Source organism: Marinobacter sp. 2_MG-2023, from assembly GCF_030546935.1.
GTDB lineage: Bacteria > Pseudomonadota > Gammaproteobacteria > Pseudomonadales > Oleiphilaceae > Marinobacter.
On sequence record NZ_JAUOPH010000006.1, the window covers coordinates 57,672 to 173,014 of the forward strand.

96 protein-coding genes and 4 tRNA genes (2 of these 100 cut by a window edge) are annotated in these 115,343 nt (G+C 52.7%); 33 read left to right on the forward strand and 67 right to left on the reverse strand.

Going from position 1 to position 115,343, the window contains the following annotated elements:
* On the forward strand, positions 1-49 hold the end of the coding sequence (locus tag Q4501_RS15750) for a bifunctional 2-polyprenyl-6-hydroxyphenol methylase/3-demethylubiquinol 3-O-methyltransferase UbiG (protein WP_303597223.1). The gene continues 1,220 nt to the left of window position 1, outside the view; 49 of the gene's 1,269 nt are visible here — the last part of the coding sequence; its start codon lies off the left edge, out of view; the stop codon is at positions 47-49.
* 23 nt (positions 50-72) lie between these two features.
* Here the strand turns inward: Q4501_RS15750 and Q4501_RS15755 are convergent, their stop codons facing one another.
* The 5 genes from Q4501_RS15755 to Q4501_RS15775 form a co-directional block, all read right to left on the reverse strand.
* A complete protein-coding gene (locus tag Q4501_RS15755; protein WP_303597224.1) occupies positions 73-804 on the reverse strand; it encodes an ABC transporter permease in 732 nt (243 codons plus the stop codon).
* Entirely contained in the window at positions 804-1,751 is a 948-nt protein-coding gene (locus Q4501_RS15760) for an ABC transporter ATP-binding protein (RefSeq protein WP_303597225.1), read from the reverse strand. Before Q4501_RS15760 ends, Q4501_RS15755 begins: the two co-directional genes overlap by 1 nt.
* Complete coding sequence (locus Q4501_RS15765; RefSeq protein ID WP_303597226.1) at positions 1,748-2,893, reverse strand: ABC transporter permease; 1,146 nt, start codon at positions 2,891-2,893, stop codon at positions 1,748-1,750. Before Q4501_RS15765 ends, Q4501_RS15760 begins: the two co-directional genes overlap by 4 nt.
* A gap of 33 nt (positions 2,894-2,926) precedes the next feature.
* Positions 2,927-3,799 (reverse strand): ABC transporter substrate-binding protein, encoded by an 873-nt coding sequence (locus tag Q4501_RS15770; RefSeq protein WP_303597416.1) that lies wholly within the window; start codon positions 3,797-3,799, stop codon positions 2,927-2,929.
* Between the two features lie 249 nt (positions 3,800-4,048).
* A complete protein-coding gene (locus Q4501_RS15775) occupies positions 4,049-5,179 on the reverse strand; it encodes an aminotransferase class V-fold PLP-dependent enzyme (protein ID WP_303597227.1) in 1,131 nt (376 codons plus the stop codon).
* 377 nt (positions 5,180-5,556) lie between these two features.
* Between Q4501_RS15775 and rnk the strand changes: the two genes are divergently transcribed.
* Entirely contained in the window at positions 5,557-5,940 is a 384-nt protein-coding gene (gene rnk, locus Q4501_RS15780; RefSeq protein WP_303597228.1) for a nucleoside diphosphate kinase regulator, read from the forward strand.
* A gap of 50 nt (positions 5,941-5,990) precedes the next feature.
* Here rnk and Q4501_RS15785 read toward each other — a convergent pair whose 3' ends face one another.
* Positions 5,991-7,607: a methyl-accepting chemotaxis protein gene (locus Q4501_RS15785; protein ID WP_303597229.1), complete on the reverse strand. Its 1,617-nt coding sequence runs from the start codon at positions 7,605-7,607 to the stop codon at positions 5,991-5,993.
* Positions 7,608-7,800: 193 nt separating this feature from the next.
* Here Q4501_RS15785 and Q4501_RS15790 point away from each other — a divergent pair, with 193 nt between their 5' ends.
* Entirely contained in the window at positions 7,801-8,463 is a 663-nt protein-coding gene (locus tag Q4501_RS15790) for a hypothetical protein (protein ID WP_303597230.1), read from the forward strand.
* Between the two features lie 3 nt (positions 8,464-8,466).
* Here the strand turns inward: Q4501_RS15790 and Q4501_RS15795 are convergent, their stop codons facing one another.
* Both Q4501_RS15795 and Q4501_RS15800 read right to left on the reverse strand, forming a co-directional pair.
* Positions 8,467-9,090: an L-threonylcarbamoyladenylate synthase gene (locus tag Q4501_RS15795; protein WP_303597231.1), complete on the reverse strand. Its 624-nt coding sequence runs from the start codon at positions 9,088-9,090 to the stop codon at positions 8,467-8,469.
* Positions 9,087-9,473, reverse strand: a complete 387-nt coding sequence (locus tag Q4501_RS15800) for a BolA family transcriptional regulator (RefSeq protein ID WP_303597232.1) — start codon at positions 9,471-9,473, stop codon at positions 9,087-9,089. The genes Q4501_RS15795 and Q4501_RS15800 overlap by 4 nt, the downstream gene beginning before the upstream one ends.
* Before the next feature lie 137 nt (positions 9,474-9,610).
* Between Q4501_RS15800 and Q4501_RS15805 the strand changes: the two genes are divergently transcribed.
* The 4 genes from Q4501_RS15805 (at position 9,611) to Q4501_RS15820 (ending at position 16,861) form a co-directional block, all read left to right on the forward strand.
* Positions 9,611-11,758 (forward strand): DNA topoisomerase III, encoded by a 2,148-nt coding sequence (locus Q4501_RS15805; RefSeq protein WP_303597233.1) that lies wholly within the window; start codon positions 9,611-9,613, stop codon positions 11,756-11,758.
* Positions 11,759-11,889: 131 nt separating this feature from the next.
* The gene (locus Q4501_RS15810) at positions 11,890-12,630 is read left to right on the forward strand and encodes a response regulator transcription factor (protein ID WP_303597234.1); all 741 of its coding nucleotides are present in this window, start codon (positions 11,890-11,892) and stop codon (positions 12,628-12,630) included.
* Entirely contained in the window at positions 12,623-14,260 is a 1,638-nt protein-coding gene (locus Q4501_RS15815; RefSeq protein ID WP_303597235.1) for a FecR domain-containing protein, read from the forward strand. The genes Q4501_RS15810 and Q4501_RS15815 overlap by 8 nt, the downstream gene beginning before the upstream one ends.
* A gap of 33 nt (positions 14,261-14,293) precedes the next feature.
* Positions 14,294-16,861 (forward strand): CHASE2 domain-containing protein, encoded by a 2,568-nt coding sequence (locus Q4501_RS15820; protein WP_303597236.1) that lies wholly within the window; start codon positions 14,294-14,296, stop codon positions 16,859-16,861.
* Positions 16,862-16,868: 7 nt separating this feature from the next.
* On the opposite strand, the gene Q4501_RS15825 is transcribed toward Q4501_RS15820, so the two are convergent.
* The 5 genes from Q4501_RS15825 to Q4501_RS15845 form a co-directional block, all read right to left on the reverse strand.
* Positions 16,869-17,084, reverse strand: a complete 216-nt coding sequence (locus Q4501_RS15825; protein WP_303597237.1) for a fibronectin type III domain-containing protein — start codon at positions 17,082-17,084, stop codon at positions 16,869-16,871.
* A 520-nt stretch (positions 17,085-17,604) separates the two neighbouring features.
* Positions 17,605-18,450, reverse strand: coding sequence for a hypothetical protein (locus tag Q4501_RS15830; protein WP_303597238.1), 846 nt, complete (start codon positions 18,448-18,450; stop codon positions 17,605-17,607).
* The gene (locus Q4501_RS15835) at positions 18,440-19,684 is read right to left on the reverse strand and encodes a hypothetical protein (RefSeq protein WP_303597239.1); all 1,245 of its coding nucleotides are present in this window, start codon (positions 19,682-19,684) and stop codon (positions 18,440-18,442) included. Before Q4501_RS15835 ends, Q4501_RS15830 begins: the two co-directional genes overlap by 11 nt.
* The gene (locus Q4501_RS15840) at positions 19,684-20,319 is read right to left on the reverse strand and encodes a hypothetical protein (RefSeq protein ID WP_303597240.1); all 636 of its coding nucleotides are present in this window, start codon (positions 20,317-20,319) and stop codon (positions 19,684-19,686) included. Before Q4501_RS15840 ends, Q4501_RS15835 begins: the two co-directional genes overlap by 1 nt.
* On the reverse strand, positions 20,312-24,037 hold the full coding sequence (locus Q4501_RS15845; protein ID WP_303597241.1) for an ATP-binding protein: 3,726 nt from the start codon (positions 24,035-24,037) through the stop codon (positions 20,312-20,314). Before Q4501_RS15845 ends, Q4501_RS15840 begins: the two co-directional genes overlap by 8 nt.
* Before the next feature lie 205 nt (positions 24,038-24,242).
* Here Q4501_RS15845 and Q4501_RS15850 point away from each other — a divergent pair, with 205 nt between their 5' ends.
* Both Q4501_RS15850 and Q4501_RS15855 read left to right on the forward strand, forming a co-directional pair.
* Positions 24,243-24,476, forward strand: coding sequence for a DUF2061 domain-containing protein (locus Q4501_RS15850; RefSeq protein ID WP_303597242.1), 234 nt, complete (start codon positions 24,243-24,245; stop codon positions 24,474-24,476).
* Between the two features lie 124 nt (positions 24,477-24,600).
* Positions 24,601-25,026, forward strand: a complete 426-nt coding sequence (locus Q4501_RS15855; protein WP_303597243.1) for a GFA family protein — start codon at positions 24,601-24,603, stop codon at positions 25,024-25,026.
* A 53-nt stretch (positions 25,027-25,079) separates the two neighbouring features.
* Here Q4501_RS15855 and Q4501_RS15860 read toward each other — a convergent pair whose 3' ends face one another.
* From Q4501_RS15860 to pedF, 12 genes are all read right to left on the reverse strand, one after another.
* Entirely contained in the window at positions 25,080-26,828 is a 1,749-nt protein-coding gene (locus Q4501_RS15860; RefSeq protein WP_303597244.1) for a NahK/ErcS family hybrid sensor histidine kinase/response regulator, read from the reverse strand.
* The gene (gene ercA / locus Q4501_RS15865; protein ID WP_303597417.1) at positions 26,812-27,975 is read right to left on the reverse strand and encodes an alcohol dehydrogenase-like regulatory protein ErcA; all 1,164 of its coding nucleotides are present in this window, start codon (positions 27,973-27,975) and stop codon (positions 26,812-26,814) included. The genes Q4501_RS15860 and ercA overlap by 17 nt, the downstream gene beginning before the upstream one ends.
* A gap of 71 nt (positions 27,976-28,046) precedes the next feature.
* Positions 28,047-29,804, reverse strand: a complete 1,758-nt coding sequence (locus tag Q4501_RS15870) for a prolyl oligopeptidase family serine peptidase (RefSeq protein WP_303597245.1) — start codon at positions 29,802-29,804, stop codon at positions 28,047-28,049.
* A 97-nt stretch (positions 29,805-29,901) separates the two neighbouring features.
* Entirely contained in the window at positions 29,902-31,059 is a 1,158-nt protein-coding gene (gene pqqE / locus Q4501_RS15875) for a pyrroloquinoline quinone biosynthesis protein PqqE (protein ID WP_303597246.1), read from the reverse strand.
* Positions 31,056-31,349, reverse strand: a complete 294-nt coding sequence (gene pqqD / locus Q4501_RS15880; protein ID WP_303597247.1) for a pyrroloquinoline quinone biosynthesis peptide chaperone PqqD — start codon at positions 31,347-31,349, stop codon at positions 31,056-31,058. Before pqqD ends, pqqE begins: the two co-directional genes overlap by 4 nt.
* A complete protein-coding gene (pqqC, locus tag Q4501_RS15885; protein WP_303597248.1) occupies positions 31,349-32,104 on the reverse strand; it encodes a pyrroloquinoline-quinone synthase PqqC in 756 nt (251 codons plus the stop codon). The genes pqqD and pqqC overlap by 1 nt, the downstream gene beginning before the upstream one ends.
* Positions 32,101-33,036, reverse strand: coding sequence for a pyrroloquinoline quinone biosynthesis protein PqqB (gene pqqB, locus Q4501_RS15890; RefSeq protein WP_303597249.1), 936 nt, complete (start codon positions 33,034-33,036; stop codon positions 32,101-32,103). The genes pqqC and pqqB overlap by 4 nt, the downstream gene beginning before the upstream one ends.
* Before the next feature lie 56 nt (positions 33,037-33,092).
* Positions 33,093-33,164: a pyrroloquinoline quinone precursor peptide PqqA gene (gene pqqA, locus Q4501_RS15895; RefSeq protein ID WP_007153157.1), complete on the reverse strand. Its 72-nt coding sequence runs from the start codon at positions 33,162-33,164 to the stop codon at positions 33,093-33,095.
* Positions 33,165-33,428: 264 nt separating this feature from the next.
* A complete protein-coding gene (locus Q4501_RS15900; RefSeq protein ID WP_303597250.1) occupies positions 33,429-34,949 on the reverse strand; it encodes an aldehyde dehydrogenase family protein in 1,521 nt (506 codons plus the stop codon).
* Positions 34,950-35,131: 182 nt separating this feature from the next.
* Positions 35,132-36,907 carry a PQQ-dependent methanol/ethanol family dehydrogenase gene (locus tag Q4501_RS15905; RefSeq protein WP_303597251.1) on the reverse strand — a complete coding sequence of 592 codons (1,776 nt, stop codon included), beginning with the start codon at positions 36,905-36,907 and terminating at the stop codon, positions 35,132-35,134.
* A gap of 211 nt (positions 36,908-37,118) precedes the next feature.
* Positions 37,119-38,072, reverse strand: coding sequence for an ABC transporter substrate-binding protein (locus Q4501_RS15910; protein ID WP_303597252.1), 954 nt, complete (start codon positions 38,070-38,072; stop codon positions 37,119-37,121).
* Between the two features lie 76 nt (positions 38,073-38,148).
* Positions 38,149-38,601 (reverse strand): cytochrome c-550 PedF, encoded by a 453-nt coding sequence (gene pedF, locus Q4501_RS15915; protein ID WP_303597253.1) that lies wholly within the window; start codon positions 38,599-38,601, stop codon positions 38,149-38,151.
* Between the two features lie 357 nt (positions 38,602-38,958).
* On the opposite strand from pedF, the gene Q4501_RS15920 reads away from it, so the two are divergent.
* Together Q4501_RS15920 and Q4501_RS15925 are read left to right on the forward strand one after the other, a co-directional pair.
* Positions 38,959-40,815 (forward strand): methanol/ethanol family PQQ-dependent dehydrogenase, encoded by a 1,857-nt coding sequence (locus Q4501_RS15920; RefSeq protein ID WP_303597254.1) that lies wholly within the window; start codon positions 38,959-38,961, stop codon positions 40,813-40,815.
* A gap of 73 nt (positions 40,816-40,888) precedes the next feature.
* Entirely contained in the window at positions 40,889-41,542 is a 654-nt protein-coding gene (locus Q4501_RS15925; RefSeq protein ID WP_303597255.1) for a pentapeptide repeat-containing protein, read from the forward strand.
* A 35-nt stretch (positions 41,543-41,577) separates the two neighbouring features.
* On the opposite strand, the gene Q4501_RS15930 is transcribed toward Q4501_RS15925, so the two are convergent.
* Together Q4501_RS15930 and Q4501_RS15935 are read right to left on the reverse strand one after the other, a co-directional pair.
* Positions 41,578-42,234, reverse strand: a complete 657-nt coding sequence (locus tag Q4501_RS15930) for a response regulator transcription factor (protein ID WP_303597256.1) — start codon at positions 42,232-42,234, stop codon at positions 41,578-41,580.
* A complete protein-coding gene (locus Q4501_RS15935; protein WP_303597257.1) occupies positions 42,231-43,496 on the reverse strand; it encodes an ATP-binding protein in 1,266 nt (421 codons plus the stop codon). Before Q4501_RS15935 ends, Q4501_RS15930 begins: the two co-directional genes overlap by 4 nt.
* 180 nt (positions 43,497-43,676) lie before the next feature.
* On the opposite strand from Q4501_RS15935, the gene Q4501_RS15940 reads away from it, so the two are divergent.
* The 5 genes from Q4501_RS15940 (at position 43,677) to Q4501_RS15960 (ending at position 48,322) form a co-directional block, all read left to right on the forward strand.
* Complete coding sequence (locus Q4501_RS15940; protein ID WP_303597418.1) at positions 43,677-44,834, forward strand: ABC transporter substrate-binding protein; 1,158 nt, start codon at positions 43,677-43,679, stop codon at positions 44,832-44,834.
* Between the two features lie 42 nt (positions 44,835-44,876).
* Positions 44,877-45,851 (forward strand): YVTN family beta-propeller repeat protein, encoded by a 975-nt coding sequence (locus Q4501_RS15945; protein WP_303597258.1) that lies wholly within the window; start codon positions 44,877-44,879, stop codon positions 45,849-45,851.
* Positions 45,848-46,573, forward strand: coding sequence for an ATP-binding cassette domain-containing protein (locus Q4501_RS15950; protein ID WP_303597259.1), 726 nt, complete (start codon positions 45,848-45,850; stop codon positions 46,571-46,573). Before Q4501_RS15945 ends, Q4501_RS15950 begins: the two co-directional genes overlap by 4 nt.
* A complete protein-coding gene (locus tag Q4501_RS15955) occupies positions 46,570-47,373 on the forward strand; it encodes an ABC transporter permease (protein ID WP_303597260.1) in 804 nt (267 codons plus the stop codon). The genes Q4501_RS15950 and Q4501_RS15955 overlap by 4 nt, the downstream gene beginning before the upstream one ends.
* Before the next feature lie 271 nt (positions 47,374-47,644).
* Positions 47,645-48,322, forward strand: coding sequence for a response regulator transcription factor (locus tag Q4501_RS15960; RefSeq protein ID WP_303597419.1), 678 nt, complete (start codon positions 47,645-47,647; stop codon positions 48,320-48,322).
* A gap of 7 nt (positions 48,323-48,329) precedes the next feature.
* On the opposite strand, the gene Q4501_RS15965 is transcribed toward Q4501_RS15960, so the two are convergent.
* The 3 genes from Q4501_RS15965 to Q4501_RS15975 form a co-directional block, all read right to left on the reverse strand.
* Positions 48,330-50,609: a hybrid sensor histidine kinase/response regulator gene (locus Q4501_RS15965; RefSeq protein ID WP_303597420.1), complete on the reverse strand. Its 2,280-nt coding sequence runs from the start codon at positions 50,607-50,609 to the stop codon at positions 48,330-48,332.
* Positions 50,593-51,867 (reverse strand): nitric oxide-sensing protein NosP, encoded by a 1,275-nt coding sequence (nosP, locus tag Q4501_RS15970; protein WP_303597261.1) that lies wholly within the window; start codon positions 51,865-51,867, stop codon positions 50,593-50,595. Before nosP ends, Q4501_RS15965 begins: the two co-directional genes overlap by 17 nt.
* Positions 51,868-51,991: 124 nt before the next feature.
* Positions 51,992-53,089: a porin gene (locus Q4501_RS15975; protein WP_303597262.1), complete on the reverse strand. Its 1,098-nt coding sequence runs from the start codon at positions 53,087-53,089 to the stop codon at positions 51,992-51,994.
* A 288-nt stretch (positions 53,090-53,377) separates the two neighbouring features.
* Here Q4501_RS15975 and Q4501_RS15980 point away from each other — a divergent pair, with 288 nt between their 5' ends.
* A complete protein-coding gene (locus tag Q4501_RS15980; protein ID WP_303597263.1) occupies positions 53,378-55,498 on the forward strand; it encodes a NosR/NirI family protein in 2,121 nt (706 codons plus the stop codon).
* Positions 55,499-55,651: 153 nt separating this feature from the next.
* Here Q4501_RS15980 and Q4501_RS15985 read toward each other — a convergent pair.
* Positions 55,652-55,728 (reverse strand) — tRNA-Met (locus Q4501_RS15985).
* Between the two features lie 91 nt (positions 55,729-55,819).
* Positions 55,820-57,157, reverse strand: coding sequence for an acetyl-CoA C-acetyltransferase (locus Q4501_RS15990; protein ID WP_303597264.1), 1,338 nt, complete (start codon positions 57,155-57,157; stop codon positions 55,820-55,822).
* 235 nt (positions 57,158-57,392) lie between these two features.
* On the opposite strand from Q4501_RS15990, the gene Q4501_RS15995 reads away from it, so the two are divergent.
* Positions 57,393-58,799, forward strand: coding sequence for a 3-oxoacyl-ACP reductase (locus Q4501_RS15995; protein WP_303597265.1), 1,407 nt, complete (start codon positions 57,393-57,395; stop codon positions 58,797-58,799).
* Positions 58,800-58,841: 42 nt separating this feature from the next.
* Here Q4501_RS15995 and Q4501_RS16000 read toward each other — a convergent pair.
* The 5 genes from Q4501_RS16000 to Q4501_RS16020 form a co-directional block, all read right to left on the reverse strand.
* Positions 58,842-58,917 (reverse strand) — tRNA-Val (locus Q4501_RS16000).
* Between the two features lie 10 nt (positions 58,918-58,927).
* Positions 58,928-59,004, reverse strand: a tRNA-Asp gene (locus tag Q4501_RS16005).
* Between the two features lie 69 nt (positions 59,005-59,073).
* Positions 59,074-59,149 (reverse strand) — tRNA-Val (locus tag Q4501_RS16010).
* A 130-nt stretch (positions 59,150-59,279) separates the two neighbouring features.
* Positions 59,280-60,167, reverse strand: coding sequence for a DUF2846 domain-containing protein (locus Q4501_RS16015; RefSeq protein ID WP_303597266.1), 888 nt, complete (start codon positions 60,165-60,167; stop codon positions 59,280-59,282).
* A 152-nt stretch (positions 60,168-60,319) separates the two neighbouring features.
* The gene (locus Q4501_RS16020; protein ID WP_303597267.1) at positions 60,320-61,297 is read right to left on the reverse strand and encodes a hypothetical protein; all 978 of its coding nucleotides are present in this window, start codon (positions 61,295-61,297) and stop codon (positions 60,320-60,322) included.
* A gap of 150 nt (positions 61,298-61,447) precedes the next feature.
* Here Q4501_RS16020 and purE point away from each other — a divergent pair, with 150 nt between their 5' ends.
* The 6 genes from purE (at position 61,448) to Q4501_RS16050 (ending at position 68,853) form a co-directional block, all read left to right on the forward strand.
* Entirely contained in the window at positions 61,448-61,939 is a 492-nt protein-coding gene (purE, locus tag Q4501_RS16025; RefSeq protein ID WP_303597268.1) for a 5-(carboxyamino)imidazole ribonucleotide mutase, read from the forward strand.
* A gap of 165 nt (positions 61,940-62,104) precedes the next feature.
* Positions 62,105-63,229: a 5-(carboxyamino)imidazole ribonucleotide synthase gene (locus Q4501_RS16030; protein ID WP_303597269.1), complete on the forward strand. Its 1,125-nt coding sequence runs from the start codon at positions 62,105-62,107 to the stop codon at positions 63,227-63,229.
* Between the two features lie 90 nt (positions 63,230-63,319).
* Positions 63,320-63,898: a superoxide dismutase [Fe] gene (sodB, locus tag Q4501_RS16035; protein WP_303597270.1), complete on the forward strand. Its 579-nt coding sequence runs from the start codon at positions 63,320-63,322 to the stop codon at positions 63,896-63,898.
* A 265-nt stretch (positions 63,899-64,163) separates the two neighbouring features.
* Positions 64,164-66,227: a bifunctional diguanylate cyclase/phosphodiesterase gene (locus Q4501_RS16040; RefSeq protein ID WP_303597271.1), complete on the forward strand. Its 2,064-nt coding sequence runs from the start codon at positions 64,164-64,166 to the stop codon at positions 66,225-66,227.
* Positions 66,228-66,250: 23 nt separating this feature from the next.
* Positions 66,251-66,838 (forward strand): LemA family protein, encoded by a 588-nt coding sequence (locus Q4501_RS16045; RefSeq protein WP_303597272.1) that lies wholly within the window; start codon positions 66,251-66,253, stop codon positions 66,836-66,838.
* An 11-nt stretch (positions 66,839-66,849) separates the two neighbouring features.
* A complete protein-coding gene (locus Q4501_RS16050) occupies positions 66,850-68,853 on the forward strand; it encodes a M48 family metallopeptidase (protein WP_303597273.1) in 2,004 nt (667 codons plus the stop codon).
* 34 nt (positions 68,854-68,887) lie between these two features.
* Here Q4501_RS16050 and gspD read toward each other — a convergent pair whose 3' ends face one another.
* The 6 genes from gspD to Q4501_RS16080 form a co-directional block, all read right to left on the reverse strand.
* Entirely contained in the window at positions 68,888-70,831 is a 1,944-nt protein-coding gene (gspD, locus tag Q4501_RS16055; protein ID WP_303597274.1) for a type II secretion system secretin GspD, read from the reverse strand.
* Between the two features lie 32 nt (positions 70,832-70,863).
* Positions 70,864-71,718, reverse strand: a complete 855-nt coding sequence (locus tag Q4501_RS16060) for a type II secretion system protein N (protein WP_303597421.1) — start codon at positions 71,716-71,718, stop codon at positions 70,864-70,866.
* Between the two features lie 2 nt (positions 71,719-71,720).
* Positions 71,721-72,512 (reverse strand): type II secretion system protein N, encoded by a 792-nt coding sequence (gene gspN / locus Q4501_RS16065; protein ID WP_303597275.1) that lies wholly within the window; start codon positions 72,510-72,512, stop codon positions 71,721-71,723.
* A 173-nt stretch (positions 72,513-72,685) separates the two neighbouring features.
* Positions 72,686-74,338 (reverse strand): chaperonin GroEL, encoded by a 1,653-nt coding sequence (groL, locus tag Q4501_RS16070; protein WP_303597276.1) that lies wholly within the window; start codon positions 74,336-74,338, stop codon positions 72,686-72,688.
* A gap of 78 nt (positions 74,339-74,416) precedes the next feature.
* The gene (gene groES / locus Q4501_RS16075; RefSeq protein WP_072796755.1) at positions 74,417-74,704 is read right to left on the reverse strand and encodes a co-chaperone GroES; all 288 of its coding nucleotides are present in this window, start codon (positions 74,702-74,704) and stop codon (positions 74,417-74,419) included.
* Positions 74,705-74,895: 191 nt separating this feature from the next.
* Positions 74,896-75,438 (reverse strand): FxsA family protein, encoded by a 543-nt coding sequence (locus Q4501_RS16080; RefSeq protein WP_303597277.1) that lies wholly within the window; start codon positions 75,436-75,438, stop codon positions 74,896-74,898.
* Positions 75,439-75,527: 89 nt separating this feature from the next.
* Here Q4501_RS16080 and Q4501_RS16085 point away from each other — a divergent pair, with 89 nt between their 5' ends.
* The 3 genes from Q4501_RS16085 (at position 75,528) to Q4501_RS16095 (ending at position 77,761) form a co-directional block, all read left to right on the forward strand.
* Positions 75,528-76,289: an SDR family oxidoreductase gene (locus tag Q4501_RS16085; protein ID WP_303597278.1), complete on the forward strand. Its 762-nt coding sequence runs from the start codon at positions 75,528-75,530 to the stop codon at positions 76,287-76,289.
* Between the two features lie 73 nt (positions 76,290-76,362).
* On the forward strand, positions 76,363-76,605 hold the full coding sequence (locus Q4501_RS16090; RefSeq protein ID WP_303597279.1) for a helix-turn-helix transcriptional regulator: 243 nt from the start codon (positions 76,363-76,365) through the stop codon (positions 76,603-76,605).
* Positions 76,595-77,761, forward strand: a complete 1,167-nt coding sequence (locus Q4501_RS16095) for a type II toxin-antitoxin system HipA family toxin (protein ID WP_303597280.1) — start codon at positions 76,595-76,597, stop codon at positions 77,759-77,761. Before Q4501_RS16090 ends, Q4501_RS16095 begins: the two co-directional genes overlap by 11 nt.
* Here Q4501_RS16095 and Q4501_RS16100 read toward each other — a convergent pair.
* From Q4501_RS16100 to Q4501_RS16110, 3 genes are all read right to left on the reverse strand, one after another.
* Positions 77,736-78,041, reverse strand: a complete 306-nt coding sequence (locus Q4501_RS16100) for an MGMT family protein (RefSeq protein WP_303597281.1) — start codon at positions 78,039-78,041, stop codon at positions 77,736-77,738. The genes Q4501_RS16095 and Q4501_RS16100 overlap by 26 nt on opposite strands.
* Positions 78,042-78,046: 5 nt before the next feature.
* On the reverse strand, positions 78,047-79,393 hold the full coding sequence (locus Q4501_RS16105) for an MFS transporter (RefSeq protein WP_303597282.1): 1,347 nt from the start codon (positions 79,391-79,393) through the stop codon (positions 78,047-78,049).
* A 78-nt stretch (positions 79,394-79,471) separates the two neighbouring features.
* Positions 79,472-79,954, reverse strand: coding sequence for a YajQ family cyclic di-GMP-binding protein (locus tag Q4501_RS16110; RefSeq protein WP_303597283.1), 483 nt, complete (start codon positions 79,952-79,954; stop codon positions 79,472-79,474).
* Between the two features lie 116 nt (positions 79,955-80,070).
* Here Q4501_RS16110 and Q4501_RS16115 point away from each other — a divergent pair, with 116 nt between their 5' ends.
* Together Q4501_RS16115 and Q4501_RS16120 are read left to right on the forward strand one after the other, a co-directional pair.
* Positions 80,071-81,042, forward strand: a complete 972-nt coding sequence (locus Q4501_RS16115; protein WP_303597284.1) for a response regulator — start codon at positions 80,071-80,073, stop codon at positions 81,040-81,042.
* A gap of 305 nt (positions 81,043-81,347) precedes the next feature.
* Positions 81,348-82,382 (forward strand): AraC family transcriptional regulator, encoded by a 1,035-nt coding sequence (locus Q4501_RS16120; protein WP_303597285.1) that lies wholly within the window; start codon positions 81,348-81,350, stop codon positions 82,380-82,382.
* Positions 82,383-82,518: 136 nt separating this feature from the next.
* On the opposite strand, the gene Q4501_RS16125 is transcribed toward Q4501_RS16120, so the two are convergent.
* The 5 genes from Q4501_RS16125 to Q4501_RS16145 all read right to left on the reverse strand — a co-directional run bounded on the left by Q4501_RS16125 (position 82,519) and on the right by Q4501_RS16145 (position 88,520).
* Positions 82,519-83,730, reverse strand: a complete 1,212-nt coding sequence (locus tag Q4501_RS16125; protein ID WP_303597286.1) for an argininosuccinate synthase — start codon at positions 83,728-83,730, stop codon at positions 82,519-82,521.
* A gap of 153 nt (positions 83,731-83,883) precedes the next feature.
* Positions 83,884-84,285: a flagellar export chaperone FliS gene (fliS, locus tag Q4501_RS16130; protein ID WP_303597287.1), complete on the reverse strand. Its 402-nt coding sequence runs from the start codon at positions 84,283-84,285 to the stop codon at positions 83,884-83,886.
* A gap of 66 nt (positions 84,286-84,351) precedes the next feature.
* Positions 84,352-86,334 carry a flagellar filament capping protein FliD gene (gene fliD, locus Q4501_RS16135; RefSeq protein ID WP_303597288.1) on the reverse strand — a complete coding sequence of 661 codons (1,983 nt, stop codon included), beginning with the start codon at positions 86,332-86,334 and terminating at the stop codon, positions 84,352-84,354.
* Positions 86,335-86,534: 200 nt separating this feature from the next.
* Entirely contained in the window at positions 86,535-86,972 is a 438-nt protein-coding gene (locus tag Q4501_RS16140) for a flagellar protein FlaG (RefSeq protein WP_303597289.1), read from the reverse strand.
* 69 nt (positions 86,973-87,041) lie between these two features.
* Positions 87,042-88,520: a flagellin gene (locus tag Q4501_RS16145; RefSeq protein ID WP_303597290.1), complete on the reverse strand. Its 1,479-nt coding sequence runs from the start codon at positions 88,518-88,520 to the stop codon at positions 87,042-87,044.
* A 480-nt stretch (positions 88,521-89,000) separates the two neighbouring features.
* Between Q4501_RS16145 and Q4501_RS16150 the strand changes: the two genes are divergently transcribed.
* The gene (locus tag Q4501_RS16150; protein WP_303597291.1) at positions 89,001-90,461 is read left to right on the forward strand and encodes a flagellin; all 1,461 of its coding nucleotides are present in this window, start codon (positions 89,001-89,003) and stop codon (positions 90,459-90,461) included.
* 185 nt (positions 90,462-90,646) lie between these two features.
* Complete coding sequence (locus Q4501_RS16155; RefSeq protein WP_303597292.1) at positions 90,647-92,647, forward strand: hypothetical protein; 2,001 nt, start codon at positions 90,647-90,649, stop codon at positions 92,645-92,647.
* A 57-nt stretch (positions 92,648-92,704) separates the two neighbouring features.
* On the opposite strand, the gene sbcB is transcribed toward Q4501_RS16155, so the two are convergent.
* Positions 92,705-94,147: an exodeoxyribonuclease I gene (gene sbcB, locus Q4501_RS16160; protein WP_303597293.1), complete on the reverse strand. Its 1,443-nt coding sequence runs from the start codon at positions 94,145-94,147 to the stop codon at positions 92,705-92,707.
* A gap of 48 nt (positions 94,148-94,195) precedes the next feature.
* A complete protein-coding gene (locus Q4501_RS16165) occupies positions 94,196-95,074 on the reverse strand; it encodes a hypothetical protein (RefSeq protein WP_303597294.1) in 879 nt (292 codons plus the stop codon).
* A gap of 290 nt (positions 95,075-95,364) precedes the next feature.
* On the opposite strand from Q4501_RS16165, the gene Q4501_RS16170 reads away from it, so the two are divergent.
* Entirely contained in the window at positions 95,365-96,396 is a 1,032-nt protein-coding gene (locus Q4501_RS16170; protein WP_303597295.1) for a response regulator, read from the forward strand.
* 3 nt (positions 96,397-96,399) lie between these two features.
* Entirely contained in the window at positions 96,400-97,362 is a 963-nt protein-coding gene (locus Q4501_RS16175; RefSeq protein WP_303597296.1) for a sensor domain-containing diguanylate cyclase, read from the forward strand.
* 60 nt (positions 97,363-97,422) lie between these two features.
* On the opposite strand, the gene Q4501_RS16180 is transcribed toward Q4501_RS16175, so the two are convergent.
* The 14 genes from Q4501_RS16180 to Q4501_RS16245 form a co-directional block, all read right to left on the reverse strand.
* A complete protein-coding gene (locus Q4501_RS16180) occupies positions 97,423-97,791 on the reverse strand; it encodes a histone-like nucleoid-structuring protein, MvaT/MvaU family (RefSeq protein ID WP_303597297.1) in 369 nt (122 codons plus the stop codon).
* Between the two features lie 189 nt (positions 97,792-97,980).
* Positions 97,981-99,405: an MBL fold metallo-hydrolase RNA specificity domain-containing protein gene (locus Q4501_RS16185; protein ID WP_303597298.1), complete on the reverse strand. Its 1,425-nt coding sequence runs from the start codon at positions 99,403-99,405 to the stop codon at positions 97,981-97,983.
* A 32-nt stretch (positions 99,406-99,437) separates the two neighbouring features.
* The gene (locus Q4501_RS16190; RefSeq protein WP_303597299.1) at positions 99,438-101,378 is read right to left on the reverse strand and encodes a nucleoside-diphosphate sugar epimerase/dehydratase; all 1,941 of its coding nucleotides are present in this window, start codon (positions 101,376-101,378) and stop codon (positions 99,438-99,440) included.
* A 147-nt stretch (positions 101,379-101,525) separates the two neighbouring features.
* Entirely contained in the window at positions 101,526-102,692 is a 1,167-nt protein-coding gene (locus Q4501_RS16195; protein WP_303597300.1) for a nucleotide sugar dehydrogenase, read from the reverse strand.
* Positions 102,693-102,707: 15 nt separating this feature from the next.
* The gene (locus Q4501_RS16200) at positions 102,708-103,265 is read right to left on the reverse strand and encodes a sugar transferase (protein WP_303597301.1); all 558 of its coding nucleotides are present in this window, start codon (positions 103,263-103,265) and stop codon (positions 102,708-102,710) included.
* Between the two features lie 9 nt (positions 103,266-103,274).
* Entirely contained in the window at positions 103,275-104,225 is a 951-nt protein-coding gene (locus Q4501_RS16205) for an SDR family oxidoreductase (RefSeq protein WP_303597302.1), read from the reverse strand.
* The gene (locus Q4501_RS16210) at positions 104,222-105,358 is read right to left on the reverse strand and encodes a glycosyltransferase family 4 protein (protein ID WP_303597303.1); all 1,137 of its coding nucleotides are present in this window, start codon (positions 105,356-105,358) and stop codon (positions 104,222-104,224) included. Before Q4501_RS16210 ends, Q4501_RS16205 begins: the two co-directional genes overlap by 4 nt.
* Before the next feature lie 360 nt (positions 105,359-105,718).
* Positions 105,719-106,852: a glycosyltransferase gene (locus Q4501_RS16215; RefSeq protein WP_303597304.1), complete on the reverse strand. Its 1,134-nt coding sequence runs from the start codon at positions 106,850-106,852 to the stop codon at positions 105,719-105,721.
* A gap of 4 nt (positions 106,853-106,856) precedes the next feature.
* Positions 106,857-108,023, reverse strand: a complete 1,167-nt coding sequence (locus Q4501_RS16220; protein WP_303597305.1) for a hypothetical protein — start codon at positions 108,021-108,023, stop codon at positions 106,857-106,859.
* Positions 108,024-108,845: 822 nt separating this feature from the next.
* Positions 108,846-110,234 carry a hypothetical protein gene (locus tag Q4501_RS16225; RefSeq protein WP_303597306.1) on the reverse strand — a complete coding sequence of 463 codons (1,389 nt, stop codon included), beginning with the start codon at positions 110,232-110,234 and terminating at the stop codon, positions 108,846-108,848.
* A 45-nt stretch (positions 110,235-110,279) separates the two neighbouring features.
* The gene (locus tag Q4501_RS16230) at positions 110,280-111,431 is read right to left on the reverse strand and encodes a polysaccharide pyruvyl transferase family protein (protein ID WP_303597307.1); all 1,152 of its coding nucleotides are present in this window, start codon (positions 111,429-111,431) and stop codon (positions 110,280-110,282) included.
* Complete coding sequence (locus Q4501_RS16235; RefSeq protein WP_303597308.1) at positions 111,428-112,486, reverse strand: N-acetylneuraminate synthase family protein; 1,059 nt, start codon at positions 112,484-112,486, stop codon at positions 111,428-111,430. The genes Q4501_RS16230 and Q4501_RS16235 overlap by 4 nt, the downstream gene beginning before the upstream one ends.
* On the reverse strand, positions 112,483-114,114 hold the full coding sequence (locus Q4501_RS16240) for a hypothetical protein (RefSeq protein WP_303597309.1): 1,632 nt from the start codon (positions 114,112-114,114) through the stop codon (positions 112,483-112,485). The genes Q4501_RS16235 and Q4501_RS16240 overlap by 4 nt, the downstream gene beginning before the upstream one ends.
* 44 nt (positions 114,115-114,158) lie before the next feature.
* A protein-coding gene (locus tag Q4501_RS16245) for a lipopolysaccharide biosynthesis protein (RefSeq protein ID WP_303597310.1) crosses the window boundary here: on the reverse strand, positions 114,159-115,343 show its 3' portion. 99 nt of this gene lie beyond the right edge of the window; the window shows 1,185 of its 1,284 coding nt (coding positions 100-1,284); the start codon falls outside the window, past its right edge — the gene reads right to left on this strand; the stop codon is at positions 114,159-114,161.

Below are 115,343 nucleotides of genomic sequence, written 5' to 3' on the forward strand. Positions count from 1 at the left end.
GCGCTACGACCAGATTCTGCTCGATAACTCCAAAACCTCCGGTTGCTAAAAGCCAGCGCCCTGCCTCTGAATTCAGGCTGAAAAAGCCCGGGCCCAGGTGCGCTCGACGGCCTCAAACAGGCTGTCGGTGGCCAGCGCCAGCAGCCCTATCAGGATTGCACCTTGCAGAACGTAGGCGGTATTACCATTAACCAGCCCCGCAATCACAGGGTCTCCCAGCGTGCGGGCACCGATGGTTGAGCCGATCGCAGCGGTTGCGATGTTGATGGTGACTGAAGTTCGGATGCCGGCCAGTATCACTCGCCCAGCCAAAGGAAGCTCCACCTTCAGCAAAACTTGCACGGAAGACATACCCATGCCTTTGGCGGATTCAAGCACCGCCGGGTTAATACCGTTCAGGCCTGCCAGGGTATTCCGCAGAATTGGCAGTAATCCATAAAGCACCAGTGCAAACAGCGTCGGTTTTTCGCCAAACCCCATGAGGGGCACTGCAAGCGCCAGTACAGCAACGGGCGGCACGGTCTGGCCGATGGAAGCTATCTGGCTGACCAGTGGCAGGAACTCCCGACCGAAAGGGCGGGTCACAAAAATGCCGGCAGAGACAGCCACCAGCGTGCCGATTGCGGCGGAAACCAGCACGAGCCATATGTGACTCTGCAATAGCGTTAAAAAACTGTCTCTTTTGTAAATCAGGTTATCGCTGCCGGGTTCCACCCATGAAAAAAACGGCGTCATTGTGGGCAGCCAGGCTGCCAGCAAACATAATGAAGCAATCAAGACCAGCGGTGCTAACCAGACCCGCATTACGCACCGCCCTGCAGGAGCTGTTCACGTGTTACCGTACCAACTTCTTCGCCGGCTTCACTATTTACCGGCAGTCGTGATGCATTCTTCCAGACCATAACCGATAGTGCGAAGCGTAAGCTATCGGCCTCCTTCAGACCGTCCGCATTAGGTTCCCGTTTGCGAGGCTGAGGGTACCGTTCCATCAACTCGCCCACCGAGCGCAAAGCCAGAAGTTTCAGCCCGCGATCACCCTTGCCTATCAGGTTTTCCACAAAGGCGGATGCAGGCCGCCGAAGAATCTCCTCTGGTGTATCGTGTTGAATGATTTTCCCCTTATCCATTACTGCGATACGGGTAGCCAGCTTCAGGGCTTCATCAATATCGTGGGTCACGAATACGGTGGTTTTATTCAATTGCCGCTGGATCCGTAACATCTCCTGCTGCAGATTTTCCCGCGTGATGGCATCCAGCGCGCCAAAAGGCTCGTCCATCAGCAGAATATTCGGGTCGCCCGCCAACGCTCGCGCCACTCCCACTCGCTGAGCCTGGCCACCGGAAAGCTGGTGGGGGTATTTAATCGCATCGGTTTCTGGATCGAGACCCAACAAGATCAGCAGCTCATCAACACGCTCATCGCGTTTGCCGGCTGGCCATTTGAGCAGGTCGGGCACTACACCGATATTGCGTGCGACAGTCCAATGTGGGAACAACCCGGTGCTTTGTATGGCGTAGCCCATATTCAGCCGCAGAGCCTCGGGGTCGGCTTTGTTGATATCCTCGCCATCCACAAGGATTTCGCCGCTTGTACGGGGTAAAAGACGATTGATCATCCGAAGCGTGGTGGACTTGCCGCAGCCCGAACTGCCCACCAGAACGCAAACCTCGCCGGTTTCTACAGTCAGATCAATATCATCAACCGCCACGGCATCACCGAAACGCCGAGTGACGCTTTTCAGCTCAATCACTTTGATGTCTCCTGAAATTTCAATGCCGACAAAATGGCATCGGCCGCCAGTGCCAGAAACACCGTGGGCAAGGCACCGAGCAGTACCAGATCCATCGCGGCCTGGCCCAGCCCCTGAAATATGAACGTGCCAAAGCCTCCAGCGCCAATCAGTGCGGCGACAGCGGTCAGGCCAATGGCCTGTATGGTGGTAATCCGCACACCTTCAATAATGACTGGCAGCGCGAGAGGAAGCTTTACCTGGCGGAATATCTGTCGCTCGTTCATTCCCATGCCACGCCCTGCATCAACAACAGACTCAGGCACCTCCATCAAAGCAACATAGGTGTTGCGCACCATTGGCAGCAGGCTATAGGCTATCAGTGCCAGCAAAGCCGGCGCCCAGCCAATGCCGCGTATGCCCAGCGTCTGAAGGAAAGGAAAGGCATCCGACAATGCCCCCAAAGGCGCAATCAGAAGCCCGAAAAGCGCCAGACTGGGGATGGTCTGCATAAAACTGACCAGCCCCAGCAGCGGTCGCCGCATCCGCTCCCGTTTCACCATGGCAACCGCCAGAGCGAAGGCGAGCATAGCACTGATGGCAACGGCCCCCAGCGACAATGATAAGTGCACGGTTAGCGCCTGGAAAAACTGATCCGAACGATTGCTGTACTCACGGATAAGCGCCAGGCTGGACAATCCCTCACGGCTTGCGCAGAGCCACCAACCAGCCACAATCAGAAGCACTGTTGATAACTGAAAACGGCGTGAGGCTTTGAGTTGGCCAAGAGTTTCCAGCAGCATCAGGGCAAGAAGAAACGCCAAACTCCAGAACCCTGCACCTACACCAATCCTGGCATAGCCGGAATCCTCCGGCAGCTGGCGTCGCGCTAATACCTCGAGCAACAGCGGTAAAGTCATCAGGGCGACCGTCAGCACGACCGCCACCACCTGAAAGCGTTTTTGGGCTGGCCTTGTTGCGAGCACAAACACAACCACTAGCAGAGATATTACAGCACCCGTCCCAAGCCAGCCGGTCGAAGCATAAAGGCCGTAGCCGGTTCCAGACACAATGCGGTTGGGCTGAACCACACCCAGATCCAGCAGCCACACGCATCCCAGCGCAGCCAGTGCTAACGCTTGCACTACACGATTAGATTTCACAGGGTTCGGCAGTGTCGTGATTAAAGGCACTGGTTAGTCCAGACTAAGGCTTTCCAGATAATCCCGGGCTACCGCTTCCGCAGGAGCGCCTTCAACTGCAACCTTCGCATTCAGCGCTTGCAGGGTTTCCAGGTCGAGCGATTCGAAAACAGGCTTGAGCAATGGGCGTATTTCAGGATAGGCCTCCAATACGCTTGCTCTGACAATGGGTGCCGGTTGGTAGACCGGCTGCACACCTTTGGTGTCTTCCATCACCTTCAGGCCGAGTGCATTGAGGCCACCATCGGTGCCATAGGCCATGGCCCCGTTAACATCATTTGAATTGATTGCTGCTGCCCGCAGGGTTGCTGCGGTATTTCCGCCCGACAGAATAAGCAGCTGATCAGACCTCAAGGTAAATCCGTAAGCTTTCTGGAACGCCGGCAGGGCGCTGGCCGACTCGACAAACTCGGCACTGGCGGCAAATTCAAACGGCTTGCCAGCGTTTATGTAGTCCGCCAAATCTTCGAGGGTTGCCAGGTTGTTTTCCTTCGCCAAATCGCCCCGAACACTCATCGCCCAGGTGTTGTTGGCGTTCGCAGGGGTGAGCCAGACAATGCCCTCGGCTTCGCGGTCAAGCTCGGCTGCCATTTCGTATGCCTTTGCGGCATCTTTCCATACCGGGCTATCCGCCTTGTTGTAGAAGAAGGCAGCGTTGCCGGTGTACTCAGGGTAAAGATCGATTTCTCCGGCCTTGATCGCACTACGTACAATGCTGGTGCTGCCAAGCTGCAGCCGGTTTTCTACGGGAACGCCTCCACTTTCCAGGCGCTGCAGAATCATCTGACCAAGAACCCCACCCTCCGTATCGATTTTCGAAGAAACCACCACGGGGTCCTGCGCCGAAACCGAACCGGACACACACATCAACGCAAGAGCAATACATTTCACCAATGATTGCGAGATCCCACGACACGCTCTGTTCTGGGCCAGAGCTTTATATTGGCGCGTAACTCGACTTATTCTGAAATTTGGGAGAAGCACGGGTATTCCTCTTTGTCATTGGGCTGCTTTCACCAGCCCGGGTTTCAATGAGTTTGACAGCACTACTATATCTATATCGTAGGTCAAAAAGTCCAATTCGCTCTTGAGTACCTATGCCTTCCAAACCTCTTCTCAGGCTTGAATCGCTTCCAAAGCCACTCTCAGGTTCTCCACCGTTCGATCCACATTATTCAGTTTTTCCAGTCCAAACAGCCCCATGCGGAACGTACAAAAACTTTCGGGCTCACCACACATCAAGGGCACTCCCGCCGCCGTCTGCAAGCCCTGCTCACGGAACAGGCTGGTATTGTGAATATTAATATCGTCGGTATACAGAACCACAACGCTAGGTGATGCAAACTCCGAAGCGGCTACGCTTTTGAAGCCGGCACCGTAAAACAGTTCACGCACCTGCTTGCCAAGTTCTTCCTGGCGTTTGTAAAGCAGATCCGGCCCAGCTTTCAGCGTCTCGAGCATGGCATCACGAAGAATCACCAAGGTGTCAGTAGGCATGGTTGCGTGGTATGCATGGCTCCCGGACTCATAGGCCTGCATAATTTGGGACCATTTGCGCAGGTCTCCCGCGAAGCTGCTGCTGGTGGTTTCCTCCATGCGTGCGATCGCCCTTTCACTCAAAGTAATCAGAGCTGCGCAGGGTGAGGCGCTCCAGCCTTTCTGCGGCGCGGTAATAAGAACGTCTACGCCGCAGGCTTTGGTGTCAACCCATAGGGCTCCCGAGGCTACGCAATCCAGTACAAACAGGCCACCAACCTCCGTTACTGCGTCACCTATAGTTTTCAGATAGTCATCTGGCAGCACAATACCTGCGGCGGTTTCCACATGAGGAACAAAGACAACTGCGGGTTTTTCCGCTCTTATGCGCTCCGCCACCTCTTTGGCTGGAACAGGTGCGTATGCTGCCTGAGGCGAATCATCCAGAGCCCGGGCTTTTAGTACGGTAATGTTGTCAGTGATTCGTCCCGCTTCCAGTATCTGTGACCAGCGGTAACTGAACCAGCCATTACGCACCACAAGACAGCTCTCTGCGTTGGCAAACTGACGGGCAACAGCCTCCATCCCGAAGCTACCGCCTCCCGGGACAATAACCGCGCCTTCCGCGCTGTACACCTGTCTCAGGATGGCAGAAATATCCCGCATCACCTTTTGGAAGGGTGCCGACATGTGATTCAGCGAGCGATCATTGAAGACCACGGAGTATTCGAGCAATCCGTCGGGGTCAACGGAAGGAAACAATCTGGACATGGAGGGAAACCCCTTACTGGTGAAGTCTGTGGATGAATAAGCTATATCGCCAGTCTAACAAAACTGGCGTTCTGCTTTTTATTTCTTACGTTTTCCTCGGGCCTACTTGTGGAAACCGACAAAAGCTTATAACTTGATCATAGTGACTATTTTGTCGCTTTCTCCTTTAGTTATCAGAAACAACGCATCAGGTGAGCCTGTGAGAACGCTTTTCTCAGAGACCATTCCTCTTTACTGTTTCGGTGCCCGCCCACAGGCAGGCACTGCTGGCGTGTTGTCCGCCTTTCTCTTTTCTCGCTGAATCCGCTTTTAAAACGCCGGATTCGGCGTCTGAATCCTGAAATCCCGAGTTACTAATCTATTTTCTGGAGATTACTATGGCTGATATGCCGGCAATATTGGTTGCTGAAGAAGACTTCAACCGTTTAAACACCCTGATCGAAAAACTGGGTGATTCGGATGCTGCAGATGGTCTGGATGATGAGCTGAGCCGGGCAACGCTTGTCCCGCTCGCGGAAATGCCGGCCCACGTAGTAACAATGAATTCCAGCGTTCGCTTCAAGAACGAGGATAGCGGTCAGGAACAGGAGCTGACTTTGGTGTATCCGCACGAAGTGGGCACAGGAGAAGGTAAAATATCTATTCTTGCGCCAGCGGGCTCTGCCCTGCTCGGCCTTTCGGTGGGCGATTCAATCGAGTGGCCAATCCGTGGCCGCAATAATATCCATCTCAAAATCATTCACGTTACCCGGCAGGGCTGATCACCGGGTAAGGGTTGCGGGTACGGCCTGACAAGGCCGTCCCGACACGGCTAGTCTTTGCTCAAACGGAACTGGTCAATGGTTTCTCTGAGCGCCTCGGCCATCACAAGCAAATCACCTGCAATATCCGCCGTTTCCTGAGCATCCGTTGACGTCTGCTCTGCAGATCGGCTGATTTCAATCACGTTCTGATTAATAGCCTCTGACACATCGCTCTGCTCATTCGCCGCGCTTTCCATTTCCTGGTTGAGTGATGTAATTTCACGAACGGCTGCTGCAATACTCTGCAACTCAGACTCTACCTTCAAAATGGCCTCTACCTGATGCCCCGCCATGTCCGAGGCATCGCGCATGGTAGCCACGCAATCGACCACCTCGCTTTTGAGCCCGTTAATCGTCTTGCGGATTTCCTCTGTGGACACCTGGGTACGTGACGCCAGTGCACGTACTTCATCTGCAACCACAGAAAAGCCACGCCCTTGTTCCCCGGCTCTGGCCGCCTCAATCGCCGCATTCAACGCCAGCAGATTTGTTTGCTCGGCAATATTGGAGATCTCCTCCAGCATGCTCGCCATCTGGCCGGTGCGCTGGTTCAGATCCTCGATCCGTCTTGCGCCGCCCTGCACTTCAACATTGAGCGCTTCAATACCCTCTACTGCGGTCCTTGCCAGACGTTCGCCGCTGTTCGCTGACTCGGCTGTTTCTGCTGATCGGCGAGTAGTGTTGTTGGCGTTTTCGCGCACCTGAACTGCCGACGCAGCCATTTCCGTGGTTGCACTGGCGACCTGGTCCGTATTGTTCTTCTGGGCCATTACTTCATCACCGGTAGTTTCCGCTTTTGCAGAGATGCGACGAGCTGCCTGCTCCACCTGCGCAGCGTTATCCATGACCGTATGCATACTATCCCGGATTTTTGCCATCATGCGATTGAACGCCAGGGATACCGAACCAATTTCATCGTTGCGGGAAACGTCCAACTCAACCGTAAGATCAGAGTTTCCGGAGATCTCATCCATACTGGCCTGCAGCCGACGCAACCTGGAGAAAACCAGTCGGTTCAACGCCAGGGCTGTCAGGAAGAAGGCTGCAATGAAGAAAACTGCCTGAATGCCGCCGCTGGCAATTAATTGCTGCTGCAGGCTATCGTCACTCTCTGCAAGGGAGTAGTCGACGCGAATGGCACCCAACACATCGCCTTCCCTTGCCTGATGGCATCCCAGGCAGTTCACACCCTGGTAGTCTTCCCGGGCAATGACCGGTTCAATCAGTGTATAAACGCGACCGTCATCGTTGCTTGAATAGTGTTCAATCCGCTCGCCCGCCAAGGCCCTTTTATCCGCGGCGTCACGCGTCTGCTCTGCTTTCGTACCGCCACCAAACATCCGGTTCAACTGATCACTGCGGATCACCCTTACATCCAGCACATCTTCCGGGGCCATAACCTTGTCACGAAGCACTTCGCGGTTACTGATCGTGCCGGTCACCATCATGGTGTTCAGACCATCAAAATAGGATTTGGCCAGACCATCTACGTATTTATGGCTGAACTCCTCCATATGGTCACGTTGGGCATCGGCGCTGTACAACAAGGTGAAAACCAGAATGAGTGAAAACCCGGCTGCCAGAGCAGCGAGTAATAGAAAGCGTATGGAATATTGTTTTTTCATAATAAACCGGATTTCCTCAGAGACTCCCTGTATTGACGGCAAAGTGCCGGGTAACTTTATAGATATGCGTCAATTTTTTACTGACATAGATCAGAATGACGCACTTCCTTCGACTGGCCCGAAACGTGCTTATTAACGTTCTAACGAGCATTTTTTGGCGCGCCGGCTGCGAGCCAATGGAGGAAAACGTACCATGTCACTGCTGTCATCCCTTATACAGGCAAGCACTCGCTTCCAACAAACTCTGGAAAACCGTCCGTCAGCAGGCGCAGAGGAACAACAAGCAAAAGGCGCAGGCAGCGTGGAAGCCGTATCTCCTTCAAGACCTGGCGATGATCGTTTCACACCGTCGGGGGACTCCCTGAGCGACACCAGTCGGCAAAGATCACAGAAGCTACCCATCGCGGACTACAAGCAAACCGTTGGGCAGGACCTTGCCTTTATAAAAGAGACAATGCGGCACAAACTTGCCGAATACAGCCTGAATCCAGCCACGGCAATCAGCGTTAATAAAAATGATAGTGGTAAAATTGAAGTGGGTGGCGCAGTGCCAGAAGAAACCCGCACGCGCATCGAAAATGACCTGAACGTCAATAAAAACTTTGCAGATGCCTTCAACCGGCTGAGCGTCAACGAACCGACACTGCACTTTATGGATAACGCCCTGAGGCTAAACCAGGCCTACGGTGTGAATAATCCACTGCTGGACACACTGGTTAGTGAAAACCAGCAGTTCAACGGCTTGCAGGATCTCGTGCACCGCTACGATACCCTGCGCCGCTCAGTCCCGGCCGATCAGATTGAAACTGCAGCAAATCGAGGTGCCTACGCCTTTAGCCTCAACACCCGCGCCTGAGCATCAGGTTTCGAAGGGCGCAGGATCACCTTTCCCGACCCTTGTAACAGTCGGCACATCTCCAGTGAAATTGACCACGGTTGTTGGCTCCATGCCACAAAAGCCGCCATCAATAATCAGATCCAACTCATGTTCCAGGGTGTCCCGGATATCATAGGGATCCGTCATAGGGTCAGACTCGCCTGGTAAAATCAGGGTGCTACTCATGATTGGCTCGCCAAGCTCTCCCAGCAGGGCCTGTACAATCGCATTGTCGGGAACCCGAACGCCAATAGTGCGCCGTTTGGGGTGCAGCAACCGCCTTGGTACTTCACTGGTCGCATCCAGAATAAACGTATAGGGCCCGGGCGTGAACGTTTTCAGCAACCGGTATTGGGTGTTGTCCACTTTGGCATAAACCCCAATATCTGAAAGATCCCGGCACACCAGCGTGAAGTTATGTTTTTCATCCAGCCGGCGAATCCGCTTGATTTTGTCCGCCGCAGGCTTGTCACCCAAATGACAGCCCAGGGCATAGCCCGAGTCGGTGGGGTAAACCAGAACACCACCACTGCGAAGGATCTCCACCGCCTGTTTGATCAACCGCTTTTGCGGGTTCTCGGGATGTACTTGAAAAAACTGGCTCATAAATGCTCTCCGCCCTGATTTTCAGAACTTGTTTTTTGAGCGCTTGAAGCCGCGGGCTGCATATCCGCCTTTGAACCGCCCATACAATTTGGTGATGCTGGCGCTTCCTGCCCGGTCGCTTCCCACTCCTCAGGAGAGTATAGGTGCAACGCCAGCGCATGCACGCCTCCGGCCATCTCCAGCTCTTCGGAAAGCACCTTATAAATTGTCTGGTGCCGCTTCACCTTCATCTGGCCCGCAAACTCTGACGACACCATCGTTACCTTGAAGTGAGTTTCCGAGTTTGCCGGCACACTGTGTTTATGACTTTCGTTTTCAATCTGAAGAATACTGGCGTCAAACGTATCCTTCAGCTTGGCTTCGATTGTTCTCTGGATTTTCATGGTTTATTTCCCCATATCCGCTTCTACATTGGCGAACAGTCTACTACAGAAGAAGCGAGCTGCCCGAACCTTGACACCCAACCACCAAACCGCCACATTCCACTCCCATCCAACCCCTACAAAACCGTAGCCGAATCATGCTCCTGTATATCGCCGAAAAACCAAGCCTCGGCAGAGCCATTGCTGCCGCTCTCCCTGGCCCCTATCAAAAAGGCCAGGGGTGGGTCCGCTGCGGCACGGGCGCTGAAGCCGCTACCGTAAGCTGGTGCATCGGCCACCTCCTGGAACCTGCCGAACCTGCCAGCTACAACCCGGCCTGGAAAACCTGGCGCCAGTATGATCTCCCCATGTTCCCGGACAAATGGCAGCTTAGCCCCAAAGACAGCGTTCGCCACCAACTCAAAGCTCTGGAATCCCTGATAAGACAGGCCGACACCATTGTGCACGCTGGCGACCCGGACAGAGAAGGCCAACTGTTGGTAGATGAAGTCATTCGCTATTTCGGAACCAGAGCGCCCGTAAAGCGGATACTCATCAACGACCTGACCCCGGCCGCGGTGGCTAAAGCCATTCAGCACCCCAGAGACAACCATGAATTTCTCAGGCTCTCACACTCTGCGCTGGCCCGGCAAAGGGCCGACTGGCTTTACGGCATCAACCTCACACGCTATTACACGCTGAGTTACCAGCAACAAGGAGAGAAAGGCGTTTACTCTGTTGGCCGTGTTCAAACGCCAGTGCTTGGCCTTGTGGTTGAGCGGGACAACGCCATCGAGGACTTCGAGCCCAGGCCTTACTTTCGCATCGAAGCACGCTTCCGGGCACAGGAAGAAGAGGCAGATCAGCAGCCTTTCACTGCCCGGTGGCTCCCGGACGACCAGTTCCAGGACCACCTGGACGACGAAAACCGCCTACTGGATCGCGCAACCGCAGAACAAATTGCCGCCAGTATTCATAGCCGGCCCGGCTCAATTCTGGAATCCCGCTTTCGCGACAGGCCCGAAGCACCTCCCTTACCCCTGTCGTTGTCAGCCCTGCAGATAGAGGCTGGCCGCCTTTTCCGCATGGGCGCAAAAGACGTACTGGATACTGCTCAAAACCTTTATGAGCGCCATCAACTCATCACCTACCCCCGTTCCGACTGCCGGTATCTGCCCGAAGGGCATTATGCCCAGCGTGAACAGGTCACGGGCGCGATTGGCAGGGTCTCACCAGAGCTTGCGGAAGCCTGTAGCAAAGCCGATTTCAGCCGCAAAACCGCTGCCTGGAATGATAAAAAAGTTGATGCTCACCACGCTATTATACCGACCAGCCGTACTGCACCCAGCAGCAAACTCACTGACGCCGAACAAAAAGTCTACGGTCTTGTCAGCCGCTATTACCTGATGCAATTTGCAGCGGACGCCATACATCGCGAAGGCCGCCTTACCTTGCGTGTAGCAGAGCACCGCTTCCGTGCGACAGAAACCGCTGTGTTCAAGCCGGGCTGGAAAGTACTGGAGCTGAAGCTTCGGGATAAACAGAAAGAAACAGAAAAGCCTCCCCTGCCTCGTCTGGACAAGGGGGAGCCGGTATTCTGCGAAGACAGCACCGTAAGCGAGCGAAAAACGCAACCGCCCCAATACTTCACCGATGCCAGCCTGCTATCGGCAATGACTAATATTGCCAGATTTGTAACCGACCCTGAGCTGCGGAAAACCCTGCGTGAGACCGACGGTCTTGGTACAGAAGCAACCCGTGCGAACATCATCGACACGCTGTTCAAACGGGACTACCTGTATCGTGACAGCCGCCACATCAGAGCCACCGAGAAAGGTAAAAACTTGATCGGCGCCCTGCCGGACTCCGTTAGCAAGCCAGACCGGACCGCGGTGTGGGAGGCGACCCTGGAAAGTATTCGCAGGGGCGAAGATGACCCGCGAAAGTTCCTGCAGAAACTGAAGACTGAAATCCGTGGTTTCATCCACCCAACCGCGGATGGGCGGGGCGCAGTACCGCAAACCAATATCCCCAACTGCCCCAAATGCCGAGCCCCGATGACAGAAAGGGACGGCAAGTTCGGTCGTTTTTTTGCCTGCACCCGCTACCCGGATTGCCGCGGCACCCGACCCGTTGAGGATACGACTCCGGAGGATGGGTCTGGGCAAAAGCCCATACCCTGCCCCCACTGTTTTTCACCTCTGGTCCGGCGAAAAGGAAAAAAAGGTTGGTTCTGGGGCTGTAGTAATTTTCCTGCCTGCCGACAAACACTGGATGACGATGACGGAAAACCTGTAACCCCTTAACGCAAGGCTACATAACGAAACGGAATGCCGAGAAGCATTTTGTGATAATTGCCTGATACGACAGGACATCCTGTATCGCGCGCAGCGAAACAGATTTGCGAAAAGACATCATCTACTCCAGGAGAGGCGCAATGCGCATTGCTCTGCTTGAAGACCAACAGGAACAGGCTCAGCACATTCAGTCTATTCTTTCCGAACGCGGCCATCACTGCGACAGTTTCCCGACCGGGCAGAGCTTTCTCAGCGCGGTGCTGCACCGAAGCTATGATTTGATGATCCTTGACTGGCAAATTCCTGACATGACCGGCATTGATGTGCTGAAAAGCGTCAGAGCACAAATTAACTGGCCAGTCCCTGTGGTATTTCTCACCCAGCGCGACAGCGAATCCGATATTGTTGAGGCCCTGGACGCGGGAGCGGACGATTTCCTGGCGAAACCGGCGCGCGCCGCCGAACTGGTAGCCCGAATCAATGCTCTTGCGCGTCGTGCCAACCCCGACAACGAGAAAGAAGTCCTTAAATACGGACCTTTTGAGGTTAACACCCAGCACCGAACTATTTCTCTCCATGGTGAGGCCCTCACCCTGACCGATAAAGACTTCGACCTGACGTTGTTCCTGTTTCAGAACCAGGGCCGTCTGCTTACCCGAGAAGTACTCCTGGAGCGGGTTTGGGGACTAGCCAGAGATATCAATACCCGGACGGTAGACACCCATATGAGTCGCCTGCGGCGTCGACTTGGTCTGAACCCGGAAAACGGCTTCCGTATCAAGACGATCTACCAGCGCGGTTATCGCCTTGAAGCCATGAAAGCCGAGGCTTCAGATGGGGAAATGGCAGAAGCCCAGGAAGTGCAAATATCGAATGACTGAACACCGTATGGCTTCTACCACCAAAGTATTCCTGTTGCTGGCTCTGCTGGCGCTGGGCATGCCTGTGTGTGCAGAGCTCTCTATTACTCGTGGCTCAGCAATACCGGCAAAAAGTGGCAGCAACAATGCCTCGCCTGAGTGGATTTACACGCTCAAACCCGGTGAGAGTTTTACGGAAGTGGCCAGCGACCTTCTGGTAAAAAGCTACGGTGTCGCCCGACTGCTTCAACACAACGCCATTGAAAACCCTGCAACGCTTGGAGAAGGCGACCGCATTCGCATTCCCCTGTCCTGGCTGAAAAGACAGCCCGACCCTGCTCGCGCCACCTCGGTCTCTGGCAACGTTCAGCTTATCTCGGGCATGAATGGACAGAAAAAACCGCTGACCCAGGACACCCTGATACGAGTAGGCGACGAGGTGCTTTCCGGTGCCGGAGCTGCAACTATCACCCTGGCTGATGGTTCGGAAGTGCGCCTGTCTCCGGATTCACGCCTGATTTTTAACCGCCTGACTCAGTACGGCAAGTCCGGCATGATAGATACGCGCTTGAGGCTCAATCGGGGCGAAGTGCATACCCGGGTCAAGCCAGTCATTGAAGGGGGGGCCCGCTTTGAAATTGAAACCCCATCTGCCGTTGCCGCCGTTCGCGGTACCGCATTTTCACTGCAAACCGGGCCGGAAGGTACCAGCGTACAGGTTACGGAAGGCGTGGTTGACTTCGGAGCTCGAAACCGCGCTCAGCGAATTCCTGCCGGCTACAGCGCAACTATTTCCAGTATCAGTCGCAACGAACTGAGCATCCGCAAAATGCCACCCGCGCCAGAAATCAACCCACTGGCCCCGGTACTCAACCAACTACCGGCAGAGATGACGTGGAAGCCAGGTCCGATTCCAAACTATCGCCTGGATATCTTTGAAACAGACAGTGGTCGTTGGATTGAAAGCCGTGAAATCAGCGGTAACCGATTCGATATCAGCCGCCTGGACAATGGCCAGTATGAGGTTCACCTGGCAGCGTTTGACCAGCAAGGAATGACAGGGATGCCCGGGATACTGCCAATAGAAGTTGATTTGCAGGCCCGAACAGCCAGCCTGCTGACACCGGAAAGCGAGGGCAGCGTAAATGACGACATGCCCGAATTCCGCTGGACCCTCAATGGTGAAAACGAACTTGCCAGGGTAGAAATTGCCGAAGATGAAGCCTTCCGGAATCTGGTGGCAACCAGTGAATGGGCACCTGGAACAACCGCCCTTCCTTCCCGCCCGCTGAGCCCTGGCCAGTATTACTGGCGCGTTGTGACAGAAGCCGGTGGGAACTCCGTGGCGACAACCCGGCCGCGCAAACTGATCGTAAACGGGACGCTCCCGCCGGTTCGCATTATCAGCATCAATTACATCGACAGCCAGGTTCGTGTGTTCTGGGAGAAGGTGGATACAGCGGCCAATTACCGGATGCAGCTGGCAGAAGAACCGGGCTTCAACAACATCATAAAAGAAGCTACTCTACCGGATACCACAGCGGCCTTGCGTCTTATTCCCGGAAGGCGGTATTTTGTGCGCCTTAAAGCTCTTTCTGATGGCCCGTTACAAAGCCGCTGGGGACCAGGGAGGGAGTTGTACCTGGAATAACATTTTGGACGACCAACAAGCACAGCAGGACTCATGACCCGGGACTGGTTTCCAATTAAAACGACTCCATGGACGCTCGGCCTGGCACTCCTGCTGATGTTTCTTCTCGCAGAAATGACAGCTCTGCCGCAACGCGTTGACTACTGGCTGCTTGACTCCGCCATGCTAGCAAGCCCGGCGTCCGCATCCCCCAAGGTATCAATCGTCGCAATTGACGACCTCAGCCTCGCCCAACACGGCCGCTGGCCCTGGCCACGAAGAACTCACGCTGCTCTTATCAGAAAGCTGCATCAGGCCGGTGCCGAAACCATTGTATTTGACGTACTGTTTACCGAACCTTCTCCGGACGACACTGTGCTTAAGCGCGCCATGCAGGCCCATGGCAAGGTCATTTTGCCGGTGCACATCTCACCACCAAGCTCACGCCTGTTGTTGAGTGAACAATTCCCGGCACGCGAATTGATGACCGCCGCTGCAGGCCTGGGACATGTGCACGTCGAACTGGATCACGACGGTATCGCCAGAGGGCTCTACCTGTTCAACGGTATGGCCCGCCAGCTGTTGCCAGCTCTCGCGCTGGCAGCCTCTGATGTCAGTTCCCGACAACCTGAATCAAATGGTTCACCTCCATTTGTAAACGTACGGGACGACTATCGGATTACCCCCCTCGCAGGTGGTGCTGGCACGCTGCCCACATTCTCCTACAGCGATGTACTCAACGCTCCTCCAGCTTCGGACGTGTTTAGTGGTAAGACGGTTTTTGTCGGCGCCACAGCAGCCGGATTGGGAGACGTCCTGCCAACATCCTTCTCTGGCCTGAGCAGGCCGATGTCCGGTGTTGAATTTCATGCCAATGCATTTTCTGCGCACCAACAAGGACTGCTTATCAAGCCGGCGCCTGGATGGGCCGGCATAGCTGTAGCTATGATAACACTCGTATTGCTGGCCATTCTGTTGCCACGCATGCGCCCAGCCCGAACCCTTTTTGCCTGCATTGCTGTGGCCGGAGCTATTTTTGGCCTGTCCATCTTTATGCTGACCGTATTCAAGGTGTGGCTTCCCATGGCTCATGCTCTGATCATCCCCCTGCTCGCGCTCCCTACAGCCAGCGGCCTGCGCCTCGCAATGACCAATCGGTTCCTCAACCGACAACTGGATGAATTGGCCCGCACGCCAAGGGTGAATTTGCCTGAGCTTTCCAAACGCCCCCTGACGCAGCTTCTCGAACATTTTCAGGCGCTGTTTCAGCCACGTGGCTGGTTACTGATGGAAGATAACAACATCCTTTCCAGCCGCAATCTTGGGCTAGCCAACATTCCTGAAAATCTGGAGCCAGGGCTTTGGCAAAATGACGGAAACCTGAGCTGGATTCAGCTGAATCGCGGCAACAGCCAATACACGCTGGGCCTGACGTTGCCCAACGATCTGAGCAAGGACGCAATACAACGCTACCTCAGGCGATTAAAACTTTCAGACTCCGGCATGGCAACAGCAAAGTTTCAACCGAGCGAAAACATCTCAGCACGCATCGAGCGTGTAAAGGTAGCCACTGATCGCCTGAACCACATGCAGGAGTTTATCCGCCGTAGCTTCGAGCGCATGCCCGACGGCATCATCGTGACCGATGAACTGGGCATCATCCGTTTTGCCAACGGGCATATCGAGGAGTGGTTCGGAGAGCCTATGCCCAGCCTTGGCGGGCTCCCACTGACGAAACTGCTGGAAGGTCATGATCCACGCGAAACCCCGCCCTGGCATGAAACGGTTTCAGAAACCCTCACACTGCTGCAAAGCCGGACCGTAGATCTGAACATCCGGGATAAGGACTTCCTTATCCATTTCGCGCCCTTCGCACTTCCCGATAGCAATCAATACGGAATTATTGCCAATGTATCCGATATCTCCGAGCTTCGTGAACAGCAGCGCCAGCACCGAGAGGCCATTGACTTTATCTCCCACGATGTTCGGTCACCCCTGGTGTCACAACTCGCTCTCATCGAACAGCTGAAACGCGACCCTACTCACATTGACCAAAGCCAGCTGGATCAACTGGGGCGGCTGGCAAGACGGAGCTATCACCTGGCTGAGGAGTTTGTTCAGCTGGCGCGGGCGGAACAGCTGACCGAGACCCGCTTCTATGAGTGCGAATTTCTCGCAATTGTTGAAAATGCGCGGGACAGCGTGAGCGAGCAGGCACTGGAAAAAGACATCTCATTGCAGCTACAAGGCACAGAAGACCTCTGGTTAAGAGGGAATGCAGAACTGCTTGAGCGCGCTGTTATCAACCTTCTGACCAACGCCGTTCAGTACAGCCCGGAAGGCTCAGCTGTCAGCCTCCAGGTGTTTCGTGCAGGGCACCAGGCATGCCTGACCATTGCAGACGACGGCTCTGGCATAGACCCGGAAGAACTCCCCCATCTGTTTGATCGTTACCGTCGCCAGAAAAGCAGCGAACTGGCAGGCATCCATGGTACCGGGCTTGGGCTTTCGTTTGTGAAAACAGTGGTAGAGAAACACCGCGGCGAAATCTATGTGGTTTCGAGCCCCGGAGAAGGCTCATCTTTCACACTTAAACTTCCAATTACAGATCCGATGTCGTGAGCCTTCGTCAGGATTTGATTTCCTTGTCAACGACTGCGGACGGTGCACTCAACAAACCATTATTATCCTGAACCAGAATTGTAAAATACCAGGTCCCAGTGTCCAGACCGCTCACTTCGTGTGTCATCCGGGCATCCACCTGAGCATCGTAAATTATAACTTCCCGGTCCAGATTATCGGCATCCTGGCCGTAGCGGATAATGTATTTATCCAGCTCAGCCATTTTGATCCCATCACCGTTTACACGGCTCTCAGGTGCACTCCAGCTCAGGACAGCGGATTTCTCCTGGGACGGAAAAGCAGGCCGATTGACGGTACTCTCGGTGTCGCTACTCGCGGAGCTTGAGACAGAGTCTGAGCTGTCAGAATCAGAACCACCGCCACAACCTGTAAGCAAAACTCCAAAGGAAAACGCGGCTATCCATGCCACTGACACTTTAATGACGCGCTTCATAGTATTTTTACACCAATATATCGTCGAATTTCCTGAATGATACAAAACGCGGACGATTATCAATGTGAGGCTTGTCATCTATCCAGTTAATAAATCGTCAATATTTCGTCAGGAAACCGTAATAAAGCAACCGGATTGACGCGAGTCACTGAGTGTCCGGGCAATTTTTTGCCCGGCACTTATTGGTGAAGCGAAAATAGTAGATCATTAAGAGGGGCCGCATTGCGCGACTAAAAAAGGTGTGAAATGATTTCCGGCCGAGGGGCTACTTAACGACTGCTCAATCTTCTTAGCGCGTAATGGAGAGTGCTACCAATGGCATTTGCCGCCGAGTCAGGTGCTCCTGCATCACCGCAAGCTCCTCATTCGCCATATGTTCCGCGATGGCACGAAGCTCTCCGGCGGCCAGGCCTTTCAATCTTTTGAGGGCAACTGACTGCTTGTGATGGACCTTTGGCTGATTGAACGGTGTGTACCTGCTGAGTTCGCGCCATTTAACAGGCACCAGGGTGCTTCCCTTGCCTTGCTCAAGTGCCAGTGCGAGCCCAGCGGGATCAAAGTCAAAGAACCAGGCGAGTTTGTCTGCGGGCTGTTTGCTGACGATTTCAACAACATTACGAACGTTTTCCCGGTGGCCCCGGTATAGAATCACCGAATCCTGCCAAGCACCTGGTAGTTGAAGTTCAGCCCAAAAGGGCATGACACCACCATTTTCAATGATCACGAGGTTACGGGTTTGAAGGTCATCGATATCGAGATGATCCGGTAGGACACTGCACACACTGCCCCGGGGAGTCTGGAAGTTTTCGCCGTTCACCCTTACCGTCGTATTGCCGGCTGTTGCAAAAACAATCAGCTGGCCAAAAACTGAATCACTGCTGAGCTTTTCACTGGCATTCTGAAGCGCCATAGCCATCCGACCACCGACACGGGAATCGTATTGTGGATCTATCCCATACTGGGACTGGACATACGCCCTCAGGCGCTGCTTCTCGTCGGCAGTAAAGTGAATATCTCTGCCGATGACCCGCCCTACTCCATTCTCTTCGCAAATCCGTTCCCACACCGGGCTACGCTTAACCTTCAGTCTGGCTGCCTTTAACAGACGCTCAATGGCAGCGACCTCAGCTCGCATTGTTATGCCTCAGCGTCAGATCAGAAACCATGACATTATCCGAATACACCTTGTGCGGAGCCTGATGGTAAATCACTTCGATGTGCTGCTGATCTCCATCTGGCAATGATTCAATCTCCGAGACAATGGCTTGCAGCCAGTCGGCTTTATCAATCCCCAGGCCTGCACTGGCAAGTGCCTCGGAGGCCAGGATGGTTCGCTCACCCAGAACGCCATCTACGACCAGTTGAATCAACTCTTCGATGGCTTCCTCTACCGGATCATCTTCCTCAGCTTCGGTTTCACCCGCAACGTCAAAGCTAACGGTATCCACATCGTCCGGTACATGCTTGTCTTCGATTTCGACGGGAAGGGTTCGGGCCCTGGCAGCGAGCTCGATAAGTTCAAGATCGTCAGATGAATCATAGATATCCCCGAAGCCTCGTATCTGGAAAGGGGCTACCGTATTGAGGAAGTCAGGAACTCGCTTGAGGTCCAGGTGATCAATGGAGGGTTCAAATCCCCGATTGTTAATAAAATGCGCCTCAAAAGCGCCAACCATCCGGCTTAGCCGCTGGTCTTCGCGCATGCGTACCAGCATCTTGCGCAGCTGGTTAAGTGCGTAAGAAAGGTTCTTCTGCGAGGATTCCAGGGTAGCAGGCAGGTGCCTCAGCAAAAGACGTTTCAGGAAGGCGTCGGAACCTGCTTGCTCCGCCAGCTCAGGAATGCGAAAGCTCTCGAACAGGGTAATCAGCCGACCTGCCCGCTCGATGACCCGCTCGTTTTCACGGATGCGTAGATTCAGGTCTGTGATATAGGCAAAGCCGGTGTTGATGTAGGTTGCAAAAGCGTCCGTTGCATTCCTGATATCTTCGATCACATCCGCAAGGCATTCCTTGATTTCACCTTCAAGCCGATCGATATCGGACAAGGCTGAACGTTTCTTGGCTTCTTTGTATTCCTGGAACAGCTCACTAAGCTGCTGCCACAAAATATGTACCTGAGCACTGGCGTAGCGGCGCCTTTCTGACTCGGTGATATGATCAAGGAACTGAACCAAAACCTTTTTCAACTGCAGATCTTCGGATTCACCAATGCGCCACACAAGGCGATGGTGCTCAAGGGTTTCAATCAGGCTGAGATTGTCATCCGAATCCGGAATCCGGTTGCCGTTCCGAAGATGAGCCTCCAGAATGGCTTCACCGTATTTGGCCAGGGCCCGGAGCGTTCCGTGAGCATCTTGAGCGCGTGCCATCAGTGCAGCCTCATTTGCTCGGACTCGGCATCATCAGCTCCCTGAATGCCTTCATGGGTCTGGATAAACGTCATGGCATCGTACAGCCAGCTCCATCGGCCAGTGGCGCGGTATAGGCTCCCGCTGGTGCCGATTGGTTTCAGATACCCCATTTTCTCTAGGCTGGAGAGCACCGCACGAATCTGTCCTGCCGAATCCGAACGCTTAGTGTGAAACACCTTTTTTTCCGCCAGCGATCTCAGCTTTGATTCCAACGCCGGTGCCGCAGCAATACGGTCCAGTATGGCGCCTTCCGACAGCTTGTCTCCCGGTAAAACCGGGCGGTCATTGGCTTCCAGCATCATTACGAGCCGAAGAAACTGCACAAACGCCTCAAGATTATTGGCAACATCCCGGAACTGATGGCGGATAGCATCTTTGGTTTCGGTATCCGAGGTATCCAGGTACGCACACACGAAGGCGTCATGGGCACTGGTCTGGCGAAGCGTTCGGTTGATCTGACCCAGGAAACGATTGACGGAGTCCTGATTGGCCGGCAATAGCAGGTAGTTATAGAGCTCATCATCACTGACCTCACAGATAACCCGCTCCTGAAGCAGGGCCGTGACGGTTCTCTCGAATAAGGGGCTACTCATGGCTTACGCCCTCCTCTGCTGCCTGCCCATCGTGGCTTACACTGGCGAACATTTGTGCATGCCTGTCATTGCGCACGGACGATTCGTAGGTATGAATGCGCCCTTCCTTCAGTGAGATCTTGTTCTCAAAGAACTTGCGCAGACTTCTGTCCAGTTTCGGGCAAGCGGAGATCATGGTCAGGTTGTTAGCTTCCAGCATATCTGCAAGGTGAGAGATGTTGTTGGGGCTGAGCGTGGCCAGCTCATCAATGGGCCAGGTAATACGAGTATTCAAATCCGGGCACAGGTATCGGGTAAGCCCCATGAACACGGTCATGATTGCCAGGTAGGTCAGGCCAGTAGAGCTGGCAGAGAGGAAATCCGCGTCGGTGCGAATCACCACCTGCCGGTCGTTCTCTTTCATCTCCAGGCGCATGTCGATCATCGACTCAACGCTGTCTTTCACTTTGGCGTCACTAAGCGTGTCGGTAACCAGCTTGAAGCGCCTCAGCACTGCATCGCTGGGTAGTGAGCGGCGGTTCATGTGAATCCAGGTTTGCCACTGCGCCACGAATTCCTTTAACGGCTGCCAGGTTTCGTCCTCATAGACCCTGGGTTCAAGCACAACCTGAATATCGCTCAGGCTTTCAATCTGCTGGTCCGTATTGATCTTGCGCTTCAAGAGGCTGGAAACAGCTTTTACTTCACGAGCCATCACTTCCAGGCTGTCGAAATACTTCACCAGACTGCCCGCTTCGGAAATGAACTGATCGATCAGTGCATCGCGCAACTGGGGGATATCGGTATCCAACAGCTCTCGCAGATCCGGAACCCGCGCCAGCTTGAAGCTCTCTTCATAATCCTGAACATCGCCGGTCATCTGGCCACGCCGGTGGGCTGACAGCTTTTGCCACGCCTGTTGTATCTGGGTGTTGTCATACCGGTTCAGGATAGCGGTTGCCTGATCAAACGTACCTACCACCGCTTTACGCAACTGCTCCAGTTTCTGGTAGGCGCTCTGAAGCTCCTGAGTAAGATCGGAAATATGCCCCGGGAAGCCTTCCGAGAGCGTCTGCCCCTGGAAGTGTTTGAGAAGGCTTTCCGCCGCTTCTGTTTGATCCCGCAACTCTTTGATAGCACTTTGATGTTCTGCAATTGAGATTTTTAGTTTGCTGTCCTGCTCCTTCCACGAACGCTCCGTTTCCTCCCGCTTTCGAACCGCAGTCTCGCGCAGCATCCTGGCCTGGTTCGCTTGCTCAGTAAGCGCCTCAACCTTACGCCATTCCTGTTCTCGCCACTTGCGATATCCGCGCACCAAATCCTCAGACGCCACAATCTTTTCGACTGTTTCTGAGAGTTTAGCCAATGTGTCTCTTGCTTCCTGAACCACTCTCGGATCAATACCTTCCTCAGAGAGACGCTGGTCGTATATCTGGCGCTTTTTCTTGAGGCGCGCCTTGTATTCCGACTCGGCTGATGCAATCGACTCCGACGATTGCTCCACGCTGGCTTGAAGCTCAGATTCCTGTTCCGCCCAATGCCCTCGAATATCAAGAATCTGCTGCTGAAAGCCGGATTCGACATCCCGAATACCATCGCCCGTCTGCTCGTCGAAGGCCTTAAGGCTGCTCTGGACAGCTTCCAGATCTTTTGTGATCTTGGCAATCCGGGCGGCCTGCGCTTCCTTGACTCGCAAGCGCACATTGCCCAACTTGTTCTGGGCGTTGCTACGAGTACGCTCAAATAGAGAAAATTCTGTTTCCAACCTATCAGCAGCTTCCACGCGGTCTTTGTAGGCGTCATGCCGTCGTTGCGCCTCTCGCTCGGTGTCTGCCCGCTGCTTGATGGCAGCCTGGCGGTCGGCATCTATGCTTCGGCTGCGCTCCAATAGAGCTTCTTCGGAGGCCGCAAAATCGGGTGTTGGCAGATTATCCAGTACGAGTTGCCAACCCATAACAGCGTTGCCACTGGCATCGGGGTCGAGGATGGGCGCCAGATCTTTTCTGTGCAGTAACTGAGGATTAACAACTTTTGCCAGACGGCGTCCCCACTCCGGGTCCTGAGCCCGTAGCTGAGACAACCAGGTACCATCTTCCGGAGCAATCTGCCTCTGAAGTTCGTTAAACCGATCTTCCAGCTCCTGGACTTTTACGTCCATCTGCTGAACCTGTTCCTGCGCGGATTTCCAGTCACGATCAGTCTGGTCCCGTTTACGGCCAGCTTCCAGACGGTTCTCGTGTGCCTGCGTGACCTGCTCGGCCGCTTCTTCAGAGGCTTGTTCGGCAACAGCAATTTCTTTCTGCTCCGCTTCGGTCTGCCCGGGGCTTTGCCGGAGTGCGGATAGGCGGGCTTGCTCACTCGCGAGTTCTGATCGCTCTGAAGACCGGCTGTCTTTGTAGGCTGAAACCGCCGTCACCTGGTCTGTTCTGACAGCATTCAATTTCAAATCATAAGCATGTTTCGCTGAGGTAAGCGCATCACTCGCCTCTCGCAAGCGCTGCTGGCGCTGAGCCTGCTGTTTCTCATGTTCGCGTTGGATCGTCTGCTTCTCAAGCTCGTACTCGCCCTCAATTTCAGAGGCCTTGCCTGTAAGACTGTTGTAATCGGCCTGTGCCGTCTCCAGGCGCTGGCGATAATCGGGCAGGTTGTCGAAGCTCTGGGCCAGGTCTGACAAACCATCGGCTTCATATCTGTCGTTCTGCTTGTGCAGAGCCGCAACTTGCTCATCAAGCGTTTCAAAGTTGGCGTTATGATCAGTAACCTGGCGGGCAAGCTGGCGATCCGTATCTTCAAACTCCGCTCGCAGGTCTGTTCGCTGGCCCTCAAGCCGTTCTTTCTGCTGGCCCAGTTCACTCGCTTTCTCCCGGGCTTCCTCCACGGTCACACTTAAGTTGGCAACTGTTTTATCAGCCTGCTCCAGAATAGCCCTGCGCTCTGCATCCTTTCTGAGGCATTCACGGATTTTCTCTTCCTCATCTGCAAAGGCAGAAAGGCTCTGGATATCGGCAATCAGATCTTTACGGTCAATAGCCCGGGGCTTGGCGTGTTGGTGGATGTTCTCAAACTGCGTTTCGCAGATCATCGCCTTGAAACTGCTAAGGAGGCGATGTTTGTTCAATACCACGTGGGTCAGCCGCTCAATGTTAGTCATTTGAGTGTTGCTGTCACCCAGGCCAAATTCAGCAGCCAGTGCACGCAGTGATCGGGCATCTGCAGGCAAGCGCTTCAGCAGCTTTTGATTGCGCTGAATGATTGCCCGGTAATTGGTTATGGTGTCCACCATTTTGGAAACGGTTACGCCCCGTTTGCGGAGAGCGGCAAACACATCGTCGGCACTGGCTCCCGCCTGGAGAATCTCTTTCACCTCTGACGAAAAGAAAGTTTCTTCCGCCGAACCAGCCACAAAACGGTAGCAGGGCTTTCCTTGAGCATGCCGGTACATCACAGCGCAATAGAGCCCTGTATGTCGCCGGTACTCAAAAATGATGAGGCTTTGAAAGGTCGGCAGGTAGTAGTCCAGGAAAGACAGCTTACCCGAGGCCTTGGTAACGATTCGCTCCGGCTCTTCCCCAAAAAAGGCTGGAACAAGTGCCAGAACAGACGTTTTACCGGCCCCGTTTACGCCCCCAAGGTGCGTTCGTTCACGACAATCTATTTTAATGGTTCGTCCCTTCACTTGCTTGAAGGAGTGGTGCAGGACGATGCTTTCTAATCCGTAGCTTACAGTCTCGCCAGACAAACTGATTTCCCCGTAACGGCAGGTCGTTCTTGATACTCGCAGTATACAGGGAATGGTTTACGGACATAGCCAGAGGTCTGGCGCACGGAAGGCTGATCGGCCGGTCTGATATAGAAAAGCTATCAAAAACATTAAAACAAAAAGATTTAAGCTTTAATGATATTGGTTATCATTATCGAAACCACAGCAGTCAGGAAACAATGTCATGTACATTAACGTCGCCAAACACAGAGACCTTATCAAAACAGCCACCTTTGCTGTAATGCACTTCAGCGTCGCATTTCTGGTTACATGGGGATTAACCGGCGACATCCTGATAGGTAGCCTTGTCGCCATGGTTGAGCCTGCGGTTAACACGGTAGCGTTTTATTTTCATGAGAAAGTATGGCGTTGCGCTAAAGGAAGCGACGGAGCCTTACGCTTCCAGCCGCAAGGATAATCAGCTGTGCCGAGACGGAGGGGGCCGGCACTAAAGTCGCCGTCAATTAATAATTTGGTCCCATGTACAGCATCGCCAGTGTTCTGAGATCGTGAAGAACAAACAACAATACGAGGGCGAAGCTATGAACCAGTATCAAGGTAAGTGTTTTTGCGGCGCAGTACAGTTCGAGGTCCGTGGCGTTCCGGAAGCAATGGGTTATTGCCATTGCGATTCGTGTCGTCGCTGGTCAGCTGGGCCAGTGAATGCCTTTTCACTATGGCCTGCAGATGCCCTTCAGATACTGGCCGGTTCCGACCAAATAGACGAATTTCACCTGACAGAACAAAGCCACCGCAAATGGTGCAAGCAATGCGGTGGTCATATCTTCAGCGATCATCCGGCCTGGGGTTTGGTTGACGTCTATGTTGCAAACCTGCCGCAACTGACGTTTGAGCCAGCGCTTCATGTGCACTATCAGGAGTCGGTATTACCAATTCGTGATGGCTTGCCAAAGATGAAGGATATGCCGGCGGAAATGGGCGGCTCAGGGCAAACCCTGCCGGAATAAAGTGCTAGACGTGCCACATAATGCCCCTGTCACAAACGATGGGGGCGATCCTGTTAACTCGTTGACAGCAAGCTCGTCAATAGTGCCCGAAGACGATTGGGCTTTACCGGCTTGTTCAGAATAGGCAGGTGCTGCGCTCGCATCTGCCTGCGCAGTTCGTCACTACAATCTGCAGTAACCAGAGCTGCGGGCAATCGCGTACCCAGTAACTTGCGGACGGCCTCAATGGCCTGCCAGCCTGTTTTTCCACCATCAAGATGATAGTCGGCCAACACGGCTGCCGGCATGGTGTTTGTCTCTCGCAAATAATCCAATGCCCGATGCTCGTCCGTACTGGTAATTACCAGACAACCCCAACGCTCCAGTAACAATTTCATGCTCGCAAGTATGGCCGGCTCGTTATCAATCACCAAAATCTGAATACCGGCAAAGCCTTGCGCAAAGCCGGGCACGCCCTGAACGGCGGGCAAAGCGGCCTTGCGGGCTGCGTTCATGTCCACAGGCAGCACCACGGAAAATCGGGAACCTCTACCCGGGCGTGAAGCCAACTCTATCCGGTAACCCAACACCGAGACCATGCGCTCAACAATAGCCAGCCCGAGCCCGGCACCCTGTCGGCCACCGCTGCCTTGCGGCAATAGCTGATGAAACTCAGTAAAAATATCCCTCAGTTTGCTTTCCTCAATGCCTACACCTGTATCCCACACTTCAATTCGGAGGCTGTCGCGTCGCGCTCTCAGTGCCAGTAGAACGCGGCCACTGCGAGTGTAGCGAAAAGCATTACTTAAAAGGTTACGTAGAATACGGGTGAGCATGCGCTGATCGGTCTTTATCAGCGCCGGAATGGTACGAACATGGAATCGCAGACCAGCGTTGGTCGCTACGGCTTCGAATTCTTCACCCAGGCCTTTGGCCAGGGCAGCGACATCCGTCAACAAGAGATCGGGCACCATGGCCTGCTGGTCCAGTTTTGATATATCCAACAAGTCCGCCAGCAAATCTTCGGCACCCTCAAGCGCGCGGTGTACCTGATGCACCATTCTCGCTTCTTCCGCCGGCAACGCACTTTCCTGCAGCGCCGATATCGTTAGCCGCGCTGCATTCAGGGGCTGCAACAGGTCATGGCTGGCGGCCGCCAGATACTTGTCTTTACTACGGTTGGCATCGCTTGCGACCTTTGCGGCAACCACCAGTTCGCGTTCGACTTTTTCCCTTTCTTCAATCTGAAAGTGCAACCCGGCATTTGCATCCTGCAGCGCCTTGGTACGGTCTTGTACGCGCTGTTCCAGGTCTGCATTCATCTGTACCAACTTCTGCCGCGCTTGCACCCTCTCAGTGATATCCGCCACAAAAGCCTCGACCACTTCTGGACCCAAATCCGGCCGCCTGAGCAAAGTTATAGCCACATTAACCGGCGTGGCGTCGGCACGTCGCAAGCGAATTTCACGGGCACTCAGACTACCGTTGTTGAGCAGTTCCTGACGCAACACATCGAATTCGCTGGAGCTACAAAACAGCTGTTCACGTAAACGAATAACGCGGGCTTTCAGATCTTCGGGGCTTGCATAGCCACAAATCTTGGCCATTGCGGGGTTACAGGCCAGGAACCCACCTCGCAAGTTAGCCTGGAAAATACCGTGCAATGCTTTTTCAAACAGCCATTTGTAACGGTTTCGTTCCTGCTCCAGCTCCTCGATGCGCGCCTGCAAAGCCGGGTAGTAGTTCTTACGAACCGATTGGCTACCCAGGCCAAGAAGGTCAACAACTTCATAACCGTCTGCGCGGTCAGAGGGCTTCTTCATAGACAACCTGAACATCGCGGAGTGTTGATTTGCGCGGATTGGTTAAAATACAGGGATCCTGCAACGCAAATCCGGAGAGAGACGGAATATCAGACACACTGACACCCAACTCCGACAACTTGGCTTCTAGCCCAACAGCCCGCTTAAGTTGAATAATACGGTTCATCAAGCGCTTCTGGATCTCGGCCTGGCCCATACCTCTGGTGTCGATACCCATGGCTTCGGCTACACGGCGAAACCGATCTTCCGCAGAGCGGAAATTATACGCCACCACGTGCTCCAGCAGCATGGCGTTGCACAAACCGTGGGGCAAATCCAGAAACCCTCCCAGACTATGGGACATCGCATGAACCGCCCCCAGGATGGCATTGGAGAATGCCAGGCCGGCTTGCATGGAGGCCAGCATGATTTGCTCGCGTAAATATCCATCAGCGGTATTAGCGACAAGCGGCTCCAGGTTACGGTTAATCAGCCGAATCGCTTCCAGTGCGTTGGCATCGGTTAGCGGCCCGCTACCTGTGGACACGTATGCTTCTATTGCATGAACCAGCGCGTCAACACCGGTACAGGCCGTCAGATAGCTACTCATGGTTTCGGTCACTTCAGGATCAATCAGCGACACATCCGGGACAATCGCTTTGCTGATGATGGAAAACTTGAAGCGACGCGCCGGATCAGAAATGATCGCGAACTGTGACACATCGGCCGAGGTGCCTGCGGTGGTGGGAATCAAAATCATCGGTGGCGGCGGGTTTACTATGGTATCCACCCCCTCAAAATCCACAATGTGACGGCCATTGCTCACGACAATAGCGATGCCCTTGGCACAATCCATAGGGCTGCCGCCACCAATAGCGACGATGACATCGCACTCTGACGATTTGTAGAGTTCAGCGCCAGCCATAACTTCATCAACCCGCGGATTGGCAGAAACCCCCGTATAGACCGTGCTACCTATTCCAGCATCGGTCAGCAAGGTGACGATTTCGTCCACCCAGCCGGCGGCGGACACGCCAGGATCAGAAACGAGAAACACCTGTTTCGCACCAAAATTACTGGCAAAGTTGGCAACCGACTTTCTTGATCCGGCTCCGAATACGATCTCTGGAGAGACAAATTTTCTTAAAGCGGATAGGTCGTGACCCATGATCATGCACTCGACACTGGTTTTGTTTTTATAAGCAATACCCGACAGTTTAACTCAAGCTTTGGCTGCATTCATCCGATGGTTCGCAGCCGCTGTTGATAAAAGCTGTAAAGTGCCTCAAGCATGGCGGCCTGGTTCACCTGCTTTAAAATGCCATGGCCTTCATCCGGGAACCAGTGCAGCTCAGGTTTCAGACCCGCCTGCTGCATCGCCTCGACCATCATACGGGTCTGTTCGGGCACCACCACTTTGTCCTGCCCGCCCTGAAAAAAGATCACCGGCGAGGCGATCGTTGCCGTGCGCAGCCGAGGTGTGCGCTCCTGCCAGCGTTGTGAATGGTCTTCGGGGTTGCCCAACAACCAGTCCAGATAACCGGATTCGAAGCGGTGAGTCATCCGCCTTAGCTGCAAGGGGTCGGTAACACCGAACTGACTCGCGCCGGCCTCGTAACGCTGATCCTGACTCAAGGCCATCAACGCCGTGTAACCACCGGAACTGCGCCCCTGAATAAATGTGCTCTTCCCATTCACGTAACCTGCGGCTTTCAGAAATTCTGCAGCTCGCGCCATGTCTTGCACATCAATATCGCCCCAACACTCTGCCAATGCCAACCGGAATGCCCGACCATACCCACTGCTGCCACGATAATTCACCTCTGCCACCGCAAAGCCTCGCTGGCACCAAAACTGAATCAAAGGGTTGAATACGGGATACGCTGCCGACGTCGGCCCGCCATGAACAACCAGGATCAACGCCAAGGGTTCAGCATTCGGTTTCAGCGGTAAATAAAGGAAACCCTCTGGCGGAGTACTTTCCTGCCCAAGAGCCGGCACCTGAAACACAGTGGGGTGCGCCACCACATGCCCGGGCAAAGCCGGCTCACCTCCGGCAACCACCACTATGCCCGCATTTGTTGGATCTATCCTGAGCACAGCGTCCAGATGATCAGGCGAGCGCCCAATGGCATACAAAAAACCTCCGCAGGCACACAAACTACGAAAGTCACTAAACTCGGGTGCCACCCGCACGGGTTTTGGGTGTTTGCTTCCAGACAGCCATAATTCGCCACGACCTTGGTGATAATGGGTTCTAGCCCAGCCGCCACCTGGTAACGGGCAATGGTGAACCTCAGCTAACTGCCAAGGCGCATTGGCGTGGTCGCGATCCGGCACTGAGGCTTTTTCCCAAGGGCTGGCCGGGCTCTGCAGGTCAAGCTTCCAAGGCTGCCACCAACCGTCATGGTCAGACAAAACCCAAAGCTCCTGCCCTGAGAATACTGGCTGCTGAATTGATGCAGGCCGCGGTGCAGGTTGCACACGCGGCCCCTCAAGTGTGCCATCGGCTGACACCCTTGCCGTCCAGAGCCGGGTCTGTATCCAGGGCATGTCGGGCAGCTGCCAGCTGATCCAGGCAATATGGCGACCGTCGTCTGAAAGTGCGGGCGCGCCGTAAAAATCCTCACCCTGGTGTAGCACTGTCAGCAAGCCATCGCGACCGACTGAAACCAGTTGTTGTCGGCCATCGATTACTCCTTGCCCGGTTTCACGTACTGCCAGTACACGGCGCCGCAAGGGGTCAGCCACCAGACCGCCATAGACAGCTGTATCGGTAGTCAATGTCTGGCTCCACTGCCCTGCCCCGTGAGCAAACAGGATGCTCTGATCATCACTGACCACAAACACACCATCCTGTGTAGCTGTCAAAGCACCACCACCGTACCCGTTGACTCGGCTGCGAACACTGCCAGGAAGATTGCTCAGCGCCGACGCCTCGCCATCCCCATTCAGCATCCACACCTTATTAGCGCCGGTTTCGGGATCGCTCTGCAACCAGAAAACACCGGCGTCTGAGGCGCATAAGCCGCTGCGCTGGACGTAACCAGCGCAGGCTTCAGCAGCGCTCAGCAGGCTTTCGGCGGGCGGCTGTTCAGCCGCGAAAGAACATGCGGGAGTTACCGGTGTTGCGATAGGTCAGCTCCTCAATACCTGCGGTGGCATGGTCGGCCGCCTGACGTGCGGCCAGAATGCGGTCGTGGTGAGCCGATTTACTGCACACCGGGTCGGCGTTATCGGCGTTGCCGGTAAGCAGAAAGGCCTGGCAGCGACAGCCACCAAAATCCTTGTCTTTCTCATCACAGGAGCGGCAGGGTTCCGGCATCCAGCGATCACCGCGATAGTGGTTAAAACCGGGGCTGTCGTACCAGATCTGCTTGAGGCCTTTGTCGCGAACATTCGGGAAATCAATGGGCAGCAAGCGCGCACTATGGCAAGGCAAAGCCGTGCCATCCGGTGCCACTGTCAAGAACAGGTTGCCCCAGCCATTCATACAGGCCTTCGGGCGCTCTTCGTAATAATCCGGGGTGACAAAAATCAGCTTCATTTCTGAGCCGGCTTCCGCCTGGCGCGCGCGATACTCATTCACTTCGCGTTCGGCTTTCTCCAGTTGTCTTCGCGACGGCATCAGCCCTTCACGATTTTTGAACGCCCAGCCGTAATACTGGCAGGTGGCCAACTCTACATAGTCCGCTCCCAAACGATCACACAGCACCATTATGTCGGTCATTTGGTGAATATTGTGCCGGTGAATTACGAAGTTCAGCACCATGGGGTAACCGGCCTCTTTCACCGCTCTGGCCATCGCCAGCTTTTGTTCAAAGGCCTTGCGCGAACCCGCCACGGCATTGTTCAGCTCAGGATCAGAAGCCTGAAAACTAACCTGAATGTGGTCCAGCCCGGCACTGGCAAACGCCTCAACTTTGCTTTCGGTCAGGCCCAGACCCGAGGTAATCAGATTGCTGTAGTAACCCAGATGTCTGGCTTCAGCAATCAGTTCCTGTAAGTCTGACCGCACCAGAGGCTCACCGCCGGAAAACCCCAGTTGCGCGGCTCCCATATCCCGCCCCTGCCGTAAAACCTTGACCCAGTCTTCAGTACTGAGTTCTTGCTGGGTCTGGGCAAAATCCAGAGGGTTTGAGCAATAGGGGCACTGCAGAGGGCAGCGATAAGTCAACTCGGCCAATAGCCAAAGAGGTGGCCCTACATTGGTTGCCTTATCGCCATCTGGCGCAGATATTGGCGCAGTCATGAAAAATCAATCCAGTGTTGTTCGCGGGCATGCTGCAAAAACTCGTTAACATCACCAGCCAATGGCCCAGCCTCAGGAAAGGCACGCTCCAACGCGCATACAATATCCTGCACGGTGCGCTGGCCATCAACTTCACGCAGAATCGCACCCGCGCTTTCGTTAAGCTTCACCATGCCTTCGGGATAAAGCAACACATAGCCGTTCTGAACCGGTTCCCACTGAAACCGAAAGCCTCGACGCAAACGCGGGATGCTCCCCGCCGTTTCGCCAACCGGTGCGACGTTCGCCATCACAACCCCCTGTGCCAGACTTGCTGATCGGTGACTGTGTGAAACGGCGGCGTTTTGTGGCTATAGGCCATGGTCAGAGAGTCCAACAGGCTCCAGAGAATATCCAGCTTGAACTGCAAAATATTCAGGGCGCGAGCCTGGTCAGCGGCCGTCGTGAAATGTTCCAGGGTGATCGACAGGCCGTGCTCGACATCACGACGGGCTTCAGACAAGCGTTTTCGGAAGTAGCTATATCCGGCCTCCTCAATCCATGGATAATGCTGGGGCCAGCTTTCCAGGCGGGACTGGTGAATTTCAGGTGCGAACAACTCGGTTAACGAGGAGCAGGCTGCTTCCTGCCAGGTAGCGCGGCGGGCAAAGTTCAGGTAGGCATCCACCGCAAAGCGCACACCGGGCAACACGTGGCGCTGATCAATGACTTCTTCGCGGGTCAGGCCCACGGCTTCAGCCAGGCACAGCCAGGCTTCAATGCCACCCACATCGTCATCATGGCCATCGTGATCCAAGATTCGCTGCAACCATTGTTTGCGCACGCCGGCATCAGGGCAGTTCGCCATAATGGCGGCGTCTTTGCGCGGGATCATCACCTGGTAATAGTAGCGATTGGCCACCCAGCCACGAATCTGCTCCGGGCTGCATTGACCACCATACATGGCCTGATGATACGGGTGATGGATATGGTAAAGACGGCCTTTGTCGCGTAACGCGCGCTCAAAGTCCGCACGATTCAGGGTGGCGTTCACAATGGCGTTCATAGCGTCCCCGACAGATCCAGATGCATTCCGTCCCAGGCCACTTCAATGCCGTGTCGGGCCAACTGAGCCCGCTCGGCTGAGTCCTCATTCAGGATCGGATTGGTGTTGTTGATGTGTATCAGAATCTTGCGCTTGGCCGGAATGGTGTCGAGCACCTCTATCATTCCACCGGGACCATTCTGCGCCAGATGCCCCATCGCCTGGCCGGTTTTTGTACCGACCCGCTGGCGGATCATTTCATCGTCGTGCCATACAGTGCCATCAACCATCAGTACATTGGCCCGATGCATCCACTGCAGAATCTGCGCATCCGGCTTACCCAGACCTGGCGCGTATAGCACGGTCTGACCTGTACGGATGTCTTCAATAAATACACCAATATTGTCACCGGGATGCGGGTTATCCCTGCGCGGCGAGTAAGGTGGTGCATTGCTCAGTAAGGGTATGGCGGTCAGCTTGAGGTTTGGCACACTGGGTATTACAAAAGCTTCTCCGGCTCCATCACCAAGAGGGATTTCACGCCAGCGCAAGCCACCATTCCAGTGCTCCAGCATCGGGAACAATGGAAAGCCACTGCTCAGGTCTTCATGTACCTGGGAGGTACACCAGACATCGAGCGGCAAACCTTCCCGCAAGGTCAACAAACCGGTGGTGTGGTCTACCTGGCTATCCATTAACAGCACGGCTTCAATACCGGTGTCGCGCAGCTCACGCGCCGGTTGCATGGCAGGGAAAGATGAAAGCTGGGCGCGAATGTCCGGAGACGCGTTAAACAGAATCCAACGCTCGCCATCTTCACTGACCGCGATGGATGATTGTGAACGGGCGTGGGCGTTAAGAGTGCCTTTTCGGAAACCGTCACAGTTTGCACAGTTACAGTTCCACTGTGGGAAACCGCCACCTGCCGCTGAACCAAGAACCTGAATGTACATAAATAGAAGCTCCGGAAGTAAAACGGCCAGCGCCATAGCGCTGACCGCTTCAGGCTTCAGCGGTTGGCGAAGTACATAGTGACTTCGAAACCGATACGCAGGTCTTCATAAGCTGGTTTTGTCCACATAACACTTACCTCTTATTGTCGTGATTGCTTACGTGTCAGGAGAATTACGGCACTTCTGCCACATTCCCAAAACCATCCTAAAGGCAGGCGCCAAACACCAATATGGTACTTTCGCACTGTTTTAGGGGCACCTTTAGTTGCGTTCGGGGAACGACTCTTTCAGCCAAAAAAAACCCTCAGCAGACGCTGAGGGCAAAAAGGTGCACACCCGGTGCGCAGTTCCACCATCAAGCCCGTGTGGGGAGCAAGACGGTGGCGTCATCGTCAGAAAAAGCCTAGAGGATTGATGTCGTAGCTGGTCAGCATGCACTTGGTTTGCTGGTAGTGATCAAGCGCCAGTTTGTGGGTTTCGCGGCCAATACCCGACTTCTTGTAGCCACCGAAGGCCGCATGAGCCGGATAAGCGTGGTAGCAGTTCATCCAAACCCGACCAGCCTCAATGTTGCGACCCATGCGATACGCCACATTGGTATCCCGGGACCAGACACCAGCGCCCAGACCAAACTCAGTATCGTTGGCGATTGCCAGCGCTTCTTCCTCAGTCTTGAAGGTTGTCACACCTACGACAGGGCCGAAGATCTCTTCCTGGAACACCCGCATCTTGTTATCGCCCTTGAACAACGTGGGCTGAATATAAAATCCGTTAGCGAATTCACCTTCCAGGTGTTCGCGATCTCCACCAGTCAGAACCTCTGCACCCTCCTGCTTCCCGATTTCAAGGTAAGACAGGATCTTGTCAAACTGTTCTTTACTCGCCTGAGCGCCGACCTGTACATCGGTGTCCAGTGGGTTGCCACGCTTGATTGACTTGGTGCGGGCTACCACTTTTTCCATAAATTCTTCGTACATGTCTTCCTGCACCAGAGCGCGGGACGGACAGGTGCATACTTCACCCTGGTTAAAGAACGCCAGAACCAGACCTTCTACACACTTATCGACGAACTCGGGCTCTGCCTTCATCACATCCGAGAAGTAAATATTGGGTGATTTTCCGCCCAGCTCCACAGTGGAGGGAATGATGTTTTCAGCCGCGCACTTGAGAATATGTGATCCGACCGGGGTTGAGCCGGTGAACGCAATTTTGGCAATGCGCTTGCTCGTAGCCAGCGCCTGACCGGCTTCAATGCCGTAGCCGTTGACCACGTTAAGAACACCCTGTGGCAACAAATCACCGATGACTTCCATCAACACCAATATACTTGCAGGTGTCTGTTCGGCCGGCTTCAGCACTGTACAGTTACCAGCAGCCAGACACGGGCCCAGCTTCCAGGCTGCCATCAATATCGGGAAGTTCCAGGGAATGATTTGTCCCACCACGCCCAGCGGCTCGTGAAAATGATACGCCACTGTATTGTGGTCAATTTCGCCCATATGCCCTTCCTGGGCACGAATGCAGCCCGCAAAATACCGGAAGTGATCGGCTGCCAGTGGGATATCGGCATTAAGGGTTTCACGAACGGCCTTGCCGTTATCCCAAGTTTCGGCGACCGCCAGTTTTTCCAGGTTGGCTTCGATGCGGTCAGCAATCTTCAACAGAATATTCGAGCGCTCAGCCGCCGAAGTACGCCCCCACGCCGGAGCTGCTTTATGGGCTGCATCCAGTGCCAGATCAATATCCTCTGCGGTTGAACGCGGAATCTCGCAGATCACTTCGCCTGTCACCGGCGAGATGTTTTCAAAATACTGCCCTTTTACCGGGGCAACCCACTCACCGCCAATGTAGTTTCCGTACTGGGACTTGAAAGAAACGACCGAGCCTTCCTTTCCTGGTTGTGCGTAGATCATGGTTCTAACCTCTTTTTGTGTTTGTTGCTCGCCAAGGTGGGCTTTCGCATTTACGGAATCAATATAGGCACTAACGGCTGTCTGTTGAATGCTGCGATAGAGGCGAAAAACTCCTCCCTTGGTAGTAGGCGCCAGAGCTATTCATTGTTGCCTCTGGCGCCCACGCTCATTGCATTTGGGCGTTACTGGCTGGCAACGCGGTCCTTCGGCAGCCTGAACGTCCACACCATACCGCCCTGGTTGAAATCTTTAACTACCTTGGCTACTTCGCCACCCCATAGCGGAACAGCCCCACCCCAACCCGACGCAACGGAAACATATTGCTCGCCATCCATCGTCCAGGTTACTGGCGTACCTACCACACCAGAGCCAGTGTTGAACTTGTATAGTTCCTCACCAGTCTTGGCATCAAACGCTTTCAGGTAACCTTCCGGAGTACCGGTAAACACAAGATTGCCAGCGGTGGCCATTACCCCACCCCACAAAGGTGCGGGGTTTTCATAGCGCCACACTTCCTCTCCGGTTTTCGGGTCCACCGCCCGCAGGACACCGATGTAGTCATCATTCGCAGGTTTAATGGTGAAGCCTGCCCCCAGATAAGCCCCGCCCTTCTTGTAAGACACCGGCTCATTCCAGATATCCATAGACCACTCGTTCGAGGGTATATAAAAGAGGCCTGTGTCCTGGCTAAACGCCATTGGCATCCAGTTTTTACCACCCAGGAACGCCGGCTGCGCCAGAACTGTCTCGCCTTTTGCACCATCTATTGATGACGGATCACCCGGGCGCCCGCCCTCGGCATAAATAGGCCGGCCGGTTTTCGGGTCAAGCCCTGTAGCCCAAGTGATCTTGTCGACGAAGGGAAAGCCGCGAATGAAGTCGCCATTCTCACGATTAAGAACATAGAAAAAGCCGTTACGGTCAGCTGTGGCCGCTGCCATCACTTTTTCGCCATCTTCTTCGTAGTTGAATGAAATCAGCTCGTTCACACCATCGTAATCCCAACCGTCGTGGGGCGTGGTCTGGAAGTGCCATTTGATACTTCCGTCGTTCGGGTCGATAGCCAGACGCGAGGATGAAAACAGGTTGTCGCCCGGGCGCAGGTGTGAATTCCAGGGTGCAGGGTTACCTGTGCCGAAAAACAGCGAATCTGTGTCCGGGTCGTAGGTGCCGCCCAACCAGGTTGCGGCACCACCGTTTTTCCACAAATCACCTGGCCAGGTTTTACCGGCTTCGCCGCCAGAAATGCCATTTTCAACAGCCTTGCCGTCTTTGTAGACATAGCCCATGTGGCCTTCAACAGTAGGCCGTGTCCAGATCAGGTCACCGCTTTCGGGGTCATAGGCTTCTACTTTGCCCACCACACCAAACTCACCGCCCGACACCCCGGTGATCAGCTTTCCCTTGACCACAATCGGCGCAGCCGTGATGGCGTAACCTGCCTGATAATCGGCAACCTTTTTAATCCAGACAGGCTTGCCGGTGTCTTTGTTCAAAGCCACCAGCTTGGCGTCGAGAGTGCCGAAATACACTTTATCGCCGTACAGGGCAACGCCCCGGTTAACCACGTCGCAACAAGGCATAATGCCGTCCGGCAAGCGAGCATCGTATTGCCAAAGCTCTTCACCAGTGCGCGCATCAATGGCGTATACACGGGAATAAGACGCGGTCACATACATCACCCCATCTTTGATCATGGGCTGGGATTCCTGGCCTCGCATTTTTTCGCTGCCAAATGAAAACGCCCAAGCCGGCTGCAAAAAGCGGATGTTATCGGTATTCAAGTCTTCAATGGTGCTGAACCGTTGACCTTGAGTACCCATGCCATAGCTGACGATGTCCTCTGGTGTGCTGGCATCGTTAAGGATATCGTTGTCGGTGACGGCTTGGGCGCCGCAGGACACAGCCAACGCCAGGGTGCTGACTGCAATGCGAATGCCGAATCTGTTGGGTCTCATGATTGCGTTCTCCGAGTCTCTTGTTGTCGGTTTTCGGTAAGCCGGGAAGTTTTCCCGTCTGTTAGCAGATTCTTCGCTTTGCCCACGCAATCAACAATGCCACCGCGGATGTGGTTTTCTCATCACTTGGTCGTACTACCCAACAAAAAGCCCGTGCCAAGTGCACGGGCTTCGGTTAGATCTACAGTTTGAAAATGCTCACCAGAATACGTCAGTTGCTACCTTCAGCCCGGGCAATGGCCTCCTCACTCAGAAATTCCCGGTAGTATTGCGGCAGGCTGTAGCGCAAACGCTGCTCAGCGAACAAGGTGTCCAGATCGCCCGACTTCACCAGGGTTCCAATAATCTCTTCCAACGCGTAACCCAGCTGACGATGGGTGTGCTTGATAGCCATACCCACATCCCAAACCTGCTTGCCAATGCCCGGAAATCCATTGCCGGCCGCCTTGAAATTGCTGTTTTCTTTCTTGGCCAACTCATGATCAATTTCGGCACGCATGCCCATAACAGCGCTGACCTGGCCATCGCGCATAGCACCAAACGCCTCTTGAACGTTGGCATAGTGGCGTACTTTGTCGCGAATACGACCATTCAGCCCCGAGGTCAGGTAAAAATCTGGCAGGGTGTCAATTTCCACGCCTATCGGGTGGTATTGAAACATCGCGATGGTGTCGACCGACTCCATCTTTTGCGGATTGTAGGCAATCTGCCAGGTCTCCTGCTGGTAGGGCCCGAACAGGACAACCTGCTCATTCATGTATTCGCCTGTGGAGTCTTGCATATAGGCGTATTTTTTATCGTATGGCACCCGCATCATCACGTCCGCCAATCGTCGCTTGGCAAGATAGTGTCCTTTCCACACATTGTTGCGAAGGTCATCACCCAGGTTTTCATCGGGCACTATCCAGTGCACTTTGAACTCTACGCCCATCTCTGCCGCAATGCGCTTGCCCAGTTCGACATCGATGCCTTGCGGCTCCCCATCGGCCATATAGGAATACGGTGGGAAGTTCTGATAGACACCAACTTTCAGATACCCGGATTCAAGAATGATGTCGTAGGTGCGCTCCGCCGGGCGATTCAGAAGCATATCGCCGTCGTCTACCTCCTGTGCAACGCCCGCTTGAAACACCAGCATCATCAAACACAGAAATAGCGCTTTCATTATTTTCTCCCCAACGGCAAAGGGCCAGCGCGACGCCAGCCCATTATCGAACATGTTTTTTTGATACCAAAGCCGTTCACTCGGGCTTGGGCAATGATTCGACGTAGGTTTTTATTGCCCAGATGGCGTTTTGATCCAGGGTAGTTTTCCAGGAAGGCATACCACGGTCGGTGCCGTTCTGAACCCTCGTCATGTAGTACTCGTCGTCCCACTCTGAGAGTTCGCGCAAATCCGGAGTCAATCCACCCGACATTGCTCTGATACCGTGACAGGCAGCGCAATTGCCAGCGTATGCACTTTCCCCGATCTCTACCGCGAGTGACTTTGCATCGGCGTGGGAGCCGCCTTCACGGAACGGGTTTTCATACAGTACCTCTTCGCCCAGTACCGGGAGGTCGCCGGTATCAACAGCCTGGGGGGTCACGTTGCCATGCGCAACAACTAAGCCCGCAGCGCTTAAAAAGGCCGCCGTTGTCAGCGCTCTGACGGGTAACAAGCGTAAAAAGGAGAGTGAAAAGTAGCGTGCCATGATTCTTACCTCTGTTGGTGCCTGATGCTCTGGCTGTTGGATTTATGAGCTGCCAGCAACTGCAACCAGTGTAAGAACACCCCCAGAAAATCCGAATGCCACTTTCGAGGTCTCGACTTAGTTCCTTGGTAGTAGACAGTAGGAGCGAAGCCCAAAGCACGACAGGCATATCTGCCCGCCGTAAAGGGACCATTTATCAGGCACAAAGGGGGCGTACGGGCATTTTTCCCGGTTTTTTATGGCTTTTTCCCGATTCTCTAATGGGTTTTGCCGTCGCTGTGGGCGGCGACTCAGGCCAATACTCAGTGCGTCGAGTACAACAGCGAAGACGTCACAACAATAACCTGAGGAACGAATATGAACATCATAAGCAAACAACGCCCATTAATACGTGGAATCGGTCTGGCCTTGCTTCTGGGTACCGGTAGCGGTCTGGTCGCAACGCAAAGTCACGCTGCAGGAGTAACCTGGGACGATATTGCCAACGATGCTGAATCCGTGGAGAACGTACTGGGTTACGGAATCGGCCCAAAAGCCCAGCGTTACAGCCCGATGACCACCCTGAACAGGGACAATGTGGAGCGGCTGGTTCCGGCCTGGTCCTTCTCGTTTGGTGACGAGAAGCAGCGTGGACAGGAGTCCCAGGCGCTGATTCACGACGGCGTGATTTACGTTACCGCATCTTACTCGCGCATATTTGCCCTGGATGCAAAATCCGGCAAACGTCTATGGGAGTACACACACCGTCTGCCCGAGGGCATTCGCCCCTGCTGTGACGTGGTCAACCGCGGTGCCGCGATTTTTGGTGACAAGGTGTTCTTTGGCACCCTGGATGCTGGCATCGTTGCCCTGAATAAAGATACCGGCAAAGTGGTTTGGCGCGAGAAGTTTGGCGATCACGAAGCGGGCTACACCATGACGGGAGCCCCGACTCTGGTCAAAGATCAGAAATCCGGCAAGGTTCTGCTGATTCACGGGTCTTCCGGCGATGAGTTCGGCGTTGTAGGTAAATTGTTTGCCCGAGACCCTGAAACCGGTGAAGAAGTCTGGATGCGCCCTTTCGTGGAAGGCCATTTCGGACGTTTGAATGGAGAGAAGAGCACCCCGACCGGCGATGTAAATGCACCGAGCTGGCCTGATGACCCCAACACTGAAACCGGAAAAGTAGAGGCCTGGAGCCAAGGCGGCGGCGCCCCCTGGCAAAGCGCCAGCTTTGATGCTGAAACCAACACCATTATTGTTGGCGCTGGCAACCCGGCACCCTGGAATACCTGGCATCGCACCTCTCCTGGTGGCGACCCCGCCGATTATGACAACCTGTATACCTCTGGCCAGGTGGGTGTCGACCCGACCACCGGCGAAGTTAAATGGTTCTATCAGCACACCCCTAACGACGCCTGGGATTTCTCGGGCAACAACGAATTGGTGCTATTCGAATACACCGAAGACGGCGAAACCGTTAAAGCTACCGGCCATGCGGACCGGAATGGTTTCTTCTACGTAGTTGACCGCGCCAATGGCGAGTTCAAAAAGGGCTTTCCATTTGTTGACAACATTACCTGGGCCTCTGGCATTGGTGATGATGGGCGCCCGATGGAAAATAAAGGCCAACGCCCACCACCGGTCAAAGAAGGCGAAAGCCGCGGCGAGTCCATTGAAGTATCACCACCATTCCTGGGTGGCAAAAACTGGAACCCGATGGCCTATAGCCCTGACACCGGCTTGTTCTATATTCCAGCCAATCACTGGAAAGAAGACTACTGGACAGAAGAAGTCACCTACAAGAAAGGTGCGGCTTACCTCGGACAAGGTTTCCGTATCAAGCGCATGTACGACGATCATGTCGGCATTCTCAGAGCTATGGACCCGGTCAGTGGCGAGATTGAATGGGAACATAAAGAGAATATGCCGCTCTGGGGCGGCGTGCTCACCACAAAAGGCGGACTGGTGTTTACCGGTACAGGTGATGGCTACCTGAAGGCCTTTAACTCTGAAACCGGTGAGGTACTCTGGCAATTCCAGACAGGTTCCGGAATTATCTCCTCGCCCATCACTTGGGAGATGGACGGTGAGCAGTACGTTGGCGTGGCCTCTGGTTACGGTGGAGCAGTTCCCTTGTGGGGTGGTGATATGGCCGAGCTAACCAAGCCGATCTCACAAGGCGGTTCATTCTGGGTATTCAAGCTGCCCTCCTGGGCGCAGGCTTCCCGTTAAGTTCCAAGCCATCCGGGCCTGGTGTGAACGCACCAGGCCCTTTTCCTGAGCACATAACTGTAGAGTTTACATTATGAAACTGCTTATCAGCGCTTCGCTTTTACTGCTCACATTCCCCCTTATGGCCGGCGACTACATGGCCGGACAAGACCAACCACCGGTGCTCAATGGCTGCGTTCTGGAGCAAAACGCCAAATGCGAAGGCGTTGACCTGCAAGGCGCTGACCTATCGAACATGGATTTGCGCGGTGCCAATTTCAAAGGCGCCAACCTCAGCGGTGCTAACCTGAACCACACCAGCTTGCGCGGCGCCAATCTCGACGGCGCTAACCTTGATGGTGTCAGCGGTTATCGTCTGCAGGCTTACCGAGCCACGATGCGCGGCGCAAAGGTGCGCGACGCAAAGCTTCAGGGAATGCAGGCCGAATACCTGTTTGCCCAAGGCGCAGACTTCAGCGAGTCAGACCTGACCGGTGCCAATTTTTCCTTTTCCAGATTTTCAGGCGCCAGGCTACAAGGCAGCAACCTGTCTTTCAGCAATTTCGAAATTGCCTGGCTACCCAAAGCTGATTTCCAGGGTGCCAACCTGCATGGGGCTAACCTGCAGGAAGCAAAGCTCGGGCTGGCCAATTTGGCAGACGCAAACCTGACCAACAGCAGAATTCACTACGCAACCTTCGAAGGGACTTATATGGAGGGCTGCACAGGATGCCCGTTTGATTGGTAACCGGAGTCTCACAGGGTTGTCGTCAGGAGCCGGTTTCAGGATCTTTGGCCAGCACCTCGCTGGCCATAACGCACCAGGCCCGCGTCTACTGCAAGATGTATCAGTTCCACGGAGGAACCAACCTGTAATTTGCTTTTCAACAGCGCCAAATGATTGGACACGGTTTTGCTGCTGATACAAAGCTGCTCTGCAATACCCGAAACGTTGTCGCCCCGGGCATACATCAACAGAACCTCCATTTCTCTCTGGGTCATATCTTTCAGACGATAATCAACAGGCCGTTCGCTATTCATTGCCAGGCGTGTAGCAATGGCATGCTCAATGTAGGGCTGACCAGACGCCACTCGCCTGACGGCTTCTGCGAGTTCCTCCGGCGCACAGCTCTTGGATACAAATCCCATACTGCCCACATCCAACGCCTGGCGCACCAGAGGTAGTTCATCGTGCATAGTAAAAAACAGGATAGCGGCCCCCTGCCAGCGCTGGCGAACACGTCGCCCAACCTCAAGCCCGGAGATATCCGGCAGCCCCATATCCAGTAACAACACATCAGGCCGACACGGCCCATATTGGGTGACAGCCTGCTGACCGTTCTCCGCCTCGGTGACCTCCATGCCAGGAATCATAGAGCGAAGCAAATTCGCAATGCCCTGGCGAACCACCTGGTGGTCATCCACAATCATCAGTTTCATAATAGGCTCCCAAACGCACAGGACGGATGCAGCGGAACGGCTAACTGTATTTTCGTGCCCTCGCCAACCTTGCTCAAAAATCGCACACGCCCCCCCAGACAACGAGCTCGCTCGTGCATCGAGCGCAGTCCCAACCCGGCTTTTTCAGGAAAATTGTCGGTACCTGCGCCATCGTCACGCAGTTCAATATGCAGCTCACCTGCGTTCAGGGTGACCGCAAGAGTGGCGCAGGTTGCGTTCGCATGACGCGATACATTATTCAGGGCTTCCTGCAGAAATCGATACAGGTGCGTTTGTTGCTCTCCGGACATGTCTGCCAAGTGTTCATCCATCGTCAGCTGGCAATTCAGACCGCTCAGGTGCTGCCACTGCTCGGCCAGGTGCTGAATGGCACCTGCCAGGCCCAATTGTTCCATCGCTAACGGATGCAAATCCTGTAGCAGGTGACGAAAGTGCCGCTGAACCGTTTCACAATGCCCAGCCAGGTCCCGGGCTTGCTGCTTCTGGCGCTCGTTCAGTTCCGGGTCATAAACCCAACTTTTTGCCTGGGCGCGAATACCCGTCAGGTACTGGCCAAGATCATCATGCAACACCCGGGCAATGTGCTCCCGTTCCCGGTCTTGCAGCTGCAACAACTCGTTGAGCAGACGGCTAACGGTTTGCTGCTCGTTCTCAAGTGCTAAAACCATATGATTGAAGCGCTGCGCCAGGGTGTCCAGCTCCATAACCCGCTGGCTTGGCAAACGCGACGCCAGACAACCGTCGGCAACGGCAGCCATAGCAGAGGAGAGTTCGGTCAACGGCCGCACTCCCTGCTTTACCATCCAGAACAGCGCCAAAAAACACAACACCATCCCCACCGCGTAGGAAGCCGATATCAGCACAAAGCCCTCCCAGACTTCCTCCACTTCGTCCGCTGGATCTATACGCCAGCCGTTCACCACCTCAAAAGCACGTTCGCCAGTAACGATGCTAGCAAACCAGAAAGGCACTTCATGATTGACAGCTGAACCGGAGCCCTGCGTGGGGCGCATGTGACGAAGGGACTGAACCACATCCGGAGGCAAGGTTTCCGCTGCCCCCAAAGATTGAGCAACGCCGGATACCGCCGCCAGTTCCCGACCAATATCGTACTGAGCCTGCTGCACATACAGTACTGCACCCACGCCATAAATAGCGGTAAACAGGAGCAGCATCAGCAGGGAAATCTTCCGGAAAACCGTCATTTTCAGTGCTCGATAAAGTGCATGGAAAGCCAGCACGTATGCTTGTATCCCATGCTAAACAAGCTGTCCGGGAGCGGAATAGTCCTTTAGTACTGGCAGTTTCCTACTTTCTGAATATTCCCGGGACTTTTTCCCTTCACTAAGCTGGTCACACAATAAAAACCGGAGAGCGCCATGCTTCACTATGTGTTTCGTTTAAGGTTCCGACCATCACTTATGGTCGTCACTTTTCTACTCGCCGCTCTGACCGTACTACCCGCCACTGCGGCAGACCCGCTGAATGTGCGCATCGGCTACCTGCAATGGAAACCAGATACCGGGCCGGTGCTATCCAATGTGTTGCCCGAACCGAAAGATGCCGGCTTACGCGGTGCTGAACTGGCCATCGCCGACAACAGCACTACGGGCAAGTTCATGGGGCACAACTATGAGCTGACTACCCAGGTGACGGATTCGGAGCAGGCAGCCATTACTGAATTTGAGGCGCTCCAACAGCAGGGCGTTCAGGTGTTCGTGGCCAACGTGCCTGCCAGCACACTGGCTGCCATGATGAACAAAGCAAGCGCCGACACTCTGGTTTTTAACGCAGGTGCCGCCGACGACACGCTGCGAACCCGGGAGTGCAACAGCAACCTTCTGCACACCATCCCCAGTTACGCCATGCTCACAGACGCCCTTAACCAGTGGTTACAACTGCGGCGCTGGAACGCGGTATTTCTGATCACCGGCCCCACCGCAGAAGATCTTGCATGGGCCGACGCCTTTCGCCGTTCAGCCAAGCGTTTCGGAGTGAAAATTATTGAAGATAAGCCCTGGACCTTCGATGCAGACCTGCGTCGCACTGCCGCCAAGGAGTTACCACTTTTCACCCAGGCAAAAGACTATGACGCGGTAGTGGTGGCGGATGTGCGCGGCGACTTTGGCGAATACGTGCCTTTCAATACATGGCTGCCACGCCCCGTGGTTGGCACTCAGGGCATGTCACCGGTGGCCTGGCATCGAGTTGTTGAAAGCTGGGGTGCGGCGCAGTTGCAAAGCCGTTTCCAGGAACTGGCCGGCCGTAATATGAACAGCGCCGATTACGCCGCCTGGACGGCCGTTCGCTCAGTGGGTACCGCGGTTACTCAAACGGGACAAGCTGATGCCAGCAGTATCCGCCAGTTTATCTTCAGTGACCGCTTTCAATTGGCCGCTTTCAAAGGCAGAAAACTGAATTACCGGCAGTGGAATGGCCAGCTACGCCAACCCATTCCCCTGATACATCCGAGAGGTTTGGTGGCAACTGCACCCTTCGAGGGTTTTATTCACCCGCGCACCGAAATGGACACCCTCGGCTTTGATGAGCCGGAAAGTAATTGTCGTATCAACGGCTGACCGCCTGCGCGCTCGCCATTCAGAACAATAAGGAGTTTACCGATGAAATCGCTGCTCAGAAAAACCGTTTTGGCCTCCCTTATCGGGTTGTCCGCACCTGCAATGGCAAGTGTTGCCTACGTGTCCAACGAGAAGGACAACACCTTGTCGGTGATTGATACCGCAACCATGGAGGTCGTAGAAACCATTGAGATTGGTGCCCGGCCGCGGGGCATTCTGCTGTCCAAGGATTACACCAAGCTATACATCTGCGCGAGCGATGACGATACGGTTCAGGTGCTGGACCTGGCCAGCCGCAAAATTATAGACACCCTGCCCTCGGGTGAAGACCCTGAGCAGTTCGCCCTGCATCCGAACAATAAACACCTGTACATTGCCAACGAAGACGATGCGATAGTAACCGTGGTCGACGTTTCCACCAAGGTTGTTCTTGCCCAGATTGATGTCGGTATAGAGCCCGAAGGCATGGCCGTGAGCCCGGATGGCAAGTGGGCTGTGAACACCTCGGAAACCACCAGCATGCTGCACTGGATCAACACTGAAACGTTTGAAATCGACAAGAACATTGTGGTGGGCCAGCGCCCGCGACATGTGGAATTCAGCGAAGACAGCAAGATCGCCTGGGCTTCAGCGGAAATTGGCGGCACCGTTCATATCATTGACGTGGACAAACTCGAGCAGATTCACGAAATGTCCTTCAAAGTGCCGGGGGTCAATCAGGACCGGGTGCAACCCGTTGGCATTGAGCTGACGTCTGACGGCAAATATGCATTTGTCGCACTTGGCCCCGCAAACCACGTGGCGGTGGTGGATGCCAAAACCTACGAAGTGCTGGATTATCTGTTGGTTGGCAGCCGGGTGTGGCAGCTGGACCTGAACAAGGATCAAACTCAGCTTTACACCACCAATGGTGTTTCCGGCGATGTGTCAGTGATTGATATAGAGGACATGAAGGTTATTAAATCAATCAAGGTGGGACGCTACCCCTGGGGCGTAGTGATCGACCCTAACTCATGACACTGACCGCCAGGGATATCGGTTTTCGCTACGGTAGCCAACCGGTACTCACAGACATCAATTTTGCTCTCGACAAGGGGCGTTTTCACGCCCTGCTCGGACCTAACGGGGCGGGTAAATCTACCCTGTTTGGTCTGCTGACACGCCTGCTCGCTTTGCAGCAGGGCGACATTCTGCTCGCCGGGCGATCCCTGAAGAAGCACCCCGCCGAGGCCATGCGCCAGATCGGCGTGGTGTTTCAGCAAAACGCCCTGGACCTGGATCTGAGCGTACGCCAGAACCTTATGTATCACAGCGCTCTGCACGGACTCTCACGTAAGCAGGCGCGACGGCGCGGGGACCGGGAGCTGGAACGGTTTGATTTAATGGACCGGGCCAACGACGCAGTAAGAACACTTAATGGCGGCCACCGGCGACGGGTAGAAATTGCCCGCGCCCTGCTGCACCAACCTACATTGCTGTTGCTGGACGAGCCCACCGCAGGCCTGGATATCGCCAGCCGAAATGCCCTGAACGAACATGTTCGCCGGCTTTGCCGCGAAGACAACCTCACGGTACTTTGGGCTACCCATCTGATTGAAGAAGTACAAGAGCACGACCGTGTAATGATTTTACACCTTGGCCAGCTGATGGCTGACGAATCTGGCCACGAACTATGCAGACAGACGGCCACGGACAGTCTCGCGGAAACCTTCAAATCGCTTACCGGAGTGAGTTCGTGAAACTCATCGCTTACTGGCATTGTTTCGCCGGCGTTCAGACTCGTGAATGGCTGCGCTTTTGGCAACAACGTACACGGTTTGCCAGTGCGTTAGTGCGGCCACTGCTATGGCTGGTTGTGTTTGCCGCCGGTTTTCGCGCGGTTCTTGGAATATCCATTATCCCGCCCTATCAGACCTATATCACCTACGAAACCTACATTGCACCAGGGCTCTGCGGCATGATCATACTCTTCAACAGCATGCAGGGAGCGCTATCGATGGTTTACGACCGCGAGCTGGGCAGCATGCGGGTTCTCTTGATGAGCCCCCTACCGCGGCCTTTTCTGCTGGTAACAAAGCTGCTGGCTATGGGCTCGGTGTCGGTGGTTCAGGTGTATATCTTCCTGTTTATCGCCTTATTGGTGGACGTAAAGCCACCGATGTGGGGCTATCTGGCCGTAATGCCGGCGCTGATTTTAACAAGTTTAATGCTGGGTGCACTGGGGCTGCTGATTGCCACCTGGATAAAGCAGCTGGAAAGCTTTGCAGGGGTAATGAACTTTGTCATTTTCCCGATGTTCTTTCTCTCCTCGGCACTGTACCCGCTATGGCGTATGAACGAAGCCAGTCCCTGGCTGTACTGGGTGTGCCAGTTCAATCCCTTTACCCACGCAGTAGAAGCCATCCGTTTCTCGCTTTATCTGCAGTGGAGTCCTTTAGCCTGGGGAGTCAGTACAGGCGTTACAGTCATACTCGTTATTTTGGCCACAATCGGCTTCCGGCCACAGAGAACCAAAATTCTGGGCAGTAAACCAGCATGAGCATGCCCAGGCTGGCACCGGCAACAACCCGCCAAAATAGTACTTTAGTGCCAGTTTTTTGGTGCGATGGTCTCGTTCTACTGAACTCCGATATGGCGTGTAATGAGGCCGACACAATAATAACGAGGTTCCGCGGTCTTTACTTGTCGCCGGAAACCTTCAACAGGAGGTTGCCATGCTTGATGAACCCCATGCCGCACATACTCCCGAAACCCGCTATGATGGTCCGGTCACGACCCTTGATGCCGAAAACAAACAGGTAGAAACACTCATGGAGCCCGCATACAAGATACTGATAGCCGATGACCATCCACTGTTCCGCGAAGCGATTATCAGTGTTATCGAATCCGGCTTTGAAGGCAGTGAAATTCTTGAAACGGACGACCTCGATAGTGCGCTGGCAATCGCCAGGGAAAACGATGATCTGGACCTTATTCTGCTGGACCTGAATATGCCTGGCATGCACGGGTTGAACGGGCTGATCACGCTACGAAACGAAGCTCCAACTATTCCGGTCGTGATTGTTTCAGCGGAGGAAGAAAAGCAAGTGGTGCTCCAGGCCATCACTTACGGCGCGATAGGTTTTATTACAAAATCATCGCCGCGTGCACAAATGACGGAAGCCATCCAACAGATCCTGAACGGCAACGTATATCTGCCCTCAGACATCATTCGCACGGGGAAAGAAAGCGCTGGCCGTCGCAGGCGCAACGATGACAACCCAATTTCACCGGAATTGCTCAACTCCCTGACCCGACGCCAGCTGCTGGTGCTGGAACGGATGTCAAAAGGCGAATCGAACAAACAGATTGCCTACAACCTGAACATTGCTGAAACGACGGTGAAAGCCCACGTATCCGCAATACTGCGCAAACTCAGTGTGCATAACAGGGTGCAAGCTATTTTGTCTGCCAGTGATGTAGATTTCAGTCAGTACCTGAAACGCTAAGCTTTTATCAGTGAGGCGCGCGAGGGTGGCCAGAGATCATGTGGTTAAGCGTACTTCTTAGCTTTAATGGCTTAACCGGCTTGTTCATCAGCACATAACCAAGCTCGCGAATGTGCTGCTTGAGTTCGTTGGTGTAATTTGCCGTAATCATTACCACCGGAACCGGATTTTGACGCCGTTTATTAATGCTGGCCACAGCGTCTACACCTGTCTCATCATTGTCCAGATGATAATCTGCAAGTATCAGATCCACGGGGCTGACAACCGGATCTAACTGGCGCTCCAGTTCGGCCAGCGACGTGGCAGCTGTCACCCGGCACTCCCAGCCTTCCAGCAATATTCTCATGCCTTCACAGATAGCGTGATCATTGTCGATCACCCATATCCTCGCACCGCCCAAGCCATGATCCGCGGCCACATCAAGTGTCTTTTCGGTGGTTGCCCGTCGCGGCATCAGCTTGCCTAGCGGTACCCTGACACTGAATACCGAGCCCTTGCCTTCAACAGACGAAACGGTGATCTCGTGGCCAAGCATACGTGCAATTTTATCAACGATAGCAAGCCCCAGGCCCAGACCCTTATCAGGGCGCGAACCCTCAGGTCGTATCCGTTTAAATTCCTGAAAAATCTCACTGAGTTTGTCCTGGGGAATGCCGGGGCCGGTATCCCATACCTGCAACACAACGTGGCCTGCCTGACGCCGACAGCCCAGCAAAATACGCCCACTGCTGGTATAACGAATGGCATTGGTCAGAAAATTCCGAAGTATGCGCGCCAGTAACTGGGAGTCAGACACCACAATTGCTGAAGACGCCACAAAGTCCAGCGTAAGATTCTCTGCAATCGCCATCTGCTGACACTCGCGGGCGATGTTATTCAGTAGGTCGCGGAGGTCAAACGCGGTGACATCCGGCTTTATGACACCGGCATCCAGCTTTGAAATATCTACCAGGGTACCCAGCAAACTCTCTACGTCGTCCAGCGACGTACTGACCGAATGCACCAGCCCCTCGGCTTTAGGGCCAAAAGACTGCTCCAGCAATGCGCTGGTAAACAACCGGGCAGCGTTCAAGGGTTGCAACAGGTCGTGGCTGACCGCTGCCAGAAACTTGGTTTTCGACAAGTTTGCTTTCTCAGCTTCCTGCTTGGCCTCCTGCAACCGGGCCTCCGCCGAGGCGCGCTCACTGATTTCCTGGCGCAGCTGATTGTTCACCTCGGTTAGAGCCGAGGTCCGTTCCTCAATTCTGCACTCGAGGTCGTCGTAGGCCTGCTCCAGAGCGAGCGCAGTTTTGCGCCGTTCCGTAATGTCTCGAATGAGCACGAAAAAGCCGATAACGTCGCCTTGTTCATCGAAATTCGCAACATAGGAACGCATCATGTGGCGGACCTGACCCTGTCCATCCATTTCTTCAAATTCGAAGTTGACATTGTTACCGGCGAGCGCTTCCAGCATCTGCGGCAATAACCGTTGATATAGTTCTTCTGAATGCACATGCTCAAGGCGCTTGCCCAAGGGCGACTCGCCATTCAGGCCATACCAGGCTTCGTATACCTGATTGCAGAACTGAATACTCAAGTCGGCGCCAACGTAGGCAATCAGTGCCGGCACATGATCCGTTACCACGCGAACCCAACGCTCGCTCTCTTCAAGCGCTTTGATTCGGCGCGCCATTTCGCTGTTTTTTACATCTGTGATATCAGAGTACAGAACCACCAGACCACCTTCACGGGTAGGTCTTTCTGTCATTTGTTCCCACCGGTCATTGGAGAGCAGGAGCACCACTCCATCAGAATCTGGCTCACGATGCTCTTCGACAATCAAACCCGACTCGAGCGCCAGCTGCCAAACCGTGTCGATATCCGTGCCCGGGGCAGGTATCTCAACACCGGCATAGCGCCAATAACTACGAAAGCGGCTATTGCTCTGAATCAACTGGTGGCAATTATCAAAGAGCACAAAGCCATCGGCGATACTCTCGATAGCATCGCTCAGCCGTTGGCGGGTCGTTTCTTCTTCTTCACGGGCTCGGTTAAGCGCCTTGTTACTGTCGCGAAGTTCCTCCATCGCCTGACTCAAGGCTTCTGTGCGTTCTCTTACCTGTTCGGCCAGGACTACCGAATGCTCAAATGCGGCATAAGGTTCAGGCTTCTGGGCCGCACCGGACTCCACGCGTACAATCAGTGCGTCACAAATTTTACGCAGGCGCTCGTTATCCGCCTCAAGCGTATCAACACGCTGAAGCAACGAAGTTTCCGACTGCGACTGTTCGTTACGGGGAACCGGCATCAGGCTGGCCAATGACTACCCCCGTGAATGTCTGATTAATATGTATGCCGTCGAACTGCTCGCCATAAGTGTTGAAACCAACCACCTTATGTTCGCGCAGAAAATCCGAGAGCGCCGCCGCTTTACCCGTCAGTTCAGCTTCAAGGCGCCTTAAAAAGCAATCACAGCCAATGGTAACCAGCGGCGAACCTACAACATCTTCGGATATTTCAAGTTGTTGCTGCACTGTTTCGAGCAAGGATCCAGGGGCCATCGCCGTCATTACAATGCCGGTCTCCACCGCGCAGTAAAAGGTCAGGCTCTTATCCGGATTGACACGCTGTATGGACCGCACAAAGTAATGGCCGCCGATCTTTACACCCAGAGGCCGCAATGCGAACACCGTGCTGTCCAGTTCATCAGCCGCAACACCAACAGCACGGGCATAGGCATCAGCCGCCGGTTCTGCATTCAGTTCATAAACTGTTCGACTGTCAGAACAGGCATTAGTGACAACCAGCTTCTCATCGCCTCCCATCATGTGATGGCATGAAAATACACGGAAATCCAATGGGGTGTTCACCAACAGAACAGTTGCCGCCCCAGCGTAGAAACGCCCGTTGTAAAATACATGAGTGTTTGTCAGGCGCTCGTCATCGCCCGCTGACCCACCAAACTGCGGAATACTGCCCAGCGCGGCATTCAATGTTGAAAGCACGAGTTCTTCACGACTGGAAAGACCGTCCAGTAGCGTGATCGCAAAGGTGTTGCCTTTAATGGGTGCCAGTCGTGCATTGCGACAATTGTTTAACAGGCGATCAATCAGGCTTTGAGCGTCATGCAGTGAAAACTGATCCATTTCACGAATCAGAGCACATTCAATCGAAAAGAAACGGCTGTCGAAGCCGATAGCGGTGATACTACCCCGGTCATAGCCCCGGGTGGTTATCTCTCCGGCCGAGGTACAACCCGAAAGACGCACATTCGGAAATGCTTGCTCAAGAGCCGGGCCCAAAGATGCAAGGTCGTACTCTGCAGAACAGAAAAACAGAACACTGCCGAGATAGGAATGATTGAGTTCACTGGCAAGTTTCTTCGCCGCCAGGACCGGATCACGAAGGCAAGTGCTGGCGACCTGGGCGGGAGGCAAGTCCGTTACTGATGACATGGAGAGCACTTCCGCAGAACGAGAACGTTCCGCCCATTGTACAGCCTCGGCGCAACCCGCCAATGCGACTTGAGTGCTCTTTACAGGTGCGCCGAAATGATCGTAAGTCATTGATCAGACTACCCCGGTATCAGTACCCGATGTTACTACATAAGAAAAACCGGCACTTTAGTCCTAGGCCATAAAGTCGGGCGGACGGCTGGATACCCATTAAACCGTCCGCCGCAAGTACCGATCAGAAGGTAACGATTGCGCCGAGCGCAATTGTATCGATGTCAGAACTGGTTACGTCAGTTGTCCGATTCTTCCCTTCAAACATGTTGTACTCTGCTACGAGTTTGAAATGGCTGTTCACATCATGAAAGAAACCAATCGTTGTGCTTTCCGTTTCAAGATTCAGAATCTCGGCGTCGGTCTCACCGTAAGACAAGACCAGACGGTTGGGCCCAAAGGTGTAGGAGCCCTGAACGAGATAACCGTCAGCATCGTCTTCTGTTACTGGACCATTGGAAATCAACACCGGATTGTCACCCTTTGAGGTAAATCCCGACGCGGCCAGAGTCAGCCCCTCCAATGTGGCCTTGATGCCGTAGCCAACACCTGTACTGTCGATTGTAGTGCCGGCATTTTCCGCCGACTGATAGCGGCCGTTGACCCAACCGGTCAACCCCAATCCGTTCACATCGGTGCTGTAGGTTATTTCCGACTCAAACCGCGGAGCTGAGTTCTCATCGTTTGCGCCGGTCACTGTGTCCGCTGGGTCAAGTACACCAACCGCAATATTGAAACCAGACATCTCCGGAGCACGATAGGTTATCTGAGCGGATGGCGTCGGATACGCATAGCCGGCGCCAATGTTGCCGAAAGATACGCCACCGGGCGCGCCCGGCGAACCGAAGCCCATCAGAATTTCATCGAGGAATATATTGGAGCGCGCATAAAGGCCAAAATCTTTACCAATCAACACTTGCCCGAAGCTACCATCAACGGTTGCGTAGAACTGGCGTACATCAATTGAGGTGTCGGTCGGTGAATCCAGACTGTCATTGATCGAGGTCCAGAAAGACGAGCGCCCTCCCAGAGTCAGGTCACCCATTTCTTTGCTGAAATTAAAGCCAATCGTGTTTGGCAGAAAGCCCATCTTGATACGGGAATCCTGCGTGTCAGCCAAATCGTTGTCTCGATTAACATAGAAAGCGTTGAAGTAGCCATCGACTGAAAATGTTGTGCCATCTTCGTTATACAGCTCTACCGCGGCGTTTGCCCCAGTACTGGCACCCATTGCAGCTGCCATTGCCACTACCAGTCCAGATCTTCTGATTTTGTTATTCATATTTCCCCCGGAACATTAAAGACATTATGGGTATGGCCCCTGTTGCAGGTGCCACAAGCGTGATCTTTCGCTTGAATTCCATAATCGGCTAATACAGAAACCCGAGATATCGGCCGAGGGAGTCGGTTTTATGGTTACTTGGAAGGTATTGGAAACAGCACTTTGGGATTAAGACGTAAAATAAGGCCAACCATAAAGTAGCAGGTGACCGGTTCGGAGGTCGCATTGAGTCCGCATACAAACCCCATAGCATGAGAGCTCCTACAAAAAAAATATCAGGGGTAATCCATGGCCGGGCGCGCAATGCTCGTTTTTATCTGCATCTTTATGTTTCTCCCAGGCGCCCGGGCGGAACTTTCCGAGCAGAAGACAGCCCTCATTCAACAACTCTTTCCATCAGCAACGGTTATTGAGGACAAACTCTCCGATTTTCCTGTCTATCCGGTGTACCAGCTCCAGGAGCTGTTGGGTTATGCGTACGAATCAGTGGATCTTAGCCCGCTTCAGGGTTTTGCCGGCAAGCCCATCAGTATGTTGATAGGGCTGGACACACACGGCCGATTTACCGGGGTAAAAGTGCTGCACCATCACGAGCCGGTATTTCTGCACGGGTTGGGTGAGGCGCCACTTTTTGAGTTCGTTGATCAGTATGAGGGCAGATCACTGCGCAAACAGATCATCATCAACACCTCTAATACAGGAAGCTCCGGGCGATCGGCTGACAATGGTGACACCGTGTATTTTGACGGCGTCAGCAAAGCCACGGTTTCGGTTTTGATCATTAACGACACCGTACTTTCGTCGGCTTTGCAGGTAGCGCGCAGAAAACTTGAAGGCTTCGCACAGGCCGCACCAACAAAAGCAAAGACCGATTTTTTTCAGCCTCTGACATGGCAACAATTGCTCGAACGCGGCTACATAGGGCAATGGGAACTGAGCCATGAGGAAATTGAATCTGAGCTGGGAAGACCCTTGGCAGACTATCCCCGGGATTTTGGTGATACCAGTGATGGGCCTTTCACTCAACTCTTCTTTGGCTATATTAACTCTCCCATGGTGGGTCGGAACCTGTTGGGAGACGATGCTTATAACACGCTGAAAGAGAGACTGGACCCGGATGTCCAGGTAATGATCGTTATGTCCAGGGGGGACTACCCCCACGTATCCGAGAATTTCACCCCCGGCAGCAATCCTCAGCGCCTGAGCCTCAAACAGAACGGGTTGGCCGTAGAAATGCGTGATTTAAACATATCCGCCGAGGACCTGAACTTACAGGCGACCAATATGCCGGACCTGGTCGCACATAACTTCTTTCGCGTTGGTGGGAGCGCTGGCTTTAGCCCCGGCACAGAGGCCACGATGGATATCAACATCGAACTTTCCCGCAACCATTTGGTAAAAGACCGGGTCGTAATGGAAGTGCCTGTCCGCTTCAATGAGGACCTCTTTGAAACGGTAGATGTGTCGTCATTAGAGATGAATGAGCGCGAGCCCGTCTGGGTGGGCCTTTGGAAACAGCGCTGGTGGCAGATCGCTATTGTTTTAACCGCGCTTACTGTGTTGACGGTATTCTTTGCACGCCAGAAGACATTCAGCCAATACCCGAAACTGGTTCACCGATTCCGTTGGGGCTTTCTGTTTTTCACTCTGTTTTTTATCGGATTTTTTGCTCAGGGACAGCTGTCGGTAGTCAATATTTACACGCTTCTCATCGCAATATGGGATGGCTTCTCACTGAATGTCTTTATGCTTGACCCCATTATTTTTATTTTATGGATATACACGTTTATCAGCCTATTCGTGTGGGGTCGCGGCCTGTTTTGTGGCTGGCTGTGCCCTTTTGGTGCTTTGCAGGAAATGGCGGCCTGGCTGGGTGAAAAGCTTGGCCTGCGCCAGATTAAAGTGCCGGAACACTGGCATCGCCGCCTGATTCTTATTAAATACCCCATTCTGATCGGTCTGGTGGGCACGGCTTTCTATTCCCTGACACTGGCGGAAAAGCTGGTCGAGGTGGAGCCCTTCAAAACCAGCATCACTCTGTTTTTCGTGCGCCATTGGCCATTCGTTGTTTATGCAGTCGGCCTACTGGTAATCGGAATGTTCATTCACAAATTCTATTGCCGCTACCTGTGTCCGCTGGGTGCCGGATTAGCAATTATCGGTCGACTGAGACTCTTCAGTTGGCTGGATCGAGTGGACTTGTGCGGCAGCCCTTGCCAGCACTGCAAGAATGCCTGCGGCATTAATGCCATCCGTAAAGACGGTGAAATTGACTACGACGAATGCATCCAGTGCCTGGAGTGCGTGGTCATACTGAACGACGAAACTCAATGCGTTGACAAGCGCCTACAGAGTAAAAAACGGCAGCGACAGGCAAACATATTGGCCACAGATGCCAGTCTGCCCTGACAGGCACTCGTACATCCGCATGCACGCAGGGAGCGGATAGTCCTCCGCTCGGCGCTAGCCAGCTTTCTGCCTCTTTGAATACTTCAAGCTTTTCTATGACTCAAAACGCAAAAAAGGCAGACCAGTAAGTTACTGATCTGCCTTTCTTTTATATGGTAGCGGGGGCAGGATTCGAACCTACGACCTTCGGGTTATGAGCCCGACGAGCTACCAGACTGCTCCACCCCGCATCAAACTGGTTGGTAACCTCTCGATCACCGAGGTGCGCATAGTACGGAGCCCGACCCCATCTGTCAAAGACTATTCCGAGTTTCCAGTAACTTATCGCTCCAGAATTGCCGTTATGCCCTGGCCACCCGCGGCGCAGATAGAAATCAGACCGCGCCCACTGCCCTTTTCCTCCAGGAGCTTCGCCAGGGTGGCCACAATGCGCCCGCCGGTCGCCGCGAAAGGGTGGCCGGTGGCAAGGCTACTGCCTTTCACGTTCAACTTGTTGCGATCAATGCTTCCAAGCGGTTTGCTCAGACCCAACTTGTCTTTGCAAAAAGCTGGGTCTTCCCAGGCCTTGAGCGTTGACAGAACCTGTGCTGCAAACGCTTCGTGGATTTCGTAAAAATCGAAATCCTGCAGCGTAAGACCAGCTTTTTCCAGAAGACGCGGCACCGCATAGGTCGGAGCCATCAGAAGACCTTCTTTTTTATCAACAAAATCAACTGCCGCCACCTCCGAGTATGTTAGCCAGGCTTTTACTTCAAGGTTATGGGCTTTCGCCCAGTCTTCACTGGCCAGGAGCACGCAAGAGGCGCCATCCGTTAGCGCGGTACTGTTCGCCGCTGTCATAGTGCCCTTCTCGCGATCGAACACTGGCTTCAGTGTTGCGAGTTTCTCAAGCGTGGTGTCAGGCCGCAGAATATTGTCCTTCTCAAGCCCGGCAAGCGGTGTTATCAAATCATCAAAGAAACCTTCTTCGTAGGCCTTTGCCAGTTTCCTGTGGCTTTCCCAAGTCAGCAGGTCTTGCTCATCCCGGGGTATAGACCATTCATGGGCCGTCACCTGGGCATGCTCACCCATGGACATGCCTGTTCGGGGCTCTCCGTTCTGCGGTAGATTTGGTTTAAGGTGGCTGGGGCGAAAGCGGGTAAGAATCTTCAACCGGTCACCGGTTGTCTTGGCCCGATTCAGATCAAGCAGGATCTCCCGCAACCCTTCACTCACGCCGATTGGCGCGTCAGATGTAGTGTCTGTACCACCTGCAATGCCGCACTCAATTTGCCCAAGAGCAATCTTGTTGCCAACCAGAATCGCCGCTTCCAGCCCTGTAGCGCATGCTTGTTGAACATCGTACGCCGGCGTCTCGGGCGCCAGACCGCTACTCAGTGCTGCCTCACGAGTCAGGTTAAAATCGCTGGAGTGTTTGATCACAGCGCCAGCAACCACTTCACCCAGGCGCTTCCCCTGAAGGCCGAAGCGATCAACAAGCCCGCGCAAAGCGGAAGTCAGCAATTCCTGATTGCTTACTTTGCTGTAAACCGTATTGGAGCGGGCAAAAGGAACCCGGTTGCCACCAATAACAGCAACGCGACGAACGCCACCGACACCCTTCGCATCCGGTTTTGGAGCCGCGGGTTTACTCTGGTTGGTCTTCTGAGCCTGTGCCATGATGATATCCTTTCTTTACAAGTTCCAGGGTTCAAGGTGCAAGGGTATGAAGGCGAAGCTTCATACCCTCAAACTAGAGCGAGCAAACTATGAAAGCAGTCTAGCGCCAACAACTATCATCTCATTGGCATGCCTGACAAGACCTCAAAGGCCTTGAGTCAATCACTTAGCTGGCGGATTCTTTACTCTGTTAACCAACATGCTCCACACATCATAGCAACGCAAGGACGAAGCCATGTCTGACATCTACTTTAAACTTGTTAACACTCCGGTTGGTAAAACCGCCGCACAGTCCCTTGGCCTGCCCTCACCGGTGCCGCTGAACCGGCTCAAACGGGCGGATCAGGCTTTTATTGAAGGGAAGGTGCTGGTTGGTGCCGGCATTGGCGGCAGGGCCATTGCAACGATTGGCGGCGTTCTCGGCGCCAGTGCCGCGACTCTTTATCATGCAAGCGGTAAAGCATCCCTGGAAGACTCATCGAAAGCCGGTAATAAAGCTCAGGCGCTTGAGCTGGGCTCAGATATTGAAACAAAGTTTTCAGCACTGGTATTCGACGCCTCCGGCCTCAAGGGTCCTGAAGACCTTCGCGCTCTGTACGACTTTTTTCATCCCACCATCAAAAAACTCGGTGCCAACGCTCGCGTTGTAATCGTAGGCCAGGATCCGGCAACCTGCAGAAAAGCACCTCAGGCTGCCGCACAACAGGCGCTGGAAGGGTTTACTCGCAGTATTGGTAAAGAAATTGGCAAAAAAGGCGCAACCGCTAATCTTCTGTGGATGGCACCAAACGCCGAAAAGCAGCTGGAATCCAGCCTCCGCTTCTTCCTTTCTGCACGATCTGCATATGTTTCAGGCCAGGTTGTACGAGTTGGCAAAAGCGCCAGCACGCCGACGATCAACCCGGTCGCTCCGCTCACTGGAAAGGTTGCACTGGTCACAGGTGCCTCACGGGGTATTGGCGCTTCAATTGCAGAAACTCTGGCACGGGATGGTGCCACGGTAGTCGGTCTTGATATCGAGCCTGCAATGGCAGACCTCGAAAACGTGATGCGCGCGATCAAAGGTAAGGCCCTCTCCTGCGACATTACTGCTCAGGACGCGCCTGTCAAAATCGCCGATTTTGTTGAAAACCATTTTGGCGGTGTGGATCTGGTCATCCACAACGCAGGTATTACCCGCGACAAAACTCTGGGCAACATGCCTGAGCATTTCTGGGATATAACCATCGCCGTGAACCTCACTGCAGAGGAACACATCAATGATGAACTCATGAGCAGGGAGCTGCTTCGCGAGGATGGCCGTATTGTCTGTATATCCTCCATCAGCGGTATCGCCGGGAACTTCGGGCAGAGCAATTACTCTGCGGCAAAATCCGGTGTAATCGGTTATGTGGAAGCTATGGCCAAACAGGTTAAGAACGGCATTACTATTAACGCCGTAGCGCCGGGCTTTATTGAAACCCAGATGACAGCAGCCATGCCCCTGACATTGCGCGAAGTCGGGCGACGCATGAACAGTCTTTCGCAGGGCGGCCAGCCGGTAGACGTTGCAGAAACCATTGCCTGGTATTGCAGCCCGGCTTCGGGTGGCGTAAACGGGAACGTTGTGCGGGTGTGCGGTCAGTCACTGATCGGCAGGTAATAAAAAAGGGCAAGTCCAATGGACTTGCCCTTTTTCGGAATCTGGTGGGTGGTACTGGGATCGAACCAGTGACCCTCGCCTTGTAAGGGCGATGCTCTCCCAGCTGAGCTAACCACCCAGGAATAAAATGGCGGAGCGGACGGGACTCGAACCCGCGACCCCCGGCGTGACAGGCCGGTATTCTAACCAACTGAACTACCGCTCCGCATCGATCCGGCATTAAGCCTGAATCGCACACCAAACTCAAGAGTTTGATGCCTACCTTGAAAGAAAGTGGTGGGTGGTACTGGGATCGAACCAGTGACCCTCGCCTTGTAAGGGCGATGCTCTCCCAGCTGAGCTAACCACCCACTCTGGTACCTTTCAAAGGCACTCACCTGATATTGCTTATGTTGCCTGTAAACAGGCTTCATTGCTCAACCAAGTGAGAGGCGCATTTTAAGCATTTGTTCGGCGGTGTCAAATCTTTTTCGGGAAACCCTAGAAAAACCACCAGCCGTCAGATTCTGCCTCCTCACGACGTTCGCGCTCCAGCTCCAGCGACGCATATTCCTGCTCCAGCTGCTCAATTTTCCGGTCCGCCTCCAACGGCACCGAAGGACCGCCTCCGAATGGCCAGTACCATGGAGCCGGCTCATAAAGCCCCTCACGTTCAAGCCTTTCAATCTCAAGGTCGCGCTCTTCTTCAAGAAGCGATATCCGCCGCTCGTAGTCGACATCTTCGTTGGTTTCTACAATGGAGACGGCGGCATGGTTAGGCGCCAGCATATCGCTGTTCAGAAACCGTGTTGAGATAATTTCTTGCCTCTGCATGGCGTATTCCCGCGTGACCAGTTGCAGGTGCCCCTCTGCGAGGGGGTGTTCCGGATCGAGCTCCGGGTGCATCTGTGTTGGCTCAGATAACTCGTTATACCGCAGATAATAAATACGGCCTGGCTCAACCGTTAAGGTGGCGTCTGCAATCAGGCTAAGACTGAACGAATTCAGCCCTTCCAGGCCAAGCAATGGCCTGCGCATGGCAAGGTGACGCTCGCCGGGATTCACCACAAGCCAGGTAAAGCTGTTATTGCGGATATTGAAGTAGTGGGTGTCATCAATATAAACGCTGGGGGATTCGATCTCGTCTTCAGCCCATTGGGAGTGGGTGCGATAGAAGTACAGAACCGCATGCCTGCTGTCCCATTCATCGTTGTCGAGATGGACAAAGTCATGACCGGAAACCGGATGCAGGAAAGACCCTACGCTTTTGCCAATGGAATGGTAAAACGTACAACCAGACGCAGGCAGCAACAGTGAAACGACTAACAGCCCACGAAATGAAAATGAGGCGTGCTTGAGGGACTCAAAAAAAGACATTGGGGTTTTCATTTTTGTTAACTCTTCATCCTTTGGTGAGTTGCCCGATCATAGCAACTGACAAACCGTATAAATGAGAGCTACCGCAAGGGATGAATAACAAACCGTTACAAACCAGGGCGCGCACGCTCAGTGCGGCGCCACCAGTGTCGATGTCACCTCAGTTACTGGCCTGATACCTGGCTGCGAAGCTGATTAACTTCCTCCGACAACCGCACGAGGCGTGATGTAAGCTGCGCACGGGATGAGTCAATTGCCTGCACATTCTTCTGCAGCGCCGCCAGCTCAGTCCTGAGTGCCTGGTTGCCGTCATTGCCCGACAAATCAGCCAGTTTTCGCTCCAGAGCCGCCAAACGCCCTTCCATGCCATCGATTCCGAGCTTTTGCTCCTGCTCAAAACGACGAACCCGGCGCTCTACCACCTGATCAACATCCGCCAACTGCTTGCTCAGCGACGTCAGCTGCTCACTCGCCTGCCGGCTCGAATCCTCCAGAGCTGCAACGGACGTCTCAGTTTGCTTCGTCAGCGCGGCCACGTCGGCGCCAAGGGAGGTGCGGACCTGTTCAACTGTAGACTCAACATCTGCTACAGCCTTTTTGGTTTCAGTTAGCCCACCCTCTGCCGCGGCAATTCGGTCCTGGTGTTCATCCAGGCGCTTCTTGTTGCGCTCGTTTGCGATGGCCCACAGCTTACGGATCTCGCTATCCGCCACATCAAGTTGCTTCTTCTGGGCGTCAAGCTGCTCAGCCAGAGACGCTCCATGCTCTTGCAGATTCTCTCCGGTTTGTGAAAGGTCACCTTCGAATCTTGCCAATGCCAGCTTGCTCTGACGGGCCCAGTAATCCGCCTCCTCCAGTTGCCCCTCAAGCATCTGAATCCGTTGATTCTGGGAATACCACCCAGCAATGGACGCGACAGCCACCGCGATGACCAGCAACCATAAAACCGCCAGCCCGGACCGACCACTACCGCCGCCGTTACTATTACCAGCGCTCTTCTGTGCCGGCTTCGGTGGCTTCACTTTTCCGCCTGAAGCCTCCGCTGACGATTTCGGCTTCTTCTGGGCTGGTGCCTTTTTCTCCGCGGCGCCAAAAGGCCGTTCAGCTCTCAGTTCATCGTCATCTGGACGGATGGGTTCCATTGCAGCTCCTGAATATGGGCGGTTTAAGTAACTGACACTGATAATACATGCACTTGCGGATGGGTTGAAATCACGAAGCCGCCTTCCTTGCATGGTAGATAGCCAAAACATACAATGTCCGGCTTTCCAATTATCACAGGACTGTTGCGTATGCAGCCGCTTGTAGGACTTATCATGGGCTCGAAATCCGACTGGCCCACCATGGAACACGCCGCCAACATGCTCGAGAAACTCGGCGTCGCCTATGAAACCAAAGTCGTCTCGGCTCACCGCACCCCGGATCTGCTATTCGACTATGCAAAAACAGCGTCCGATCGCGGCCTGAAAGTCATCATTGCAGGTGCCGGCGGCGCAGCTCACCTCCCCGGCATGGTCGCTTCGCAGACATCTCTACCGGTACTGGGCGTGCCCGTTCAATCCAAAGCGCTCAGCGGCCTTGACTCGTTACTTTCTATTGTCCAAATGCCCGGCGGCATTGCCGTTGGCACCCTGGCCATTGGCAACGCGGGCGCTACCAACGCCGGATTACTGGCCGCACAGATTATTGGCACCTCTGATGAGAGTGTGCGCGAAGCTGTCGACGAGTTCCGTACAGCACAAACGCAAACGATTCTGGATAATCCCGATCCAAAAGAGCAGTAAGCCCAACTCCGTGCAAGAGTGTGCGGACAGGGCTTTCCAAAACACGCTGTAAATACATCCATGTACGCTTGGCTCCGCCATCCATGGCTCCGCACAGTTTTGGAAAGCCCTGCCCGCAAACTCACCCAAACTTGATCAATGCCCATCAGCGGCAGGAGAACACAAATGAGAATTGGTGTACTAGGCGCCGGTCAACTGGGAAGAATGCTTGCCCTAGCCGGATACCCGCTGGCCAAAACCTTTGTTTTCTACGACATGTCAGGCAGCCCCAGTGCCGGATTGGGTGAAGTCATCATTGATCGCGAAGGCAAGTACCTGGATGACTTCCTGTCCCGGGTTGATCGGGTCACTTACGAATTCGAACACCTTCCTGTCGACGTTGCAGAAAAACTGGCCAAAGAAAAGCCGGTTCACCCCTGCCCCCGCGCCCTGCAGGTCTGCCAGAATCGAGAAGCGGAGAAGACACTGTTCGGTGAGTTGGGCATTCCTACGCCACAATGGAAGATTGCCGACAGCGCCGAATCCCTGAGAGCTGCGGCAGAAAGCCTGGGCTGCCCGGTTGTTGCCAAGTCCAACACCGAAGGTTACGACGGCAAGGGCCAAGCAGTACTGAGAAGCCCGGAAGATGCCGAAGCCGCCTGGGAATCCATCGGCCACCCGCGACTGATGGTGGAAAAGTTCGTCGAGTTCAGCCGGGAAGTATCAATCATTGCAGTCCGCGGTGAAGACGGCCAACTGGCCTTTTACCCCATCTCGGAAAACGTGCACCACGAAGGTATTCTGCGTTACGCAATCGCGCCGGCACCCAAGTTGGAGAAACACGTTCAGGAAGATGCAGAACGTTATATCAAAGCTCTTCTGAACGAACTGAATTACGTAGGTGTGCTAACGCTAGAGCTGTTTGACACGCCCGCAGGCCTGGTTGCGAACGAAATGGCACCACGGGTTCACAACTCCGGCCACTGGACCATCGAAGGCGCGATGACCAGCCAGTTTGAGAACCACATACGCGCCATAAGCGGGCATGCTCTGGGTAATGTAGAGCCACGGGGCCTGAGCTGCATGATTAACATCATTGCAGAGCACGGAGATATTGAACGCCTGCTGGAACTGCCTTACGCTCATGTGCACCTTTACAAAAAAGGCGAACGGCCCGGCCGCAAGCTAGGCCATGTAAATGTCCTGGCAGACAGCTACGCCGAACTGGTTTGGCGAGTCAGAAACTGCGTGCAGTTTTTGCCCGGCAGCCCAGAGTTCAGCAGTTCATTAAACAGCAACAGCAACGGTTGAATCGCCTACCGGGGTTGATATCGCTCAAATCGCCCCTATATTAGAGCGGTGACATTCACCATAATCGAGAGAATCAGGGAGAACGACCTCATGGCATTTGAACTTCCGGCACTACCTTATGAAAAGAACGCACTGGAACCCCACATCTCTGCCGAGACCCTCGAATACCATTACGGCAAGCACCACAACACCTACGTAACCAAGCTCAACGGCCTGGTTGAAGGTACGGACAACGCCAACAAGTCGCTCGAAGACATTATCACAAGCGCCAGTGGCCCGCTGTTCAACAACGCAGCACAAGTATGGAACCACACCTTCTATTGGCACTGCCTGAGCCCAAACGGTGGTGGTGAGCCCACAGGTGCAGCCAAAGAAGCTATTGAAAAAGCTTTTGGCTCGTTCGATGACTTCAAAAAAGAATTCAACGACAAAGCCGCCAACAACTTCGGTTCAGGCTGGACTTGGCTCGTCAAGAAAGCAGACGGCAGTGTTGCCATTGCCAACACCAGCAACGCAGAAACACCGTTGACCGGTGCTGACAAGCCTGTGCTTACCGTCGATGTGTGGGAGCATGCGTACTACATTGACTATCGCAACTCTCGCCCGAATTACCTGGAAGCATTCTGGAACCTGGTCAACTGGGATTTCGTAAACGAAAACCTGGCTTGATTGTCCTGATTTGTAATACAGGCACAGCTGGCAACAGCTGAAAATAAAACGCCCGCTACATGCGGGCGTTTTATTAATGGCAAAGAAGGAAACTTACAAATTGAAACGTCGACGCTCTTAAGTATCTGAAATAATCCCCGCTACTATATAGAGTGTCGTTTGACCTGAACCGTAATCCCTACAGTCAGCAATATGGTAAGTTACTCCAACACTTGATATCTACAAGAACAAGGGCGCCTGATGAACGGGCTAAAGACGGATTTGAATGCAAGCATCCTTTGAGGCCGAAAACCGCCTTGGCTACCGCATCCTTTGGTGGATACTTGCCGTTGCACTGATCAGCGGGGTGATTGTGAGTGCCGTACAGGTGGTACTCGATGCTCGCCGCGTATCTGCTGACCTCAACAATGAGGCCGGCGAAACCATTGCGATGGTCAAAGACGCTGCAACCCAAGCCGTGTTCAGTATTGACGCAGATCTGGCAAAACAGGTGGTCGACGGCCTGTTTGAGAGGGAAGCCGTGCATCTGGCCCAGATCCTCCACACCAACGGCGAACCTCTAAGCAGTCGTTCGCGCCCAATGGCTGACAGTGCATTCCGACCGCTGACCAACTGGATTTTCGGTGCCGAACGCCAGTTCCGAACAGAACTGGTACGCAAAGGCGACCCAGCGGGCTCTGTATACGGTTATTTCGTTGTTCACTACGATACCGAACCAGCAGCCCACATGTGGCTCGGCCGCGCCATCATTACCTTCACATCGGTTATCGCCACAGCCGTGATCTTGGGAATGGTGCTGTTTTTTGTTTTCTACATGCTTCTGACCCGCCCGCTGCTGCGCATTGTGCACTCCTTGAAGCAGGTCGACCCAGCACATCCGGATGACCGCCTGATTGGCACTCCTGCGGGACACGAGAAGGACGAACTCGGGCTTTGGGTAAAGGCGACCAACACCCTGCTTGTCGCGATTGGCGACAGCCAGAAACGCCATCGCGAAGCCGAAGACCGAGTCAGCCGGCTTGCCCGCTACGACCAGCTAACCGGGCTGCTCAGCCGAGACAGCTTCATGGATCTGTTGAAAGCTGATATCGAAGAATCGAAGCTCAACCAGACACTGCTATCCGTGATTGTTTGCGGTATCGACGATTTCAAATCTATTAACGACCAGTGCGGTTTCCGTACCGGGGATATGACCCTGCAGACCGTTGCAGACCGGCTCCTCAACTACCTGAGTGGTTCACGCTTCACTGTCGCCCGGCTCGGGGGTGATCAGTTTGTGGTTGTTGAGAAAGGACTCAAAGATGGCTTTCAGGCGGCAGATACTGCAGAAGCCATTCTGGCTGGAATCAGCGAGAACATCGGTGTCGAAGGCCAGAACATTTCCATGACGGCAACTCTCGGTATTGCCCTTTACCCATCCGATGCCATCCAGCCAGACCGTCTGCTACAGAGCGCAGAGCAGACCATGATGCTGGCTAAGCAGAAGGGCCGGGATCACTTCCAGTTTTACGTGGCAAGCATCGACCAGGAAATCCGGGACCGCAAGCAGCTGGAGAAAGACCTTTCACAGGCGCTGGCTCTTCACCAGTTCCACCTCGTTTACCAGCCTCAGATTAACCTCGAAACCAAACGGATTATCGGCGCGGAGGCGCTGCTTCGATGGGAACATCCTTTACGCGGCCTGGTTCCACCGGATTACTTTATTCCGGTCGCGGAAAATAATGGCACTATTGTAGAAATTGGTCAGTGGGTGCTGGAACAGGCCTGTCTGCAAGCCAGATTATGGGCAGACAAGGGGCTTCACCTGCGGATCGCCGTCAACCTGTCTGCGGTGCAGCTTCGTCAGGATCGGATTGTGGACGACATACTGAGCACGCTGAAGCGCCACAGCGTCCCGGCGGGTCGGTTGGAGCTGGAAGTCACTGAGACCAGCTTCATGACCAACCTATCAGATGCGGTTGCCAAGCTTCACACCCTGAATCGGGCTGGCATCAGCATTGCCGTAGATGACTTCGGCACTGGCTACTCATCCCTTACCTACCTCAAGAAAATGCCGGTACAGCACTTGAAGATTGATAAGCAGTTTATACGGGACCTGCTTGTTAACGAAGAAGATACACAGATTGCCAACACCATTATCGATCTCGGCAAAAGCCTCAACCTTACGGTGATTGCGGAAGGCGTGGAAACAGCAGAGCAGGAATGCTATCTCAGCCAGCGTGGTTGCAAACTGGCACAAGGTTATCTCTTCAGCCGACCCATCCGTCCTGACGATTTCGAGACTTTTGTACAAAGGTTCCACCAGAAAACTGTAGAAAATAACACCTGACCCATTACCTGTGAGGAGTTGCCATGGGCACTACCATTATCGGCCTTATTGTTATTGCCATCGTGGCAATCTATCTGGTTTTTATCTACAACCGCCTGGTTTCTTTGCGTAACCAGTTCAAAAACGGCTTCGCTCAGATAGACGTTCAGCTTCAGCGCAGGCACGATCTCATCCCCAACCTGGTTGAGGCAGCCAAGGCCTACCTTGTGCACGAAAAATCAACGCTGACCCAGGTAATGGAAGCCAGGAATAATGCCGTCAGCGCACAGAAAGACGCAGCAAAAGATCCAGGCGACGGCACCAAAATCCAGCGGCTAGGTGGCGCCGAAAACCTGCTGACCAAAGCACTTGCCAACTTTTATGCTGTGGCAGAAAACTACCCGGAACTGAAAGCCAATGAGACCATCCAGCAATTGATGGAAGAGCTTTCAAGCACCGAAAACCGGGTTTCCTTTGCCCGCCAGGCTTATAACGACGGAGTAATGAGCTACAACATCTTCCGCGAACAGTTCCCTAACAACATTATCGCAGGCATGTTTGCGTTCAAGGAAACTTCTCAGTTGGAGCTTGAATCTCCGGAGGCCCGCCAGGCTCCGAAAGTAGCCTTCTGAGGCTCTGAAACATGGCTCATCCCGGTTTTTTCCAGCGCCAGGCCAGTGCCCGGCGCAATACCAGTCTGCTCGTGTTCCTGTTTATCACAGCAGTGATGCTGATCACACTGGCGGTATGTCTCGTGGGTTATCTCGTTACCCGCAGCGAAACTTCCGGCCAGCCTTTCCACTACTGGCTATTATCCAGCCATGGCCTGATCACCGCCTCCGCTGTTGTTATTCTCATATGTATGGGGTCACTCATACGCTGGGCAGACCTGTCCGGCGGCGGCAGCCGCGTTGCAAAAATGGTTGGCGCACGCCCCATTGACCCCGACACCCGAGATGGAGATGAGCGCAAGCTGCGCAACATCGTAGAGGAGATGGCTATCGCCAGCGGCGTGCCCGTACCGGAGCTCTACATAATGGATAGCGAGACCGGCATCAACGCCTTTGTGGCGGGGTACACGCCCGGCTCGGCTGTGATGGTCGTTACCCACGGGGCAATCACCCAATTAACCCGGGACGAACTTCAGGGCGTTGTGGGTCACGAGTTCAGCCATATCTTCAACGGTGATATGCGCCTTAACGTTCGCCTCATAGCCCTGCTCGCCGGCATTCTGATGATTGGTCAAATCGGTGGGTTTCTCGTTCGTGTTTCGTTTTATAGCGGTGGACGGACAACCGCCCGCAACCGGGATGGGCGCGCCCAGGCGGCCATGGGGCTGCTTGGCATAGCTTTGTTTGTCATCGGCTACCTGGGCGTATTTTTCGGACGCCTGATTCAGGCTGCCGTGTCGCGTCAACGGGAAACCCTCGCCGATGCGTCGTCAGTTCAGTTTACCCGCAACCCGGAAGGGATTGGCGGTGCCCTCTTCAAGATCGGCCTTAGAAGCAGTTACCTGGATACCACCGGCCATGCCAGTGATATGAACCACATGTGCTTCGGGGAAGCCGCACGCATGAAGTTCTCTGCTTTACTTGCGTCCCATCCTCCGATTGACCAGCGTATTAACGCCATTCAGCCCGGGTTAATGGCCCGGCTAAAAAGCCGCCTCAGGGACACTGAACCCGGTAGTGATCTGCGTGCAGCTACGACCGGGCGAAGACCTGAAGGTGCCTCTGGCTTTGCGGATACTGCAGCAGACATTTACGGCAGCATTTCTGGCCGGCGCACATCCCCTTCAGGCTCGGCAATCGCGGCACCAACACCCACATCCACGACGGCACAAAAGCTATCGGAACGAGTCGGTACGGTTAGCCCGGAAGGCGAAGACTTTGCAGTTCATCTGCTGCGCCGTTTGCCTTCAACATTCCGCGGCTTGCTTTACACCCGGGCAGGAGCCATTCAGCTCTGCTATGCCCTGCTCGTTAGCGATTTGGACAAACGGCAACAAGAAGAATGCCTCGGACTGCTTCCGGAGCATTCGTTACTTGGCGCGCAATCAGACCTGTTGGCCAAACTGATCCCTGCGCTTCAAAACCTTGGCGAGGCTGTGCGCTTCCCGGCTCTGGAACTCGCCATGCCAGCTTTGCGCAAACTGGATCCAGACGAACGCGCGCAATTGATTCGCAATGCGAGGAAATTGGTCAACGCAGACAAGCGGATTACGCTATTCGAGCTCACTCTTACCAGCTTCCTTTCCCGCCATTTAGGCGTGGATTCAGACAGGGCAATGCCTGTACGCCACCGCAGTTACAAGCCGGTGATGCCGGCACTTCAGAGACTTCTGAGCCTCTTGGCAAGAGCCGGGGCGGGTAAAAGTGCGGACGCAGGCATTTTGTATCGCGAAGCCATTGCCGGCTTCGCAAGCCGCGGAAGCGGCGATTATCCGATTCTGACAAAAGTCACCATGAAACAACTGCAAGAAGCATTGAAGGCGCTGAATGGCCTATCGCCCCTGCTGAAGCCAGCGGTTATCGATGCCTGCGGGCATTGCATCACTTATGATGGCGTTATAGAGGTACGGGAGTACGAGCTGATGCGGCTAGTGGCAGACCAGATGGACTGCCCTATGCCGCCGATGACTATCTAAAAGGCATGCAGGTATTTATTTTTCCGGCGAACTTTTATTCGCCGGCTTTAAACAATATGTCTACATCGGGATTCACTTCAACTTCCGGCAAGCCGAGTTTGTTGCGAATATCCAGGTTCACATCCCACAACTGATTGAACTTTTCGGATGTCGCCACTACCGCATCGCCCTTGCCAAGCAGAATCTTGGGTCGCAGGAACACCAACAGATTACGCTTCACCCTGCGCTCAGACTCCGACGAAAACAGTCTCCCGATATACGGAATGTCGCCCAACAGGGGCACTTTGCTCTTGTTCACCGTGTAATCGTCGCGGGTTAGGCCGCCAAGCACGATGGTTTCGCCATCGTCTGCAAGCACCGTTGTCTTTATTTCACGTTTGTTCGTCACGATATCCGACGCATCTTCAATACTGTCGGCAACGCTTTCTGTGGTCTGCTCAACAACCAGCCTTACCAGGCCATCCGCACTGATGGTTGGAGTTACCTTCAGAGTAAGACCAATATCCCGGCGCTCAATCGTGGTGAACGGATTAGTGGTGCCGTCACCCGTAACGGTGGACTGACCTGTACGAAAAGGGACGTTCTGGCCAACGATAATTTCCGACTCCTGATTATCCAGAGTAATGATACTCGGTGTCGAAAGCAGATTAGCCGCTGCAGAGGTTGATAGCGCCTGCAGTAGAATTCCCCAGGTCACACCGTCCTCATTTCTCTGGCCGGCACCGATAGTAACCCCCCCTAATGCCGGTGCAATGGCGGACTCCGTCAGAATTGCGCTGACAACATCACCCAGGCTGTTTCCCACATTCCCGAAGTTTGTTCCCATTACAGGCGTAGAGGCGCCGGATTCATCACCAACCGCCACCTGGACCCCAAGGTCCTGACCAAGTTCATCGCTGATTTCGACAATTGCCGCCTCAATCATTACCTGGGCACGACGAACATCCAGCGCGGCGACAATCACTTCTGCCTCCTGCATCAACGACGGCTCACCACGAACCACCAGAGCGTTCAGCCCCTCATCGGCAAACACCGAGAAGCTGCCCTGAGGCCTGCTGGTAGCGCCGCTACCAGCCGCGCCTCCGGAGCCACTTTCCTTGGCGAGCTCGCCCATTACACCCGTGAGGATCTCGGTCAGATTCTTCGCATCGGCGTGCCTGAGGCGGATTACCTTGGTTGTGCCCCCGCTGGCAGATGGCTGATCAAGTTGCGCAATCAAACCACGCATCTTGTTCCGGAAGGATTCATCACCCCGGAGGATAAGACGGTTGCTACGCTCATCAGCGGTGACACTGTACTTTCTGGCGGCGCTGTCGTTTCCGGCGCGACCCAGCTCATCCGGCGCCAGCTCCTGCAACAGAACCACCATATCGCCGACCCAGGCTTCCCGAAGTTTGATCACTTCTACTTCATATTTAGAGGGGCTGTCCAGCTCCCTCACAATCTGCTCAATCCGCTGAATATTAGAAGAATGATCACTGATAATCAGCGCATTAGCGGCTGCCACGCCAGCCAGATGGCCGTATTTTGCCACCAGCGGCCGAAGAATGGGCACCAGCTCCAATGCATTCGCGTTATCAATCTGAATAACCCGGGTAATCAGCTGTTCAGAGGGCGTACTAGGGAAGCGGCCCAGAGCCTCGGCGGACTGTTTAGCATCCACCTGCTGAACCACCTTGATAACCTCTTCGCCGGGAATAGCGGTGAAACCATGGACGTTAAGCACCGCAAGAAACAGATCATAAATCTCATCCTTGTTCATCGGTGCACTGGAAAGGACGGTGACCTTACCCTTGACCCGGGGATCCACCACAAAACTGTAACCGGTAATATCCGCGACCTGAGTAACAAAAGCGCGGATATCCGCATCTTTGAGGTTCAGCCTCCAGGTTTCTTCCTGGCCGTATGCCATCGACATCAGGGGTAAAAGAACAAGCAGAGCCAGGGCCCGCAGAAAATTGGTTTTGTGGTTATACATCTGGCGATTTCTTCCTGTATCGATGAACCCGATCAGCGCCACTGCTCGGGTATGGCATAGCTTATGGTTAGGAAAGATCCGTCACGTTCGATTTCAATATCAAGGCTGGCCTGGCCACGCCAGCTTTCCAGCAACGACTGATCCTGTTGCAGGTCGCCCAGACGCTGCCCGTTGATGGCTGTTATTACGTCCCCGGCTTTGAGATTCACTGCGTTCAACATGGCATTAGAGCCGTCATATACGTAGCCCGACATACCGCTGTCATCCACGGGGCTCAGCCCGTAAGGCGTCAGTGCGGCAACACCTGAACTGTCCAACTGTTGCCTGGCATTTTCAAGAAACGCTTCCGGTGATGATTCTGCCGGCTCCCGTGCCACCTCTGCAACCATTGTGGAAGTGTCGTCTTCCTCAAACGTCAGTGATTCATAGCGACCGCCACGGCGAATCAGTATGCGCCCGGGCTCTACCTCTGCCAATTCGGCATTGCCCGGAAGCAAATCACCAACCCGATACCACGAGGTTTCACCATTGCTTCCGGCCACTATAGCACCTGAGTCCTCCGGGCGCTGTCCTACCAGAACCCCTTGAAGCCTGAGCTTTAATCCGGTCTCCGGAGCTGAACGTTTCACTGCCTCGGCCACCTCTCCTGAGACCTCCGGCCGACCAAAAAACTCGTAGCTCGCCATTGGGTAGCGGCCAGAACTTCCAAAAACCGAAACACCTGACGCACTGGAGACCGACGCAATCACAACCGGCTTATCATTCCAGGCGTAAAGCCAGGTAGCATTCGCCAACACGACTCCCAGATAGATCACCAACCCCACAAGCAGCAGATTGGCGAACGCTTTAGCAATCCGATGCTGGGTATCGGCAGCCGGCATAGCCATCATCAATGCGCCCCCGGGAGCAATGGCTGCCTTACACGGAACACGATATCATCCGGGCTGGCAGAGTCCGACCAGGGCTGACCGGCCAGATCGATCATGCGCTTATAGACCCTTAACTCCATCATTCCGTTCCAGCGGATATTTGCATCTGCCGCAGGACCGCTGCCTGATTGCTCCGAAATAACCAGTGCCACACCACCATTGGTCGTGTCCAGATTGGCTTGCATAGGCGGAAACTGGGCCTGCCCGGTCTGATCACCCATGGGCCAGCTCACCCTGCCCCCTGCCCATCGGCCGAGGCCGTCGGCACTCACGACACGGTCGTCGGCCCATTCCAGAGCCAGGCGATCAATGCTCACGTCGCCCTCAATCATCGCGCCACCACTGCGCCGGATCAGTTCTTCAAACTCGGCAACGGCAATATTACCGCGGGCATTCAGACGAGCATTTGCAGGCCAACCCAAGGTTATATCGCCCGAAACAGCGGACTGAAGAGACTCCACCGAAATCCGCACAGGTTGCTCCAGCGCTGTAATCGAAGGCCAGCCCAACTGCCAGTGCACGCGCACCGGAAAACCGGCAACAACAACTCCAGCGGCGCCATCCCAGACCTTGCCCGCGACCTGCTTGACCTGAACCTGAGCAGGAAGGGAAATATGCGGCGATGCCTGCTGCCAGAGCCAGCCCGCGGGTATAAAAACAATCAACGCACCGAGGTAGACAATCACCCCAAGCAGCAACAGCAAAAATACCTTGCCGGGGCGAAAAAAAGGTTTGGATTCAGCGTCACTCATTCATTTACACACAGACAGTTGGCTGGTTGCCGAGTCTAGCAAACGCTTTGGTCAAGTTCATGACAAAAAAACAAAAACCCCGCGCCAGTGTGAACCGGCGCGGGGTTTTTGAGCAGATCTGGCTGCGCCTCTTAATCAGAGGCGCAGTCGGAATCAGCAGGCTATGAACGGCATTACATCATGCCGCCCATGCCTCCCATTCCACCCATTCCGCCCATATCAGGCATAGCGCCACCGGCTTTCTCGTCATCCGGCTCATCCGCAACCATCGCCTCAGTGGTGATGATCAAAGATGCAACAGAGGCAGCTGCCTGCAGTGCAGAACGGGTTACCTTGGCAGGATCCAGGATACCCATTTCCAACATATCGCCATAAGCTTCGGTCGCAGCGTTATAGCCGAACGAACCTTCGCCTTCGCGAACCTTGGCAACCACTACAGAAGACTCACCGCCTGCGTTGTAAACGATCTGACGCAAAGGTGCTTCCATGGCGCGACGCAGAATGTTAACACCGGCTTTCTGCTCTTCGTTGATGGCATCAACTTTCTCCAGCGCAGCAATAGCGCGGATCAGAGTTACACCACCACCAGGCACAATGCCTTCTTCTACGGCAGCACGGGTTGAGTGCAGCGCATCTTCAACGCGAGCTTTCTTCTCTTTCATTTCAACTTCGGAACCAGCGCCTACCTTGATGACGGCAACACCGCCAGCCAACTTGGCCACACGTTCCTGAAGCTTCTCTTTGTCATAGTCTGAAGAGCTGTCTTCGATCTGCTTGCGAACCTGTTCAACACGGGCTTCGATATCCGTCTGCGCACCAGCACCATCAATAATCGTGGTGTTTTCTTTGGTGATGTTCACACGCTTGGCAGTGCCCAGGTCGTCCAGAGTGGTGTTCTCAAGGCTCAGACCTACTTCTTCAGAGATCACAGTACCGCCAGTCAGAATGGCGATGTCCTGCAGCATTTCCTTACGACGATCACCAAAACCAGGCGCTTTAACAGCGGCGACTTTTACGATGCCACGCATGTTGTTCACAACCAGAGTCGCAAGCGCTTCGCCTTCGATGTCTTCGGCAATGATCATCAGGGGCTTGCCAGCTTTAGCGACAGCTTCCAGAACCGGAAGCAGTTCGCGGATGTTGGAAACCTTCTTGTCGACCAGCAGCATGAACGGGTCATCAAGTTCAACAGACATGTTGTCCTGGTTGTTGATGAAGTACGGAGACAGGAAGCCGCGATCGAACTGCATACCTTCAACCACGTCCAGCTCGTCTTCCAGGCCACGGCCTTCTTCAACGGTAATTACGCCTTCCTGACCAACTTTTACCATTGCATCGGCAATAAGCTGACCAATTGTCTCGTCGCCGTTGGCAGAAATGGTACCTACCTGGGCAATGTTGCGGCTGTCATCGCATGGCTTGGCCATGTCATGAATCGCTTTGACCGCTTCTGCAGTGGCCTTGTCGATACCGCGCTTCAGATCCATCGGGTTCATGCCGGCAGTCACAGCCTTCACGCCCTCGTTAACGATGGCCTGGGCCAGAACCGTAGCAGTGGTAGTACCATCACCAGCAGTGTCATTGGCCTGGGAAGCAACTTCCTTAACCATCTGCGCGCCCATGTTCTCGAACTTGTCTTTCAGTTCGATTTCCTTGGCTACAGATACACCGTCTTTGGTGATGGTCGGGGAGCCGAAGGACTTCTCGAGAACAACGTTACGGCCTTTAGGACCAAGAGTAACCTTAACAGCATCCGCCAGGACGTTTACGCCTGCGACCATGCGCTTACGAGCGCTATCACCGAACTTAACTTCTTTTGCTGACATGTTTTCTATTCCTGTTCGTTAAACCGAATTCGTTGGGCCAATCGGATAAATGACTGACCATGCGAACTGCCTGAGCTGTTACTCAAGCACGCCGTAAATGTCGCTTTCGCTCATGATGAGCAGCTCTTCACCGTCGATTTTTACGGTGTTGCCGGCATACTGGCCAAATACCACGGTATCACCCGCTTTGACTGCCAACGCACGAACATCGCCGTTTTCCAGAACGCGACCGTTACCAACGGCAACGACTTCACCCTGGGAAGGCTTTTCTTTGGCATTACCTGGCAGCACAATGCCACCCGCAGTTTTCTCTTCTTCTTCTTTACGGCGTACAACGACACGATCGTGTAGCGGACGAATCTTCATTGCTCGGCTTCTCCAATAGTCAGATTAATGTGGCAATGACATTTGCTGTTGATAGCCGGATTGCTGTTTCAATCCGGCAAAATTGCCCGGCCTCTGACCCACTGCTTCCAGTTGGTATCGGCCTGCGGCTAACTTGTGAATCTTATGTGGGGCTCGTACAGGGGTTTTCAACACCCACTCCGATAAAATTTTTACTTTTTCTCGAGGCGATCGTGGTCGGTTTCTGTCTCGTCACGGTATTCGCCTTCAATAATGTCGCCGTTGCCATCCCTGTCGAATGGCCGCTGTTTGCCAAAAGGGCTATCAGACCGCCCAAAAGGGTCTTGACCGAACGGGTTCTGGCCACTCCCAGCGCGGAAATAGAACCCACTACTCTTGCCTGATACCACCATCCGCTTCAACGCCTGTGCGGCAAGCCAGTGCCGGGTGAAGGGCACAAGGCAAAAAAATCCGACGGCATCGGTGATAAACCCGGGGGTCAGAAGCAGCACACCGCCAACGGCAAGAATCAGCCCTTCGGCAACCTCTCGAGCCGGCAACTCGCCACTGTTCAGGCGCTGATTGGCTTTAAGCAATGTGGCCAGGCCTTGCTGGCGAAGCAGCCAGGCGCCGGCAACAGCCGTCAGCAGCACAAAGCCAATGGTGTTGAACACACCAATCACGCTGCCTACCTGAATGAGCACCGCCATTTCGGCGATCGGCATGATAATGAAGATAAATAATAATATGGGCATCAAGCTCTCACGGTCTGGATTGGGGCATTTAAAGGTCTGGTATACTCTCAGCCTTTCCAAAATACCTCCTCACTTACTTAGGGCAAAACATGAAACTTCAAGATTCTGTGATAGCAATTACCGGCGGCGGCCAGGGCCTTGGCCGCGCCATGGCCGAGTACCTGGCTGCAAAAGGCGCCAAACTGGCTCTGATCGACCTGATGCCAGAGAAACTTGAAGAATCCGCAGAAGCCTGTAGAAAGGCAGGCAGCGACGCGAAAGTCTACGTATGCAATGTGGCAAAAGAAGACGAAGTAGAGAAAACGTTTGCCGCCATCGCAGAGGACTTCGGCCGCTTGGATGGCCTGGTCAACAACGCCGGAATACTGCGAGATGGCCTGATGGTCAAAGCAAAAGACGGCGAAATCACAAAGCGCCTGGAACTGGCTCAATGGCAGGCTGTTATCGACGTTAACCTCACAGGCGTATTCCTGTGTGGCCGTGAGGCGGCTACTCAGATGATCAAAAACGATAATAAAGGCGTAATCATCAACATTGCCTCCATTTCCCGTGCCGGCAACATGGGCCAGAGCAACTACTCCGCCGCCAAAGCCGGCGTATCTGCACTGGTGCCCGTGTGGGCAAAAGAACTTGCACGCTACGGCATCCGCTGCATGGGCATTGCGCCCGGATTCGTGGGAACAGAAATGACCGAATCCATGAGACCGGAAGTCCTTGAGAAGTTGATCTCAGCCATCCCCCTCAAACGCATGGGCACGCCAGAAGAAATCGCCTCGGCGGCCGCTTTCATTTTTGAAAACGATTACCTGTCGGGCCGGATGATCGAGGTAGATGGCGCGATGCGCATTTAAATGCCCAAAATACTTTACAAAATAAACAAAAATAATAGTATGTAAAGTAAATTAGCCAAAGCAACCACTCAGAATGGACTTACAAACATTAGGCAAGACCATCTCAACCTTGCGCCAACAGAACGGGGTGTCTCAGCTAAAAATGGCTGAGCACCTCGGCATCTCACGCGCCACGATCAATGCGCTTGAAAATGGCCGCTCAGGCGACATTGGTATCCGCAAAGTCATGGCGATACTGGACTACCTCGGCAAGGAACTGGCCATTCGGGATAAATCGCCCTTCCCGACTCTGGAGGAGCTGCGGGATGGGCAATGAGCTAAGCGTACGCACTGGGGGGTTCCCTTCCGGAAAACTGTTCCAGGAAGCCGATGACCTCGTATTCCGTTACAGCGGGACGGCTTCCCCAGACCAGTTCGTTTCACTCACAATGCCTGTGCGCCGCAAAGATTACATCCACCCGCGCTTGCACCCGGTATTCGAGATGCATCTGCCCGAGGGCTATCTGCTCTCAATCATCAAAAAGCAATTTGCCAAAATTACAGAGACCGACGACTTCGGACTTCTCAGATTGCTTGCCCCTAATGTTCGGGGACGCGTTGAATACACGCGCAATGAACAATCTGAAAAGTCGCCCTTGCAGCTCGATACCCTTCTGCACTCAGATAATCCGGGCCTGTTCGAAGAACTCGTTTCACGCTTCGCTCTGCGCTCTGCACTGAGTGGCGTGCAACCCAAAGTGCTGGCACAACTTGAGAACAAGGCAACTCTGCGTCTGGATGACTTCATTATTAAGGCCTGGGGCCCAGACTACCCTGCTCTTGCCCTGAACGAATACTGTTGCATGCTGGCCTGCCAATATGCGGGAATCCCAGTACCGGAGTTCTATCTATCCGACGACGAAGCCCTGTTTATCATGAAACGATTTGATCTCCGTGACGACGGAAGCGCGCTGGGCTTCGAGGATATGTGCGTGCTTCAGGCAAAGCAGCGAGAAGACAAGTACCGCGGCAGTTATGAACAAATTGCAAAAACAATAAAAACCTTTGTGAGCCCGGAAAACAAACAGGCTTCACTGGAGCAGTTCTTCAAGATACTTGTTATCAGCAACGCGCTGCAGAATGGGGACGCGCACCTGAAAAACTTTGGCCTGGTTTATGAGAGCTTCACCTCAGCCAGACTTGCGCCGGCTTACGATATTGTCTGCACCACGGCCTATATCAGGCAGGATATTCCCGCGCTTACGCTTGCAGGCAGCAAAAAATGGCAAACTCGCAAGCAACTGGAGCGATTTGGGGTACAGGCATGCAATCTGACGGCTTCAAAGGCCAGTGCACTTTACGAAGAGTGCCGCCAGGCTCTGGGAAAACTGTCGCCTTACATCGCCACCCGACTTACTCAGAACCCGAACAATGAGCAGTCAATGGTGCTTGAGCACTTGCAGACTCTTATTGCCAACGAAACCGCGACATAGCCACGCGGCCGTTAACCACTTCCACGCCTTCCGCTTGCAGTAAACTGACCTGTTCCTGATAGATCTCGGAGCCTTCCGGAAAGGCGATCTGGCCATTACTGCGGATAACCCGATACCAGGGCACGGAGTGGCCTTGCGGGAGTTTGCCGAGCGCCCTGCCAATGTAGCGGGCCTGGCGACCGAGACCAGCCATTTCGGCCACTTGGCCGTAGCTGGCAACCTTGCCCGGCGGGATTGCGAGCACTACCTGCCAGATTTTTTGATCCTTTCCCGGTTCCATACGCTTTACCCGCTTGCGGCCTGGCCGGCCTCTGCACTGTCGTTACCTGAGTGATCGGGCGCCAAGGCATCCAGCCTGTCACCCTGGCGAATCATAAACAGAGCGAGAAGAATCGCGGGGATACCCATCAAGCCGGCTACGAGGAAAAACTCTGCATAACCGAAGCCCGCAACAACCATCCCGGAGAAGCCGCCCAGAAACTTCCCTGGCAGCGTCATCAAGGAGCTGAACAACGCATACTGAGTAGCCGTAAAAGACGCGCTGGTCATGCTCGACAGCCAGGCAATCAAGGCCACATTGGCAATGCCTCCGCTGAGGTTATCGGCACTCACCACCACCGCAAGTGTGACCAGATCAGGCGGGTACTGGGCCAGAAATACGAACAGAAGGTTTGTTGCTGCCGTCATGATCGCGCCCACCAGCAAAATCTTCCTTGTACCATAGCGCACAACCAGAACACCGCCGGCCAGCGAGCCGGCAATCGTCATGAAAAACCCGAAAATCTTGGTTACGTCCGCAACCTGGGTTTTGCTGAAACCCATGAAATCCAGGTAGAAGGGGTTGGCCATAACACCCATGGCAATATCAGAAATGCGGTAAACCGCCACCATCAACAGAATTGCAATGGATAGCTCTTTGTAGCGCCGGAAAAAATCCAGGAAGGGCCCTGCTACGGCAGCATAAAACCATCCGGCAAAGCGTGCCATTCTCGGGCCCAGATGGGTACGCTTCGCGGCTTCCTGCTCGACTTTGTGGGCGATGTCCTGCGCGATAGAAAAGTGATTTACCTCAGGCTCCCGAACAATCAGCACGGTTAAAGCACCCACACCCACCAGAGCAGCCATAACCTCGTAGGACACCTGCCAGGACCAGAACTCCGCCAGGTATAAAGCCCCGGCTCCGGCTACCAGAAGAGCCAATCGATAACCAAAGATATAAGTAGCAGCCAGGGCGGCCTGAAGCCTCTCTTCAGCGATCTCGATGCGATACGCATCGATAGCCACATCCTGGGTTGCAGAGGAAAACGCCACCAGCAGCCCACAAAGCGCCATGGTTTCAGGCACCGCGATGGCGTCTACATGGGCCATCAGATACAAACCGGTCGCAATGCCAACCTGCGCCAGCAGTATCCAGCTACGACGCTTGCCCAGCAGCCTGTCCAGTATCGGCAGTTTCAATCGATCAACTACCGGCGCCCAGAACACCTTGATGGAATAGGTTATTCCCAACCAACTGAAGAAGCCTATAGTGGCGGTTTCCACACCCACGTCGGCAAGGCGGGCATTCAGCGTGGAAAACACCAGCAAAAAGGGCAGCCCGGCGGAGAACCCGAGAAACAACAGAGCGATCACCTGCCAGCGAGTGTAGGTGAACAGCGTGTCCCGGATCAGGGCCAGGCGGGTGCCGGTAGAAATGGTGGTGCCTCCGGATCAGTCGCGGAAATTATTAAACTGCAGAGGGACGTCCAGTTCGGTCTCGCGCAGCAAGGCAATTGCCGTTTGCAGATCATCCCGTTTTTTACCGGTCACCCGCACCTTGTCGCCCTGAATGCTCGATTGTACTTTCAGCTTGGCGTCTTTGATCAGCTTCACGATCTTTTTCGCCATGTCGGTTTCAAGGCCCTGCTTCAGCACAAAATGCTGTTTCATCAGCTTGCCGGATTTACTCTCGCCGCTCTCGGAAAGCGCGCGACCATCGATATTGCGGCTGGCAAACGCCATGCGCAGTATGTCGATCACCTGCTCCAACTGGAATTCCTGCTCGGCGCTGACGGTTACGCCCTTATCATCCTGTTCAATGTCTGCATCTACATTTTTGAAATCCCAGCGATTGCCGAGATCTTTTTTGGCTTTATCCACCGCGTTGGTGACTTCGTGCATATCAACTTCAGAAACAATATCAAAAGAAGGCATGGTCGTTATTCTCCTGGACCTGTAGCGAGTATACTGTCGGCTTTAGAAATTGTGGCAAGCATATCAAGCCCCGGTAATCATCGCATCTGACAATGGACTGTAAAAAGTAGACAAACATGCCAAATCTGGACCTTCCAATACTTGTAGTCGACGACGCGAAATTCAGCAGTATGGTGGTTGGCCGTACTCTAAAGAATGCCGGTTATCGCGACGTACGTATCGCCAATGACGCACCGGCGGCCCTCAAGCTTATCGAACAACGCCCGGTAAGCGTGCTGATTGCAGACTGGCTGATGCCCGAAATGGACGGGCTGGAGCTCACCGATCAGGTACGCCAGCAGGATGAGCAGAAAAACCACTACACCTATGTAATGCTGCTGACCGCTCGGGAGAGTGTGGAAGCTCTCGCAGAAGCGTTCGACCGGGGCGTAGACGATTTTGTCTACAAATCCGACATGAGCAAACAGCTGATCCCAAGGATTTTCGCTGCCGACCGAATGGCAGATCGACAGAACACACTGCTGCGTGCCAACGCCCTGTTGATCGAGAACAACCGGGAACTGGAATCCAGCAACATCATCGACCTTGAAACCGGTCTTTGCAACAACCGCTACGGCCGGGACCGGCTAACCAAGATGTTGCGCCATGCCGAATCCCGCGGCGGTGCGTCAGCTTACGTGCTCTGTGGCATCCGCAACTGGCAGGAACTCAAACGCAAGCACCCGCCCGCCATTATGAATGAATTGTCAGTGGGCATTGCACGCAGGCTAAGCACCCTGATTCGCCCCATCGATGTGCTATGCCGGGTCGGCGACAATCAGTTTGCGATCATTTCCTACTTCCCGAACAGCGACCACTGTACAACAACCGCCTTTCGCCGGGTGTTTGATGGCATTAACCACAAGGCCCTGAAAACCACCGCGGGGTATATTTCTGTCGAAGCCGGCATGGTGCTTTGCAAAGCCGACGCCCAGAACGGAACGCCCTCCATTCAGGATATGGAACGGGCCTCGGTAAATGGCCTGGTGGATGCCTATGAAACCCGCCGGTTTACCGAGACCGCACCAGAGATAGGCATGAGCGCCTGAGCAGGCAAACAATCCGTAACACTGAGACACACATCTCGCACAGACACAGCGCAGCGTACAGCCTATTCTGAGATTGTGGATTCAAGCAGTATCCCCCATGGCGGAGGAGCCGTGTTGTACCTCCGCCGCCAAATGGGGAATCCACCGAATTAACGAATTTTTCAGGCACTTTCGTTGTTCTTTTTTGGCCAGCTCGATAGCTGGCCTTTTTGTTTTTTGCTTCCCCGCAAATCCCTCTTTTAAAGTCGCTCGGCACAACATTCGTTATACTCCCGCTATAACATCCAAAAAATTGTGCTGTATTCATGAAAAACCTTGGAACCGCCTCCGTCGCCGCCCTTCGTCAATACGTTCGTGCGGCCGAATCCGCAGGCACAGATACCTCTGCCCTATTTGCACAGGCTAACCTGGATCCGAACATTCTGGATTCTGACGACGGCCGTATTGATGGTGAACAGTTCCAGCACTTTATCCGTTTGTTGTGCGAACTCACCGACAACCCGATTCTCGGGCTGGAGACCGGCGACTTCGTGCAGCCGGGCTCCTACAGCGTGCTGGGTTATATCACCATGAGCTGTGCCACCCTGGGGGAAGCCGTTGCCAGAATAGCGCCGTTTGAAAAACTCGTGGGCGACATGGGCACAACCGGGCTGGCCATAGCTCAGGGCTCAATCACACTAACCTGGAACTGCAACTACGATGACCCAGTGGTTCGACCACAGGTGATCGATAACGTATTCGCCTCTTGGGTGAACTACGCTCGCTGGTTAGCAGACGATACTGAAGCCTCTCCTACCAGCGTTCGCCTGCAACGGGAATTGCCCGGCGTCGAGCTGGAAAAGGCCTATCGCAACCGCTGGAACTGCCCGGTTCAGTTTGGCGCAGACGAAGATTCCATAACGCTCAAACAAGATTTACTGGACACTCGCCTGCGCCAGCCCGACCCCATGCTGCGCAAAACCCTGGAAGCGCATGCCCTCACCCAGCTGGCCTCACTGGATACGCTGGATACAGACACCGACCTTACATCCCAGGTAAAACACAGCATTCAGCACCAGCTGACGCAGGGCATCACCCGGCAAGACATGGTGGCGGACGATCTGGGAATGACAAGCCGAACCCTGCAGAGGAAGCTGAGCCAGGAGGGCGTTTCCTATCAAAAGCTGCTGGATGAAGTTCGTCAGAAAATGGCGGAGGATTACTTACTAAACAGCGACTTGAGCATCCCGGATATAGCACTAAGGCTGGGATACAGTGAAACCACATCGTTTCACAGGAAATTCAAAGCGGTTACAGGCCAAACACCCGGAGAATTCAGACAAACAAAAACTGGCAACTAGCCTAGAACGACCAAGGCCGGCACAGACTCCCAGAAACGTGGAGCGCCAGGGATGGCGCGACCGAGCCCTACATGGATGTATTCACGGGCGTTTTCTGGGAGTCTGTGCCGGCCTTGGTCAGACTCAAGTTCAAACCTTAAAGCTTGCGGCCTTTACCAGCGGCAATCCGCAGGCGCAGAGCGTTCAGCTTGATAAAGCCTTCTGCGTCTTTCTGATCATAAGCACCGTGATCCTCTTCGAAGGTCGCGATGGTCTCATCGAACAGAGAGTCATCAGACTTACGGCCAACCACATCAACGTTGCCCTTGTAAAGCTTCAGACGAACGGTTCCGTTCACGTATTCCTGAGTCTGATCAATCAGCGCCTGCAGAGCTTCACGCTCTGGCGACCACCAGTAGCCGTTATAGATAACCTCGGCATAGCGCGGCATCAGGCTGTCTTTCAGGTGTGCTACTTCACGATCCAGCGTAATGGACTCGATGGCACGGTGGCCACGCAGCATAATGGTGCCGCCCGGTGTTTCATAACAGCCACGGGACTTCATGCCCACGTAACGGTTCTCAACAATGTCCAGACGGCCGATACCATTGGCGCCAGCAACCTTGTTCAGGTTTTCCAGCACTTCGTGTGCTTTCATTTCTTGCCCGTCAATGGCAACAATGTCGCCCTTGCGGTAGGTCAGCTCAACGTAAGTCGGCTCGTTCGGAGCCGCTTCCGGAGACACACTCCAGCGCCACATATCTTCCTCGGCTTCAGACCAGGGATCTTCCAGGTTCATGCCTTCATAGGAAATGTGCAGGAGGTTGGCATCCATGGAGTAAGGCGATTTGCCCGGCTTCATATCTACCTGAATATTGCGCTCTGCGCAGTACTGCAGCAGCTTTTCACGGGAGTTAAGATCCCATTCACGCCAGGGCGCAATCACTTTCACACCCGGTTTGAGTGCATAGGCACCCAGCTCGAAACGAACCTGGTCGTTGCCCTTACCGGTAGCGCCGTGGGAAATGGCATCCGCACCGGTTTGATTGGCAATATCGATCAAACGCTTGGCAATCAGAGGGCGGGCAATGGATGTACCCAGCAGGTACTCACCTTCATAGATGGTATTCGCACGGAACATCGGGAACACGTAATCGCGAACAAATTCCTCGCGCAGATCCTCAATGTAGATTTCCTTAACGCCCAAGGCTTCCGCCTTTGCCCGCGCCGGCTCAACTTCCTCGCCCTGGCCAATGTCGGCAGTAAAGGTTACCACCTCACAGTTATAGGTATCCTGCAACCACCGAACAATAACGGAAGTATCCAGGCCACCGGAGTAGGCCAGAACCACCTTTTTAATATCAGACATGCTTTGTGCTCCAGACTGAACAGAATGGATGTATTGAAAAGAAGAGCGATATTGTACGGGATGGCGGGGGAGTTGGCTATTGGAGGAAAGACCAACGCCCCCCTCTCTTGGCGGGAGAGGAGCTTAAAGGAGGCGCGTCAGGAAGAAGGAAAATCAGCCAACCTGGGCCGACTGGCCCACCGCCTCTTCCCGAATGCCGTCCCAACCGCCTTTGATGGAGCGAAGCAGGTCAGCAACTTCGTCCAGCTTGGCAGTATCGTTCCTGGAACTCGCCTCTAGCAAGGTGCGCTCCATATAGTCATACAAGCCTTCAAGGCGTGCAGCAAGCTCACCGCCTTTTTCAAAATCCAGAAAGCTTTTCAGCCCACCGATAATTTCAATCGCTTTACCAATCAACTTGCCTTTACCGGCGAAGTCCTTTGCCTGCATACGAGCTTTGGCCATGTTGATACGTTCAAGCGCACCGTTGTACAAAAGCTGAATCAGCTTGTGAGGGTCGGCGTCGGTGATGCTGGTCTGAGTATTTACCCGTTGATAGGCCTGTAAACCGTTCATAATTTGCCTCATTTTCCATTGGCCAAACCAGTCCGGTGACTGGATCCGCCTTATAAAATTGGTTTATCAATCGCTGTTGCTAGACAACAGAGCTTCAAACTGCTGGGTGACATAATCGCGAGTATTATTGAGCTGAGAAATCAATGAATCGGCAGCGCTAAACTGGCTGACCAGCCGCGCCCGATAGGCCTCGATTCGCGTTTCCAGTGCTGCCTGGCTCTCTGCAATATCTTCCAGTTGCTGGTTCAGGCTACTGGTACGAGTCTCAAAAGCCCCGTCCGCACCTACATAGTTGGTTACCAGATCAACCGTGCGCTCGGCCACGCCTTCCACGAAGGTGATGGAGCCCCGGCTGCCGGTCTGGTCGCCCAGAACTTGAACCTGCAGCCCAGATGCCCCGCCGGAGCCGCTGCCCAGATAAAGCACCTGGCCATCACCTTCAGCAGTCTGGCCACCAATGGTGCCGGCCACATCCAACCCAACGGTGCCTGTTTTAGCCGAAACACCAAGGTCGTTGCCGCCTTCAGCCCACACAAGGCTTACGTTCGAACTGCTACCGTAACTGCCAGATGTAAATCTGAGCGCACCGCTCTCATCCAGATCCACCATCACAGACTGGCCGGCAGCATTGAGGGGCGTACTGTTATTAATCTGGTTCTGAATTTCTGCGACCAGTTCATCAGCGGTCGCGTAAGTCTGCTGGTTCAGCTGAATCGAAAAATTTGTCGAGTCATCGACCATAAACTCGATCGAGTCATTGGTATCGTCAATAACAACCCCGCTCGTAAGCGGGGCATCTCCCGCAACGCTGCCCTGGGTTGCAGCCTGGGTGATGTTGATATCGTAAGTGCCTGGCTCTGTGTCCAGACCGCTACGCACAAATTCAACCTGACTATCGGTAGTCCGACCCTGTTCCGCAAACAGCGCCGTCACATCGTCCGGGTTGGCCTTGAGCTGGGCAATAAAAGCCTCCCTGTCGAACTCCAGGCCACCCGTTTCATAGTTCGTGGTAACTCCCACATCCGCAAGGCTTCGCACGTTGGCGTTTTCAAGACCAGGCACAACCCGTGTCAGTATTTCCCGGAGCTGACTCTGGATAGAACGAACGGTGCTATCACCCGTGAGCAGGCCGCCCACACCGGCATCGGCGTTATAACCCGCCAGACCGTCAATTGTGGTCTGCAGAGCGTTGAACTGGTCAACAAAGCCCTGCACCCGGTCCGCAACCGCTTCGAAGTCCTGCTCTACCCTGATGACAGATGAGCCGGTTTCTGAAATATCAAAATTAAGCCCGTCTATAACATTTTCAAAACTGTTGTTAGAGCGAGTAATCTCTACACCGTTAATGGACATCACAGCGTCTGTCGCCGCGATGGTTTCTCGCAAACCAGAATCCGCATCCATTGCTGTATTAAAGGCGAAGCGGGAAAGCCCCTGGTTATCCGTCGCGGTACCCTCGGAGTCCCCGGAAACTGAAATACTCACAGCGTTAGCCGTGCCGCTTTCGTCGGCAGAAAACACCAACTGAAATCCGTTACCCGTATCAATTACACCGGCAGACACACCCGCATCTGCCTCATTGATTGCATTAGCCAGGCCCTGCAAAGTGTCGTTGCTATCATCAATGGTGATATCAACGGTATTACTCCCAACGGAAAGGGTAAGGGTTCCCTGACCAACACTGGTAGAGTCCCTGTCGGCAAATACATCCCGGGAGGCCAGCGCCTGTGCCCCCGCAAGGCTGGTCACTTCAACACTATAGGTGCCGCGACTGGCCTTGGTGCTATCGACCGTTACCCCGATGTCCTCGTTGGACGAACTTGCAGAAAAGGCCGTCAGGTTTTCCGGTGAGCTCAGCTGTCGCATGGGCAGGCGCAACTCAGTTACCGCACTTCGCAAGGTGCCATAAGCCGAAATAAGCGCCTCGGCCTCTTCAGTTTTCTGGGCAAGACGGGTATCGGTTGGAGCACGCTCCGCCTCTACCAGCTGATCCACCAGATCAGACGTCAGAACACCAGAACCTATTCCCAGCGATGAAATGCTTGACATAACCACTGCCTCCCAAGGGGGCGAATCTATTCGTTGTTCAGTTTATCGGCAGAAGACGGCAAAACTTTGCCCCTTTCTTCATGCGATTTGTAACAACCTGTTAAACCGAATTTTAACCCAAAACGCAAAACACCGCCGGCCCCTTCAGGTGCGGCGGTGCTGGAATACCGTTGTCAGCCTTAAATCAAAACGGCAAGCGTTCAGACTTTAATGTTAAACAACGTCAGCGGTTCATCCTGCTGCAATTTTTCTGCCAACCTTAATGCCACCTCATCAGGCATCTGCCGGACAACTTCCTGGGTTTGCTGATCCACCACACGAACGATGGTCTGCCCCAGATCGTTATCCACTTCAAACTGCAGATCCCTCTGGACGTTCTGAACATAATCGTTCAGCTGCGAAACCGCAGAATCCAGTTCTTTCCGCTGCGCGTCATTCTGTTCCTTGAGCTGTTCAGCTTTAGAAACATCCTGACCTCGGGTAGCCACCGCAACCGGCGCAGCTGACTCAGAAGATGAAGAAACAAGCTCGGAGGCATTACTGCCTTCGGCCTGAGATGACGACATTGCCTTTACCGGAGCCTGGCTGTCAGTACGCACCAGTTTCAGGCCCGGACTGCTCAGGTTAACGTCATTCATAGCTCACCTCTCTATCCTTGGACGGCTTAAAACCGGAACCCGAAGGTTCCGGCTGTTACCGCTGATCCCTTACTGCAGGAGGGACAGAACCTGCTGTGGACGGGCGTTAGCCTGTGCCAAGACGGAGATACCGGCCTGCTGCAGTACCTGGGACTTGGCCAGGTTAGCAGTTTCTGCCGCGAAGTCAGCATCCAGGATACGGCTGTTGGAGGCGCTGAGGTTCTCTACCGAGGTACTCAGGTTCGCAATGGTGGACTCAAAGCGGTTCTGGATCGCACCCAGCTCACCGCGCAGGCCGTTTACTGAGGTGAGGGCAGCATCTACACGGGCAATCGCTTCATTTGCACCATCAACGTTGCTGATATCGATATCTTCAATAAATCCATCAGCACTAACATTTTGAGCAGCGCCGACAGAGGCAACATCCGTTCCGTCAACCACAACCGAGTCTTCCGCCGTAAAGCTCACTGTGCCGGAGAAATTCGTTTCGGTACCGTATCCAGCAGAACCAGTTGAGTCGAGAAGACCTTCTGCATCCAAGTCTGTAATGGTTGCGGTCCCAGTAACAGCAGCAGCCTCCTGGATGGTGAAATTTTCACCATCAGCTTGAGCGATTACCAAATCGCCACCGTCCACGGAAGCAGAGATTCCTGAGTCAGCAAGAACGGAATTACTGTTGATCGCATCCCTGACATCTTCAACGGTAACCGTATTGGCACCATCCGCTTCCGGGCTGTTAAACGCCAGATCAACACTCTCACTCCCCACACCCACAGTAAGGGTGTAGCTTTCCGTATCCGCTCCGGAAGCTGCAGTCGTTAAAGTAACGTCAGCAAAGTCAATTGTTTGTGAATTCTCCGCAGTGACACTCGAAGCTCCACCAACAGTAGAGCGAATAGTATCCGCGATGCTAGCCGCACTGCTACCCGCTTCAATATCGACCGTTTGGACCTCACCAGTTCCCACACGAAGTGTGAATGACTGCCCATCAGCAATGGCTTCTCCATCAACATCAAGATCAACCTGTGCAATCGAGCCAATTTGGGAAGCTCGAGTCCCTTGAGTCAGGTTAATACCGATCGTCTCACCGGCATTCGCACCCACTTGAAAGTCCTGCTGACCAAACGAACCATCCAACACCCTGAGTCCGTTAAAGGCAGTCTGAGAAGAAATTCGATCAATTTCTTCCAGTCGCTGCTGAACTTCATCGTTCAACGCAGCCCGATCAGAGTCACTATTCGTTGCGTTGGCAGACTGAACGGCCAGTTCACGAATCCGCTGCAGGTTATTGGTGATCTCGTCCAGCGCGCCTTCTGTGGTCTGGGCCAGAGAGATGCCATCATTAGCGTTTCGGGTCGCTACATTCAGGCCAGAGATTTGGGACTGGAAGCGAGTCGAGATCGCCAGGCCAGCGGCATCGTCTTTGGCGGAGTTGATGCGCAGGCCAGATGACAAACGCTGAAGAGCCTGGTCATTCAAGCTTTGAGATTTACCAAGCTGGTTCTGAGCGTTCAATGAAGCGACGTTAGTGTTAATTCCGAGAGCCATAATGCTTCCCCTTCGACAGAAGTCGTTTTTTCATGGATAAGGTCTGGCGTTCTCTTTTTGGTTTGGAGCGCCGCCCTGTTGATTTACTTAACGGCGTTCATTGTTCTTCCTTTAGAAAAAACCGGCAGGATTTTGTAAAGGAATGTAAAAGCTCGAATCTAAAGCGCTATCCTATTGTTTTAATAAGTTTTTTATTTCCTGGCTTTCAGAAAAATCGTTAATTTAGTCTGAGACGTACCTGAAAAAAGCGGCAACTTGCTTCCCACACTCGCCGCCGGGAATATGGCAGGCCCTTCGCAAAAAGCATCAGAAAATAGCAAACAACGCTATATTTATTAGCTAGTTAAGGTTCATACAAAAAAACTGGCACACCCTTCGCTTAGTCTTCCACAAAACGGTCATTAACGAATTTTTTGCCGGTATGCTGCCTGATGCACAATGAGCAGCGTGACCCGGCACCTCTGAGCAGGGAGACTAGATATGCCTCAGGTCATCAACACCAACATTGCCTCATTGAATGCGCAGCGTAACTTGAACGCCTCACAGACTCAGGCCAACACAGCACTTGAACGCTTGTCTTCAGGCCTGCGCATCAACTCCGCCAAAGACGATGCCGCCGGCCTCGCCATTTCCGAAAGGTTCGAGTCACAGATCTCCGGGCTGAACCAGGCCCAGAGAAATGCCAATGACGGTATTTCTCTGGCACAAACTGCCGAAGGCGCGATGGATGAGATCACCAACAACCTGCAGCGCATTCGTGAGCTGGCGGTGCAGTCTGCTAATGCGACAAATAGCATTTCAGACCGCCAGGCACTAAATCAGGAAGTTCAGCAACGCGTTGAAGAAATTAACCGGATTGCCAGCCAGACTTCTTTCAACGGCTTGAAAGTGCTTGATGGCACGTTCGGCACCCAAACATTCCAGGTAGGCGCAAACGCCGGTGAGACAATCGGCATTAGTGGATTAGATTCCCGCGGGAGTCAACTCGGAGCGACCCTAGGGAAGACTAGCGGATTCACTGATCAGGTCGCTCCTTTTGATACCGAATCTAACGCACTGGGACTCGATTACACTGGAGATGTCACCTATTCAGTCACGATAGACGGTACTGCCTATACAGGCACTAGTACCGCTCCGGGCGACCTAGCCACCCTCACTGCCGATATTGAAACCGCCATTGCCGCTGCGAGCGGCATCACCGTATCAGAAACTGCGGATGACACGCTGATCTTTACGAACAGCACCGGCGAAACGGTTCCGGTTGCCCTTGACCTGACAGACAGCGCTGGCACCCCCAACAACTTTACCCAAAGCTTCAGCGCAGAAGGTGGTGATTTAGCCGCTTACTTCGACACTAATCAGAAAACCACCGTCGACTTCAGCATCAACGGAGTATCGTTCTCTTCCGACAACATTACTTCGTTGAACGACTTGGTCGGAAAGATCAACGCTCAGTCCAACGATACAGGTGTCAAGGCAAACCTGGACAGAACCAACAACGAGATCGTTTTCTCATCACAATTTGGCGGAGACATCGATGTCGATATTAAAGCTGATCTTGATGGTGACCCTCTGACCAATGAAATTGACCTGGTAGAGGCTTATACCGCCACCGCAAATACTGTTTCGCTTAATGACATAGACATCTCAACGCCGGACGGTGCCGACGAGGCAATGTCCACTCTTGATTACGCCATCGACAAAATCAACGGTTTCCGAGCAGAGCTCGGCGCGGTGCAGAATCGCTTCGAATCCACGATCGCAAACCTGGCAACCACCTCAGAAAACCTCTCGGCCTCCAACAGCCGAATCCGCGATGCCGACTTCGCCGCAGAATCCGCCGAACTGGCCCGCACTCAGGTACTCCAGCAGGCTGGCCTCTCGGTGCTGGCCCAGGCCAACGCCAGACCTCAGCAGGTGTTGCAGTTGCTACAGGGCTAAACTCCTTCGCAGAAAACAAAACGGCCGGGCTAAGAACCCGGCCGTTTTTCTTTGTAGCCCCTCTGTACCAGCCTCGAAAACTGGCACACCTTTCGCAATACCTCACTTAACGCACAGCAAACAACCAAAAACTGCAGGCCTTTGCCGCAATTTTTGAATCTAGCGGCAGGTAAATGAGGTATCCCATGCAAGCCAAACATCACATTCAGGAATCCCATTCCCAACAGGCTCAGGCCGCCCGCCTGCTTCTGCAGGCCAACCTTGCCTATGGCGAGTCCAATAGCAGCGGGCTTAGCCATATTCAGCGCCTGCAAGCCAGGCAGGAATGCCGTGTTTACCTGGAAGAGGTGATTGCACTGGAGCCCAACAACGCCATAGCGTTGGGATTATTGGGGCGTGTCGAAATGGACAACGGGCAACTTGAAAACGCCCACGACCTCTTTACCGCCAGCCTGGAAATCCAACCCGGCCAAGCACAGCAATACGCCAATCTGGGCTACTGGGCTTTAAAAACCGAGCGGCCAGCCTTGGCGGAGCAACATTTCCTGCAGGCTCTGGACTGCGACCGGCAATCGGCCGCCGCTTTTTGCGGGGTTGCCCATGCCAAGCGGTTGCAGGGTCAGTTTGATGTCGCGTATCTACACTATCGCAAGCTGTTGGAGGCGGGCGCTGAATGGGATTCTGTCTACAGTGGCATGCTCAGCTGTGCTCAGCATCTGGCAGTGAATAAAACGGATAGTGACCTCGCGCTGGATGCCGTTGCACTTCTGAAACATGAAGGCTTGCCGCACCAGGAAATCGGTCGTTTTGTCGGCTCTATCATCCGCCAGCAATACGATCTTGATAACCCCCAGGCAGAAATTCTGCTGAATGCTGCCGCCGCGGACGAGCTGCTGATTCTGGCACTGCAAAAAACACTGATGCCAGATCCGGCCGTGGAAGAGCTGGTTGTAATGCTGCGCCGTGCAATTCTGGCGGAAGTCGCCCAAACCGTTGAACTACGGGACGAGCTCCAGCAACTTGCACTCGCCATAGCACTTTATGCCGACCGCACCGGCTATGCGCTGGCAGCGGAGGACGATGAAGAGCGACTCGTAGCGGCCGTGAATGACAGCCTAAAAGCGCAATTTGTAATGGGCGAGCCCCAGGAGGCCCTGATTGGCACATTGATGATCAGCGCCATGTACGGCGCCCTGTTTCATCAGGAGTTTGCGGTTCAGCTCGGGCAATGGAATCTCGTGGACTGGCCACTGGCCCTCCAACCGGTTTTGGCCGCCAGCTACTATCACCGTGCTGAAGAAGAAGGCATCAAGCAGTGCTTTGATGAGAAAGCAGAAGAGCTGTGTCTCGACAAAACGGATGTGCCACAAGCCTGGCCTGCGTGGTCAAAACTGGCGTATCGCGCTGAAAGCAGCCTGAAGTCGCTGATGGCAACCGAGCTGGGACTGGCGACAAACAACCTGCCAGACACCTTGCGCATCATGGTGTGCGGTGCCCAGTCCGGCCAACGTGCCATGGAACTTGCGCGTTACCTGGCCGATGTGGAAGTGATCGCAGTGGATGAGTCCCTGGCCAACATTGCCAAGGCTACGCGCATGGCCACCGAATCCGAGATCAGCAACATTGTATTCTGGCCCTGGTCCATCGCCCGGCAGTTTGTGGCAGATGGCCATCAGGTGCACTGGGTTGAAGTCGGTCGCCTGCCCTCCCCGGCAATGACCGAACTCTCGCTGGCCGCACTGGTGAAAAGTGCCTCCGGCTCCGGCGCCATCGTGCATCTGCATACAGCCATTGCTGAACAGACAACTGGCGACCGGCAGATGCGGAAACTGATCGCAGAGCATAACCTGCAACCAACCCGCTCTACCTTGCGTCAACTGCGCCGGATGGTTCTTACCAACCGACAGGATGCCACTTGGCAGGAACTTACCAACGAGGACGACTTCTATAGCCTGGGCGGCTGCCGTGATCGCTGGTTCCGGCCTCAGGATGAAGCTCAGCTGAAAGACCTGATGGCAATGGTAAGCAATGAAGTCGAATGGAAGCTGGTAAAGGCTCGCGATGAGGACGGCCACAGCCTGGCTACCCGGCCCGTGCAAACGCAGATTCAGGCGGAGGCTCTGGGAAGTGAGGTGCAGAGTGTGATGGGGCAAAATCTGAGCGTGTATTTTCAGCGGCGCCGGTAACCGACGAAATTCCGGGGCCAGAGACCTTCTCTGACCCCGGATAGAACCAATCGTTGATTACATGTAGGGGATCAAAGATTCCCCATACAAGTGCAGATCCTCCAGAATCTGCTGCTTCTGCGGCGTCAGCTCCGGATCAGTCGCAAGCCTTTGCAGCTCAAGTCCAAATGCCTCAAGCGAGAGCCAGCCTTTCTTCGGTGCCATCAACCGCTGAGACCGAAATGTCTCCCAACGTTCGGCCTCCTCACTGGTCAGCGAATCCGGGTAATTGCGAGCGCGATACCGGAACAAGAGTTCCTGCAAGCGCTCGTCTTTAAAATTGAACGTCTCCTCCACCAAGGCTTCCGGCGGTGTTTGCAGCACACGGTTCAGCTCATTACGATCCGCAGGTGATATAAAGCCGCCGGCATAAAGCTGTTCGTCGGGATCGGTCAGGTCGCCGTCGTGGGGTTGATCGAAGGCTTCGGCGATTCTCTCCGCCAAGCCCGGAGCTTTTCGTATGAGTGAGAGGTTGGCGCGAAGCGTGTCACCGTTCAGCTCAAGCTCAGCCAACCGCTCAGCAGAAAGCGTGGTGAGCATGTTTGCAGGTGCCAACACAGGGCATTTATTCAGCTGAACACTTTTCAGAGGGAATCGTTTCGTGTCCCCTAACTGCGCCTGAGAGGTAAACACTCGCTCCCGAATTTGCTCGGGTGTAGCGTTAATCAGCTCACTCGGGTCTTCCCGCAGGTCGTATACAATCACCAGGTTCTTGTTCGTGGGGTGGTCAGCGAGCGGCGCGACCATGGCGCAGCATCCGCGCGTGGCCGGATATTTCGCGGAGATGTGGAAGACCGGCTTCATAGCGGCGGTATCCAGCATGGCGCGGGCGGAGTGTTTGTCCTTGTTATTCAGAACAAAATCGAACAGCTTGGGCTGCTTTTCCTTTATCAACTTAGCAACCGCAAGGGTCGCTTCCACATCCGACATGGCATCATGGGCGGCTTCGTGGGCAATACCGTTCGCGGTGGTCAGCGCCTCCAGTTTAAAGCTAGGGCTGCCATCCTCTTTACGCGGCCAGTTGATGCCTTCGGGGCGAAGCGCGTAGGTCAGCCGGACCATATCAATAATATCCCAGCGGGAATTCCCGTTCTGCCATTCACGGGCATAAGGGTCACGCAGGTTACGGTAGAGGGTATGGCGGGTTACTTCGTCATCAAATCGCAGGCTGTTGTAGCCTACTACGCAGGTGCCCGGCTGGCTGAATGCCTCGTTAATCTGAGCGATGAATTCCGTTTCCGGAAAGCCCTCTTCCATGGCTTTCTGAGGCGTAATACCCGTAATCAGGCAGGCTTCCGGTGATGGCAGGTAGTCATCGGTGGGTTTGCAGTAAATGACCAGCGGATCTTCAATAATATTCAGATCGGCATCGGTTCGCACACCGGCAAACTGGGAAGGATGGTCATGAACCGGGTCTACACCAAAGGTTTCGTAATCGTGCCAGTAAAACGAGCGGATCAAGGGAAGGCTCCTGCCTTGTGGATCATTGAATTCAGGAGTCTAACAAAATCAAAACAGCTTGGTACCCATATCCACCCGATGAGTCTGCAGGCGTGACACCCCCTGATTGATCAGCGTATTCATATCAACCTTCATGTTGGTGGGCAGGTTAATGAACACACCCTTACCGGCATTGATCACGTTTGCGCCATCCGGGCTATTCCACTCGACGCCTTCGCGCTGGAAACCGATAAAGAAGTCATCCGTAAAACCGGTGGTCGTATCCCCGTTATCGGTACCCACGATAACCGATTGCAAATGACTCATGGGGGCGCAGTTTACGCCAGCAGAACAATCTGTGGTGTCATCGTTGATTCCGATATGCGTCGCCCGGTAATCCGTTGCGCTACTGGTGGCGTTGAACAACGTGGCGTCGTGCTCGGTGCCGGCGCTGTCTGTCAGTTTCAGACCAATGTTACCGCTGAAACTACTGGTAAGAGAAGAAACCGATCCACGCGCCTGCTGGAACCCTATGCGGAATCCCGACAACTGGGTTTTATCGTGATCTTCTGCCAGCTCAATATAGGGCTGAACCGCCTCGAAAGGCACAACCTCTCCCACTGCATAGGTATTGCCGTCATGCTGAACAGCCGAGGCATCGCGGGAGATATGGCCAAGTGCAATATGAGATGCGGAGAAATCCGAGCCGCCATTGATCTCACCAATTCTCGCATCATCAATATTTACCCTCGTTTCCACATCCATGCCAAGGGTCATGCGAGTAAATTCGTGCGAGGCGCCAGAGATATTTTCAATCTCCATAAAGGCCTGCCCCGTCACATCACCCATCGCCGATTCGGAAATCGGCTCCAGTTCAGCCTGGGCTAAAGGCGCGAAACCAAGGCACAAAGTGATGAGAGCGGCGTATCCATACGCATGGTGTTGCATAGCAGTGTCTCGGGTTAAGGGTTTGCACGGTCACTTTTAATTTTACCGGTGCACTCAGGGAACCTATACTTGCAATTAACAACTTCTTCTTAGCACATACTCACTATAGCGGAGACCACACGGGCTATAGGGTGAGCTCAGTCACAAACACGGATAACAAACGGTTACATTTCACTGGCATTCAAAACAAACTTAAAAGGTGTCGTTAGCGTGTACATATGTAAGCGTGCTGTTATACTTCGCACTGATAAAATTAATGAAACGATATTCAATCTTTCCTGGCAACAGTCATGACCACCCGAATACTCATCTGTGACGATTCCGCGCTTGCCAGAAAACAGATGGCGAGAGCCCTACCCTCAGGCCTTGCAGATACCATTCTTTTTGCCCACAACGGCGTAGAAGCTCTTAACAAACTTCGGGCGCACGAAGCCGATCTGATGTTTCTCGACCTCAACATGCCAGAGATGGATGGCTATGAGGTTCTGGAACGCGTACTGGCTGAAGACCTGCCCATCATGACCATCGTGGTCTCAGGCGACATTCAGCCGGAAGCTCGGGAACGGGTACGCAAACTCGGCGCCATAGACTTTATAAAAAAGCCGACAGACCTGGCCGTTGTGCTCAGCCTACTTGCTGATTACGGCTTTTATCGCCCCGGCGACCTTGAAAGTGCCGCGCTGAGCGACAGTGAGCTGAATCCCGGCGATGAGTCTCCGGCACAGGAAATTTCGATTTCACTGAACGATTACCTGCAGGAAATATCCAACGTCGCCATGGGGCGTTCATCAGACCTGCTTGCGCGGCTGTTAAGGGTGTTCGTAAAGCAGCCCATCCCCAAAGTCGCTTTTATTGCCAATTCCGAACTCCACATGGCCATCTCGGCCGCACACGACAGAGATACCTATTCTGCTGTGTGTCAGGGCTTCACGGGCGCAGGTGTTGCTGGCGAGGCGCTATTGCTGTTTGCAGACGCCAGCTTCCGGGAAATGGCCAAACTCCTCCATTACGAGACGCTTGAGGGTGAATCCGTCAACGTCGAAGTGTTGATGGATATGTCCAGCATACTGTTCGGGGCTTTTCTCAAAGGTATGGGCGACCAACTGGACCTGAAGCTTGGCCTTGGTCACCCAAGCGTACTAGGACAGCACCGGCAGATCGCAGACCTGCTCGAACACCAGAGCTCCCGCGATGAACAGCTCCTGTGCATTGAACTCAGTTACACATTGGAAGACCGGGATATACAGTGCGACATGCTGGTGCTGCTTACGGAGGATTCAGTGCCCTTCCTGGAACAACGCCTTCAATACCTGACGGACTGAACCATGACACTAGACGAAACTGAAGCCCAATCTTTCCACTGGCTGGTGGATATGCTGGAATCCGTTGAGGTTGGCCTGGTGGTACTGGATCTGGAGTTCCGAGTGCAGGCATGGAACGGGTTTATGGAAAACCACAGCGGCATCACCGCCAGCAAAATCCGAAATCGAGTATTGTTCGAGCTGTTCCCCGATATCCCGGAAGCCTGGCTTACCCGCAAAGTGGACGCAGTTGCGCTGCTGAACACCCGTGCCTTCACCTCCTGGGAACAACGGCCCTACCTGTTCCGGTTTCGTAATACGCGCCCCATTACCGGAACAGAAGACTATATGTTCCAGAACCTCACCATCAGCCCGCTTTCAGGCAGTTCCGGGCAGGTGGAGAAGATATGCCTTATGGTCTACGACGTAACCGATATCGCCTCTGGCAAACGCGCACTGGAGCGGGCAAACGAGCAACTCGCCAAACTCAGCATGACCGACCGGTTAACCAACCTGCTGAACAGAGGCACCTGGGAGAACCTGGTGGATGCAGAGTTTGAACGTTATCGCCGCTATAACCAGGCAACCAGCCTTGTTATGTTTGATATCGATTTCTTCAAAAAGGTTAACGATAGCTACGGCCACCTGGTTGGTGATGAGGTAATCAAACATGCGGCTACAACCGCCAAACATAACTTACGGCAATCCGACAGTATCGGCCGTTATGGCGGTGAAGAATTCGGAATAATATTACCGGAAACCGATGTTGAAGGAGCTCGCATAATATGTGAGCGCATACGAGAAAGTATTAATGATAGCGTTGTTCAGACCACGATTGCCCCTATTCGTTATACGGTGAGCGTAGGTATTGCACAACTAGATCATGCCGCAAAAAGCTATATGGAATGGATGCAGCAAGCAGACGAAGCTTTGTATGCTGCAAAGAACGGCGGAAGAAATCGCGTCATCGTTTTTGATCAGCTTTAATTCAGACAAAAAAAGGGCCAGGTGAATTTATCATCTGGCCCTTTTTAGATACCCGGCTGATCAGTCTTGCTGCCAGCTCTGTACCGCTTCTTTGCCGTGCTTTTCACGCCACTCGTTCAGAACCTTATGGTTACCGCCGCGGGTTTTAACCACTTCACCGGTATGCGGGTTCTTATAGGTTTTCATCGGTCGCTTGGCACGTGTGCTTGTGCTGCCTTCCGCTTTGGCACCAGCAATAGAAGGGTCAATCGCCGTCAGAATCTGAAGTACATGCTTCGGAGACTTGTCATATTCCTTCATCAGCTCACGAATGCTGTTCTCAAACGCCAGTTCGCGTTTCAGAGACTGATCCTGTTCCAGTTGGTTAATCTCATCCGCAAGCTTTTCCATAAGCTGCTTCTTCTGGTAATAATCGTTAATCTTTGCCATGAAGCTATAACCTTATATTTTCTGTGGATTCTAAAACGCGAGTTCTGAAACCCGAAACTGACCTTGGAATATCGAACAGTAGGATTCAAGGAATTCTTAGATCACAGGAATAATAAGTCATCGCTTTATAGTTGGCAAAGACTATTCATTTAACAGTCATTAATAAATTAAAATAGTTTGTTAATTACATTACTTATCGGGTATGAGCACCCGCGAATGGTTCATCTCAATAAGTCGCTGCTTAAACTCAAGCTTTGCAGATTCATCCCCATGCACGATGCGGATCTCAGCCGGCTTCTTGGGAATACCTTCAATAAAGCGGATCAAATCTGATTGCCCCGCATGGGCAGAATAGCCTCCCACCTGATGTACGCTTGCCCTTATATCAAAGCGTTCACCATCCAAGTCTACCCATCCTCCCCTCGGACCATATGTGAGGATATCGCGGCCGGGCGTTCCCGCTGCTTGATAACCCACAAACAGAACATCGTTTCTGGCTTCTCCAAGCATCGCCTTGAGATAATTAACCACCCTACCCCCGGCGCACATCCCGGAGCCTGCCAGCACCACACAAGGCCTGTTAGAGCTGGCCAGATATTCCACTGCATTCAGGTGATCCGCGTGGGAATCGATCACCGTTAACTGTTCAAAAGAAAGCGGGTGCCTGCCCTGCTGAACCAGGTCGTTGGCTTCCGCATTCCAGAATGGCTTCAGCTTGCGATAGATGCCAGTGAATTCCGCCGCCAGGGGTGAGTCCACCACGATTTCCAAATCATCCCAGGCCAGGCCGTCCGCAACCGACTCGTTCCGAAACTCGTGTATCAGACCTTCCATCTCATACAACAGCTCCTGAGTACGCCCGATACTGAATGCCGGAATCAACACTGTTCCGCCATCTGCCAACGCTCGCTCCAGAATGGCTTTCAGGCGATAACGACGTGTTTCCCGGCTCTCATGATCCTTGTCACCGTATGTGCTCTCAATAACCAGCCGATCTGCCCTCTCCGGCGAAGCAGGTTCCTGCAACAAAGGCGCGTGGGGCGCGCCCAGATCACCGCTGAATACCACGCGTTCACGCTCATCGCCGGATACCGCGTCACACTCAACATAAGCCGAACCCAGTATGTGCCCTGCGCGCTGGAATCGAACGAAAAGCGAACAACTCGGCTCCGCAAAAACCTCATGCCACTGTCCGTAAGGCACAGGCACAAGCCGGGAGCGAATCAGCCCAAGTACGCGCTCAATCAGCGCCTTGTCCCGGGTAAAACCGATCTTCAAAGCATCTTCCAGAATTTCCGGCAACATAATCGCGGAAGGTTCCGAACAGATAATCGGCCCCTCAAACCCCGCCGCCAACAGGTAGGGAATTCGGCCGACGTGATCAATGTGCACGTGGGTAACAACGAGCGCGCGGATATGCGCAATGGGGAAATCAACGGAAAGGTTGGAAGCATCGGCGCTATCGCCCTTCTCTGCGCCCTGAAACAGGCCGCAGTCAATCAGGATGCCGGCAGAAGACGATTCGGAGGTGGGGTCTGACCCCAAACCGAGGGTAAGTTCGTGGCAGGAGCCAGTGACACCAGATGTGGCGCCGTGGTGGGATAGTTTTATCATGCACAACAGTCCTTGTTGTCTATTGTAATCATTCAAACAGGCAGGCGATGTATTTTTCCTTTGCCCTCTTTTTCTACCGTCAGCTTATGGCCGCCATTGCACCACACGAGATCGGCCACATTGTCATTCGGCGTAAACCCAGTGGGTGCGCTTTTCAGCGTCTCGACAATCTCTCGGCAGTCAAATTCCTGGCTGGCCCGCGAAAGTTTGCCCAGGACCACTTCCAGGTCCTCCCACGCCATCGATACTTCCCGCGCCATCATAATGCGCGGGTGGGACGTGCCCTGAGGATCATCCCCAATCAACAGCTCCTCAAACAGCTTTTCACCCGGCCGTAATCCCGTGAAGACAACCTCAATGTCACCCTCTGGCCGATCCGGCGTTTTCTCCACAAGCCCCATCAAATGAATCATCTTGCGCGCCAGGTCGGCAATCTTAACCGGCTCACCCATATCCAATACAAACACCTCACCACCACGGCCCATGCTGCCAGCTTGCAGTACCAGCTGGCTGGCTTCCGGAATAGTCATGAAGTAACGGATGATATCCTGGTGGGTAACCGTAATCGGCCCGCCATCGCGAATCTGGTCGCGGAACAGAGGCACGACAGAACCGGACGAGCCAAGGACATTGCCGAAACGCACCATCGAGAAAATCGTTTTGCTCTGCCGCTGAGCCAACCCTTGTAGTACCAGCTCCGCCATACGCTTGCTGGCACCCATCACATTGGTGGGGCGAACGGCCTTATCGGTCGAGATCAGAACAAACCGCTCAACGCCGGCCGTAATGGCCGCCTCAGCTGCGTGAAGTGTGCCGAACGTATTGTTCTGCACCCCTTCAATCACGTTGTGCTCAACAAGAGGCACGTGTTTGTATGCAGCCGCATGATAAACCGTTTGAATACCGAAACTGCGCATCACCATCTCACACCGGCGACGATGAACCACACTGCCCAGAAGCGGGTGGATCTCTACACCCAGCCCGTCAATCCGGTTAATCGCCTGCAGCTCCCGCTCAATGGCATAGAGAGAGTATTCAGACTGCTCGAACAGAACCAGAGCCCGGGGCCGGTGCTGAATGATCTGCCGGCAAAGCTCGGAACCAATGGAGCCGCCAGCGCCAGTTACCATCACTGCCTTGTTGTACAGGCTGGCCGCAACCTGAGCGTTATCCGGCCGCACGGGATCCCGACCTAGAAGATCCTCGATTTCCAGATCCCGAATATCGTTAATCCGGGCCTGGCCTGCCACCAACTCTGACATGGAAGGAACCGTCTGAACCGGTAACTTCAGTGCTTCCAGTCGGTTAAGCAGCTGCCGGCGATCGACCTGCTTTTCGACATCCAGGGCCAACAGCAAACGCTTCACGCCATGAACGCGAACAGCCTGTTCAAGATCGCTCAGAGCAACCACTGGCACTCCCGCGATCAAGGCCTTATGGTTAGCTTCCTGCAAGCCAATGAATACCACTGGGTGGTATTCCGTGCCCTGCTGCAAAGCCTTGGCCAATTGGGCGCCGGTTTCACCCGCACCCACAATCGCTACCCACTCTTTACCCCGGTTGGAGGTGTGATGCACCAGCATGCGCACGCTCATGCGGCTGCCGCCGACGAAGATAAAAGCCACGGCAGCATAGATGATCGGGACGGAGCGAGGGATCTGAACTTGAAGGCTATAACCGAGGATGATTAGCACGAGGGCAGAGGTGCCGACACCCATGATAATAGTTAGGAAGGCTCGGTCGCTCATGTAGCGAACGACTGCGCGATACAGGCCAAAACGGACGAATACACCTAAGGTGAAAACAACCGTTAGTGCAGAAACCAGTAGTTGGCCCTGATTCGGTAACCAAAGGCTTTGCTCTAAACGCAGTGCGAAAGATGCCCAGAGGGCAAACGATAGCACCACTGCATCTACAGTTAGGGAAACGATGCGCTTTTGTAGACGAGAAAGTCTCAAAAATTGCTTGAACATGTTTCTAATCCTTAAGAAAGCAATACCCAAACGATGGTAGAGCGCTCATAAAACGTAACCTAAGTAGGGGAGGATGAGCATCAATTTTTGTGAACACACAGGGACCACCCAAAGCCTTGTTTCTTGATAAATAACGCCGGAAGCCTGTCAGTCGCTGCCAAACAAGTCCCGGGTATATACCTTCTCTGCTACATCAACGAGGCTCTCACTCCTGCGATTGGCCACTATCACATCCGCTGCCAGCTTGAAAGCATCCAACTCACGAACGACTCGTGAATGAAAGAACTCATCTTCAACTAACTCGGGCTCGTAAACAATAACCTCAATACCTTTTGCCTTGATCCGTTTCATAATGCCTTGAATGGCCGAGGCTCGGAAATTGTCAGAGCCGGATTTCATAACCAGCCGGTACACGCCAACCACCTGAGGTTTGCTGGCCAAAATATCATCGGCGATAAAGTCCTTACGGGTACGGTTGGCATCTACAATGGCGCCGATGAGGTTATTGGGCACTTCTTCGTAGTTCGCCAGCAACTGCTTAGTGTCTTTGGGCAGGCAGTAGCCCCCATAGCCGAACGAAGGGTTGTTATAGTGGTCGCCAATACGCGGGTCCAGACCAACGCCATCGATGATCTGGCGGGTATTCAAACCGTGGCGGGCTGCGTAGGTATCAAGCTCATTGAAGTAAGCCACGCGCATAGCTAAATAGGTGTTGGAGAAAAGCTTGATAGCCTCGGCCTCTGTGCTGTCCGTAAACAATACTGGCGCATCTGCTTTCACCGCACCCTGCTTTAACAGATGGGCAAACACCTCCGCACGCTCTGAACGTTCACCAACAATAATGCGCGACGGGTAAAGGTTATCGTGCAGGGCCCTGCCTTCACGCAAAAACTCCGGCGAGAAAATAATGTTATTGGTCCCAAAACGCTCACAAAGCTCTCGGGTATAGCCCACCGGCACCGTAGATTTGATAACCATCACCGCTGTGGGATTTTTCGTCATCACATCCTGAATCACCGACTCTACGGTTGTCGTATTGAAGTAGTTGGTTTTGGGATCGTAATCCGTGGGTGTAGCAACCACTACATAATCTGCGCCCTGGTATGCCTGTGCTTTATCCAAGGTAGCAGTGAAGTTCAGGTCTTTATTGGCCAAGAAGTCGGAGATTTCTACATCTTCAATAGGGCTCTGGCGATTATTCAGCAAGTCCACTTTCTCTGAATCAATGTCCAGAGCTACTACTTCGTTGTTCTGGGCCAGCAAAATAGCATTGGAAAGGCCCACATAGCCGGTACCGGCGATGGCGATTTTCATTTATAGATCCTTGAATTAGTCTTTACCCGGGATACGGTCGCCAGCACCCTTCCCCGCTAGCGTCAAAAAAATATATTTAAAATATGCCGCAACCGTCAGGTTCTCAAGCATCTCATGATCAGTTTCCGCTAGTAACCGGGGTGTAGACATATCAATATCTTTGACCTGAGCCAAGCCCGTTATCCCAGGCCGCGCGGCGAGTACGCCCCGGCTTTGGCGCTCTTCAATCAGCACTTCTTGGTTAAATAAACACGGACGCGGACCCACCAGGCTCATTTCACCCTTCAGTACATTCCAAAGCTGTGGTAATTCATCCAGCTTGCTACGACGCAAAAAATGACCGAAAGGTGTAATTGCGTCAGCGCTGGCCAAGTGACTGGCAACGGATGCGGTATTTTTTTTCATGGTGCGGAACTTCACCAGAGTGAACGGAACTCCATAACGACCTACTCGCTTTTGACGAAAGACGGGGGAGCCTGTATCGAACAAGCCAATCACCACCAACACCAACAAGACCGGAAAACCAAACAACAACCCCAACAGGGCAAAAATAAAATCCAGTAAACGAATCACAGAAAATCCTTATTTTTCGGAGAAGCAGCGTTTCAACCCTTCTTCCACACTCAGCGGCGGTTGCCAGTTCAGCAAGTTACGAGCTTTGGAAATATCCACCTGCAAAGACCCCAGCAAGCGCTGAGCCATCGCTTTTTTCCCCAAGACCTTCGCTCCGAACATCAGAAACCCTGCGGGCACTGGTACCAACTTTGAAACTTTGCCGCTAGCTTTTGCCAACCCTTTTAATAGCTCGGTGATGGAAAGGTCTTCACCATCTCCCGCCAGGAAGATTTGATTGACTGCGCTAGGGTGATCTATGCAGGTAATAATTAAATCTACTAAGTTATCCAGTGCCACGAGCGAACGTTTGTTGTTAACAGCACCCAAGGGGAGTGGCAGGCCTTTTTCAACCAAATTGATCATACTACCAAAGTTTCCCTTTACGCCTGGCCCGTAAACCAGCGGCGGCCGGATGATAACTACCTCTATATCAGACTCATCCGAGAGCGCTAACAAGCCCCGTTCAGCTTCCAGCTTAGAAATACCGTATGCGTCTTGCGGTGCGGGCCTGTCTTTCTCAGTGAAGGGTAGATTGTTTCGTGTTTGCTCACCGTTCACCTTTATCGAACTAATGAACACAAAGCGTCGAACGCCAGCGTCGACAGCCTGCCTGGCAAGGTTGAGGGTCCCCTCCACATTTACCCTTCGATATTCAGTAAGGGGGTCTAACGCCTTGTCTTGCATGATATGGGCGCGAGCGGCAGTGTGAATGACGGTGTCCAGGCCTTCCAATACCTGCTCCCAGCGCGTAAAAGCATCCACGTCGCCAACCTCTATAAATCCTGGTTGATTGGCCGACTCAATTGAGCGTACGGCTCCCACACAAGAGGAAAACTCAAGCTCGGCCAACCGTCTTTTTAAGGACTTTCCTATGAAACCGTTAGCACCGGTCACGAGCAGACTTCGTTTCTGTATCATGTGGCCAAAAGCTCTTCATAAATCTTCATGTGTTGATCTACGATTTTCTCAATAGTAAATTCTTCCTCCGCCAGTTTTCTCCCCCGGCGCCCCATTTGCGCCCGAAGGTCAGGAGACTCAAGAAGTAGCTGAATAGCGTCTGCCAACGCCACTGAATCTCTTACAGGAACTAAAATTCCGGATTCGCCCGGCTTAATAGCGTCTCGGCAGCCGGGGTGGTCCGTGGTGACGACAGCACGGCCACAAGCGGCTGCTTCTACTAAGCTTTTAGGCAAGCCTTCGCCATAGTATGAGGGTAGACATACAATATTCGCAGCACCGTATTGATCCGCAATATCAGCCCGATAGCCAAGTACTCTGATAGCCTTGCCCCTCTTCCACTTTGCCAGGTCATCTTCCGTTGCGCTGGTTGGGTTGCCTGGGTCAAGTGAGCCTATCAAACGAAACTCGACACCTACACCCCGCTCATTCTTTAGAATCTCAGCAGCCCGGACAAATTCAAATACACCCTTGTCGCTAAGCAACCGAGCAGCCATGACCACAACAGGTATTTCTCCCGGTTCAGGTACAACTGGATACTCTTGGAGATCTACTCCTGATCCTTTGATCATTCGAGCTTCACTGATCCTCATAGCTTGAGCTTGAAGCAAAGCATTTTTATCATCCGAATTCTGAAATATCACTCTGAGTCGCACCTGCTTAAATGCGGCTCTGTAGAGGATCTTCACCAACATCCGACGTAAATAACCGCCATCGGAGGAAGAGTGGAAAACAGTACCAAGGCCGGAAATGGCAGCGACCACAGACCTCACTCCAGTTATTCTTGCAGCTATTCCTCCGTAGAGAACTGGCTTAATGGTTATTAAATGGACGAGTCTCGGTTGCAACCGAAGGAGCAGCCGGACAATACACAGCAAAGTCCATAGTTCCCTGAACGGATTTTGACCGCTGCGTGCGATAGGAACTTCATAGTGGGTGAAACCTAACGCTTTAATTTTTTCTCCAGCTAAGCCGGAGCCTGAGACAATCACCACACTCCAGCCCGCTTCTTTTGCTGCTTTGGCAAGTGGCAGTCTATGGGATAAAAAGAACTCAGGCGTATTTACTATAAAAACAATATTCTTTTTTTGCAATTTAGTCTCATAAGTCAAATAATAAAATTAATCAGAAACATGCACATATATTCCAGTAATGCAATTTTCGGAAAACATAAAATATGCGAACCCTACATATTTCGAACGCTTTTACCTATATTGAACAGATAAACCTTTAATTATTTTATTTTTAAAATAATCACAGATTTATGAACACGCCAAATTCAAACCATGAAATCAACCAAGAAAAAGTAGATTGAAAACTAGAAAAAAACAGCGTACCGAAAAGCGCTAGATCCGAACCGACTCTTATCTATTTAAAACACACCTAATACTCTGAGACATAGTTGACGAATACCATAATCCATAGAAATATTCAGATCAACATTATCACAAGCATTAATTTTCAAATACACTTAAGTACTTAAGCTCAACAATATCGACATCAAAATCCAATGATCTAGCCAGAGACTTCCCTCTATAATAATCATATTTTTTATTGTCTAGCAACGACAACATACTATTAGACATCTCATTCACATTACCAACTTCTACTAAAATTCCGTATTCGCCGTCGCGTAAAATCTCCGAGGGGCCACTAAGACAGTCTGTTGAAATAACTGGAAGCCCACACGCCATCGCTTCAACCAGAACATTACCAAAACCCTCAAACTTCGAGCTAAAAACAAAAACATCCGAATTATTTAAGTAGAAGAATGGATTATTTACGAAACCCAAGAAGAAAACATGATCTTTCAATTTCAATTTATCAACAGAATCTTTCAAATAGCTTTTCAGACTGCCATCACCGATGATAATTAACTTCGCATCGCTACGGACTTCTTGGACACGTTTAAATGCATTAATTAGGGTCACGTGGTCTTTTTGATCTACCAACCGACCTACAGTCACATAAAAAAAACCATTATTTTTAATAAAAAAATCATCATTACCGGACTGAACACTAAGCTCTTTTATTGCCTTTAAATCCTGTGGATTGTGAATCACTTTAATCTTTCTAGAATCCAAACCATAATCGCTAATCAGACTACATTCGATACCATGGGAAATAGGCAAAATTAAGTCTGCTCGCTTATACAGGAATTTAATAAGCGAATTCATCACAAATCCCTTGAACCCTTTACTGTTATACTGAAGCTTCGAATAATTTCTTTCAGATATTACAACTTTACGATTTGAAAAAATACCTGAGATGACAGAAACAAAATTTGATCTAACTAAAAAGCTAATAACATTTTTAACATCAATCCTCCTCAAAACGACAGATAGCTCTGCAGCCTGAAATGGTAAAATTAAGATTTTAAGAGGACCTTTTGAAAGAAACGAAGTTTTCAAACGAAGAACCTTCACCCTATCATCTAAATCGTAACGAATATCTTCATCATCGAGTAATATTAAGTATATATCGAAACCTTTACCAACAAGTGAGTTAGACAGCGTTTGAATGACTCGCTCCGCCCCCCCTCCCGACAAAGAATTTACTAAAAATGCAACTTTATTAATATCTACCAAAATTTCACCACACTTTAATCTTAAAATTATTAAATAAGCTAGCATATATTTTCGCAGATAAAAATACAAAAATAGCCATTTTAAAACCACTAATCGCGTAAGTAAGATCCACTCTGTGTATATAAAACGTGGAATACACAAAAACCGGAAAAAGGATTCTAATAAGGAACCCATCCATTGACTTATATCGAAAATTAAACTTATATATTAAAAAAACCCAAAAAAACAAAAAAAAGAAAACAAAAAAACCACCAACAATAGAAAAAATTTCGGCCATAAATGAGCTAGCCAATCCCCAACTCAGGCCATGATATTCATCTTGAAGAATTTGGGAAAACTTCAAAAACTCAAACCCTAAAACCTCTGAAAAGATTGTATTAGCGAAAGGAATGAACGCCAAAGCTCGATGAACCAAATAAGTTAAGGGCAATGACATCTGATCAATAACCACAAGGTTAAAATTATAAATTACCGCCATAGGATCTGCCAGAAAAAGATCATAACCACGATCGAGTCCCAAACCGCTGATCTTGTTTGCAGATTGCATCAAACCATCGACCTTCAGCATCCAATACACAACCTTGAACAAAATAAAAGCAATTACAAACATTCCACCAATCAAAAAATAATGTACTTTTGAAAAGAGCCTCAGCCTGACAAAACCAATATACAACAAAGAAAACATCAAAAATAAAATAACTGTAACCGCTCTACTTCCATAAAAAAGAACACTTAATATAACAAAAACGCTTAGAAGCAAAGAACCTTTATCTTTAACCGGATCCGCATATGCAACACTAAATAAAAAAAGAGAACACCACAAAGAAACAGGTATAAAAGGGCTTAGTGCATTACCATTCTTCTTTGTCCCAAAAAAGAAATCGGAAGGTCCAGTATCAAAAACTCCCACCAAATAGGAGGCAAGAGTCACAAAAAACAAAAACTGAAGTTCTTTAGTACCTCTAGCAACAACTGTTATTTTCACCCGAGAACCTAAGGCATCACTATACAACATAAAAAAAATGCTAACGGCATATACAAAACTAAATACTAAATAAATATAATCATCGATAATCATACCTTCAACAACGCCAGGTATAGCTATGAACCCTAACACTAAAGGAAAAGAGTAATATCCCAACGAACAAATCATCAATGTAAAGAAGTCCAAACTTCTTTTCTTAAAAAGAATATACGAAAAGGAAAAAAAATAAAGCATCAAAAATAGCGAATAGAGCATAAGTGCCTTAAAAAGCAAAGAGTACTCTCAAAACCTTGAAATCAAGGGTGAGACATTTTCCACCAATCGTATTAGAGCCCTGCCCACCATCAATCTACCTCCAGATCTTTTCACTATAATAGCAGAGTGAAAAAGTAAGCCCCTAGAGCTAGTTCAGATGAACTATGAGCCATAACGAAAAGCAATTGGTTTTGAGGTATCGGTAAGTAGCCTGCATACCCTTAGCGCTGTCAAAGGTTTGGCACGCACAACAGCTGATACAGTGCGCGTGAGGGTTTTACCTGCACAATAACAGTGCCTCGAAATATGAGCCATTAACCAGATCCATCGGGCCGAGGTACTCCTATTTGTCTGCAGGTAGAAACCAAAAGTCTTTAAAAAAACCTCCGCTTGAATTGCAGCTTGGGGCTCATGGGGCTGAACCAATAGTAAAGGCCACTCGATCAACGCTATACGGTGTTAACTATTTCCTAGCCGTGCCCTGTCTTCACTGGGTAATCTAACGTTAAAGCTATTCATTGATGACACTCCTAATACACTGTTCCGTATTCTCTCGTCGAAACAAATCAACCCTGAGTGTTGTCAAGTAACTCTTTGGCTATCGAAGTAATTTTAAAATAAAGCAGGAAAAAATCGCGCCCATTTTTCCCCAGTTGGTACACTAATTTAATGCCAGCAAACCGATGCGAATTCGGTGGTCGCCCTCACTTCATTTACTTTAGAAATTTATTTGCTTTATTTGAAAATTCTTTATTATCGTCCGCTGCCTTCAAGAAAGGTTACGCTTCTTACCGGTAACTCCTGACCAAGACTCAAACAAGCCAAACTCTCGGCAACTAATTCACCTTCGCGCCCGTCCCATTCAGTAAGGTAGGTGGAACTGTAGTAACGGACAGCTTCTTTATCGGGGCTATGACGACCGAGTTTACTGTTAATCAGCTCGAAAATGCTCTGAACTGAACCGGCTGGGTGCACTAAACCATGTTCGACATATCCATAGTAATCTGGCCTATCTGGCGGAGTAAGCTCATAGTATATGGGAATGACGCCGGCCAACGCGGCTTCCAGGTGAATGCTGCTATTACCCGCAACTAACCAACTGAGTTTTCCCAAAAAAACAGAAATTGGCTCGTGCTTTGGATCACTTAATTCTACCCATTCATTATCGCTAAAAGCACAGCGATAAGCATGGGTATCTTTTAATGCCTGCCCCGGATGCCAGCGTAGCCGAACAGTAATACCCTTTAAAGTCAGTGTTTCAATGAACTTAATCGCTGCAGCCGAATCGTCCAAAGCGTTTAAGGCTATACCAATTACGTTTGCGCCGTGACTATCAACTCGATTGAGGTACTTTTTCTGTCCGGACAAAATCACTTCTGGCACTGGTGCCTTCCTGGAAGTAGCCGGTTGATTCGGCTCACACTCCCGGTATGTGTCAAGCGCACACTGCCCATCTAGAAACGCGTAATGTACCCGCAGTGCTGGGAAAATGTCGCTTACTGAGGCGTGCTGAAGATAGACCGTTTTAATACCGATATGATGAGCAACGGCAAGCATACACCGGTTAGGTACATTGTGATCATTCGCTGATATGACAAACTCTGGCTTAGTTTGCGACAGCACCCTGTAGAAATACACAAGGTAGATGTACGCACTGCAGAATGTAGAGAAATGCCAACTTATAGAAATTGGATGCTTCTCCTTCAGTACTCGATACAGACCCCAGCCGCGAATAGAGAAAAGCACAATAATCCTAAAAATATCAATAAGCGTTAACTGAACAGGAATATAGCCTTTGTCGTGGTCTTCGGTTAACAGTATCCGCGGATTACCTACCACTACTACTTCACCTTCCTTTTTACCCAATGCCTCAATGGTTTTGTCCAACGAGCGCAGTTGATTCACGCTACCGGCAAAGACAAAAAACTTAGCAGATTGCCTAACCCGGGGCTGCTTTATTGGACGAAAATCACGAATCAAAATTGCGAAAAACTTGGCAACTTGTAAAAAAAATCCGGCATAACGAGGCTTCACCCGTACAAAATGGGGGCGATTATGAAGTTGTTGGCCATATAAGTAACTAAGCCAAACCTCAGGCTCAGATCTTAAAATATCCCTAATATTTGTATACCACGAAATCATAAAATACCATTTAATAAAAGCTTAACGCTGACTGTACAATTAATTTCACGGCAACATTTTTAAATATCGTGTCATCTGATAATAGTTTTGGTGAATCGCCGAATTTGCGGCCAAAGTTCGTTGACCTCCGGAATAAATTTCATATTCTAACATTGAAAGCATGTCTTTAGTTGAATATCGATTCGAGATGAAACGATCAGGCCACCCCGTAAGCTTCCTAGACGCTTTCGCTAGGATCCCATTTCTAACCCCATGATAACCATCTACAACCATTCCACCTATTGCACCTCGACTACCACTAGCTCTCCCATCCTCTGAAAATAGCAAAGAAAGCTTACCAATGCTGTTCATGAAAATGTGCGCGTGCACACGATAACCAATATGAAGATCAACACTACTGTACGTTTCAATTAATTTTTGCGCATCACCTGATATATCTTTATACGCAATATTTTCACGTTCTAGCCATTGGACAAACTGTTGGTGCTTATCAAGATGCTCCGACATTGCTCCACCGTAGGCGGCCTTCGTCACACTCGGAGTGAGGGAATGATGAAAAAGGACTTGAAACTCTGCAGTTTCAAAGTGGTCACGGCAAGCAATAATTTGCCGTTTCATCTGCCGTTCCATTCCAGGGCTTTTCACGAATGAAACACCAAGTGAAAATCCTACCTTCTGGATACTTGGTGGTATTTCGGGAGACTTCGCTAGGGAACTTAGGTCATAATAGGCAGGGCATCCAGTCATAATACCATTCGTAAAACCATTAAAGAACAAACTATTAAGGCTATGATAATCTCTGACGCTAACAGGTAGACCTGATTGAGCAGCTTTCTCCAATAACTGAATAGAATTTTCTGAGAATGAATAACTGTAGGTATCCTTCCACCGACCAGTGACTGACTTCCACCCAACTCCCATTAGGCTTACGGGAACCTTAATATCAGAAAGATCGCCAGTTAAGCGATATATCTCAGGATACATGTCATACCGAAGAGATGGGCCACCCACCAACAACAAAGCCTTCGCACCGTTGATAACCTCAAGCCTTTTTTGATCAAATCGCTCCCATGCATTGAAATCAATAATCTCCCTATCAGGCCTTTTAGATGCAAATAGTGATTTCGCACGATGTTTAATTAAAAAATCACCAGCGTTATTTTTACTACCGGTAAGGAGAACATAATATGGTTTCATTCGAACATGTTCCACTGAAGTACCGTATCTTCAGGAATATCCTCCAATGGTTTCTTACCTAAAAGCTCTTCGATGGATCTAGGACTAATGCCATATGCAGGCCGCTTGAACGTTATATCTCCTTCAGAAACTTCTTGCCCTGCTTTTAGTTCGCACATAGCGACCAAGCTTCGACGCGCATTTTTTCTAGAAACTTCTTCATCTGCTAAAGCCTTGACACGAAAATCACCTAGCAAACCGAAAATTCGATCCATACTATTCTGAAACATCCTGAGATCATGCATATCCATGGCATGGTAATGATCATTACCTGGCAACGTCTTATCATGTGTGAAGTGTTTTTCAATTATTACGCTCCCGAGAAGGGCCGCGATTTCACAAACTTTCATATCTCCTGGCATCGTGTGATCAGAGTAACCAACAAGCTTATCCGGAAAAGCCTTGCGCAGACCTTGGATCATTCCCAAATTAGCGTTCTTCTCAGGTGTCGGGTAGTTAAGAACACAATGTAGAAGCGCGACAGGGTTTCCAGCCTCTTCAATCCAATTGACCGCCTCTTGTATTTCCCACAGTTCGCTTGCACCTGTTGACAAGATAATCGGCTTATTAAAGCTACAAAGATATTTTATAAAAGGCTTATTGGTAATGTCGGACGAAGAAATTTTGAAAACATCCATCAACTCATCTAAGAATTTAGCTGATTCCACATCGAATGGAGTACTCATAAATTCGATATTTCGCCGATCGCAATATTTTTTGAGCTCCTCCATTTCCTTTTTCCAAAACCTGTCGTGTTTCGAAAACAACTCATGCTGTGAGAGCGTTGGCTCTTTTGAGGTATCCCAGTATGCGGGCGAATGCCGCGAGGCCAATGTGTCGGCTTTGTATGTCTGAAATTTAATTGCGTGGGCACCACCTTCTGCGGCTTCATCTACCAAACGCTTGGCTGTATCCATGGAGCCTTCATGGTTAACCCCCGCTTCTGCAATGATGTAAGGGCGATGAAACTCGCGTGCCTGCGGGTTAATGCGGTAAAAATAATCTTTGATTTTCATGACGTCTCCAAAACATTTCTTATGAGTTTTCGAACCCTCTTTCGGCCACTGGCGAGGTCTGCCTTCGACATCAGGCTAGCCATATACTTTCGTGACGCTGGGTTCTCGACAAGTTGAATAAAGATGTCCAATATTGTTTCGGCACCCACCTTTTTACCATGCCCTAAGTTTAGAAAGCCAAATTCAGCGCTGGCAAACAAGTGGGAAAGCTCACGCTCATTCTGAGCGAGCACAATACATGGAACTTCTAGCGAAGCAATTTCATAGGTTGTTCTTCCGGCAGAAGTGAAGGCGATGTCGGCATTAATCATATGATCAGATATAGATGACGTGTTACGAAAGACCCTGACATTGTCAAATTCGTCTAGGGAACTATGGTATCGATAACCAAAGCCTGTTACTACAGAGATTCCTATTCCGTTAGACTGGCAGTATTGATGAATTGCCTTCAACACTTTCTTTGTAAGATTGTCCGGATCAACTCCGCCAAATGTTAACAGGACGTTGCTAACGACGTTTTGAACAGGTTTTGGTGGCGTTAAGATGAATTCGTCCCTTAGGACTACATAATCATGACCAAAATAGTGATCGGGCAAAACTTGCCGCTCGGGGTAAATTGCGTTAATTACTAGGTCGGCGAACTTTGCGCCTTCTCCAAGATCCTCAAAGTTTATAACTTTCATGCCCTTTCGTTTGAGTTCTCGGATCTCACCGGGTTGTGTGTCGAGCTTGTCATTGATGACTACATTCGGCCGCAAACGCTCTATATCTCGAATCAAATCATCGCTTTCTTGAATATAAACGGGATAGTTTTTGGACGAAATTTTTTCAAAGGCGAGCTGGCTTTTCCTATCCACGAGAAACTCAACCTGGTGGTCAAGAATGTCATTCGCAATAATGAGCGAATTATAAACGTGCCCTAAACCAATCTCCTGATATCCAGAAACAACAAACAGGATCTTCTCACGCTTCCTGTAATATTCGCAGAGACTCCAATCTTCATGGCTGTCGATATCAACAGCCTCTCCCCCCTGTAGCTCAAAAAGTTCAACGCACCCTCCTATACGAGTATTTTCGGTGATGCTGCGCTTTCGGGCAATTAGAAACCCTCCAGTCTCTTTGTATGTTGGAGTTAGGTATTGACGATTCACACGCTCCCGGTAATTTGGAGTGTATCGGGAATTCTCATATCGCCAGGTGAGATGCGTATCATTCACCACTGAGAGAATTGTATCCAATCTTTCATTTTCGAGCATTTTACCCAGAGCCGCATCTAAAGATTCGGTCCGAATAAGAGGCGATGTCGGCTGAAGCGTAACAACCAATTGATAGTCTTTACCTTCAATAGCTTCCGCCTTAATCATACAGTCATATATGACCGGGTCGAGGGTCGTGTTGTCGCTGGCCTTATCTAACTCCCGCTCTATAATAGATGCCCCTACTTTCTTAGATATTAGTGCGATCTCATCATCTTCCGTAGAAACATACACATCAGGTTTATAACGAGATGCCAGAGCCGTCATGATAGAATACTGTATCAACGGTTTCCCACCGAGCATTCGGAGATTCTTTCTGGGAATACCTTTGGAACCGCCTCGAGCAGGTATGACGACAAGTATGTTATCCATATTTACCAAGCTTCTTCTCTGTTAATAGTTAAACCATGATTATGCTATTTAAGAAACAACTTTCTAGGTGACCACGGCATGACTATAGCACGTGAAGCCGTATACCAAGTAAGCAGAAACTGTACACTAGCGCCCACACACCCTGCCCAAGCGGCGCCAATTAAGCCATAAGTTTTGAGAAAAAATATCAGAAACGCAACACTTATAACACCAGAAAGTATCGTAATCTTTGATATCTGCTGAGTTTTTTTTGCATATAGTAAATAGCTGGATACGATGTAATACATCCCTCGAATTGCTTGAGCAAGAAAAAGCCATGGAAGTATTTCCCCAGCAGGTTCATAACCTGGACCGGCAACAATAATCAACACAGGGCCTCCAAAAATAAAAGCCAGAAAAACAACAATAAGTAGTATTATAAAATAACAATAACTTCCTTTTACGATCTGCTTTTTCTCTTCAGCATTATCTCTTTTTATTCGCTCAAACAGCCAAGGAACATATGCTTTATGAAAGGACTGTAAAATTAAGTTAAGCGCAAGAGCCAACTGTACAGCAACCATATAGTGGCCAGCTGCTTCCAGACCAAGAACTGAGCTAATAATTGCTCTATCAACGGTCAACAACAGAAAACTTCCTGCAAAATGAGGCAGCAACGGAAGGCTAAATTCTAGTGCGTCCTTCATCAAAGTAGGCTGCCAAGTGAACTTCAGAAGCTCATCTCGCCAAAGCAATAACGCTCCCACAGCACCGAAAAAGAACATAGCCGAAGTTAATCCAATTAGTCTGCCATCAACCCCCATCGTAAGTAATACCACGAGGAACAGCGACAACCCCATATTCAATACGCTTTGGCTAATCTGAAACTGACCATACTTAACAGGCTTTTTTCTAACCTGCCATTGCCTCAACCGCAATTGAACCATAAAACTGCCTGACGCAAACAACGCCCCAGCCAAAAGCCAGCCTTGTGATAATCCCAGTACTTCCGATAACAAGCCCAAGAAGGGGAGTAGGAGTATAGTAACGATAATGACGCTAATTACGAGAATGGTCACGCAAGCAGATATGTAATCCCCCATATGCGTATCCGGCTCATCGTAATCGTAGTGTTTACGCGTCGCAGCTCCGTATGTGTTGAGCCCGCACAGCACAGATAGCAAGCTACACCAAACCTGAAACACGGCGACTACCCCATATTTCTCAGGGGTAAGGTAGCGCGTAAGTAT

Bases quoted from the DNA above. Each gene is read 5' to 3' on its own strand.
- Q4501_RS16145 (WP_303597290.1), bottom strand. From the start codon at position 88,520: ATGGCTCTCGGAATTAACACTAACGTCGCTTCATTGAACGCTCAGAAC.
- groL (WP_303597276.1), bottom strand. From the start codon at position 74,338: ATGTCAGCAAAAGAAGTTAAGTTCGGTGATAGCGCTCGTAAGCGCATG.
- fliS (WP_303597287.1), bottom strand. From the start codon at position 84,285: ATGAACGGTTTACAGGCCTATCAACGGGTAAATACTCAGACCAGCATC.
- Q4501_RS16175 (WP_303597296.1), top strand. From the start codon at position 96,400: ATGACACTAGACGAAACTGAAGCCCAATCTTTCCACTGGCTGGTGGAT.
- Q4501_RS15805 (WP_303597233.1), top strand. From the start codon at position 9,611: ATGCTCCTGTATATCGCCGAAAAACCAAGCCTCGGCAGAGCCATTGCT.
- Q4501_RS15830 (WP_303597238.1), bottom strand. From the start codon at position 18,450: ATGCGAGCTGAGGTCGCTGCCATTGAGCGTCTGTTAAAGGCAGCCAGA.
- Q4501_RS16015 (WP_303597266.1), bottom strand. From the start codon at position 60,167: ATGAAAACCCCAATGTCTTTTTTTGAGTCCCTCAAGCACGCCTCATTT.
- Q4501_RS15835 (WP_303597239.1), bottom strand. From the start codon at position 19,684: ATGGCACGCGCTCAAGATGCTCACGGAACGCTCCGGGCCCTGGCCAAA.
- Q4501_RS15850 (WP_303597242.1), top strand. From the start codon at position 24,243: ATGTACATTAACGTCGCCAAACACAGAGACCTTATCAAAACAGCCACC.
- gspN (WP_303597275.1), bottom strand. From the start codon at position 72,512: ATGAGTGACGCTGAATCCAAACCTTTTTTTCGCCCCGGCAAGGTATTT.
- Q4501_RS15800 (WP_303597232.1), bottom strand. From the start codon at position 9,473: ATGAAAATCCAGAGAACAATCGAAGCCAAGCTGAAGGATACGTTTGAC.
- Q4501_RS16205 (WP_303597302.1), bottom strand. From the start codon at position 104,225: ATGATACAGAAACGAAGTCTGCTCGTGACCGGTGCTAACGGTTTCATA.
- Q4501_RS15810 (WP_303597234.1), top strand. From the start codon at position 11,890: ATGCGCATTGCTCTGCTTGAAGACCAACAGGAACAGGCTCAGCACATT.
- Q4501_RS16060 (WP_303597421.1), bottom strand. From the start codon at position 71,718: ATGGCTATGCCGGCTGCCGATACCCAGCATCGGATTGCTAAAGCGTTC.
- Q4501_RS16090 (WP_303597279.1), top strand. From the start codon at position 76,363: ATGGACTTACAAACATTAGGCAAGACCATCTCAACCTTGCGCCAACAG.
- Q4501_RS16040 (WP_303597271.1), top strand. From the start codon at position 64,164: ATGCAAGCATCCTTTGAGGCCGAAAACCGCCTTGGCTACCGCATCCTT.
- Q4501_RS15925 (WP_303597255.1), top strand. From the start codon at position 40,889: ATGAAACTGCTTATCAGCGCTTCGCTTTTACTGCTCACATTCCCCCTT.
- nosP (WP_303597261.1), bottom strand. From the start codon at position 51,867: ATGACTTACGATCATTTCGGCGCACCTGTAAAGAGCACTCAAGTCGCA.
- fliD (WP_303597288.1), bottom strand. From the start codon at position 86,334: ATGTCAAGCATTTCATCGCTGGGAATAGGTTCTGGTGTTCTGACGTCT.
- Q4501_RS16080 (WP_303597277.1), bottom strand. From the start codon at position 75,438: ATGCCCATATTATTATTTATCTTCATTATCATGCCGATCGCCGAAATG.
- Q4501_RS15820 (WP_303597236.1), top strand. From the start codon at position 14,294: ATGACCCGGGACTGGTTTCCAATTAAAACGACTCCATGGACGCTCGGC.
- Q4501_RS15775 (WP_303597227.1), bottom strand. From the start codon at position 5,179: ATGTCCAGATTGTTTCCTTCCGTTGACCCCGACGGATTGCTCGAATAC.
- pqqE (WP_303597246.1), bottom strand. From the start codon at position 31,059: ATGACTGCGCCAATATCTGCGCCAGATGGCGATAAGGCAACCAATGTA.
- pqqB (WP_303597249.1), bottom strand. From the start codon at position 33,036: ATGTACATTCAGGTTCTTGGTTCAGCGGCAGGTGGCGGTTTCCCACAG.
- Q4501_RS16115 (WP_303597284.1), top strand. From the start codon at position 80,071: ATGCCAAATCTGGACCTTCCAATACTTGTAGTCGACGACGCGAAATTC.
- Q4501_RS16155 (WP_303597292.1), top strand. From the start codon at position 90,647: ATGCAAGCCAAACATCACATTCAGGAATCCCATTCCCAACAGGCTCAG.
- Q4501_RS16125 (WP_303597286.1), bottom strand. From the start codon at position 83,730: ATGTCTGATATTAAAAAGGTGGTTCTGGCCTACTCCGGTGGCCTGGAT.
- Q4501_RS16190 (WP_303597299.1), bottom strand. From the start codon at position 101,378: ATGTTCAAGCAATTTTTGAGACTTTCTCGTCTACAAAAGCGCATCGTT.
- Q4501_RS15905 (WP_303597251.1), bottom strand. From the start codon at position 36,907: ATGAGACCCAACAGATTCGGCATTCGCATTGCAGTCAGCACCCTGGCG.
- ercA (WP_303597417.1), bottom strand. From the start codon at position 27,975: ATGGGTCACGACCTATCCGCTTTAAGAAAATTTGTCTCTCCAGAGATC.
- Q4501_RS16020 (WP_303597267.1), bottom strand. From the start codon at position 61,297: ATGGAACCCATCCGTCCAGATGACGATGAACTGAGAGCTGAACGGCCT.
- rnk (WP_303597228.1), top strand. From the start codon at position 5,557: ATGGCTGATATGCCGGCAATATTGGTTGCTGAAGAAGACTTCAACCGT.
- Q4501_RS15910 (WP_303597252.1), bottom strand. From the start codon at position 38,072: ATGAAAGCGCTATTTCTGTGTTTGATGATGCTGGTGTTTCAAGCGGGC.
- Q4501_RS15945 (WP_303597258.1), top strand. From the start codon at position 44,877: ATGAAATCGCTGCTCAGAAAAACCGTTTTGGCCTCCCTTATCGGGTTG.
- Q4501_RS16235 (WP_303597308.1), bottom strand. From the start codon at position 112,486: ATGAAAATCAAAGATTATTTTTACCGCATTAACCCGCAGGCACGCGAG.
- Q4501_RS15795 (WP_303597231.1), bottom strand. From the start codon at position 9,090: ATGAGCCAGTTTTTTCAAGTACATCCCGAGAACCCGCAAAAGCGGTTG.
- Q4501_RS16230 (WP_303597307.1), bottom strand. From the start codon at position 111,431: ATGAAACCATATTATGTTCTCCTTACCGGTAGTAAAAATAACGCTGGT.
- Q4501_RS16100 (WP_303597281.1), bottom strand. From the start codon at position 78,041: ATGGAACCGGGAAAGGATCAAAAAATCTGGCAGGTAGTGCTCGCAATC.
- Q4501_RS16045 (WP_303597272.1), top strand. From the start codon at position 66,251: ATGGGCACTACCATTATCGGCCTTATTGTTATTGCCATCGTGGCAATC.
- Q4501_RS15900 (WP_303597250.1), bottom strand. From the start codon at position 34,949: ATGATCTACGCACAACCAGGAAAGGAAGGCTCGGTCGTTTCTTTCAAG.
- Q4501_RS15960 (WP_303597419.1), top strand. From the start codon at position 47,645: ATGGAGCCCGCATACAAGATACTGATAGCCGATGACCATCCACTGTTC.
- Q4501_RS16185 (WP_303597298.1), bottom strand. From the start codon at position 99,405: ATGATAAAACTATCCCACCACGGCGCCACATCTGGTGTCACTGGCTCC.
- Q4501_RS15940 (WP_303597418.1), top strand. From the start codon at position 43,677: ATGGTCGTCACTTTTCTACTCGCCGCTCTGACCGTACTACCCGCCACT.
- Q4501_RS15815 (WP_303597235.1), top strand. From the start codon at position 12,623: ATGACTGAACACCGTATGGCTTCTACCACCAAAGTATTCCTGTTGCTG.
- groES (WP_072796755.1), bottom strand. From the start codon at position 74,704: ATGAAGATTCGTCCGCTACACGATCGTGTCGTTGTACGCCGTAAAGAA.
- pqqC (WP_303597248.1), bottom strand. From the start codon at position 32,104: ATGAACGCCATTGTGAACGCCACCCTGAATCGTGCGGACTTTGAGCGC.
- Q4501_RS16030 (WP_303597269.1), top strand. From the start codon at position 62,105: ATGAGAATTGGTGTACTAGGCGCCGGTCAACTGGGAAGAATGCTTGCC.
- Q4501_RS15975 (WP_303597262.1), bottom strand. From the start codon at position 53,089: ATGAATAACAAAATCAGAAGATCTGGACTGGTAGTGGCAATGGCAGCT.
- Q4501_RS15785 (WP_303597229.1), bottom strand. From the start codon at position 7,607: ATGAAAAAACAATATTCCATACGCTTTCTATTACTCGCTGCTCTGGCA.
- sodB (WP_303597270.1), top strand. From the start codon at position 63,320: ATGGCATTTGAACTTCCGGCACTACCTTATGAAAAGAACGCACTGGAA.
- Q4501_RS16165 (WP_303597294.1), bottom strand. From the start codon at position 95,074: ATGCAACACCATGCGTATGGATACGCCGCTCTCATCACTTTGTGCCTT.
- Q4501_RS16170 (WP_303597295.1), top strand. From the start codon at position 95,365: ATGACCACCCGAATACTCATCTGTGACGATTCCGCGCTTGCCAGAAAA.
- Q4501_RS15990 (WP_303597264.1), bottom strand. From the start codon at position 57,157: ATGGCACAGGCTCAGAAGACCAACCAGAGTAAACCCGCGGCTCCAAAA.
- Q4501_RS16240 (WP_303597309.1), bottom strand. From the start codon at position 114,114: ATGGATAACATACTTGTCGTCATACCTGCTCGAGGCGGTTCCAAAGGT.
- purE (WP_303597268.1), top strand. From the start codon at position 61,448: ATGCAGCCGCTTGTAGGACTTATCATGGGCTCGAAATCCGACTGGCCC.
- Q4501_RS15790 (WP_303597230.1), top strand. From the start codon at position 7,801: ATGTCACTGCTGTCATCCCTTATACAGGCAAGCACTCGCTTCCAACAA.
- Q4501_RS16180 (WP_303597297.1), bottom strand. From the start codon at position 97,791: ATGGCAAAGATTAACGATTATTACCAGAAGAAGCAGCTTATGGAAAAG.
- pedF (WP_303597253.1), bottom strand. From the start codon at position 38,601: ATGGCACGCTACTTTTCACTCTCCTTTTTACGCTTGTTACCCGTCAGA.
- Q4501_RS15770 (WP_303597416.1), bottom strand. From the start codon at position 3,799: ATGTGTGTGTCCGGTTCGGTTTCGGCGCAGGACCCCGTGGTGGTTTCT.
- Q4501_RS16095 (WP_303597280.1), top strand. From the start codon at position 76,595: ATGGGCAATGAGCTAAGCGTACGCACTGGGGGGTTCCCTTCCGGAAAA.
- pqqD (WP_303597247.1), bottom strand. From the start codon at position 31,349: ATGGCGAACGTCGCACCGGTTGGCGAAACGGCGGGGAGCATCCCGCGT.
- Q4501_RS15995 (WP_303597265.1), top strand. From the start codon at position 57,393: ATGTCTGACATCTACTTTAAACTTGTTAACACTCCGGTTGGTAAAACC.
- Q4501_RS15920 (WP_303597254.1), top strand. From the start codon at position 38,959: ATGAACATCATAAGCAAACAACGCCCATTAATACGTGGAATCGGTCTG.
- Q4501_RS15965 (WP_303597420.1), bottom strand. From the start codon at position 50,609: ATGCCGGTTCCCCGTAACGAACAGTCGCAGTCGGAAACTTCGTTGCTT.
- Q4501_RS15930 (WP_303597256.1), bottom strand. From the start codon at position 42,234: ATGAAACTGATGATTGTGGATGACCACCAGGTGGTTCGCCAGGGCATT.
- Q4501_RS15840 (WP_303597240.1), bottom strand. From the start codon at position 20,319: ATGAGTAGCCCCTTATTCGAGAGAACCGTCACGGCCCTGCTTCAGGAG.
- Q4501_RS16085 (WP_303597278.1), top strand. From the start codon at position 75,528: ATGAAACTTCAAGATTCTGTGATAGCAATTACCGGCGGCGGCCAGGGC.
- gspD (WP_303597274.1), bottom strand. From the start codon at position 70,831: ATGTATAACCACAAAACCAATTTTCTGCGGGCCCTGGCTCTGCTTGTT.
- Q4501_RS15825 (WP_303597237.1), bottom strand. From the start codon at position 17,084: ATGGCTGAGCTGGATAAATACATTATCCGCTACGGCCAGGATGCCGAT.
- Q4501_RS16140 (WP_303597289.1), bottom strand. From the start codon at position 86,972: ATGAATGACGTTAACCTGAGCAGTCCGGGCCTGAAACTGGTGCGTACT.
- Q4501_RS16195 (WP_303597300.1), bottom strand. From the start codon at position 102,692: ATGAAAATCGCCATCGCCGGTACCGGCTATGTGGGCCTTTCCAATGCT.
- Q4501_RS16225 (WP_303597306.1), bottom strand. From the start codon at position 110,234: ATGATTTCGTGGTATACAAATATTAGGGATATTTTAAGATCTGAGCCT.
- Q4501_RS16150 (WP_303597291.1), top strand. From the start codon at position 89,001: ATGCCTCAGGTCATCAACACCAACATTGCCTCATTGAATGCGCAGCGT.
- Q4501_RS16050 (WP_303597273.1), top strand. From the start codon at position 66,850: ATGGCTCATCCCGGTTTTTTCCAGCGCCAGGCCAGTGCCCGGCGCAAT.
- Q4501_RS15980 (WP_303597263.1), top strand. From the start codon at position 53,378: ATGGCCGGGCGCGCAATGCTCGTTTTTATCTGCATCTTTATGTTTCTC.
- Q4501_RS15950 (WP_303597259.1), top strand. From the start codon at position 45,848: ATGACACTGACCGCCAGGGATATCGGTTTTCGCTACGGTAGCCAACCG.
- Q4501_RS15860 (WP_303597244.1), bottom strand. From the start codon at position 26,828: ATGAAGAAGCCCTCTGACCGCGCAGACGGTTATGAAGTTGTTGACCTT.
- Q4501_RS15755 (WP_303597224.1), bottom strand. From the start codon at position 804: ATGCGGGTCTGGTTAGCACCGCTGGTCTTGATTGCTTCATTATGTTTG.
- Q4501_RS16110 (WP_303597283.1), bottom strand. From the start codon at position 79,954: ATGCCTTCTTTTGATATTGTTTCTGAAGTTGATATGCACGAAGTCACC.
- Q4501_RS15855 (WP_303597243.1), top strand. From the start codon at position 24,601: ATGAACCAGTATCAAGGTAAGTGTTTTTGCGGCGCAGTACAGTTCGAG.
- Q4501_RS16120 (WP_303597285.1), top strand. From the start codon at position 81,348: ATGAAAAACCTTGGAACCGCCTCCGTCGCCGCCCTTCGTCAATACGTT.